Source organism: Sphingomonas oryzagri, assembly GCF_029906645.1.
GTDB classification, from domain to species: Bacteria; Pseudomonadota; Alphaproteobacteria; order Sphingomonadales; family Sphingomonadaceae; genus Solisphingomonas; species Solisphingomonas oryzagri.
This window is the reverse complement of sequence record NZ_JARYGZ010000005.1, coordinates 57,546-153,994: the sequence shown is the minus strand read 5'-3', so window position 1 is coordinate 153,994 and position 96,449 is coordinate 57,546. Positions and strand designations below refer to the sequence as shown.

Below are 96,449 nucleotides of genomic sequence, written 5' to 3'. Positions count from 1 at the left end.
CGATGCGCGTGAGGCACGCACTTCGACTTCGCTCAGGACGAACGGAGTGAGATCGCTCACAGCTCCCCCCACAGCCGCTCGACCAGCGCGATTCCGGCGTCGCCATCGGGATAGTCAATCCCCAGCGCCGGCACGCTCTGCACCAGCCGACTGAGCGCGCCGAAACCCGCCTCGCCCAGCGAGACGTAGTTGGTGGACGCCTGCGTCAGCAGCATGAACGTCTCGCTCGCTGCCAGCCGCTCGACAGCCTCGGGCCGACCGAAGCGCGGGAAGAGCAGCAGCGCGGGTGGCGCGGCCTCGTGCATCCGGGCGATCGCGCCTTCGGGCGGGCGCCAGTAGCCTATCGTCCCCTTGGGCGTCCCCTCCAGCACTGGGCCGACCGTGCCGCCCGCCGCGCGCACCGCCGCCACCGCCTCGTTCTTCAGGCTGGAGGCGCGGGGGAAGGGATGGATGCGCCCATCGTCCAGCCCGACGAAGGCGAATTCGTCGCCGAGGAAGCGCCAGCCGCGCATCGCCAGCATCGTCGCCAGCGTCGACTTGCCCGATCCGCTGGCACCCGACATCAACAGCACCCGCCCGTCGCGCTCCACCGCTGAGCAATGAAGCAGCAGATGCCGCCGCCAGCCGAGCGCGACCTGGAGGTTCATCCCCATCTCGGCGGCGAGCAACCCTTGAGCGAGCGGCAGCGGCGCCGCGTCGGGCAACCAGAAATCGCCCGAAATCTCCACCGATGGCCGGATGAACCTCCGCCACGGCCGCTGGGCGAAGAGGCGCACGGTCACGTCCGGCACCTCGGGCCGCGGATAACCGGCGTAGAGCCGCTCCAGCGCCGCGACCGGGCCCCGCCAGTCCGATCCGATGCGGAAACCCACCGGTCCCACCTGAAGCCGGACGCCGTGCCTCATGCGCGCCAGGCGAGGCCCGCCGCGACCAGTTCCTCCATCCGCGCCTCGATCGCCTCGGCGGCGGCATCGGGCAGCTCGAACTGCCGCGACAGTCGCGCGAGCAGTTCGGGCGCATCCGCCGCCCCCTCACCCAGCGCATCGAGCAGCTCGGGCGCGGGCGAAGCGAGCAGGTGCGTCGTGCCGGAAGGCCGGTGGTAGATCGCGACCAGCGCGTCCAGCGCGACCGTCAGCCGGGCCGTCGGCGGATCGGCCGCGTAGCGCATGTCAGAACAGGCTCAGCGCCCCGGCATCTGCAGCGAGGCGTAGCAGGTGAAGCCACTCGTGCCGTGCTGCAGCCGGCGGATGTAGTTGACGTACGCCTGCCGTGCGTTGGGATCGAAACCCGGCGGCGACATGCCGTTGATCATCTTCTTCGCCTCGTCTCCCGTCACCGGGCGCGGTGCAGGCGCAAAGGCGCCCTGCGTACCCGGTGCCACCAGTCGCCCCTCGGCCGAGATATACTGGCCGTTGTGGGGCGGATCGGGGATCGGGATCTTGCAGTTGAGCACCGACGCGGCGGTCGAGGCGAGCGCCGGGCGCACCGTCACTACCGAGGAGGCGGCGACCGCGCCGAGCATCAGCACGCCGCGCCGCCCGGTGCCGGCAGGCCGCACCGTATCGGCATTTTCGGCGGATTTCTCCGGCTTGTCACAATCCTCAGCCATCAAGCCCCCGAATGCGTTATTCCTCCCTACATAAGCGTAAACGGAGCGGCGCATAAAGAGGCGGTTGTCGCGGGATCGGCGCAAAGCGGGACGGAACGGCATGGAGCGTATCGGCATAGCGGGCGTGTTGGGTGGTTTGGCGCTGGTCTGCGGGCTGGCGCTGGCGCTCGCCGCCGCAGCCGAGCCGGTGACGCTGTCGGCCGGGATCCTGCTCGGCGTCGGCATCGCGCTGCTGATGTGGGTCGCCCAGCGCTGGAGCCGGGAGCCGAAACCCGAGGCGGAGCCCGCGCCGCCCCCCGCCCCCGCCGCCCCCAAGGTCGAGGATCTGCTCGGCGCGGTCGACGATCCGCTGCTGCTGGTCGAAGGACGGCAGGTGGTCCGCGCCAACGCCGCCGCGATCCGTGTGCTCGGCGAGCATGTCGTCGGCGATGACGTCCGCGTCGCGATCCGCCATCCCGCGGCCGCAGAACTGCTGACCCGAGATGCCAATGCGGAAGGCAGCGTCGATCTCATCGGGCTGGGCGCGGCGGACCGGCATTGGGTGCTTTCCACCCAGCCGCTCGGCGCCGGCGCGCGCCTCGTCCGCCTGTCGGATCGCACCGCGACCCGCGCCACCGAGCGCATCCGCGTCGATTTCGTCGCGAATGCCAGCCATGAGCTGCGCACGCCGCTCGCCAGCCTGATCGGCTTCATCGAGACGCTGGAGGATGCCAACGGGCCGGACGAGGCGCCGGTGCGCGAGCGCTTCCTCAAGATCATGGCCGGCGAGGCGCGGCGGATGCAGCGGCTGGTCGACGACCTGATCTCGCTGTCGCGCATCGAGGCGGACAAGCACCGCACCCCGTCCGATACGATCGCGCTCGGCGCGCTGGCCCGCGAGACCGCCGACACGCTGCGCGGGGACAAGACCAAGGACCGGATCGAGCTGGCGATCGAGGATGGCCTGCCGCCGGTCTCGGGCGATCGCGCGCAGCTTTCGCAGCTGCTTCACAATCTCGTCGGCAACGCGCTCAAATATGGCGATCCGGCCAAGGCGGTGCGGGTGAAGGTGATGCGCAGCGGCACGACCATGATCCGGCTCGCCGTCGCCGACGAGGGCGAGGGCATCGCGCCCCAGCACCTCCCCCGCCTCACCGAGCGCTTCTACCGCGTGGATGCCGGGCGCAGCCGGCAGGCGGGCGGCACCGGCCTCGGCCTCGCCATCGTCAAGCACATCGTCGAGCGCCATCGCGGCCGGCTCGACATCGCCAGCACGCAGGGCGTCGGCACCACGGTGACGGTGCTGCTGCCGATCGCGACGACGACGCAGAGCGTGGCGGCGGAATGAACCGGCTTCCCCTCCCTGAAAGGGAGGGGATCGAGGGGTGGGTGGAGGCACGCGTGACTTTCGGGTTGCCACACTTGGTTCCCGTATCGTGACCCGAGACCCACCCCTGCCCCTCCCTTTCAGGGAGGGGAGTCTGGCGCTACATCTGCCGCCATGCGTCGCCTCGCCTTGCTCGCCCTCCTCCCGCTAGCCGCCTGCTCGAAGGCGCCGACCGGCGCCGCGCCGCACCAGATCCACATCGCCGGATCGAGCGCCGGTTACCTGCTCTCTACCGAAGTCGCCGAGCGGCTGATGCGCGAGGATCCGGACGTGCTGGCCCCACTGGTCCGCGCGGGCGGCACCGGTGAGGGCATCGCCCGCTTCTGCGACAGGGACAATCCGACCCGCCCCGACATCCTGATCACCACGCGCAAGATGACGGCCGACGAGCAGGCCCGCTGCGCCGCGAACGGATCGACCGATATCGAGCAGAAGCCAATCGGCACTACAGCGGTCGTGCTGGTCGAGGCGAAGGGGGCCCCGACCTTCTCCGACCTCTCCCGTTTTGACATCGCCAAGGCGCTGACCTCGAACGCGAAGACATGGGCCAATGTACGCCCCGGCCTGCCCGCCATCCCGATCGTCATCCACGGTCCGACACCGACGCCCGGCATCGCCGACACGCTCTACGGCCCGATCCTGCAGGATGCTCAGAAGGTGCGCACTGACGGTGCCTATGCGGGCCACGGCGCGGATGCTGCGATGGTCGCCCGCATTGTAGCCGGGAATCCCGGCGCGATCGGCATCGTTCCGCTCGCCCAAGCCCTAGCGCTCAAGGATCAACTTACCATCCTGCATCCGCCGCGCCCCACCTTGCGATCCGACGACCCGGCGGCACAATTGCAAGCCGATGTCGGGACAAGCACGAAGAGCATGGCTAACACCTATGGTACGGCGATCCGGCTCTTTCTTGTCAGCAGACACAGCGACGAAGGGCGCGTCCCAGGATTGCGCGCCCTGCTCGAATATTACCACGATGACGTGATCGACAACCACCTCGAGTTCGAGCAGCCGACCTTCCTGCGGGGTTGACCCGATATTGTAACAATTCCCATGCAGAGGCCTCACGGGCGCCTCCACCTTTCGTTCGCGGTCGTCGCGGGCTAGGCTGTCGTCCGGCATTGGGGACTTTCAAGACATGGCGACCACCGGCCACACCGTAAAGGCGTTCGACAGCGATCTCGGCCAGATCCGGGGCCTCGTCTCCGAGATGGGCGGCCGTGCCGAGGCGGCGATCACCGCCGCGATCCAGGCGCTCTCGCGCATTGATCTCGAAGCCGCCGCGATGGTGGTGCAGGAGGATCGCAAGATCGACGAGCTGGAGGCCGAGATCGAGCGCTCCGTGCTCCGCCTGATCGCGCTGCGCGCGCCGATGGCCGACGATCTGCGCGACGCGGTCGCCGCGCTCAAGATTTCCGGCGTGATCGAACGCATCGGCGACTATGCCAAGAACATCGCCAAGCGCGTGCCGCTGCTCGCCGAGATGCGCTCGTCCGAGCCGATGGCGATCCTGCCGGCGATGGCCCGTTCGGTCAGCGACATGGTGCGCGGCGCGCTCGACGCCTATGCGGCGCGCGACGCCGCCGGCGCGGTGGCGGTGCAGGAAGCCGATCGCCACGTCGATGATTTCTACAACTCGCTGTTCCGCACCCTCCTCACCTACATGATGGAGAACCCGACCAGCATCACCGAATCGGCGCACCTGCTGTTCATCGCCAAGAATCTCGAGCGGATCGGCGATCACGCGACCAACATCGCCGAGATGGTGTTCTTCGCCGCCACCGGCGAGCAGCTGATCGAGCGTCCGCGCGGCGGCGACCCCCTCACGCCGGGCGCGGAGTAAACGAATGCCCGGACGGGTATTGCTGGTGGAGGACGACGCCGCCCTCGCCGAACTGGTTTCGTGGCATCTGGAGCGGGAAGGCTTCGACGTCGAGCGCACGCCCGACGGCGAGGAAGCGCTGCTGCTCGCCGCCGAGCAGACGCCGGATCTCGTGCTGCTCGACTGGATGGTCGAGGGCCTGTCAGGCATCGAGGTATGCCGCCGCCTGCGCCGCCGCGCCGAGACCGCCAACCTCCCCATCATCATGCTCACCGCGCGTGGCGAGGAAGAGGATCGCGTTCGCGGCCTCGAGACCGGCGCCGACGATTACGTCACCAAGCCCTTCAGCCCGCGCGAGCTGCTGGCGCGCGTGTCCGCCGTGCTGCGCCGCGTGCGCCCGGCGCTGGCCGGCGAGCGGCTGGAATATGGCGGCATCGAGATGGATCTGGTCGGCCACAAGGTCCGCCGCGACGGTTCGCCGATCGCGCTGGGGCCGACCGAATTCCGCCTGCTCCGCCACTTCCTCGAACATCCCGGCCGCGTCTTCTCGCGCGAGCGGCTGCTCGATTCGGTCTGGGGCCGGGAAGCCGACATCGAGCCGCGCACCGTGGACGTCCATATCCGCCGTTTGAGGAAGGCGATCAACGACGACGGCGCGATGCCCGACATCATCCGCACCGTCCGCTCGGCGGGCTATGCGCTGGATTCCGAAGGCACAGCCTGAAACTGACCGGGGCGCCGTGGCGCCCCGGCCGGCCGATCACCAACGGCGGCGATAGTAACCACGCGGGCCGTGATAATAGCCGCGCGGGCCACCCCAGCCGTAATGGCGGTAATACCAGACGTGGTACGGGTACGGCCGGTAGGTCCACACTCCGCCGTAGAACACCCACGGGTGATACCAGGTCGGCGCCGCATAATAATAAGCCGGCCCGCCATATGCGAAGGCCGGCGCACCGCCGCGCACGACGAAGCCCGGCGGACAGCCTGGGCTGGTGGCGTTGCTGTTCGTCCCGTTGGCGACGGCCGCCCCGCCGAGTGCGCCGACGCCGGCGCCAAGGATCGCCCCGCCCGCACGATCGTGACGGCCGGCGACGCTCGACCCGAGCAGCGCGCCGATCGCGCCGCCGATCACCGCGCCGGCGCCCGTATCGGCATGGGCCTTCACACAATAGGCCTGCGCCCACTGCTGGGCATACGCGGCATATTGCTGGTCCTGTGTCGCCTGCTGCGCGGCGTCCGGCCCAGCCTGATAGCCGGGCGGCGGTGGGGGAAGCTGCGATCCGTCATAGCCGGGAGGCGGAGGCGGAGGCGCCGCATACTGGCCGCCGGAATATCGGCCATTCGGCGGAGGCGGGTAATTGCCCTGCCCCGGCGGCGGCCCCTGGTCGTCGCCTTGATAGCCACCCTGACCGCCATCGTCGTCATAGCCGGCGGGCGGCGCCTGTCGACTGTCATAGCCGGGTGGAGGCCCCTGATCGTCGTCATAGCCTCCCTGCTGCGACGGCGGCGGATAGGACTGCGCCACGGCCGCCGTCACGCCCGTCTGCAGCAACACGGTCGCTGCGCCGACGAGCAGCAAGCGATGCGACACTTCACGCCTTACCATGATGAAACCCCGAAAAATCGACCCTGCGCAGCCATCTCTGCGCCCACGCTACTGAACGCCGGCTGACCATGAAACCAGCGTTCACGTTGTCATAATGTGACAGATTGAACCGGTCACACCTCTACCAATCGTCACTCATCGTTCTTCAAACGGCGGAGCGATGGGCGCATCTCCCTGTTCATGACGCGGCCCCTCGACGGGATCGCCCCAGCACACGGAGAGCTACGATGACCACCCAGACGATGATCCAGCCCGAACCCGCCCGCGCCCGCGCCGTCTTCTCGACCGAGGACTTCCAGCTGCTGCGCGAGGCCGTCGCCGCGCATCTGCGCACCGTCGCGGACAGCCCGGAGTCGGTCAAATTCAGCAACCTCTACCACCGCCTCGGCCGCCTCGGCTGAGACGGGCCTTTCCACCATTACCCAACGTCCCAGGAAGCATCATGACCTATCAGACCGAAATCGACACCACGAGCGCCCTCATCGAGCGCTTCAACGGCACCTGGGACGGAATCAGCCCGGAGGCGGTGGCGCGCATGAAGTTGCAGAACCGCTTCAACACCGGTCTCGACATCGCGAAATATACGGCGAAGATCATGCGCGCCGATATGGCCGCCTATGATGCCGATCCGGCCAACTACACCCAGTCGCTGGGCTGCTGGCATGGGTTCATCGGGCAGCAGAAGCTGATCTCGATCAAGAAGCATTTCGGCACCACCAAGGGCAAGTATCTGTACCTGTCCGGCTGGATGGTCGCGGCGCTGCGCTCCGATTTCGGGCCGCTGCCCGACCAGTCGATGCACGAGAAGACCAGCGTGCCCGCGCTGATCGAGGAACTCTACACCTTCCTCAAGCAGGCCGACGCCCGCGAGCTGGGCCTGATCTTCCGCGATCTCGACAAGGCGCGCGCCGCCGGCGATGCCGCGAAGGAAGCCGAGTTGCTTGCGCAGATCGACAATTTCCAGACGCACGTCGTGCCGATCATCGCCGACATCGATGCGGGCTTCGGCAATGCCGAGGCGACCTACCTGCTCGCCAAGAAGATGATCGAGGCCGGCGCCTGCGCGCTGCAGATCGAGAATCAGGTCTCCGACGAGAAGCAGTGCGGCCACCAGGACGGCAAGGTCACCGTGCCGCACGAGGACTTTCTCGCCAAGGTCCGCGCCTGCCGCTACGCCTTCCTCGAGCTCGGCGTCGACGACGGCATCATCGTCACCCGCACCGACTCGCTGGGCGCCGGCCTGACCAAGCAGATCGCCGTCTCGAACGAGCCTGGCGACATCGGCGACCAGTATAACAGCTTCCTCGATTGCGAGGAGATCGATCCGGCGACCGCGCGCAACGGTGATGTCATCATCAACCGCGACGGCAAGCTGATGCGCCCCAAGCGCCTGCCCTCGAACCTGTTCCAGTTCCGGGCAGGCACCGGTGCGGACCGCTGCGTGCTCGATTGCATCACCTCGCTGCAGCACGGGGCGGACCTGCTGTGGATCGAGACCGAGAAGCCGCATATCGAGCAGATCGCCAGCATGGTCGATCGCATCCGCGAGGTGATCCCGAACGCCAAGCTGGTCTACAACAACTCGCCCAGTTTCAACTGGACGCTGAACTTCCGCCAGCAGGTCTATGATGCGTGGGCCGAGGCGGGCAAGGACGTGTCGCAATACGAGCGCGCCGCGCTGATGAGCGTGATCTACGACGCCACCGATCTGGCCAAGGAAGCCGACGAGAAGATCCGCACCTTCCAGAAGGATGCGGCGAAGCGCGCCGGCATCTTCCACCACCTGATCACGCTGCCGACCTATCACACGGCTGCGCTCAGCACCGACAATCTCGCCAAGGAGTATTTCGGCGAGGCGGGCATGCTGGGCTATGTCGCCGGGGTGCAGCGCAAGGAGATCCGCGAAGGGATCGCCTGCGTGAAGCACCAGAACATGTCGGGCTCCGACATCGGCGACGATCACAAGGAAGCCTTCGCCGGCGAGGCCGCGCTCAAGGCCGGCGGCGCCCACAACACGATGAACCAGTTCGCGTAAGACGAACGATCATCGGGCAGCACCTCGGGAGAGGGTGCCGGCGGCCCGGGCGAACGATCGCCCGGGCCGTTTTGGCATCCAGCGACATGCCGTATTGCATCACTAATACACTAAGCGTATCCTCCACTTCAGGAGGAAACCGCTCATGTACAGCGAAGACGATCTGGAGGCCGCGATCGCGGCGGGTGTGGTGGACCGGCAGTCCATCGAGCGTATGCGTTCATTCCTGGCCCGCGCCAGCCGCACGGCGGCGGTGGACGAGGAACATTTCCGGCTCATCACCGGCTTCAACGACATCTTCGTTTCGATCGCCTGCGTGCTGCTGCTGGTGGCGCTGGGCTGGATCGGGCAGGCCATCCCGCTCGGTCTCGCCGAAGGGCCGCGGCCGCTCGGCGGGCTGTTCGTCGCGGTGGCGAGCTGGGCGCTGGCCGAGTTGTTCACCGCACGCCGCCGCATGGCGCTGCCCTCGATCCTGCTGCTCGTCGGTTTCGTCGGCGGGCTGTTCGCGATGACCGGTTCGGCTGTCGCGGCGATGCTCGACACCACCGGCCCGCACGGCCTCGACAAGCCGATCGGCGCGCTGGTGATCGCCGGCTCCGCGCTCGTCGCGGGCGGCGGCGCCTGGGCGCACTGGCGACGCTTCCACGTGCCGATCACGGTGGCGGCGGGTGCGGCGACCGGTGTCGCGGTGCTGCTCGCATTGATCGCCTCGATCGTGCCGCAGGCCTCCGATCATGTTGGGGTACAGACCCCGGCCTTCGTCGCCGGCCTTGTGATCTTCGGCCTCGCAATGCGCTGGGACATGAGCGATCCGAAGCGCGAGACGCGTCGCGCCGATGTCGCCTTCTGGCTGCACCTGCTCGCCGCGCCGCTGATCGTACACCCGGTATTCGCGATGATGGGGCTGCTGCAGGGCGGCGTCGGCCTCGGCGGCGCGAGCGTGGTGGTCGCGCTCTATATCGTGCTGGGGCTGGTGGCGCTGGCGATCGACCGGCGCGCGCTGATGGTCTCGGCGCTGGCCTATGTGCTCTACGCGCTGTCCGAGTTGTTCCGCGAGTTCGGCGCGGTCAGCCTCAACATCGCGCTGACGGCACTGATCCTCGGTTCCGCGCTGCTGATGCTCTCGGCTTACTGGACGAGCGTGCGTGCCGCCGTGCTCTCCGCTCTGCCGGATGGGCTGCGCACCCGCTTGCCGGAAGCGCATCAGCCCACCGCGCTGACACCGCGTTCGGCCTGATCTGAGGGAACCCGGCTACCCACGCAGGCTTTGAACCCGCTGTCATGCGAATTGGGTTCAGGTCATGCGTGGGTGGCTTGTCTTAGCATCTGTCCTGTGGGCCGGCGCCGCCGAGGCGATGCCGCCCGAACCTTCGCACCTACCACTCGCCAGCCGTTTCGATCTGACCCGCTTCGCCGTCCGCCCCGCGATGGAAATCGGCCATCATGCAAGCGCGACCCGCTGGCTCGCCACCGACCTCACCCCACCTCCCGCACCGCCTCATGACCCAGCCATGCTCAGGATCCGGGGCAAGAAGGTGAAGTTCAGGATGAGCTTCTAGTCTTCGACCAGCTTCATCAGCTTGCGCTCGACCGGCGCCAGCACTGGCCCCAGTTCCTGCCCGCGCTTCAGCACCGCGCCATGCTCGCCAACCAGCGCCCACATCCCCTGGCGATGACGCAGTGCAGGGCGCTTCTCGATACGGAATTCAGGACGTTCGGCGGTGCGGCGGAAGGCGGAAAAGGTCGCCGCCTCGCGCCCGAAGTCGATCGCATAATCCTTCCAGTGCCCGGCCGCGACCATGCGGCCGTAGAGATCGAGGATGCGCATCAGTTCGGGCCGCTCGAAGGCGACCTGCCCCGGCCGCCCGCTCCCCGGAAAGGGTGTGACGACCGCGCTCACGCGCTCTCCCGATCGGGGGCGGTGCGGGTGAGCTTGCTGCGGGCATCGTCGCGCTCGCGGATCAGTTCCTCGATCTTGCCGGACAGCCGCTCGATCTCGCAGCGCATGATCTCGAGGCGCTGCGAGGCCGGATCGAACTGGTCGCAGCACGGCGTGCCGTAGGGCGTGAAGCGCTGCGTTTCCGCGGCATCGACCAGCATGGGCTTGGCCGGGATACCGATCATCGTGGCGCCCGCCGGCACATCGCGCGTGACGACCGCGTTGGCGCCCACCTTGGCACCCTCGCCCACCGTCACCGGCCCCAGCACCTGCGCGCCGGAGCCGAGTACCGCACCGTCCAGCAGGGTTGGGTGGCGCTTGCCGCCGACGCCGTTGACCGGATTGGTGCCTCCCAGCGTGACGTGCTGATAGATGGTGACGTTGTCGCCGATCACCGCCGTCTCGCCGATCACGGACCAGCCATGATCGATGAACAGGTTGCGGCCGATCACCGCGCCGGGATGGATGTCGTTGCCGGTCACCATGCGCGACCAGTGGTTCACCAGCCGCGCGAGGAAAAACATCCGGCGATTGAAGAGCGCGTGCGCGATGCGGTGATAGAAGACCGCCCACACACCGGGGTAGAGCAGCACTTCCCAGCGCGATCGCGGCGCGGGATCGCGCGCCTTGATCGAATCCAGATAGGCGACCAGACGGCCGGGCATCAATGCAACTCCCCTTGTCCAGCGCCCTATTTAGGACCGGACGGTAAAGATTGCGAGGGGGTGCCTCCTTATGGAAGCCCCCCTGCCCGCTTATGGGACGATCAGAGCGTCGCGTGGACGGTCGCGACCGCCTTCACCACGGCACCGATGCGCGCCGCCGTCTGGATCACCTCGGACGGGACGCCGTGACCCTTGAGCACCTTTTCATGGGAATCGATGCACATGCCGCAGCCGTTCATCGCCGAGACGGCGAGGCTGAACAGCTCGAAATCGTCCTTTTCGATACCCGGATTGCCGATCACGTTCATGCGCAGCTTGGCCGGCAGCGTGCCATATTCGGGGTTCGAGGCGAGGTGGACGAAGCGGTAGTAGACGTTGTTCATCGCCATGATCGCGGCGGCGGCACGCGCGGCATTGGCGGCTTCGGCCGAGAGCTTGCCCTCCACCTCGGCCTCGGCAGCCTCGACGATCGGCTTGTAGCCGGTACCGTGCGCGCAGGCGAGCAGCAGGCCGTACTTGCGCTGGTCGCCCAGCGTCTGATCGCCGACCAGCGAGCCGATGTTGAGGCGCAGATCCTTGGCATAATCGGGCAGGGCTTCGGCGAAGGTCTTGAGCGACATGGAAATCTCCTGAGAAAGGCCTGGAATAGAAAGGGGCGCGCGAGACAGGGTCCCGCGCGCCCCAGAGAGCGCGGCCGGTTCGGGGAGGGGGAGAAGCCGGGCCGCGCTTAGAGCATATGAAGCGGGCAGATTACGCGGCCGGCTTCAGAACCTCTTCGCCCTGCGACCAGTTGCAGGGGCACAGCTCGTCGGTCTGCAGCGCGTCGAGCACGCGCAGCGCCTCGGCCGGGTTGCGGCCCTGGTTGAGGCCGTTCACGGTGACGTGCTGGATGACGTTGTGCGGATCGACGATGAAGGTCGCGCGGTAGGCGACGCCAGCCTCCTCGGCGACGATACCGAGCGCGGAAGCGAGCTTCTTCGAATTGTCGGCGATCCACGGGAAATCGCAGGCGGCCAGACGCTCGTCCGACTTGCGCCATGCGAAGTGGACGAAATCGGTGTCGGTCGAGGCGCCGATGAGAACGGCGTCGCGATCGGCGAAGTCACCCTTCAGGTCGCCATAGCCGATGATCTCGGTCGGGCAGATGAAGGTGAAGTCCTTCGGCCAGAAGAACACGACCTTCCACTTGCCGCCGGTGTCGCCGGTATCGATCGTCTCGCCGTTCGGGAGGGCGTCGACGCCCTGCTGGACGGGAAGGGTGAGGGCCGGGAACTTGTCGCCAACGGTCAGCATATGTCTGGTCTCCCAAATGGGCACCCGCCGTGTGCGGGTGCGAAACTTTCGATGCGGCTCTGCAGCATTGCCATGGATAGGGCAAATCGATTATTCTTGTGCCCATGATCGAAAAAGCCGTTCTATGAGCACCTATCTCCCCACGCTGAAGCAGCTCCAATATCTCGTGGCGTTGCAGGAACATGGCCATTTCGGCAATGCCGCCGAAGCCTGCTTCGTCACGCAATCCACGCTGTCGGCCGGGCTTCGCGAGCTGGAGTCGCTGCTGGGCCTGACGCTGGTCGAGCGTACCCGACGCGTCGTCCGCTTCACCCCCGTGGGCGAGCGGATCGCGATGCAGGCGCGGCGCGTGCTGGCCGAGGCGGACGTGCTGACTGATCTCGCACGCGCGGCAGGAAAGCCGCTTTCCGGCGAGCTGCGCATGGGCGTGATTCCCACCATCGCCCCCTTCCTGCTGCCCCGCCTGCTGCCCAAGTTGCGCGCCGAATGGCCGGACCTGAAGCTCTACCTGCGCGAGGAGGTGACGGCATCGGCCTGCGATTCGCTCCAGCGCGGGCGGCTCGACTGCGTGCTGCTGGCCCTCCCCTATCGCTGCGGTGACGTGGAATCGGCCGATCTGTTCGAGGACAAGCTCTTCTTCGCTTTCCCTGAGGCGCAGAAGGCGGAGTTCGCCAACCGCGTACCACCCGAGGCGATCGACGAGCGCGAGCTGCTGCTGCTCGAGGACGGGCATTGCCTGAAGGACCATGCCTTGGCCGCCTGCAACCGGCCGGAACTGGGCGCGGAGGCCGCGATGCTGGGCACCTCGCTGCATACGCTGGTGCAGATGGTCGACAATGGCCTCGGCGTCACGCTGCTGCCGGAGATGGCGATCGAGGCCGGCATCCTCAACGGCACCGGCGTGCAGGCCCGCCCGCTCGACGCCGAGAAGCCGAGCCGCCGCATCGCGCTCGCCTGGCGCAAGGGCAGCCCGCGCGCGAAGGAATTCGAACTGCTGGCGGCGGCGCTGAAGAAGGCGGCGTAACCCTGATCCTCCCTGCGCGAAGCGTGGGGAGGATGAAGTTCAGGGCTTGCCATGCTCCGCGCTGGCGTCCCATTCGGCGGCCGCGACATCGTCCTCCGCGCGCGCTTCGACCCAGCGGGCGGAGCCATCCGCGAACAGCTCCTGCTTCCAAAGCGGTGCCTTCGTCTTGGCCCAGTCGATGAGGAAGGCGCAGGCCTCCAGCGCCGAAGCCCGGTGCCCGGACGCGGTGCCGACCAGCACGATCCGCTCGCCCACCGCCAGCGTGCCATGGCGATGGATCAGCGTGCAGCCGAGCAGCGACCAGCGCGCCATCGCCTCCGCCGCGATCGACTCCAGCGCGCGGAGCGTCATGCCCGGATAGGCTTCGAGGCGCAGCGCGGTCAGCCCATCACCGCCGCGCACCACGCCGGTGAAGCTCGCCACCCCGCCGCCGCCCAGCGCCTCCAGCCGCGCCAGCTCGGCCGCGACGTCGAAATCGTCTTCCTGCGCGGCTACGCGGGTGCTCATCCGCCGGTCACCGGCGGGAACAGGGCGATCTCCCCTACTCCGGCGATCGGCGTGGAAAGCGGCGCGAAGGTCTGGTCCACCGCCGCGCGCAACCGTGCCGGATCGGCGAGCGCCTCGGCATAGCCCCCGCCCCGTGCCGCCAGCCAGGCGACCAGCGCGGCGACATCAGCGACATCTGCCGGCGGATCGACGGCCTCGCCATCCTTGCCGATCGCCTCACGCACCCAGGCAAAATAGAGCAACCGGATCATGATCAGTCCATGTGCTTCAGGCCGACGCGCAGATAGTCCCAGCCGGTGATCAGCGTCAGCGCGGCCGCCAGCCACAGGCAGGCGAGGCCCACGTCATGCACCCACGGCATCGCCGGCAACGCGCCCGCGAGGATCAGCAGGCCGAGCGCCGCCATCTGGAAGGTCGTCTTCCACTTGGCGAGGCGGCTGACCGGCACCGAGACCGACAGCTGGGCGAGGAATTCGCGCAGCCCCGACACCGCGATCTCGCGCAGCAGGATCACCAGTGCGGCGATCACGTGCCAGCCAGTCACCACCGGATGCGGGCCGATCACCCGTTCGGTCGAAATCAGCATCACGATCACGGCCGCGACCATGATCTTGTCGGCGATCGGATCGAGGAAGATGCCGAGCTTCGACACGGTGCCCTGCGCGCGCGCCAGATAGCCGTCGAAATAGTCGGTGATCCCGGCCAGCGCGTAGAGCAGGAAGGCCAGCACATAGCCGACCGGTCCGGGGTGCCACAGCAGGCCCACCAGAATCGGGACGGCGAAGATACGCGACAGGGTGAGGATATTGGGCAGGGACAGCATCGGTGCGACAGCCTAGCCGAAGGTTGCGCCGGATTGAACCACTCCGTTGAACCTCGATGCGGTTCGGCCATTGTAGAATTTGGCGTCGGCGCCCGGCTGCGCTATGTCGCGTCGCATCCTTGGGGAAAGACGGGTTTTCGCGTTCCGATATGCAGGCATCCTTGAGGCTTCTCGCGCGCAGGCGATTCCTGCCGCTGTTCACGACCCAGTTCCTGGGCGCCTTCAACGACAATCTCTTCAAGACCGCGATGGTGATGCTCGTCACCTACCGGATCTTCTCGGACGATCATCTGGAGGCGGCGTTCAACGCGGCGGCCAACGCGCTGTATATCCTGCCGTTCTTCCTTTTTTCCGCGCTCGCCGGCCAACTCGCGGACTGCCGCGACAAGGCGTGGATCATCCGCCTGGTGAAGACCGCCGAGATCGCGATCATGGCGGTCGGCGCGGTCGGGCTGATGCTGCAATCGGTGACGTTGCTGCTGCTCGCGCTGTTCGCGATGGGCGCGCATTCCACCTTCATCGGCCCGATCAAATATGCGCTGCTGCCCCAGCATCTGCATCGTGACGAGGTGCTGGGCGGCACCGGCCTGGTCGAGGCCGGCACCTATATCGGCGTGCTGCTCGGCATCCTCGCGGGCGGCGTGATTCCCGCGCCGGCAGTGGCGGCGGCGATCATGGCGATCGCATTGGTCGGCCGCATTGCCGGCGCCAAGGTGCCCCCCGCCCCGCCGGTGATCGAGGATCATACGATCGACCTGCACGTCGTGCGCGCCTCAATCCGTCTTGTTTCCGAGACGCTCCACGTGCCGCGCCTGATGCTGGCGGTGGGCGCGATCAGCTGCTTCTGGATGCAGGCCGCGATCCTCGGTACATTGTTCGTGCCACTGGTGAAGAACGTGCTGGAGGCCGACCAGCAGGTCGCGACCCTGTTCCTCGCCGTCTTCTCGGTCGGCGTCGGCGTCGGGTCGATCGCGATCAACCGGATGCTGGGCGGCACCGTTTCGGCCCGCTACGCGCCCGCCGTGGCACTGCTGATGGGCGCCTGCCTGCTCGATCTCCATCATGTCATCACGCGGTGGGAAGCTCCGGAGGCGATGATCGGCTGGAGGGCCTTCGTCGACCTCCCCCACGCCAAGCACATCCTGCTCGACCTGTTCGGCGTCGCGGTGTTCGGCGGCATGTTCGTGGTGCCGCTCTACGCTTTCCTGACCACCACGGTGGACAAGCTCCACACCGCGCGCACGGTGGCGGCGAACAACATCGTCAATTCGGGCGCGATGGTGGTGGGGGCGCTGCTCTTCGCGGGCCTGGTGCGCGTCGGCGTGCGGGTCGAGGACACGCTGATCGTCACGGCGGCGGGCAGCGTCGCGGCAGCGGCCGTCGCCTGGCGGCTCCACCGCGCCTGCGCGCCGGCGTTCAGCTCAACATGATGAAGAAGAAGACCAGCCCGGCGGCATAGCAGCCTAGGAAGAAGCGCAGATCCTGCTTCCAGCCCGGCCAGCGGGCTTCGGTCTCCTCGACCAGTTCGATCGGCATTTCCACCGCATAAGCGGGTGGTGCCAGCATCAGCGGCTTGCGGCGGCGGATCAGCGCTGCGGACAGCGACTGTGCGGAAAGCGTGCGCGTTGCCTCGAACATGGTCGCAGCTTAACGAACTGTTTACCCTTTGGCTGCGGAATTTTCGCTGTCCCGCGAGTCCCTCGGCGGGACGGATCAGGCGAACCGGCTCTTCGGGATATGCGTGATCCGGCAGGCGAGATCGGCCTCGCCGCTCGCCACGATGAAGCTCGCCCCACCGCCGACGATCCCGGTCGTGAACACCACCGGCGTCGGCAGATAGAGGCGGTGCGCGATCGGGTGGGTCAGCTCCGGGTCCGCCTCGATGAGCGGCGCCGAGTCTTCCAGCCGCAGGATGGTGGCGGGATCGTCGCGATCGAGCAGCGCCCAGAAGGTGCGATAGACGCCGACTTTCTCGCGCGGCTCGACGCCGTGATAGAGCGCCAGCCAACCGGCGTCGGTCAGGATCGGAGGCGTACCGCCGCCCACCTTCATCGCCGAGGAGGAGCCGCGCCGCGCCCGGATGCCGGGCCGGTCGCACGGCTTCCAGTGCAGAGCGTCGGGCGACGAGGCGAGGTGGATCACCGGCCCGCCCGCGAAGCCCGCATGTTCGGGATAGGCGAAATACAGCTCGCCCATCGGCCTGGTCAGCGCCCAGAACTTGCCGCCGGGCTTGCCCTCGAACAGCAGCATGTCCTTGTTCTGGTGATCGAGCACCAGCCCCTCCAGCCGCCAATCGAACCCGTCGCCGGAGGTGTAGAGCGAGGTGCCGTGCCGCTCCGCCGAGCAGGAGCAGACCGTCATGTAGTAGCGCCCGTCGATCCGGCTGATGCGTGGATCCTCGATGCCATAATCCTGGTAGGACGCACGCGGCTCGATGGCGCGATCGTAGTGGACGGCGACGATGGCCCGACCGTCCGGCGTCAGCTCGACCGGCAGCAGCCAGCTGAGCGAGGTCAGCCCCATCTGCGGATAGGCACCGCCTTTCACGAGGAAATAGCGCGGGTCCGCCATGTCGATACCCGCGACGGGGTGCGGATCGAGGACGTAGCCGTCGGCCGTCCAACGGATCGCGCGGGCATGGTCGCCCTCGACCGGCTTGGCGAGCGCCTCCGCGACGCGGACCATCAGCAGGAGGTTGCCCGACGGCAGCCGGGTCAGCGCCGGGTTGAAGGCGCCGAGCACGAAGGTCGGCTCGGCCACGCCCCGCCGCAGCGGCGAGCGCGTGAGATCGACATCGTCCGGCGTGAAGATCAGATAGTCGTCGCGCATCGGGCCTCCACTTCGCGTCCGGAACGTCGCCCCGCCCCTGCCCGTTCCGTCGCCTGAGGAGACAGGAGATGGGACACGTGAAGGAAGGCGACCGCGTGGAGTGGAATTCCCATGGCGGCACCGCCGAAGGCAAGGTGGTGAAGAAGGTCACCAAACGCACCAGCGTAAAGGGTCACACTGTCGCCGCGTCGAAGGACGATCCGCAGTTCATCGTCGAGACCGACGAAGGCAAGCGCGCGGCACACAAGCCGGAGGCTTTGCGGAAGGCGTAATGATCTCATCCTCCCCCGAAAGGGAGAGGATTTAGGACTTCGGCACCCGCTCCAGCGCCGCGAGCCACGGCGCAGCCGTGCCGTCCGACGGCGCCCGCCAGTCACCGCGCGGGCTGAGCGCGCCGCCCGTCGAGACCTTCGGGCCGTTGGGGATGGCCGAGCGCTTGAACTGGCTGATCTGGAAGAAGCGGAACAGGAAGCGCTCCAGCCAATGCCGGATCGTCGGCAGGTCATAGGCGACGCGCTGCGCCTCCGGCACGCCGAGCGGCCATTCGCCCGCCTCCGCATCGCCCCATGCCTTGAGCGCGAGGAAAGCGATCTTGGCCGGGTCCATTCCCCAGCGCACGATGTGGTGGAGGAAGAAGTCGTTGAGCGCATACGGCCCGATCTTCGCCTCGGTCGACTGGATCGCGCCGTCCGCGCCCGCCGGCACCAGCTCGGGCGAGATTTCGGTGCCGAGGATGCGGGCCAGCACCTCGTCCGTCGCGGCGTCGTACTGGCTGGTCTGGATGCACCAGCGGATCAGGAACTGGATCAGCGTCTTGGGCACGCCGGCATTGACGGCATAATGGCTCATCTGGTCGCCGACGCCGTAGGTGCACCAGCCCAGCGCCAGCTCGGACAGGTCACCGGTGCCGACCACGATCCCCTCGCGCTGGTTGGCGAGGCGGAAAAGGTAGTCGGTGCGCAGTCCCGCCTGCACATTCTCGAAGGTCACGTCGTAGACCGGCTCGCCGCCCGCAAACGGGTGGTCCATATCCTCCAGCATCCGGGTGGCGGCGGGGCGAATGTCGATCTCCGCGCCGGTGATGCCGAGCGCATCCATCAGCGCCCAGGCATTACCCTTGGTATCGGCCCCCGTCGCAAAGCCCGGCATGGTGAAGCCCAGGATGTCGGCGCGCGAACGGCCCAGCCGGTCGAACGCCTTGGCCGCGACGATCAGCGCGTGGGTCGAGTCCAGCCCGCCGGACACGCCGATCACCAGCCGCTTGGCGCGCGACGCTGAGACGCGCTTGGACAGGCCCTCCACCTGGATGTTGAACGCCTCGTAGCAATCCTCGTCGAGCCGGGCGGGATCATCGGGCACGAAGGGGAAGCGGGCGACGGCGCGCTTGAGGCCGATGTCAGCGAAGGCCGGCTTGTGATCGAAGCTCACCCGGCGAGTGCGCGTCTCGGGATGGCCAGCGGCGGCGGCGGCGTCGTTGAAGGTGCCGAAACGCATCCGCTCGGCGCGCAGGCGGCCGGTATCGACATCGGCGATAGTCAGCTCCGCCGTGGCGGAAAAGCGCGAGGAGGCGGCCAGTTCGTCGCCCAGCTCGTAGATGAAGGCCTGCCCGTCCCAGCTCAGATCGGTGGTACTCTCCCCCGGACCGGAGGCGGCGAAGGCATAGGCGGAGCAGGTCCGCGCCGAATGGGCGGCGGCCAGCAGCGCCCGCTCTCGCGCCTTGCCGATCACGATGTTGGAGGCGGACAGGTTGCAGAGGATCAGCGCGCCCGCCAGCGCGGCTTGCGTGGAAGGCGGCGTCGGCGCCCAGTAATCCTCGCAGATCTCGGCGGCGAAGACGAAGCCCGGCAGATCGGACGCGGCGAAGAGCAGGTCGGTGCCGAAGGGCACGCTCTCGTCGCCGATCTCGACGCTGAGGCCGGTCAGCCCGACGCCGGGCGCGAACCAGCGCTTCTCGTAATATTCGCGGTAGTTGGGCAGGAAGCTCTTCGGCACGATGCCGAGCAGCCGCCCGCGCGCGATCACGTAGCAGCAATTGTAGAGCCGGCCGTTGCGCAGCAGCGGTGCGCCGACCAGCAGCACCGGCTTGAGCTTCGCGCTCCCTGCCACGACGGCCGCGATCGCCGCTTCGGTCGAGGCGATGAAACCGTCCTGCAGGTGGAGATCGTCCACCGCGTAGGAAGAGATGTTGAGTTCCGGATAGACGACGAGATCGACGCCGGCGGCATCCGCTTCCTTCGCCAGTTCCAATGCGGCCTCGGCGTTGCGTGCGGGATCGCCGGCGGTCGCGATCGGGGTCGCCGCCGCGACGCGCACGAAGCCGTGGGCGTGGATCGAGTGGAAGTGCTTGTCGGGCCTGCTCAAGCTGCGCGCTCCAGGGCTTGTTTCGTGTCCGCCTCTAGCGCCTTATGATGCGGAGCGCATCAGGGGAGGATGTCGATGCCCGCCGCACCCGATACGATGACCGCGCAGCAGAAGGCGTGGATGGCCTCGATCAAGGAGAATCTGGTCAAGGAAACCGGCAAGTCGCTGGACGAATGGGCCGCCATTGCCCGCACCTGCCCGGAAACGAAGCATCGCGCGCGGCTGGGCTGGATGAAGGAGCATCACGGCCTCGGCCAAAACCGCGCATCGGTGATCCTCGGCATCGCGTTCCCGAAGGAAACGGGTTGGGGGCAGCCTGATGCACTTGCCGATACCTTGTGGAAGGACGACGCCCTGCGCGCGATCTTCGAGGCGGTGAAGGCACAGATCGTCGCGCTGCCCGACGTCGTGATCGGCCAGCGCAAGACCTATTCGGCCTTCTCGCGCGCCTACCAGTTCGCCGCCGCCCGGCCCGACAAGGGGGCGGTGCTGCTCGGCCTCGCGGTGGAGCCGGACGCCGCGCCCGGCCTCGTCGCGCCGAAGCGGCCGGTCTGGTCGGAGCGGCTGAAGGCGGAGATGCGGATCACCTCCGCAGACGAGATCGCGCCGCTCGTGCCGCTGATCCGGCAGGCTTGGGACGCCTCGTGATCGGGGTGGCGTAACCGAAAGGTCATCGCCATATCGCCCTCTCGAACGAGGGAGAGGATCACCGTGAGCGTAGCGTTCCGCCGCGAAAGCGACGACGAGCATAAGGAACCGAAATTCGAGCTGCCGCTGCCGCCCGGCCCCAATCTGGTGACGGCGCGCGGCCTCGCGCAGATCGAGGCGAAGGTGGCGGAGCTGGAGGCGATCGACGCCGCCGCTCTGCCCGAGGCCGAGCGAGAACAGCATGGCCGCGTCCTGCGCTACTGGCGTACCCGTCAGGCGACCGCCCAGCCCACGCCCCCGCCGCCCGAGGATGAGGTGGCATTCGGATCGCGCGTGTCCTTCAAGCTCAACGGCCAGACGAAGCGCATCGACATCGTCGGCGACGACGAGGCCGAGCCGAATGAGGGCCGCCTCGCTTTCTCCGCTCCGCTCGCCCGCGCGATGATCGGCGGCTATGTCGGCGAGAAGGTCGATTTCGGCGGCAAGCCCGAGGCGATCGAGATCCTGAGCACCGAAGCCATTTCCGACTGACGGAGACCCGCATGTCCGATTTCCGCATGATCATCCGCGCGCATGGCGGCCCCGAGCAGATCGAGCGCGAGGAGATCGCTCCCACCGCACCCGGTGCAGGTGAGGCACGCGTGCGGCAGAGCGCGATCGGGCTGAACTTCATCGACACCTATCACCGCACCGGTCTCTACCCGATGACGCTGCCTTCCGGCCTTGGCACCGAAGCCGCGGGCGTTGTCGAGGCGGTCGGCGAAGGTGTGGAGGGGCTGAAGGCAGGCGACCGCGTCGCTTATGCCGGCGGCTCGCCGGGCAGCTATGCGACCGTCCGCACGCTGCCCGCCGACCTGCTCGTCCCGCTGCCCGACACGATCGATGACCAGACCGCCGCCGCCGCGATGCTCAAGGGCATGACCGCCGCCTACCTGATCGGCCCGTGCGCGAAGATCGCGGCGGGGCAGACCGTGCTGGTCCACGCCGCCGCCGGCGGGGTCGGCTCGATCCTCGTGCAATGGCTGAAAGCGATCGGTGTCACCGTGATCGCCCATGCCGGCTCGGCGGAGAAAGCGGCGATCGCCACGAAGCTCGGCGCCCACCACGCCCTCTCCTGCCCGATGGACGATCTCGCCGCCAGGGTCCGCGAATTGACCGGTGGCAAGGGTGTCGAGGCGGTGCTCGACGGCGTCGGCAAGGCGAGCTGGGCGGCCTCGCTCGCCTCGGTCGCGACGCGCGGGCTTCTCGTCACCTACGGCAATGCCAGCGGCCCGGTGCCACCGATCGACGCGCTCGCGCTCTCGCAAACCGGATCGATCTTCGTCACCCGACCGACCCTCGCCCATTATGCCCGCAATGCGCAGGAACGCCGCGATCTCGCGGGCGCGCTGTTCGCGCAGATCGCCAGCGGCGCGGTCACCATCCCGGTCGGCCAGACCTTCGCTCTGGCCGATGCCGGGGACGCCCATCGCGCGCTCGAATCGCGTTCCACGACCGGTTCGACCCTCCTGCTGCCCTAAATCGCCCGAAAAACGCCTGTTCAGGCTGGACCTTGCCCGAATTCCACGGCTATGTGCTCCGGCTTCGTTAAGGAGGAGACGAGTTCCATGAATAACACCGAGCTCGCCGAGCAGATTGCTGCCGGCCACGGCCTGTCGAAGGCGGACGCCCGCAAGGTCGTCGACGCCGTTTTCACCGCCATCACCGATGCGGCCGCCAAGGGCACCGAAGTTTCGATCTCCGGCTTCGGCAAGTTCAAGGTGAAGGACAGCCCGGCGCGCGAAGGCCGCAACCCGGCCACCGGCGCCGCGATGACCATCGCCGCCTCGAAGAAGCTGGGTTTCTCGCCGGCCAAGGCCGTCAAGGACAAGCTGAACGGCTAAGCCCCGTTCGGCAAGATCCCGTGAGCCTCGATAGCGTTCGCGCCTTCCTTGCGGAAAAAGCGCCCGATATCGGGATCATAGATCAGGGTGCCAGCACCGCCACGGTGAACGAGGCGGCGCTGGCACTGGGGGTCGAGCCGGGACAGATCGCCAAGACTTTGTCCATCAGGGTCAATGACGAGGCGATCCTGATCGTTGCCAGAGGCGACGCCCGGCTCGACAACCGCAAGACCAAGGCCGCATTCGGAGGCCGCCCGCGCATGCTGTGTGCCGAGGATGTCGAGGCCCTTACCGGCCACCCGGTCGGCGGCGTCTGCCCGTTCGGGCTCGCCACCCCCCTTCCCGTCTATTGCGACGTATCGCTCAAGGATTTCGCCGAGGTCTATCCGGCGGCGGGATCACGCACCAGTTCGGTGCGGCTGACGCCCGATCGGCTCGCCACTTTGGTCGATGCGCGCTGGATCGACGTCTGCTCGCTACCGGCCCTCGCCGAATAACGGCCTCGCCAGCACCACATCCTCACATTCCTGACTGCCGACGCGGAAGCGGCGCTCGCCGATCTTCGCGAAACCGTGCCTTCGGTAGAAAGCCAGCGCGCGCATGTTTCCGGCGAACACACCCAGCAGCAGGCGCCTCGCCCCCACCGCCTCGGCATGGCCCGTCGCCCGCCCCATGAGCGCCGCACCCAGCCCGGTCCCATGGGTGCGCGAGAAGCTGTAGATCCGTTTCAGCTCCAGATCGCCCGGTTCCGCCTGCGCGAGCTTCGGCGCGGTGACCAGCGCATACCCCAAGGGCGCACCACCCGCCTTCGCCTCCGCGATCCACGCCGCGCTCCGCTCTGTCGCCAGCAGCGCGCGATAGGCATCGACGCCATGCTCGCGCGCGCAATGCGCGACGATCGCGTCGCCTTCCAATATGCCCACGAAGGTCTCCAGAAAGGTCGCCGCGCCGATCAGCGCCAGCCGATCCGCATCCTCCCTGCCCGCCGGCCGCAGCGTCCAGTCCATGCGTCTCTCCCGTCTTCGTGCAAGCCCTTAGACGAAGGTCGTATCGGTGCGGAAGATCAACTCCTGGGTAACCAATCCAGATTAGCAATGGGGCCGTAGTTTCGGAGGTCCCAGTGCGGCGACAGCCCCCATCCGCGTCCCCTTTATCGGCCACCTTCGCTCGTATGGCGGAAGCCTCGATGCGTCTGCCGCGATCACGCGCGCAGATCGTGCTCGGCATAGCCCTGCTCGTCACCGCCATCGTCGATTTCGAGACGGGGCCGGAGGTCAACTTCGGAATCTTCTACCTCGCGATCGCCTGCTTCGGCAGCTGGTGCGTGGGCGAGCGGACCGGCCTCGGCGTCGGCGTGTTCGCCGTTCTGATGCTGGCGGCGAACCACCGTTTCGGCTTCGATCTGCATACCACCCAGGTCGGGCGGGCGACGCTGTTCTGGAACATGCTCGCGCGCTGCCTGACGGCGATCTTCGTGGTGGCGATCGCCTCCGGCCTGCGCCATGCGCTCGATCAGGCGCGCTGGTCGGCGACGACCGATCCGCTGACCGGGGTGCTCAACAAGGCCGCCTTCCAGCGCCGCCTCGGCTCGTTGGTGAGCCACGCGCAGCGACGGGGCGATTCACTGGTACTCGCTTATGTCGATCTGGACGGGTTCAAGGGCGTGAACGACGGGTTCGGCCATGCCGCCGGCGACCGCCTGCTCTGCGATTTCTCCGAAAAGGCAAGCGATGCGATCCGCTCGCACGATCTGTTCGCGCGGATCGGCGGCGACGAGTTCGTGACGCTGATGACGGTGCCCAACTGCGCGCAGGGCGACATCGCTGCCGAGCGGCTGCACCATCGGCTGAGCGTCATTCTGCGCAGCACCGGCCACGCCGTCACCTGCAGCATGGGCGCGATGGTGGTGCCGGCCCAGCAGGTCGCGGACACGGCCAGGCTGGTCGAATCCGCCGATGCCCTGATGTACGAGGTGAAGCGGGGCGGCAAGAATGCGCTGCGCGTCGCCCGCCTCGATCTCCAGCCCGCCCCGACAGGCCAGGTCGTGCTGCCCCTGCGGCCCGATCGGCGGAAGGATCACACCCACATGGCGAACGCCGCATGACGATCTATTACAGCCCCGCCCGCCGCCCGGATGATGAGGATGACCGCCAGCGCGCGGTCGAGGCTTCGGGCCTGCTTGACGCCGCCGGCGATCCCGCGCTGGACGCCATCGTGCGCGAGGCCGCCGATCTGTTCGGTACGCCGATCGCCGCCATCTCGATCGTCGACAACGAGCGCCAGTATTTCCCGGCGCGCTTCGGCCTTGGGGCTTCGGAAACGCCGCGAGCCGCCTCCTTCTGCGCGCATGCGATGCTCGATTGCAGCCAGCCGCTGCTCGTCACCGACGCGAGTTCCGACGAACGCTTCGCGGGCAATCCGCTGGTGCTGTCCGGGCCGGACATCCGTTTCTATCTGGGCATGCCGCTGGTGGCCGAGAACGGCCAGCCGCTCGGCGCACTGTGCGTCATCGACAATCAGGCCCGCGATCTGCCCGAACAGGACAAGCTCGACATGCTCGCAGCGCTGGCGCGCAAGGTGATGGACCACGCGAGCGCGATCGGGCGCTAGACCGGATCTTGGGGGAGATCCCCGGCCGGCGGAGGGGGGAGAGCCGGCCGGGGATCGCAGGGACGACCTCGGAGGGGGAGGGAGTGAGCGTCGCCCCCGATGGGGATCAGTAACCGTGGCGATCGGCGGTGCGGCCCTGGGCGATGCTGGACAGCAGCAACTCCAGCTGATCGGTCGAGAAACCGACTTCCTTGAAGCCCTTCATCGCCGAGACGGGCACGGCGTAGCCCTGATGCCAGGCATGGACGGCAAGCCTGCGCAAAGCCTCCAGGCGCGGGCTGGCGAGCCGGCGATCCGGATTGCCGCCGAACAGGGCGGCGAAGGTGCGGGCCAGCCAGCCCGGCGCGCGAAGCGACGCGATGTCATCGCGCTGCGCCAGCACGATCACTTCCCATTCGCTGCGCTCGAAGGCGGCGGGGATCGAGGAGGCACCGACCGGCGCTGCGGTGGCGAAGGCCTCGCGGGTGTCGAGATAGGCCATGGGACAACCCCTTACGAATATACGGCATCCCCGCCCCGCGCGCCGTCAGCGGGCGAGCGCGGAAGTGCCCTGATGAGACGAAGCCGCGAGGCGGCAACCTTGGTTTCGTGGCGAGAGGGAGGATGGTTACTCCATCGCCGGACCGGACATCGATCGATGAGGAACCTCGCAGCTCCGCGTCGCTTGTTCCTTACTGAGCGGTATATAAAGAGCGTAGCCGCTTTGCGTCAACCGCTTTCTGTACCGCTCGATAAAGTTTTTCGACGCGACCCTTCAGCCGGACTTATCGCCCCGGCCACATCGCCAGCGCGGTATCGACCATGCGACCCAGATTGTCGCAGCACATGCCGGTGCCGGCCTGCACCGACAGCCCCTGCAGCAACGCGATGAGATAATGGGCGAGCGCCTCCGGCTCCACGCCATCTGGCAGGTCGCCGTCCGCCTTGGCCTGCTCGAATCGCTGCACCAGCGCCGCCATGGACGAGGCGCGGCGCGCCACCACCTCGGCCTTGATCGCCTCGGCTTCCGCCCCGCAGGCGACCGACGAGATCACGCCCAGGCAACCCTTGGGATCGCAGCTGCTCGCCTGGTTGGCCAGCGCGCCATGGAGTAGCCGTTCGGCCACGCCGCGCGCGGTGGGCGCGTCCAGCGCGGTCTGCATATAGGCCATTTTCTCGGTCTCGTAGAGATCGAGCGCCTTCTTGAAGAGCGCTTCCTTGTTGCCGAAGCAGGCGTAGAGGCTGGGGCGCGTGATGCCCATCGCCTCGGTCAGCTCGCTGAGCGACGCGCCTTCGTAGCCACGCGTCCAGAACACCCTCAGCGCCGCCGCCAGCGCGTCGTCCGCGTCGAATTCACGCGGGCGTCCGCGGGTCGCGACGGCTGTATCCATGTTTTTCATACCGCTCGATATAATGAAGATTCACGCAATCGTCCACCCATCGACCTTGGTCTGACCATCAGACCACGCGCATCGTCAAGGTGCCGAGATGATCGTAGCGCACGCGTATCTCGTCGCCGGGATGGACCATGACCGCCTCGGTCGCGCCACCCGTCATGATGAAGGCGCCGGCGAGCAGAGACTCGCCCCGGCGGCCGAGCATGTTGGCCAGCATAGCCACGCTTTGCGCGGGATGGCCGAGTACCGCGGCGCCGGTCGCCTCCCCCACCACTTCGCCATTCTTCTCCATCACGATCGCGAGGTTGCTGAGATCCAACCCACGCACGTCGGTCGCGATCCCGCCGGTGATCCAGCGCGCGGCGGACGTGTTGTCGGCGATCACGCTCTTCAGATCGAAGATGAAATCTTTGTAACGGCTGTCGATCACCTCGACCGCCGGCAGCACGAAGTCGGTCGCCGCAAGTACCGCTCCGATATGGCAACCCGGCCCCTTCAATTCATGCTTGAGCACGAAGGCGATCTCCGCCTCCACCTTGGGGTGGATCAAGGTCGCAGTGTCGATCTCGCCGCCATCGGGGATCATCCCGTAATCGGTGAGGAAACCGAACACCGGATCGGTGACACCCATCTGCTTCATCTTGGCATGGCTGGTGAGGCCCGCCTTGTAGCCGGCGATCGCCACGCCGCGCGCGGTCTTGCGGTCGCGGATCGCGGCCTGGATGGCGTAGGCGTCGTCCCAGTCCATGTCCGGATGCGCATCGGTGATCTTCACCACCTCGCGCCGCTCCAGCTCGGCGGTCTCGAGATGCTCGGCAAGGCTGGCGATCAGATCGGGGGTCAAGGCCATGGTGTCTTCCGGGTCAGAGCTTGATGCAGACATTCTTGAGCTCGGTGTAGAATTCGAGGCTGTGCACCCCGCCTTCCCGCCCAATGCCCGATTGCTTGGCGCCGCCGAACGCCGTGCGCAGGTCGCGCAGGAACCAGCTGTTGATCCAGCAGATACCGACCTCCAGCTCCGCCCCCATCCGGTGTGCGGTCGAGAGGTTCTGCGTCCATACCGTCGCGGCGAGGCCGTAGGCCGTGGCGTTGGAGCGCCCGATCACCTCGTCGATCGTGTCGAAGGGGGCAATATGGCAGCAGGGGCCGAACACCTCTTCGCGCAGCATCGCGGACGAGTCCGGCAGGCCCGTCCAGATCGTCGGCTCGACCCACGATCCTTCGTCGAGCGCATCGCCCATCGCGGGTACACCGCCACCGGTGACGATCGTCGCGCCCTCGGCCTTCGCCTTCTCGTAATAGCCGAGCACCTTGCGGCGATGCTCCTGCGAGATCAGCGGCCCCATGGTGACGCCGGTGCGATCGGGCGGCCCCATCACCAGCGCCTCGGCACTCGCCTTCAGCCGCGCGACGAAGGCATCGAAGATCGGCCGCTCGACATAGACGCGCTCGGTGCCGAGGCAGACCTGCCCGGTATTCTGGAAGGTCGATCGCGTGATCCCCTCGATCGCCGCATCGAGATCGGCGTCGGCGAAGACGATCCCCGGATTCTTGCCGCCCAGTTCGAACGATACCGGGCGTACTCCCTTCGCCGCGGCGCGCATGATCGCCTCGCCGGTGCCGGTCTCGCCCGTGAAGGTGATGCCATCGACGCCGGGATGCTCCGTCAGGAAAGCCCCGGCGCTGTCCGGCCCGAAGCCGTGGACGACGTTGTAGACGCCCTCGGGGACGCCGACGTCGCGCATCACCTCGCCGAGCAGGGTGGCGGTGGACGGCGTCTCCTCCGACGGCTTCACCACCACCGTGTTGCCGCAGGCAAGCGCCGGGCCGACCTTCCACGTCATCAGCAGCAGCGGGAGGTTCCACGGGCAGACCACCGCGATCACGCCGCGCGGGGAGCGCAGCGAATAGTTGATCGCCTTGCCGCCGTGATGGACGTCCTGCGCGAAGGCCTCGGTCGGCACATTGCGGAACAGGTCGGCGAACACCTTGAAGTTGGCGGCGCCGCGCGGGACATTGACGTTGCTGGCGAAGGCGAGCGGCATGCCCGTATCGGCCAGCTCCGCCGCGACGAAATCGGCATGGCGCCGCATCATCTCGTCGGCGACCTTGTGAAGCAGCGCGCAGCGCTCATCGAGCGTCAGCTTGCCCCACGGCCCGCGCAGCGCCTTGCGCGCCGCCGTCACCGCTGCATCCACCTCGGCACGGCCCGCCTCATGGACCTGGCCGACGAGGCTGTTGTCGATCGGGTTGCGATTCTCGAACAGGCGGCCGGTCTCGACCCACTGGCCGGCGATGAAGTTGCGGCAGTCGCGATCGGCGGCGATTTGGGTCGCGGCCGGTGCCTCGAGCGTGGAAGCGGATGCGGTCATTGGTCGATCCTCCGGCGGGAGTCGGGTGTCATGCGCGTTGCCCGGCCATGTCGAGCGCGACGTCGACGATCATGTCCTCCTGTCCGCCCACCATGCGGCGGCGGCCCAGCTCGACGAGGATCTCGCGGGTATCGACGCCGTAGTCGGCGCTGGCCTTCTCGGCGTGGCGCAGGAAGGAGGAGTAGACGCCCGCATAGCCGAGGCTCAGCGTCTCGCGGTCGACGCGCACCGGGCGGTCCTGCAGCGGGCGCACCAGCTCCTCGGCTGCGTCCATCAGCTTGTAGAGGTCGCAGCCGTGCAGCCAGCCCTTGCGGTCGGCCGCCGCGATGAACACCTCCAGCGGCGCGTTGCCCGCCCCCGCCCCCATCCCTGCGAGGCTGGCATCGATGCGGATCGCGCCGGCCTGCGCGCCGACCATCGAATTGGCGACGCCGAGCGAGAGATTGTGGTGGGCGTGGATGCCGCGCTGGGTCTCGGGCTTGAGCACGCGGTCATAGGCCTCGCAGCGCGCGCGATAGCCGTCCATGTCGAGCGCGCCGCCGCTATCGGTGACGTAGACGCAGGTCGCGCCATAGCTTTCCATCAGCTTGGCTTGGCTGGCGAGTGCGTCCGGCTCGATCATATGGCTCATCATCAGGAAGCCGCAGGTGTCCATGCCGAGATTGCGCGCGGCGGCGATATGCTGCTTCGAGATGTCGGCCTCGGTGCAATGCGTCGCGATGCGGACCGAGCGGACGCCGAGCCTGTAGGCGTGCTTCAGCTCCTCGATCGTGCCGATGCCGGGGATCAGGAGCGTGGTCAGCACCGAATGGTCGATCACGTCTGCGACCGCCTCGATCCATTCCCAGTCGGTATGCGCGCCGAAGCCGTAGTTGAAGCTCGATCCGTTGAGGCCGTCGCCATGCGCCACCTCGATCGCATCCACCTTCGCCTCGTCGAGCGCCTTCGCGATCCTGCGGACATGATCGATGCCGTACTGGTGGCGGATCGCGTGCATCCCGTCGCGCAGCGTCACGTCCTGAATGTAGAGCTTGGTCCGGGTGGGATCGAAGCGCATCACGCCGCCTCCCTCGTCAGCCGGCGCGCGGCGATCTTCTCGGCGGTGCGCAGGCCCGCCGAGGTCATGATGTCGAGATTGCCGGCATAGGCCGGCAGATAATGCGCGGCGCCCTCCACCTCGAGGAAGACGCTGGTCTTGACCCCCTCGAACGTGCCGATGCCGGGGATGCGGACCGGATTGTTCGATCCGAAGCGCTCGAACTGCACCTTCTGCTTCAGCCGGTAGCCGGGGACGTAGGCGTTGACCTTCGCCACCATCGCCTCGATCGCGGCGGCGATCTCCGGCTCCTCTGCGCCCGAGGACAGGGTGAACACCGTGTCGCGCATGATCATCGGCGGCTCGGCAGGGTTGAGGATGATGATCGCCTTGCCCTTCGCCGCGCCACCGACCTTCTCGATCCCGTGGCTGGTGGTCTCGGTGAACTCGTCGATATTGGCGCGTGTGCCGGGGCCGGCGCTCTTGGACGATATGGAGGCGACGATCTCGGCATAATGGACCGTCGCGACCGAGGAGACCGCGGCGACGATCGGGATGGTCGCCTGCCCCCCGCACGTCACCATGTTGACGTTGGCCGCATCGAGATGGTCGTCGCCGTTGACGACCGGGATCACATAGGGGCCAATCGCCGCCGGGGTGAGATCGATCATCACCTTGCCCGCGCCGGTGACGATTGCGCTGTGCCGCGCGTGCGCGCCGGCCGAGGTCGCATCGAACACCACGCCGATCTCGTTCCAGACGGGCAGCTTCACCAGCCCCTCTATCCCCTCCGCGGTCGTGGCGACGCCCAGCCGCTCGGCCCGCTTGAGGCCGTCCGAGGCGGGATCGATGCCGACCAGCGCGCCCATCTCCAGCACGTCCGACGTGCGCATGATCTTGATCATCAGATCGGTGCCGATATTGCCCGATCCGATGATCGCGGCCTTCACCTTGGGCATGCCCGATCCCCCTCGAAATCGAAGCTGCATTCGCCGAGGCCACCGATCACTGCGCGCACCCGGTCGCCGGGGTTGAGCGCGATCATCGGGCCGAGCGCGCCGGTCATCAGGACGTCGCCGGCGCGCAGCGGCTCGCCCCGCGCGATCAGGGTGCGCGCCAGCCAGGCGGCGGCGTTCAGCGGATGGCCGAGGCAGGCCGCCCCCGCACCCAGCGAGGCGACCGCGCCGTTCACCTCCAGCACCATGCCGCAGGAATAAAGGTCCAGCCCGTCGAGCTGCACTTCGCGGCTGCCGAGCACGAAGAAGGCCGAGGAGCCGTTGTCCGCCACCGTGTCGGCGAAGGTGATTGTCCAGTCGGCGATGCGGCTGTCGACGATCTCGATCGCGGCGACCGCGTGCGCCGTCGCGGCGCGGATGCCGTCCGCATCCACCGCCGGGTCGTCTATATCCCTCGCCAGCACGATCGCGACCTCGGCCTCCGCCTTGGGCTGGAGCACTGAGGACGCCCTGAGCGTGCCACCGTCGGCGATCCGCATGTCGGCGAACAGCGCGCCGAAATCGGGCTGGTCGACGCCGAGCTGCTTCTGCACGGCGGCGGCGGTCAGCCCGATCTTGCGGCCGACGAGCCTGCGCCCCTCGCCGATCCAGTGGCGGGTGTTGAGTTCCTGCACCGCATAGGCGCCGTCCGCATCGGTCGGCTCCAGCACGTCGCGCAGCGGAGCGATGGTGCCACCGGCATAAGCGGCGCGCAGATCGGCGGCGGCTTGCTCGATGCTTCGGCCCAAGATCCTCTCCCTCGCTCGTTTCCGCCATTATGGACCGCCTTGGGAGCGACGCAATTTACCGGCCACCGATTTTCTCATAGAGTGAGACGATGGATTTTCCGCCCGATCCGCCGGGGACCCTCGACCGCGCCATCGCGCTGCTGCTCAGCGTCGCGCGGGACGGCGCCGAGCGACCGATCGCGGACCATGCCGCCGCGCTCGATATCCCCCTGTCGAGCGCCTACCGCACCGTCGCGCTGTTCGCCCGCCACGGGCTGCTTGCACAGGGAAAGCGCGGATTTTTCGGCCCCGGCCTCGCACTCGCGTCGCTCGGCATCGCGTCGGATCCCCGTGCGATCATCGCCAGCGCCGCCCGCGCGCCGCTGCGCCGGCTCGCCCGCACGATGCGCGCCACCGCCCATCTCGGCGTGCTGGAGGGCGACATGGTGACCTATGTGGTGAAGGAGCAGGGCGGCGGCCGTGCGCTCTTCACGCGCGAGGACGGGCAGCTGGAGGCCTATTGCTCGGCAATCGGCAAGGTGCTGCTCGCCGCCGTCGAGGCGGAACGGCTGGCCGACTATCTCGCCGCCGGCCCCTTCGTGCCGCTAACCGGGCGGACGATCACCGATCCCCCCGCCATCGCCTCCGAGATCGCGAAGGTCGGCGCGCAGGGTTACGCCATCGACGATCGCGAGATCGCCGACGATCTCTTCTGCATCGCCGCCCCGGTGCGTGGGCCGGACGGCGCGGTCGTGGCCGCCATCTCGCTCTCGCGCCCGGCGCACCCGACCGATGGCCTCGCCCCGCTTGCCGACGTTCTGGCCTGCGCGGCGGCGATCGAACGGCGGCTCGGCCATTTTTCCTGACAGATTTTTCGTATACGATTATAGGGCAGCATCGGCTTGCCCGGACTCGCCGGGCCTGCTAGATACTATTTGTCTGAGTAATTAAAGGCGGAAGATGATCAAGGGTTCCATCCTGATCGGCTCGCGTGACGAAGCCGGCACCAGTTTCTTCTCGGCCATCGATCCATCGACGGGCGAGCAGATCGAGCCGCGCTTCGGCTCGGCCGACGTCTCCGATGTCGCGAAGGCCTGCGCGCTCGCCGACGCTGCGTTCGATGCCTACGCCGCCACCACGCCGGAGGAGCGCGCACGCTTCCTCGAAACCGTCGCCGAGAACATCGTCGCGATCGGCGACGATTTGATCGTTCGCGCCATGCAGGAAAGCGGCCTGCCCCGTGCCCGGCTGGAGGGCGAGCGTGGCCGCACCGTCGGCCAGCTGCGCCTGTTCGCCGCCACCGTCCGCCAGGGCGACTGGCTGGACGCGACGATCGATCCGGCATTGCCCGATCGCCAGCCGCTGCCCCGCCCGGATCTGCGCCGCGTCAACGTCGCGCTCGGCCCGGTCGCGGTGTTCGGTGCGTCCAACTTCCCGCTCGCTTTCTCGGTGGCGGGCGGCGACACCGCCTCCGCCTTCGCCGCCGGTTGCCCGGTGGTGGTGAAGGGCCATCCCGCCCACCCCGGCACCGGCGAGCTGGTCGCCCGCGCGATCCGCGATGCGGTGGCGGCCTGCGGCCTGCCCGAAGGCACCTTCTCCTACCTGCCCGGTCCCTCGATCGAGCTGGGCGGCGCGCTGGTCGCCGATCCGCGGATCAAGGCGGTGGGCTTCACCGGATCGCGCGCCGGCGGCCTCGCGTTGATGAAGATCGCGGCGGAACGCGCCGAGCCGATCCCGGTCTATGCCGAGATGTCCAGCATCAATCCGGTGGTGCTGATGCCCGCCGCGCTGAAGGCCCGTGGTGACGCGCTGGCGCCCGCCTTCGTGCAGTCGCTGACCATGGGTTCGGGCCAGTTCTGCACCAATCCCGGCCTCGTCATCGGCATTGCCGGAGACGCGCTCGACCGCTTCGTCGCGGCCGCCGGCGAGGCGTTGACCGGCGCCGCCGCGACCACGATGCTGACGCCGGGCATCCACGCCGCCTATGACAAGGGCGTGGCCGCGCTCGCCGGCCACGACAAGATTGAGACGGTCGCGCGCGGTTGCCCGGCAAGCGGCGCCAACCAGGCGCAGGGCGCGCTGTTCCGCACCGATGCGACGAGCTTCCTCGCCGACGCGGCGCTGGGGCATGAGGTGTTCGGTTCGTCCTCCGCGATCGTCGCCTGCCGCGATCTGGCCGAAGTGCGCACGGTGATCGCCGGCCTCGAAGGCCAGCTCACAGCCACCCTGATCCTCGACGAAGCCGACGAAGCCGATGCCGCGACGCTGCTGCCGGTGCTCGCCCGCAAGGTCGGCCGCATTCTCGCCAACGGCTGGCCGACGGGCGTCGAGGTGAGCCACGCCATGGTCCATGGTGGCCCCTTCCCGGCGACGTCGGACGGGCGCACCACCTCGGTCGGCACGCTGGCGATGGCGCGCTTCCTGCGGCCCGTGTCGTTCCAGAACCTGCCCGCCGGGCTGCTTCCGCCCGCGCTGGCGGAGGCGAATCCGTGGCACCTGTCGCGCCGCATCGACGGCACGGTGTCGCGCCCGGCCTGACGGCCCAAGACTTTCGGAGAGGAAAAACGTGACCCTATCGCTGATCCAGTTCCGGGCCGCCGATGGCGCCCGCCGTGTCGCCGCGCTGTCCGAGGATGGTCAGGCCCATGTCGTGCCGGGTGCGGCGAGCGTCGTGGCGCTCGCCAAGGCCGCGCTCGCCGCCGGGCAGACGCTGGCGGAAGCCGTCGCGGCGGCCGGCGCGGGCGAGGCGATCGACCCCGCCTCGGTCGATCTGCTGGCGCCGATCGACCATGAGGACAGCGCGCATCTGCTGATGACGGGCACCGGCCTCACCCATCTCGGTTCGGCCGAGGGACGCGACAAGATGCACCGCGCGGCGAAGGAGAATCCCGAGCCGACCGACAGCATGAAGATGTTCCTGATGGGCGTCGAGGGCGGCAAGCCCGCCGACGGCGCAGTCGGCGCGCAGCCCGAATGGTTCTACAAGGGCGACGGTAGCCAGCTCGTCGCACCCGGCCAGCCGATCCGCTCCCCCGCCTTCGCGCTGGATGCGGGTGAGGAGCCGGAGATCGCCGGCATCTACCTGATCGATGCCGACGGCAGCCCGGTGCGCCTGGGTTTCGCGCTCGCCAACGAGTTCTCGGATCACGTCACCGAGCGGGGCAATTACCTGTGGCTCGCCCATTCCAAGCTGCGCGAGGCGGCGCTGGGTCCGGAGCTGCTGGTCGGCGACCTGCCCGCCGACGTGCGCGGCGCCAGCCGCATCGTCCGCGATGGTGAGACGATCTGGGAAAAGCCCTTCCTGTCGGGCGAGGCGAACATGTCCCACACGATCGCCAACCTGGAGCATCATCATTTCAAATACGGCCTGTTCCGTCGGCCGGGTGACGTCCACGTCCACTTCTTCGGCACCGCCACGCTCTCGTTCAGCGACGGCGTGCGGACCCAGCCGGGCGACGTGTTCGAGATCGAGGCGGCGCCCTTCCGCCTGCCCGTGCGCAACCCGATCGCCATCGCCGAGGAAGAGAGCGTCACGGTGAAGGCGCTCTGATGGCGGTGAAGCTCGCGATCGTCGGCCTGGGCAAGATCGCGCAGGACCAGCACCTCCCCGCCATCGCCGCCTCGGACGATTTCGAGCTGGTCTGCGGCGCGACCCTCCAGGGCGAATGCCCGACCGGCAGGACCTATCGCGACGTCGCCACGATGCTGGCCGGGGAGCCGGGGATCGAGGCGGTGGCGATGTGCCAGCCGCCGCAGGCCCGCTTCGCCGCCGCCCGCGACGCGCTGCTCGCCGGCAAGCATGTGCTGCTCGAAAAGCCGCCGGGCGCGACGCTGAGCGAGGTCGCGCTGCTCTGCGATCTCGCGGCCGAGCGCAACCTGACCCTCTTCGCCGCGTGGCACAGCCGCGAGGCCCCGGCGGTCGAGCCGGCGCGCGCGTGGCTCGCCGGCAAGCGCATCCTGTCGGCGCAGATCATCTGGCGCGAGGACGTGCGCGTCTGGCATCCGGGGCAGCGCTGGATCTGGCAGGCGGGCGGGCTCGGCGTGTTCGATCCGGGGATCAACGCGCTCTCGATCGCGACGCACATCCTGCCGCCCTTCCTGCTGACCGGCGGCACGCTTTCCTATCCCTCCAACCAGCAGTCGCCGATCGCGGCCGATCTCGCCTTCGTGATGGCGGACGGCGCGCCGCTTACCGCCGATCTCGATTTCCGCCAGACCGGCCCGCAGACCTGGGACATCCGCATCGAGACCGATCAGGGCCGGCTCGTCCTGTCGAAAGGCGGCGCGGAGATGACGGTCGACGGCGTGGCCCAGCCGCTGCCGCCTGAGGCGGAATATCGCGGTCTCTACGTCCGCTTCGCGTCGCTGATCGCGGCGGGCGCACAGGACGTGGATCGCGCCCCGCTGCGCCATGTCGCCGACGCCTTCCTGCGCGCGGAGCGGATCGAGGTGGAGGCCTTCCACGACGAGCCGGCCGTGCCCGCCATGGCGTGAGGCGGCTTCGCATCCTGCTGGCGGCGCTGCTGGTCGGCGCCGCCGCGCCCCTTCCGGCCGCGCTCCCGCTCGACGAGCATCGCATCGCGGTCGATCGCTTCGGCAACGATGCGCCCTGGTATGAAGGCAATATCCCCTTCTTCGAGGCGTCCGATCCGCTGCTGACGCGGATATTCTACTATCGCTGGCAGATTTTCCGCGCCCACCAGCGCGATCTCGGCCGGCAGGGCTATATCTCCACCGAATTCCTCGACGATGTGAGCTGGCAGCGCGAGCCTTATGCCAGCCTCAACGACGCCACCGCCTTCCACATCGTGGAGGGGCGCTGGCTGCGCGACCGGCGGTACGCCGACGATTACGTGAACTTCCTCTACGAAGGCGGCGGCAACGACCGGCATTTCAGCGAGGGGATCGCGGGCGCGGTGTGGGGCCGCTATCTCGCCGACGGAGACGCCACCGCCGCGACCCGCCACCTCGACGCGATGCGCCACGTCTACAATTTGTGGGACGATCATTTCGATTTCGATCGCCGGCTCTACTGGATCGAGCCGCTGCTCGACGCGACCGAATATACCATTTCCTCGATCGACGCCTCGGGCGGCAAGGACGGTTTCCGGGGCGGCGACGCCTTCCGCCCCTCGATCAACGCCTACATGTTCGACAATGCCCGCGCGATCGGCCGGATCGCGGCGCTGGCCGGCGACGAGGCGACCGCCGCCGACTATGCCGCCCGCGCCGCCGACCTGAAGGCACATGTCGAGGCGGACCTGTGGAGCCCGGCGCTCGGCCATTTCGTCGATCGCTACCAGAAGGGCAACGAGTATGTCCGCGCCTGGGCGCCGATCCGGGGCCGCGAGCTGGTCGGCTATCTGCCGTGGACGGTGGACATGGTGACGGGCGATCCGCGCTTCGCTTCCGCCTGGTCGCACCTGCTCTCGCCCGCCGAACTGGGCGGCCCGAAGGGGATGCGCACCGTCGAGCCGTCCTACCAATATTATATGCGCCAGTATCGCTACGATGCGGCCAGCGGCGGGCGCGAGTGCCAGTGGAACGGCCCGGTCTGGCCATTCCAGACGACGCAGGCGCTGACCGGCCTTGCCAACCTGCTCGAAGGCCCGCCGCAGACGGTGGCGACGCGATCGGACTATCTGCGGCTGCTCCACCAATATGCGGCGCTGCATATGCTGGGCGATCATCCCGATCTGCAGGAGGATTACGATCCGCAGACCGGCAAGCCGATCGTCGGCCTCGCGCGCAGCCATCATTATTTCCACTCGGGCTTCGACGACCTGATCGTCACCGGCCTCGCGGGCCTGCGCCCGCGCGCCGACGACGTGCTGGAGGTCGCGCCGCTGATTCCGGCCGATCCCAAGGACCCCGAATATCTGCCATGGTTCGCGCTGCAGGACGTTCCCTATCACGGCCATCTGGTGACGATCCTGTGGGATGCGGACGGCAGCCGCTACGGCCACGGCGCGGGGCTGACCCTGCTGGTGGACGGGGCGCAGGTCGCGCACAGCGTCGTGCCGGAACGGCTGACCGTGCCCCTCCCGCGCAAGCCGCTCGCGCCCATAGAACGGCCGATCGATCTCGCGGTGAACCTCGTGCGATCGGACTATCCGAAAGGCTCGGCCTCGGTGAACGCCGATCCCGCCGCGCTGCATGGCGCGCTCGACGGGCGGGTGTGGTTCTTCCCCGAAATGGCGAACGGCTGGTCCACCATCGGTTCGGCGCACGCATGGGACTGGTTCGCGGTCGATCTCGGCAAGGCGGCGCAGGTCCACGCGGCGGAACTGGCCTTCTACGCCGACGGCAAGGATTTCGCGGTGCCCTCCGCCTATCGGCTGCAGGTCTGGGATGGCGGTTGGAAGGACGTGCCCGCCGCGTCGCTGCCCCCACCGGTCGCGAATGGCATTACGCGGATCGCGTGGCCAGCGATAAGTAGCGCCAAGCTGCGCCTGCTGGTGAAGAAGCCCGCAAGGGCCGCGGTGCGGTTGGTGGAGATCAAGCTGTTCTGACTTCATCCTCCCCAGCCTGCTGGGGAGGGGGACCATGCGGAGCATGGTGGAGGGGCCGCCGTCGCAGGCGGCGGTGTGCCACCGCCGCCCCTCCACCACCCTATGGGTGGTCCCCCTCCCCACGCTTCGCGCAGGGAGGATGAAGGGGTCAGCGCAGCCCCAGCACCACCACCGATTTCGCCGGCAGCGTCACCGTCAGCGTGTCGCCCGCGATCCGCGCGCCGTCGAACGCCGCCGGGCGCACCGTGTCCGGGCGATCGAAGCTGTTGAAGGCGTGCATGTCCGGCGCGGTGATGATCTGGCCGGTCACGCCACCCGCCGTCACGCCCGCCAGCTTCACGCTCACCGTCTCGGGCTTGTCCGGATCGGCATTGGCGAGCGCGACATGCACCTGCCCGCTCGTGTCGCGCACCGCCGACGCGCTCACCGCCGGAATCGCGAACTCGTCCTTGTCGTACCAGGGCGAGCGGATATCGACCGGGATCACCGTCGCGTCCTGCCAGGGCTTGTAGAGATCGAACACCCAGTAGGTCGGCGTCTTCACCATGCGCGGCCCGTCGGTGAGCAGCATCGCCTGCAGCACGTTCACCATCTGCGCGATCGAGGTCATCTTCACGCGATCGGCGTGCTTGGCGAAGATGTTGAGGTTGATCGCCGCCACCAGCGCATCGCGCAGCGTGTTCTGCTGGTAGAGGAAGCCGGGGTTGGTGCCCGGCTCGACATCGTACCAAGTGCCCCATTCGTCGACGACCAGCCACACCCGCTTTGCTGGATCATATTTGTCCATGATCTCGGAATGCTTGGTCAGCAGCTCGTCCATCTTCCAGGTGTGGGCGAGGGTCGAGGCCCAGGCGTGTTCGTCGAACTGCGTCGCCGATCCCTTGTCCTCCCAGCTGCCGGGGAAGGTGTAGTAATGGAGCGAGATGCCGTCGATCATCTTGCCGGTCTCGCGCATCATCACGTCGGTCCAGTGATAATCGTCGATGTTGGGGCCGCTGGCGATCTTCATGATCTTCTGGTCGGCCGGCGCCTTGACGAAGGTGGCATAGCGGCGCGTCACGTCGGCGGCATATTCGGGCCGCATGTTGCCGCCGCAGCCCCACAATTCGTTGCCGATGCCGAAATAGGGGACCTTCCACGGCGCCGGATGGCCGTTCGCGGCGCGCTCCTTCGCCAGCGTCGATCCGGTCGGCGAGGTCATGTACTCGACCCACTCGGCCATTTCGGCGGGGCTGGCATCACCGACATTGCCCGCGACATAGGCCTGCGCGCCGAGCAGATCCATGAAACCCATATATTCGTGCGTGCCGAAGCTGTTTGGCTCTGTCACGCCGCCCCAATGGGTGTTGATGCTGACCTTGCGCGCCTTGGCCGGGCCGATGCCGTCGCGCCAGTGATATTCGTCGGCGAAGCAGCCGCCGGGCCAGCGCACCACCGGCACCTTGATCTCCCGGAGCGCGTCGATCACGTCCTTGCGATAGCCGTCGATGTTGGGGATCGGCGATCCCTTCCCCACCCAGACGCCGCCATAGATGCCATGGCCGAGATGCTCGGCGAACTGGCCGAAAATCTGCCGGTCGTAACGCGGGCCGGGCTGATCGGCGTGGAGCGTCACGGTCGCGGCAGGCGCCTGCGCCATCGCGGCGAGCGGCATCGCGCACCCCAGCATGAACCCCGCGACGCGGCGCGACAGGCGATCGAGCATCGTCTTAATCCTCCCGATAATGATATTGTCTGACAAGTTGTCTAGGATGCTCTGGCGGTGCGATCAAGCCTTCGCTATGGTCGTCCGCACAACGGGGCGCGGTATAACCGCGCGGGTGCAGGATGAGGGAGAGACAGGCTTGGCGCGTACGGAAAAGCCCCCCTTCGGCCGGCTCGCCAAACCTTCGCTCGGCATGCGCATCCACGGATCGATCGCCCACGACCTCGGCGTCGCAATCGTCACGGGACATTACAAACCGGGCGACACGCTCTCCGGCGAGATCGAATTCTCCGAGCAGCTGAACGTCTCGCGCAGCGCCTATCGCGAGGCGGTGCGGATGCTCGCCGCCAAGGGGCTGGTGGAGAGCCGCCCCAAGGCGGGCACGCGTGTCTCCGATCGCAGCCGCTGGAACCTGCTCGATCCCGACGTGCTCGCCTGGGCGTTCGAGGGCGAGCCGAGCGAGGATTTCATCCGCGACCTGTTCGAGCTGCGCATGATCGTGGAGCCGGCCGCCGCCGAACTTGCCGCGCGCCGCCGCGAGGGCGCCGACCTCGCCCGCATGGGGCACGCGCTGGAGGAGATGGCGCGCCACGGCCTCGCCACGGCGGCGGGTCAGGCGGCCGACCAGCTCTTCCACCACACCATCCTGCAGGCGACGCGCAACGCGCCGCTGATCTCGCTCGCCAGTTCGATCGAGGCGGCGGTGGGCTGGACGACGATCTTCAAGCAGCGCCGCCGCAAGCTGCCGCGCGATCCGCTGCCCGATCACCGCGTGCTGTTCGAGGCGATCGCCGACGCCGATGCCGATGCCGCGCGTTCGGCGATGACGGATCTCGTCCGCCTCGCGCAGGAAGACACCGAACTCTCGCTGAGGGACTGACGGTGGCGAACGGCCCTAACCGCCGCACGATCCTTACCGGCGCGATGGCGAGCGCGGCGGCGCCGGTCGCGGCACGGGCCAGGATCGCGGGGGCGCCTCCCCTGCTCGCCCCGCGCCCGCCGATGGGCTGGAACAGCTGGAACAGCTTCGCCACCACCATCACCGAGGCGCAGGCTCGCGAGACCGCCGCGATCATGGCGGAAAAGCTGCTGCCCTTCGGCTACGACGTCTTCACCGTCGACATCCAGTGGTACGAGCCGGGCGCCTCCGGATACGATTACCACGCCGTCGCGCAACCGACGCTGGATGGCCATGGCCGCCTGCTGCCCGCGCCCAACCGCTTTCCCTCGAGCATGGGAGACAAGGGCTTCGCGCCGCTCGCCGCCTATGTCCACGGCCTCGGCATGAAGTTCGGCATCCACCTGATGCGCGGCATCCCGCGCCTCGCCATGCAGCGCAACCTGCCCATCCTCGGAACGCCCTACCGCGCGGCCGACATCGCCGACACGGCGAGCATCTGCCCGTGGAACCCCGACATGTTCGGCGTCGACATGCGCAAGCCCGGCGCGCAGGCTTATTATGACAGCGTGTTCGCGCTGTACGCCGGCTGGGGCGTCGATTTCGTCAAGATGGACGACATGAGCCGCCCCTATGACGCCCACGCGCCGGAGATCGAGGCCGCCCATACCGCCATCCGGCGCTGCGGCCGGCCGATCGTCCTCAGCCTCTCGCCGGGCGAGACGCCGGTGCCACGTGCGGAGCATGTCCGCCGCTTCGCGCAGATGTGGCGGATATCGGACGATTTCTGGGACGATTGGGCGATGCTCAAGGCCCAGTTCGTGCGGCTGGAAAACTGGAATGCGTGGCGCGTGCCGGGCGGCTGGCCCGATGCGGACATGCTGCCGCTCGGCCGCCTCGCGCTCGGCGCGCGCGACACCCGCTTCACGCCCGACGAGCAGCGTACGCTGATGACGCTGTGGGTGATCGCCCGCTCGCCGCTGATCATGGGCGGGGATCTGCGCCACCTCGACGCGGCGACGCTGGCGCTGCTCACCAATCGCGAGGTGATCGCGGTCAATCAGGCGAGCACCGCCAACCGCCCGCACTTCGTCGAGGACGGGACGCACATCTGGTCGGCCCGGCCTGAGGGCGGCGGGAACGAGCGCTATCTGGCGCTGTTCAATGCCGCCGACACGCCCAAGACCGTCGGCATCGCACTCGGCGAACTCGGCCTCGGCGGGCCGGTGCAGGCGCGCGACCTGTGGACGGGCGCGACCGGCCGGGCGAGCGGTCGGATCGAGCGCCACCTGCCGCCGCACGGCGCGACGCTCCTGCGCCTGACTTGATAATCCTCCCCCGCCCAGGGGGAGGATTTTTAGCGTCTCAGTGGTTGTCGCGGGGCACGCCCTGCGTCTGGGCGATGCGCTGATACTTTTCGGATCCTTCAAGGATCGCGCCGGTGTTCATCTGGCCGACGACAGCGCGCTGCATCTCCTGCCACGGCGTCTGCGAGGCCGGATAGGCATAGCCCCCCGCCTCGACCAGCGCGCGGCGGCGTTCGGCCAGCTCCTCGTTGGGGATCAGCACGTCGGCACTGCCCTTGCGCAGATCGATGCGCACCCTGTCCCCGGTGCGGATCAGCGCGAGGCCGCCCATCGCCGCCGCTTCCGGCGAGGCGTTGAGGATCGAGGGCGAGCCGGACGTGCCGGACTGGCGACCGTCGCCGATGCAGGGCAGCGCATGGACGCCCTCGCGGATCAGGTAGGCGGGCGGCCGCATGTTCACCACCTCCGCCGCGCCCGGATAGCCAATCGGCCCGGCGCCGCGCATGAACATCAGCGTTTCCGGCGTGATGTTGAGCGCCGGATCGTCGATGCGGTGGTGATAATCCTCCGGCCCGTCGAACACGATCGCCGGCCCCTCGAACGCATCGGGATCGTCGGGGTTGGAGAGGTAGCGGTTGCGGAACTCGTCATCGATCACGCTGGTCTTCATGATCGCGGCGTCGAAAAGATTGCCGGAGAGCACGATGAAGCCGGCCGCCTCCCTCAACGGGCGTTCGAGCGGGCGGATCACCTTCTCGTCCTCGATCGTCGCGTCGCGGCAATTCTCGCCGATCGACCTGCCGTTGGCGGTGATCGCATCCTCGTGGATCAGGCCCTGCTTCATCAGCTGCGCCACCACGGCGGGCACGCCACCCGCGCGATAATAATCCTCGCCGAGATATTCGCCGGCGGGCTGAAGATTAACGAGCAGCGGCACCTTGTGGCCGTGCGTCTCCCAATCCTTCAGTTCCAGATCGGCGCCGACATGGCGGGCGATAGCGGCGAGGTGGATCGGCGCGTTGGTCGATCCGCCGATCGCCGAATTGACCACGATCGCGTTGAGGAACGCCTCACGGGTCAGGATGTCGGAGGGCTTCAGATCCTCGCGCACCATGTCGACGATGCGCAGGCCGGTGCGGTAGGAAATCTCCTGCCGGTCACGATAGGGCGCGGGGATCGCGGCGGATCCGGGCAGCTGCATACCCAGCGCCTCGGCCAGCGAATTCATCGTCGTCGCGGTGCCCATCGTGTTGCAATAGCCGGTCGACGGCGCCGAGGAGGCGACGAGCTTGATAAAGCCCGCCTCGTCGATCTCGCCGGCCGCCAGCATCTGGCGCGCCTTCCAGACGATGGTGCCGGAGCCGGTGCGCTCGCCCTTGTGCCAGCCGTTGAGCATCGGGCCGACCGACAATGCGATCGCCGGAATGTTCACGGTCGCCGCCGCCATCAGCATGGCCGGTGTCGTCTTGTCGCAGCCGACCGTCAGCACCACGCCGTCGAGCGGATAGCCGTAGAGCAATTCGACCAGCGCCATGTAGGCGAGGTTGCGGTCGAGGCCCGCCGTCGGGCGCTTGCCGGTCTCCTGAATGGGGTGGACCGGGAATTCGATCGCGATGCCGCCCGCCTCGCGGATGCCCTCCCGCACGCGCTCGGCCAGCACGAGGTGATGGCGGTTGCACGGCGACAGATCCGATCCGGTCTGCGCGATGCCGATGATCGGCTTGCCCGACCGCAGTTCCTCCAGGCTCAGCCCGAAATTGAGATAACGCTCCAGATAGAGCGAGGTCATGTCGATATTGTCGGGATTGTCGAACCACGCGCGCGAACGGAGCGGGCGGGAGGTCACGGGATCGGGCATCGGTTTCAAACTTCCGGACAAGGATCAGCGAAACGGCGCACCGCTTGGCCATGGAGCATCGCGGGCGGGATGCCGGGACTCGCCGCCGATCGCGAAATTGCGCTTCGCTTTCATGGGCTTGCCCTCCTCCCCGCCGCCACGACGACGCCTTGGCGTTGACGCGCTTCTTGCTCCCATATACTCAGACAAAAAAGCGAAGAGCAACCCCGCCCGCACTTCGAGGGCATCAGGATGAGGAAAATATAGTGCCCGGACCGGTCACCACCAGCGCCAGTGCCGGCGCCTCCCCCATGTCGGCCACCTATCGCCCGGCGCTCACCCTGCTGGCCAGCCTGTTCTTCATCTGGGGCTTCATCACCGTCATCAACAACACGCTGCTGCCGCATCTGCGCAGCGTGTTCGACCTCGACTACACCCAGACCACGCTGATCGAATCGACCTGGTTCATCGCCTATTTCTTCGCGTCGATCCCGTCCGCGAAACTGATCGAACGCGTCGGCTACAAGCGCTCGATGGTAATTGGCCTGGGCATCATGGCACTGGGCGCGCTGGGCATGGCGCCCGCCGCCCTGCTGCCATCCTATGGCGTGACGCTTGTCGCCCTGTTCGTGATCGCCAGCGGCATCACGTTGCTGCAGGTCGCCGCGAATCCCTATGTCGCGGTGGTCGGCCCGGCCGAGACGTCGGATTCGCGGCTCAATCTCGTACAGGCGTTCAACTCGCTGGGCACGACGCTCGCCCCGCTGTTCGGCGGATACCTGATCCTCGGCCGCTCGAAATCGGGCACAGAAATGGCCGGCGCCGCCCATCTCACGCCGGCCGAGCGGCTGGCCGACGCCCATTCCGTGGTGCTGCCCTACCTGATCGTCGCAGCGGTGCTGGTCGCTCTCGCGATCGTCATCGCGCGGTTCCGCCTCCCGGAAATGGGGAGCGCCAACCGCCGTTCGTCGGCCGAGGAGCGGCGTGGCCAGTCACTCTGGAAGCATCGCAATCTCGTGTTCGGCGTCCCCGCGATCTTCATCTACCTGATCGCCGAGATCGGTGTCGCCAACCTGTTCATCAATTTCGTGTCGCAGCCCGACATCGGCAACCTGACGCACGAGCAGGCATCCCACTATCTCTTCCTGCTGTGGGGCGGGATGATGGTCGGCCGCTTCATCGGCTCCTATCTGATGCGCTCGATACCGGCCGATCGCGTGCTGGCCTGCTTCGCCGTGGCCGCCTTCGCGGTCATGCTGGTCGCCACCTTCGCGCACGGCCCGGTGGCGATGTGGGCGCTGATCCTCGTCGGGCTGTGCCACTCGATCATGTTCCCGACGATCTTCACGCTGGGGATCAAAGGCCTCGGCCCGCTGACCGAAGAAGGATCCGGCCTGCTGATCATGGCGATCGCGGGCGGTGCGCTGGTGATCGTGCAAGGCAAGATCGCCGACAATTTCGGCCTGCAGTGGAGCTTCCTGCTCACTGCCGCGTGCGAGCTCTACGTGCTGTTCTACGCGCTGTGGGGCAGCCGCCCGACCCACGCCGAACCCGCGCCGGTGCCCGTCACCGACTGATTTTTCCTTACATTTCCGCACATTTCCGCCGCTGACGGGGGGCATTGCCAAGCCCCTTGCCAGCGGCTTTTGGCTTCGCTACTAAATTGTCTGAGTAATAAACACGACACCGCGCTTTGAGCGGTGCGGACATATCAGGAAGGGGAACCCAATGGCTTTCGATCGCCGTTCGCTCATGACTGCCGCCTCGGCCCTTGCGCTGGGGATGGCGGCGATGCCCGCCATCGCCCAGGATGCCGCCGCAGACGCCAATTCCGGCACCGCAACCGCGACGCAGCCGGCGCCCGATCCCGGTGCCGCCAGCAAGGACATCGTCGTCACCGGCGTCCGCGCCAGCTTGTCCAGCGCGCAGAGCATCCGCCGCAATTCGGTGCAGATCGTCGATTCGATCGTGGCGCAGGATATCGGCAAGTTGCCGGACAATACGGTTTCGGATGCCCTCCAGCGCGTGACCGGCGTGCAGGTCAGCCGCGGCCGCGGCGAAACCAGCGGCGTCGACATCCGCGGCCTGCCCAACGTCGCCACGCTGATCAACGGCCGCGAGGTGTTCACCGGCACCGGCCGCGGCGTCGCGCTGCAGGACATTCCGGCCGAACTGCTCGCCGGCGTAGACGTCTACAAGACGAGCACCCCCGACATCATCGAGGGCGGCGTCGCCGGTGTGATCGACATCCGTCTGCACCGTCCGTTCGATTTCGACGGCTTCCGCGTCGCCGGTGGCGGCCGCGCGGTCTATTCGGACCAGGCCAACAAATGGGGCTATCTCGGCGGCGGCCTGATCAGCGATCGGTGGGAAACCGGGATCGGCGAGATCGGCCTGATGGCCGGCGCCTCCTACAACCGCCGCAAATATGAGGACCAGACGGCGTTCGACTTCGTTTATTCGGGCGCGCCGACCCCGACGCCGGACACCGTGGGTGGCATCTACACCGACGGCGATCGCCGCCGCATGGCCTACAACGTCTCGGCCCAGTGGCGCCCCAGCGACAAGATCGAATTCTACGCCGACGGCCTCTACACCCAGTATAAGGAGCGTTACGGCGTCAACTTCTTCATCGGCCTGCCCAAGGCCGGCAACATGACGTCCGTCACCCCGCGCTCGGACGGCTCGGGCCTCGCCCAGAGCAGCGTGACCGAGAACGCCTACACCCTCACCTCCAAGCAGGCCTTCGAGAACAAGACGACCACCTGGCAGGCCGATGTCGGCACCAAATGGCATGTGGACGACCGCACGCTGTTCACCACCGAGCTGGTCTACAACCGCAGCCGCGTGCCCAACCGCAACGTGATCGTCGATACCTCGTTCAACGCGCCCGAACTGGCGATCGATTTCGACAAGGGCGGCACGCCCAACGTCAACATCTCGGGCGTGGACCTGACCGATCCGAGCAACTTCTATATCCGGACCCTGTTCGACAATCACGGCGTCGATACCAGCCGCCAGTGGGCCTGGCGCGGCGACCTGCAGCACGATTTCGACGGCGGCTTCCTCACCAACTTCAAGATCGGCGCGCGTTACACCAACCGTCGAGCGACCAGCCAGGCGACGCTCTCCATCCCGATCGGCAACCCCGATCCGAACGGCACGCCGGTCACCAGCGTCCCCGGCTTCGCCTCACTCTCGCCGGGCGGCCTGGTCGACGGCAAGCTCGGCATCGATCATTTCGTGCTGGGCGACACCAACTTCCTGCTCGACAATCCCGACACGATCCGCGCGATCTTCGGCCAGCCGGATGGTGCGCGTCCGTATGATCCGGCGCTGTCCTTCTTCGACAACGAACGGACCTACGCCTTCTACGCGCAGGCCGGCTATCATTTCGATCTGGGCAACGTACCGGTCGATGGCGTCGCGGGCGTACGCGTCGTCAACACCGTCGAGAGTCTGAGCGGCAACGGCGTTTCGGGCCGCTCCAACTATGTGAACGCGCTGCCGAGCGCGACGCTGCGCGCCAAGCTCAGCGACAAGCTGCAGGCGCGCCTCGCCTTCGGCAAGACGATCACCCGGCCGGACTTCGCGGCGCTCAACCCGTTGACCGGCTACACGCCGAGCGGATCGACCGGCACGCAGACCTATGCCGGTACCGGCAGCGGCGGCAATCCGGCGCTGCAGCCGATCAAGTCGACCGCCTACGACGCCTCGCTCGAATATTATTTCAACCGCACCAGTTCGCTGACCGCCACCGGCTTCTACCACAAGCTGAACGGCTATATTCAGACCTATGCGGCGCCGGAGGTGCACGGCACCAACACCGACGGCAGCGATGCGATCTATCTGGTCAGCCGCCCGCGCAACACGGGCAGCGGCAAGCTCTACGGCGCCGAGCTTGCCTACCAGCAGTTCTTCGATTTCCTGCCCGGTCCGCTCAGCGGCCTCGGCGCGCAGATCAATGGCACCTATCTGATCGGCACCACGCAGGATCCGACCACCCTGCAGCAGGCGAAGCTGCAGCAGGTTTCCAAATATTCGTACAACGTCGTCGCGATCTACGAGAAATACGGCTTCTCGGCGCGCCTCGCCTACAATTGGCGGTCGAGCTTCGTAGACAGCTACAATTCGGGCGGATCGCAGGGCGGAACGATCAAGGTGAAGCCGATCCAGCAGCTCGATTTCTCGGGCAGCTACTCTCCGGTCGATTGGCTCACGCTGACCTTCGACGCGACCAACCTGCTCGACCGCACCTATCATGACCGCTTCACCGGCACGAGCGTGACGACCGGCGTCTCGTCCGACGTGCCGCGCGACACGCGGACCTACGACCGGACTTTCGAGTTCGGCGCGCGGTTCAAGTTCTGATCGGGCGGCCGGCCATGCTGCGCCTGACCGGTCTCGCCCTCGCCGCCGCCCTGATCGGGGCGGCGGCCCCCGCGCCTGTTCCGCCCTCGCCGATCCCCCCATCCCCGATCAACGCGGCGATGACGGGCGATCTGTCACCGGTCCACGATCCGGTGATGATCAAGCAGGGCGACACCTTCTACGTCTACGGCACCGGCAAGGACAAAGGTTCGGGCAGGTTCGTCACCGCGCGCGCGTCCAAGGATCTGATCCACTGGACGTTGCTCGGCGGGCTGTTCGACGACGTGCCCGCCTGGGGCAAGGAAGCGGTGCCGGGCACGAAGGACTTCTGGGCGCCCGACGTCCATTATTTCAACGGCCGCTATTACCTCTATTACGCGCTCTCGACCTTCGGCAGCAACCGATCGGCGATCGGCCTCGCCACCAGCCCGACGCTCGATCCCGCCTCGCCCGATTATCGCTGGACCGATCAGGGCCTCGTCGTGATGTCGACGAGCAAGGACGATTTCAACGCGATCGATCCCAATCACTTCATCGATGCGCAGGGCCGCCACTGGCTGTCGCTCGGCAGCTTCTGGTCGGGCATCAAGCTGTTCGCGCTCAACCCGAAGACCGGCAAGCTGCTCGCGCCCGACGAGAAGCCGATATCGCTGGCCAGGCGCCTCGCGCCCGCCGGTGCCGCCGCGCCGATCGAGGCGCCCTATCTCTTCAGCCATGGCGGCTGGTACTATCTGCTCGCTTCCTACGATTATTGCTGCAAGGGCGTGAACAGCACCTACTATACGGTGGTCGGCCGATCGAAGGATGTGCGCGGGCCGTATCTGGGCGAGGACGGCAGCCGGATGCTCGACGGACAGGGCACCGTGATCCTGAAGGCCGACCTGCAGGAGCAGCAGCGGTTCCGGGGGCCGGGCCACTCCGCCTATCTGTCCGACGGCGGCACCGACTACATCGTCTATCACGCCTACGACAAGGATCATGGCGGCGCACCGACGCTGCGCATCTCGCCGATCCACTGGACGGCGGACGGCTGGCCCCGCGCCGCACTCTGACCCCTTCGCATCTCATGGAGACCCGCATGAAAGCCTGGACGATCGCCGCCGCCGCCGCGTGCCTCGCCGCCACCTCCGCGAGCGCCGCCGACGTCGCGCGCCGCCCCTTCGGCACCATGCCGGACGGCACGCCGGTCGAGGCGATCACGCTCTCCAGCGCGCAGGGCAACTCGGTCACCATCATCACGCTCGGCGCCAGCGTCCAGTCGCTGTTCGTCAAGGACCGTGCCGGCAAGCTCGCCGACGTGGCGCTCGGCTATCCGGATCTCGCCGGATACATCGCCAAGCCCAATTATTTCGGCGCCACGGTGGGCCGCGTCGCCAACCGCATCGCCAAGGGGCGCTTCACGCTCGACGGCAAGCAGTATGAGACCCCGCTCAGCGACCGCCCGAACTCGCTGCACGGCGGCACCAAGGGCTTCGACAAGGTGGTGTGGCAGGTCGTCTCGACCAGCGGCGGCGCCAAGCCCAGCGTGACGCTGCGCTACGTCAGCCCGGATGGCGACCAGGGCTATCCCGGCACGCTGACCACCACCGCCGTCTATGCGATCGACGCCAGGGGCGACGTCTCGGTCAGCTACACGGCGACCACCGACAAGCCCACGGTCGTCAACCTCTCCAACCACACCTACTGGAACCTCGCCGGCGAGGGATCGGAGCGCGGTGCGCTGGGCGAGCTGCTGACCATCCCGGCGGACGAATATACCCCCACCGACGCCACCGCGATCCCGACCGGCGAGTTCCGCAAGGTGGCGGGCACCGTGTTCGATTTCCGCAAGGCGACCGTCATCAACACGCGCGTCCGCGACGGCTCCGATCCGCAGATCCGCTACGGCCGGGGTTACGATCACAATTGGGTGGTGAGTCGCACGATGGCGCCCGCGCCGCGCGTGATGGCGCGGGTGGAAGACCCCGTCTCGGGCCGCGTGATGGAGGTGCTGTCGCGCGAGCCGGGCATCCAATTCTATTCGGGCAACTTCCTCGACGGCACGATCACCGGCAAGTCCGGCCATATCTACCGCGAGGGCGACGCGATCGTGCTGGAGCCGCAGATGTTCCCCGATACGCCCAACCAGCCGGCCTTCGGATCGGTGCGGCTGGAGCCGGGCCAGACCTATCGGAACGACATCGAGTTCCGCTTCTCCGCGCGCTAAGGATACACGCATGAGCCTGATCGACCGCCGCAGCTTCGTCGTCGGCGCCGGAGCACTGTCCGCCACCGCGCTCGCCGCGAAGCCGCGCCGCGCCCGCGCCGGCATCGTCAACCCGCTCGTCCGCCAGCGCGCCGACGCGCAGGTGATGCTGCACGACGGCTGGTATTACATGACCGGCTCCGTGCCCCAATATGACCGGCTGGTTCTGCGCCGGTCGAAGACCATCGCCGGCCTCGCCACCGCGCAGGAGCGCGTGCTGTGGCGCCATCTGGCGAGCGGCCCGCTCTCCGGCTTCATCTGGGCGCCCGAGCTGCACAAGGTCGATGGCCGCTGGGTGATGTATTTCGCCGCCGGCCCGAGCGGCGGCGGCGAGGACGTGTTCCGCATCCGCACCCATGCCATCACCTGCGACGGCGACGATCCGATGACCGGCGCGTGGCACGTGCTCGGCCAGTTCCAGATGGCGTGGGACAGCTTCAACCTCGATTCCACCAGCTTCGTCCATCGCGGCACGCGCTATTTCGCCTGGGCGCAGCGCGAGGACGGGATCGACACCAATTCCAATCTCTACATCGCGCCGATGGCCTCGGCGCTGACGCTCGCCGCCAAGCCGGCCCGCCTCTCCGTGCCCACGCTCGACTGGGAGACGCGCGGCTTTAAGGTGAACGAGGCGCCCGCCGTGCTGGCCCGCCACGGTCGCCTGTTCCTCACTTACTCGGCGAGCGCCACCGATGCGCGCTACTGCATGGGGATGCTGAGCGTGCGCGACGACGTGGACATCATGGACCCGGCGCGCTGGACCAAGTCGCAGGTGCCGGTCTTCCAGTCCTCGCCGAAGAACAAGGTGTGGGGTCCGGGGCACAACAGCTTCACGATGGACGAGCGCGGCCGCGACATGCTGGTCTATCACGGGCGCGACTACGAGAAGATCGTCGGCGACCCGCTGTTCGATCCCAACCGCCACACCCGCGTGCAGCCCTTCGGCTACGATGCGGAGGGCGTGCCGGTGTTCGGCGAACCGGTGGCGAACGGGCCGCTCGCCTGACCTGATCCTTCCCTTGCACCTCGCCCATAATCGAATATAGAATATCGTATTCTATTCGGAGGGCGGGGTGTCGGATTTCAGTCGCCGGGAGATGGTCGCGCTGTCGGCGGCCCTTCCCCTCGTAGCACAATCCGGCACGGCTGGTGCAACCCAGCCGAAGACGCACCCGTCATCCGCCTCGGCACTGTCGCTCACGCTCTGCCCGCAGACCGGCGTGGCGATCGGACTGACGCCTCCCGACGCCGGCCCGTTCAGCTTCGTGCCCAAGCGCAAGGCACCGGTCGCCTCGGGCCTCTATGCACTGGGCGACATCGACATCCGCTACCGCACGGGCGGCGACTGGCAGGATCTCTCCAGCGCCTTCCACCGCGCGCAACCCAGGGCGCTCGCCCCCGCATCGGGTGAGATCGCGGCGGCCGAACTCCCGCTTCCCCCCTCCTCGCCCCTCACCGTCACCCGACACTGGCTGCACGAGGGCGGCGATCTCGTCCTCCGCTTCACGCTCCGCAACCGCAGCGCCGCGCCGGTCGAGATCGGCGGCCTCGGCCTCGCCATGCCGTTCGACAATATCCTGACCGGCCGCACGCTGGAACAGGCCCACGAACAGGCCTGCTTCGCGGATCCCTATGTCGGGCTGGACGCGGGCTATCTGCAGGTGACGCGGCTCAACGGCAAAGGCCCGGCGCTGCTGGTGCTGCCCGAAGCCGGCACGCCGTTCGAGGCCTATATGCCGATCGCCGACGGCACCGGCGACGGCGGCGCGCCCGCCTTGCTGAAGGACAGCACCAAGCGCGAGCTGACCTTCGAGGGCTTCTACCGCTGGATGATCGCCAGCAAGGGCTTCGCCGATCGCGAGTGGCGCGGCGCCGATCAGTGGAACACCCCCACCGCCTTCACGCTCCAGCCCGGCGAGGCGCGCACCGTCGGCGTCCGCTTCGTCCTCGCGCCTTCGATCCGGGGCATCGAGACGCGGCTGGAGGCGGCGGGCCGCCCGGTCGCGATCGGTATCCCCGGCTACGTGCTGCCCGCCGACCTGCCCGGCGACCTGTTCGTCAGGGCGGCCGGCGCGATCACCATCGCCGAGGTCTCGCCCGCCGGGGCGCTCGCCGTGTCGGATGCGGGCATGGCCGGCGGCTGGCGGCGCTTCCGGATCGAGGGCAAAGGCTGGGGCCGCGCCCGCCTCACGCTCCACCATGCCGATGGCGGGCGGCAGGCGATCCATTATTTCGTGACCAAGCCGGCGGAAACCGCCTCCGCCGATCTCGGCCGCTTCCTGTTCACCCGGCAATGGTATGAGGACGAAGCCGACCGCTTCGGCCGCAGCCCCTCGATCATGAGCTACGATCGCGAACGCGACGCGATCGTCACCCAGGAGAAGCGCGTCTGGATCGCGGGGCTGAGCGACGAGGGCGGCGCCGGATCGTGGCTGGCCGCGATCATGAAGCAGCTCGACAATCCGGTGGCGGAAGAGGTCGCGAAGTTCGAGCGCTTCCATGTCGGAGTGATCGAACGCCACCTCCAGACGCCCGACTATGGCGTGCGCAAGAGCCTGTTCCACTACGATCCCACCCGCCCGCAGGATTACGACCCGGCGATCGACTGGACGACGTGGGCGGCATGGAAACCCGATCAGGCCAATTCGATCGTCCGCTCCTTCAACTATGTCCACGTCGCCGCCGCGCAATGGGTGCTGTACCGGCTGGCGCGCAACCGCACCGGGCTGGTCACGGCGCACGATTGGCGCTGGTATCTGGAGCGCGCGGCCAACACTGCCATCGCCATGCCGAAGCTCGCGCCGGACTATGTGAAGTTCGGGCAAATGGAGGGCGACGTCTTCGTCGCGATCCTCGCCGATCTGCGGCGCGAGGGGATGGCAACGCTCGCCGATCCGCTGGAAGCCGCGATGCGCGAGCGGGCGAAGACGTGGAGTTCGGAAGCCTATCCGTTCGGCAGCGAGATGCCGTGGGATTCCACCGGCCAGGAGGAAGTCTACGTCTGGATGCGCCACTTCGGCGACGAGGCCAAGGCGGCGCTGGCCCGCGAGGTGATCCTCGGCTACGATCCGCTGATCCCGCACTGGGGCTATAATGGCAGCGCGCGCCGCTACTGGGATTTCCTGTTTGCCGGCAAGACCGCGCGGATCGAGCGGCAGCTCCATCATTATGGCTCGTCGCTCAACGCGATCCCGCTGTTCGACAGCTTCCGGCGCGACCCCGCCGACATCCACTTGCTGCGCGTCGCTTACGGCGGCCTGATGGGATCGCTCACCAACATCGATCGCGACGGCTTCGGCGCGTGCGCCTTCCACTCGTATCCGGACATGATGCGGTTCGACGCCTATTCGGGCGATTACGGCATGAGCTATTTCGGCCATGCCTTCGCCACCGCGTCCTATCTGGTGCGGCATCCCGATTTCGGCTGGGTCGGCTTCGGGGGTGTCGTGAGCGAGGGTGCCGGCCGCGTCTCGATCGCGCCGAAGGACAGCGCCCGCTCCCGCCTCTTCCTCGCGTCCGAAAAGCTCTGGCTGGTGCTGGAGGCGGGGCGCATCGCCGAAGCGCATCTCGATCCGGCCACCGGCGAGATCGAACTGGTGCTGGACGCCGCCGACGCCCACACCCCGGCGGCGCGGCTGGTAATCGAGGGCGGCCATCGCCTCTCGGGCAGCTATGGGATCGAGCGCGGCGCGCATGTCGTCCCGCTCGGCACCGGCCAGACCCGCATCCGGCTGGCCCGCGCGTGACGGCCCGGCGCCACCCGCGCGGCCTCGCCTTCCTCGCGCTCACCGAGGCGTGGGAGCGCTTCTCCTTCTACGGCATGCAGGCGCTGCTCGTCCTCTACATGGTGACGACGCTGCTGCCCGCGCATCCCGAGCAGAAGGTGCTCGGCTTCGCAGGCTTCCGCGCGACGGTGGAGGCGATCACCGGGCCGCTCTCCACGCAGGCGCTCGCCTCGCAGATCTTCGGCCTGTACGCGGGCCTCGTCTATCTGACGCCGCTGCTCGGCGGCCTCGTCGGCGACCGGCTGCTCGGCGGGCGCAGGACCGTTCTGCTCGGCGCCGCGCTGATGGCGGCGGGGCATTTCCTGCTCGCCTTCGATGCCAGCTTCCTGATCGCGCTGGCGCTGCTGATCCTGGGTTCCGGCTGCCTCAAGGGCAATATCGCGACGCAGGTCGGGCGACTGTACGAGGCGGGCGATGCGCGGCGGGATCGCGCCTATCTGCTGTTCAACTTCGGCATCAACATCGGCGCCTTCGCCGGCCCGCTGGTCTGCGGCACGATCGGCGAGGCGAAGGGCGCGCACTGGGGTTTCGCCAGCGCCGGCTTCGGGATGCTGATCGGTATCCTGATCTATGGCGCGGGCTGGCGCTGGTTGCCCAATGACCGGCCGCGCGGGCGTACGGTGACGCGCGAGGCCGGGCAGGCGGGCGACGGCAGGCGGATCGCCGCGTTGCTCGGCCTCGTCTTGCTCTCGGCCTTCTACAACGTGCCGTTCGGCGAGGGTTACAACGTCTTCCCGCTGTGGGTGGACGCCGCCGCCGACCGCCACCTCTTCGGCTTCGAGATGCCGGTCGCCTGGTATCTCGCCAGCGACGGGCTGGTGACGGTGCTGTCCACCCCGCTGGTGCTGATGCTGTGGAAGCGGCAGGCGGCGGCGGGCCGCGAGCCGAGCGTGACCGGCAAGTTCGCGATCGGCTGCGCGATGCTGGCGGCGGCCGACCTGCTGCTCGCCTTCTACGCGCGGGGCTGGCGGGAGCCGCATAGCCTCGGCGTGCTGTGGGGCTTCGGATATTTCCTGCTCTCGTCGTCCGCTTATCTGTTCGTGATGCCGGTGCTGCTCGCCGCCGTGTCGCGCGCGGCCCCGCCCCGGCTCACGGCGACCCTGATGGGCGTCGCCTATGCCGGGCTGTTCGTCGCCAACCTTTCCGCCGGCTGGCTCGCCCGCTTCTACGAGCCGCTGGGACCGGCCGGCTTCTGGCTGCTCAACGCCGCGATCGCCGGTGCGGGCGTGCTGGCCGCGTTGATCTTCGGTCGCCTCCTCAACGCCCCCCTCCACCCTTCCAGCGAGGCCCCATGAACCGCCGCGACTTCCTGCAATCCACGGTGGCCGGCGCCGCCATCGTCGGGACGAAGCAGGGGGTCGCCGCAGCGCCGCTCCCGCCGCTCGCCCCCGATGCGCTGGCGGGCCACACGAAGCTCACGGAGATCACGATCGACGGCACGCGCTGGGCGGTGTGGGAAGATCTGCGCGACGCCGACGGCGCGATCAGTTTCGCCTCGCCGACCGGCGGCCTATCGCTCGCCAAGCGCACCGAGCCGATGTTCGCCACCGCCGATCCGCCGCATCTCGGCCTCCAGATGCGCGACATCGCGCTGGCCGATGCGGACCTGCTCGCCGACAGGCTGCTGGCCGGCGGCGGCGATCCCGATCCGGACCGTGTGCGCGACGCCGCCCCGCCCTCCGGTTCGCAGTTCGATGCGGACAAGATCGGCGCGCGCCTGCCCTGGACGACCTTCGTCGGCACGCGACAGGCCGAGGACACGATGCCGGTGTTCCGCAACGGTCGCACCCGCACTTACCGGCCCGAGCATCGCTTCCCCGAACTCTCCGGCGACGACATCGCGCTCCACCGCCGCGAGGGCCTGCTCGGCGGCTGGCTCCCCGCCGTCCACAAGGTGATCCCGCGTGAAGGGGGCGGCCACTGGGATCTGCTGGTCTTCGCCGATACCGACGCCGACAACCGCTTCATCGTCGAGACGTGGCACCGCACGCTGCATGTCGAGGACGGCCGCATCGTCGCGGCCGATTACGGCCACAGCTACGCTCCCTATCCGCCGCGCCGCGCGCATCCGACGCCGGAGGCCTTCTACACCGCACTGTTCCGCTTCGCGCGCGCGTGGCAGGCGGAGCTGGTGCCGGGCGTCACCGTCTCGCTGCCCGATGCCGAATGGGCCGACATGGCCAACCACGCCTTCGCCAAGGAGCTGATCGTGCGGCCGGGCGGCACCTGGCCCAAATATGGCGCCGTCGATCGCGACTATTACGGTTCCGAATATGACGGCTTCCAGGACACCTTCACCAGTTCGCTCTACGCCAACCTGCTGTGGGGTCGCTTCGCGCAGGCCCGCGCGGTGCTGGACCAGTATTTCACCGACTTCGTGTTCCCCGACGGCCTCGTCGACATGCGCGGGCCGGAGACCGGGCAATATGGCCTGACGCTGGCGCTGATCGCCCGCTATCTGCGGCTGACCGGCGACGCGGCGACGATCGGTAAGCATCGCGACAAGATCCGCGCCACCGCCACCCTGCTCGCCGACCTGCACGATGCGAGCCTGAAGCTGCCCGCCACCGATCGCGGCCACGGCCTGATCCACGGCTGGAGCGAGTCCGACGCCTGCCTCCACCCGGACCCGACGCTCTGGTGGAAGCCCTATTGGGCGAACTCCGCCTTCGCGGTGCGCGGCTGGCGCGAGATCGCCGGGATCTGGGTCGGCATCGGGGGCAGCGCGGCCGACGCCGCCGACTGGACCGACCGCGCGCACCGCCTCCAGCAGCGGCTGGAACAGGGCATCCGCGCCAACATCCGCCGCGACCTGAAGCCGGCCTATATCGGTCCGCTGCCCGGCGTGGACGAAACGTTTCGGCAGGCGCTCTCCCACGGCAAGCGGTCCGAACAGGGCTGGCCGCACCGCGCTTATGCCGAGCTGCTGCAGGCGGGCGTGCTGCCGCCCGATCTCGAGGCACTGGTGATCGACTGCGTTCGCGGCCACGGCGGCACGACGCTGGGTGTGGTCGCCAATGTCGGCGCGCCCAATGCCGAGAGCCGCGACATATTGGGCTTCATCTCCTACGGCTATGCCGAGGCGCTGCTCCGGCAGGACCGGATCGAGGAGTATCTGCTCTTCCTCTACAGCCACCGCTTCCACGCCCATACGCGCGGCAGCTGGGTGGCGGGCGAGGTGTCGGGCATCACCGGCGACCTCGCGCTCTTCTGCATCCCCGCGCAGCTCACCATCCCCAAGCTGCTGCGCTGGATGCTCGCCTATGAGGATGCCGATGCGGATCGGCTCCATCTCGCGCGTGCGGTGCCGACGCGCTGGATCTTGTCCGGCAAATCGATCGCCATCGCCGACGCGCCGACCCGCTGGGGGCCGTGCGGCTTCTCCATGCGGCAGGTCGCAGCCGACCGGATCGAGGCGACCGTCCAGATGCCGCCCCGCTCGCCGCGCGAGACGCTGCTGCGCGTGCGTCTGCCTTCGGGACGCGCCATTCACCGAATCACGATCGATGGAAAGACAGCCGCCGCACCGCGCGGATCGGACATCCCGCTGCCCGCATCGGGACGGCCCGAGCGACGCATCACGATAGATCTTGTCTGATTCCGGACACAGGCCGCAGCGGAATTTCAAACTTCATACCGGATATCGTATAAAATATTTGACAGACAATTACGATCATGTTGCACTCACCCTCACAGCAACAAGAACCACCGGGGGTTTGAGACGTGACAAGGGTATCGAAGCATCGTTCCGCCGCGATCAGCGCGCTCGTGGCGGCGTTCATGGCCTCCTCGGCCCACGCGCAGGTCGCCTCCACGCCGGGCGCGGTCGATCCGTCGGCGGGCAGCGACAATGCCGGCGAGATCGTCGTCACCGGCACGCGCATCAAGCGGCCGGATCTGGAGAGCAACAGCCCGCTCACCACCATCGGCAGCGCCGAGATCAAGTATCAGGGCGCCGTCAACGTCGAGGACGTTCTCAACCGGATGCCGCAGTTCACCGCGGACGCCAACGAGAACATGTCCAACGGATCGAACGGCACCGCGCAGATCAACCTGCGCAATCTCGGCCCGACGCGCGTCCTCACGCTGATCAACGGCCAGCGCATGATGTCGTCGCAGGCGATCGACATCAACTTCGTGCCCACGTCCCTGGTCGAGCGCATCGATGTGGTCAGCGGTGGCGCATCGGCGGTCTACGGTTCGGACGCCGTGGCCGGCGTCGTCAACTTCGTGATCCGGGACCATCTCGACGGTTTCCGCATGGACGCGCAGACCGGCTTCGCCCAGCACGACAACGGCAATGATTATGTGCGCGGGCTCAACACCACCCAGGGCTACACCAATGCACCATCGACCGTGATCGACGGCGCCAAGCAGGACGTCAACGCCGCCTACGGCAAGAATTTCGCGGACGGTCGCGGCAACATCACCATCTATGGCGGCTATCGCCACACCTCTCCGGTGCTCGAATCGACCCGCGACGTTTCCAACTGCGCTCTCAACCAGCTCGACACCGATAGTGTGAACGGCGCCGGCCTCTATTGCGGCGGGTCCAGCACCTCGACCTACGGCACCTTCGCGCCCGAAGCCGGGCCAAGCGCGGGCCTTGGCTACCTGACCAATTCGAAGGACGGCTCCAAGACCTGGGTGCCCTACGACACCAGCTACGCGTACAATTATGCGCCGGCCAACTATCTGCAGCGTTCCGACCAGCGCTACACCGCCGGCGCCTTCGCCAAGTTCAAGGTCAGCCCGGCCGCCGAATTCTACGGCAGCTTCATGTTCATGCGCGACCACACCTTCTCGCAGGTCGCGGCATCGGCGCTGTTCCTCGGCAGCAACTTCTCGATCAACTGCGACAATCCGCTGATGAGCAGCCAGCAGGCGACCGCCTTGTGCGGATCGGCGGCCGGCACCAGCACCTCGATCCCGACGCTGATCGGCTATCGCCTCAACAGCGACTTCTCGCGCCGGGACGACCTGCGCCACAACGACTTCCGCTACACGGCGGGCGTGCGCGGCGATATCGGCCACGGCTTCAGCTACGACGTGAACTATCTCCACTCACTGGTGAAGTGGGACGAGACCTATCTGAACAACGTCGACACGATCAAAGCCCAGCGCGCGATCGACGTCGTCAACGTCAACGGCGTGGCGACCTGCCAGTCGGTGATCGACGGCACGGACCCGAACTGCGTGCCGATCAACATCTTCCAGGCGAACGGCATCTCGTCGGATCAGGCGCAATATCTGTTCTCGCCCAGCAACACCGGCGAACGCGACACGCTGACCGACATCACCGCCACCATCAACGGCGATCTCGGCACCTTCGGGCTGACCAGCCCGTGGGCGACCCGCGGCGTCAACATCGCGTTCGGCGCCGAACATCGCCATGAATCGCTGAACTACTTCGCCGATGCGGTGGCACAGGAAGGTGGAGCGACGCCGACCGACGGCCGCGTCACCGTCAACGAGGGCTTCGGCGAGATCGAGGTTCCGATCCTGCAGAACCTGCCCTTCTTCCACACGCTGACGCTCGATGGCGGCGTGCGCTATTCGTCCTACCACAACTCGCAGAGCTCGACCGACACCAGCTCGAACTACAATGTCTGGACCTACAAGGCCGAGCTGAACTGGGCGCCGACCACCGACGTCCGCCTGCGCGCCAGCTACAACCGCGCGATCCGCGCGCCGAACATCAGCGAGCTGTTCGGCCCCGGCGGCGTCGGCAACGTGACGCTGGACGATCCGTGCGCGGGTTCGACGCCGCTGGCTTCGGAAACCGCCTGCGCGGCCTCGGGCGTCAGCTCCGCGCAGTACGGCCACATCATCCAGTGCCCGGCCGACGTCTGCAGCGAGCTTTACGGCGGCAACCCCAATCTGAAGCCGGAAAAGGCCGACACCTATACGGTCGGCCTGGTGCTGACCCCGCGCCAGCTGCGCGGCTTCACCTTCTCCGCCGATTATTACCACATCAAGGTGAAGGACTATATCAGCTCGCTCGATCCCTCGCTGATCGTCAGCCAGTGCATCTCCGGCGACAGCTATTATTGCGCGCTGTTCCACCGCAACCCGGCGACGGGTGCGCTGTTCGGCAGCACGGTGAACGACGGCTACGTCATCGCCACCACGCTCAACACCGGCTACCTGATGACGTCGGGCATCGACTTCAACGTCGATTATGGCTTCGATATCGGCAAGTTCGGCAAGATCGACGCCAATCTGGTCGGCACCTGGCTGCTCCATTCGGAGCGTCAGCCGCAGCCGGGCTTCGCCGCCTACGAGTGCAAGGGCACCTTCGGCTATTCGTGCGGCGAGCCGAACCCGGCCTGGCGCCATGTCGCCCGCCTGACCTGGACGGCGCCGAACGATGCGACGCTGTCGCTGTCCTGGCGCTTCATCAACAAGGTGAAGCTGTCCGACACCGGCGAGAGCAGCGTCATCAACGGCAAGATCCCGACCTACAATTACTTCGATCTGTCGGGCACCATCGCGATCAACAAGCAGCTGACCCTGCGGGCCGGCGTGAACAACATCGCCGACAAGGATCCGCCGGCGATCTCGTCGAACATCCTCACCACGTTCGGCAACGGCAACACCTATGCCGGCGTCTACGACGTGATGGGCCGCGAGATCTTCTTCGGCGCCAGCGTCGCCTTCTGATCCACCCCCGCCGGCCGCCCATCCCCTTCCTGTCGGGCGGCCGGCATCCCGTGTACGTAGCGTCCGCGTCTTGAAGACTGCGCCCCTTTTTACCTCGAGGTAGCGTCATGCCCCGTCTCGCCCGCCGCGATCTCCTCAAGAGTGCCGGCGTGGCGGGCGGGCTTGCCGCCTTCGGCCTGCCCCACATGGCGGAGGCTACGACCTCTCCGCCCTCGCCCCGTCAGATCGTGCCGCTCGATCGCGGCTGGCGCTTCCATCTCGGCCACGCTTCCGACCCCAAGCAGGATTTCGGCTTCGGCGCCTCGCCCGACACCTACGGCAAGTCCGGCGACGTCGGCACGCCCGTCGCCGAGGCCAAGTTCGATGACAGCGGCTGGCAGGCGGTCGACCTGCCGCACGACTGGGCGGTCAACCTGCCCTTCACCCCCTTCGGCCCGCCCGGATCGGCGGAGGACCGCACCGGCGCCTATCAGGGCTTCAAGCCGCTCGGCCGGATGTGGCCCGCGAGCAGCGTCGGCTGGTACCGGCGCACCATCCCGATCGCGGCGGAGGATGCCGGCAGCCGCCTGTCGCTGGAATTCGACGGCGTCTCGCGCGATTGCCTCGTCATCCTCAACGGCTTCGTCGTCGGATCGAACGAGAGCGGCTACGCCCCCTTCCGCATCGACATCACCGATTTCGCCAAGCCCGGCCAACCCAACATCCTCGTCGTCCGCTGCGACGTGAGCCTGGGGGAGGCATGGTCCTACGAGGGCGCCGGAATCTACCGCCACGTCCGCCTCGTGAAGACCGCGCCCGCCCACATCCGCCAATGGGGTGCCGCGGTGCGGCCCGAGGTGCGCGGCGACGGCGCGATCCTCCGCATCGCCACCGAGATCGACAATGACGGCCCCGCCGCCACCGCGCGCCTGCGCTCGACCATCACCGCGCCGGACGGGCGGGTGGCGGCGACACTCACCTCCGAACCGCTGGCGCTGCCCGCCTGGGGCAGCCTCTCCGTGCCGCAGGAGACGGCACTCGCGCAGGCGGCGCTCTGGTCGCTGGAGACGCCGCAGCTCTACACGCTGGCGAGCGAGATCCTGATCGACGGCCATCCGGTCGATCGCGACGAAAGCCGCTTCGGCATCCGCACGATCCGCTTCGATGCCGACAAGGGCTTCTTCCTCAACGGCGTGCCCATCAAGGTCAAGGGCACCTGCAACCATCAGGACCATGCCGGCGTCGGCTTCGCGGTGCCCGACAGCCTGCACGTCTGGCGGCTGGAGCAGTTGAAGGCGCTGGGCAGCAACGCCTACCGCTCCACCCACCACCCGGCCAACACCGCGATCCTCGACGCGTGCGACCGGATGGGCATCCTCGTCATGGACGAGACCCGCCAGATGTCGAGCGACGCCGAAGGGATGAGCCAGCTCGCCCGCATGGTGCGGCAGGGGCGCAATCATCCCAGCATCATCCTGTGGAGCATCGGCAACGAGGAGATCCATCGCGGCACCGAGACCGGCGCGCGCATCGCCGAGACGATGAAGCGCCGCGTGTACGAACTGGACGGCACCCGCCCCGTCACCGAGGCCTTCAACGGCAAGTTCGGGCAGGGCGCGAGCCGCGTACTCGATGTGCAGGGCTGCAATTACTATCTCGACGAGATCGACGCCTTCCACGCCGCCCACCCCGACAAGCCGATGATCGGCACCGAGACGGCGAGCACGGTGATGACGCGCGGCGAATATGTCCGCGACGACAAGGCCGGCATCGTCCCCGCCTACGACACCGACTTCCCAAAATGGGCGAGCACCGCCGAGCGCTGGTGGACCTTCTACGACGCGCGACCCTTCCTGTCGGGCGGCTTCGTGTGGACCGGCTTCGACTATCGCGGCGAACCGACGCCGTTCGAGCGCTGGCCGGAAAACGCGTCGAACTTCGGTATCCTCGACAGCTGCGGCTTCCCCAAGGACGACGCCTATTACTATCGCGCCTGGTGGGGGACGGAGCCGGTGCTCCACCTGCTGCCGCACTGGAACTGGCTGGGGCGCGAGGGGCGGGACGTGCCCGTCTGGGTGCACAGCAATTGCGAGGCGGTGGAGCTGTTCCTCAACGGCCGCAGCCTCGGCCGCAAGGCGGTGGAGCGCAACAGGCATCTCGAATGGCCGGTCGCCTACGCACCGGGGCGGATCGAGGTGCATGGCTTCCGGGGCGGCAAGCGCATCCTCACCGCCGTGCGCGAGACGACCGGCGCACCGGCCCGCATCGGCCTCTCCAGCGATCGCCGGACGTTGAGGCCGGGCGAGGTCGCGGTGATCCGCGCCGCCATCCTCGACGCGAAGGGCCGTGAGGTGCCGACCGCATCGAACAAGCTGCACTTCACGCTGACCGGCGACGCGAAACTGCTCGGCGTCGGCAATGGCGACCCGCGCTCGCTCGAGCCGGACCATGCCAGCGAACGCTCCGCCTTCAACGGCCTGTGCGCCGCGATCGTGCAGGCGGGCGATGCGGGCGGACCGATCCGCTTCGCCGCCTCCGCCGATGGCCTCGCGCCCGCGATGCTCCCTCTGATCGGAAAGGCCGCATGAAACGCCTGCTGAGCCTCGTCGCGCTACTCGCCGTCGCGGCGGCACCCGCCTCGCCAGGCGGCGTCTGGCTGTTCCCCAAGTCGGACGAATTTCCCGGCCTGCGCATGATGCGGCTGACCAAGGGAGCGGACGGCTGGACCGGCAGCCTGACGACCGACTGGTATGGCGACGTGCCGATGCGCGCGCTGGACGTGACCGGCGGCAAGGCGAGCTTCCAGATCGACAACGGCAACCCCCGCCTGCCCGCGAAGACGTGGACCGCGACGCTATCCGGCGGCGGCCTCCACGTCACCGGCGACATCTGGGAGCGCCATGTCGACGAGACGGCGCGGCGCGGCACCCCGGCCGATGCGCAGCGCCTCGCCTTCCCGGTCGCGCCCCTGCCCGCGCCGCAGACGCTCAAGCCCGACGGCCTCACCGCGACGCCGCCGATGGGCTGGTCGAGCTGGAACCGCTTCGCTGCCGCGATCGACGACAGGACGGTCCGCCAGATCGCCGACCATCTCGTCAGCTCGGGCCTGCGCGATGCGGGCTACACTTACGTCAATATCGACGACGGCTGGCAGGGCACGCGCGGACCGGACGGCGCGATCCGCCCCAATGCCCGCTTCCCCGACATGAAGGCACTGGCCGACTACGTCCACGCCAGGCGCCTGAAGATCGGCATCTACAGCTCGCCCGGCCCCAAGACCTGCGCGGGCTTTACCGGCAGCTACGGCCATGTCGCGCAGGATGCGAAGACCTATGCGGCATGGGGCTTCGACTATCTGAAATACGATCTCTGCTCGGGCGAAGGCATCTATCGCACGGCGGCGCAAGTGAAGCTCGCCTATCAGCAGATGGGGCAGGCGCTGCGCGCGACCGGGCGGCCGATCGTCTACAGCCTCTGCCAATATGGGCGCGACCGGGTCGGCACATGGGGCCGCGACGTCGGCGGGCATCTGTGGCGCACCACCGGCGACATCGAGGACACTTATGCCTCGATGGCTGCGATCGGCTTCGACAAGGATGGCGACCCCGCCAATGCCGGCCCCGGCGGCTGGAACGATCCCGACATGCTGGAGGTCGGCAACGGGGGCATGAGCGAGGACGAATATCGCACCCACATGACGCTCTGGGCGATGCAGGCGGCGCCGCTGATGCTGGGCAACGACCTGCGCACCATGTCGCCCGCCACCATCGCGCTGCTGGAGAACCGGGGCGTGATCGCGATCGATCAGGATGTAAAGGGCGCACAGGGCCGCCGCATCCGCAAGGATGGCGATGCCGAGATCTGGGCGAAGCCGCTCGCCGACGGATCGGTGGCGGTCGCCCTGTTCAATCGCGGCACGACCCCGCGCGAGATCCGCTTCGAGGCGGAGGATGCCGGGCTGAGGCGGATCGGTACGCTCACCGACGTCTGGGCCGGCGTACCGGACAATGCCGCGCGGCGCGCCTGGACCGTCCCCGCTCATGGCGCGATGCTGGTGCGGGTGAAGGGCTGAGCGCCGGTATCGGCCACGCGCCGATTTTGCTATGAGGCGCTCATGACCCTGACCTGCCTGTGCGGCCAAGCCCGCGTCGAGACCGCGAAAAAGCCCGACTATCTCAACGAGTGCAACTGCACGCTCTGCAGCAAGTCGGGCGCAGTGTGGGCCTATTACGATCCGGCCGAGATCCGCGTATCGGGCACAACGATCGGCTACAGCCGCGCCGACAAGAAGGATCCCGGCGCCGAGATCCGCTTCTGCCCGACCTGCGGGACCACCACCCACTTCGTGCTGACCGAAAGCGCGGTGGCGAAGTTCGGCGGCAACACGGTGGCCGGGGTCAACATGCGGCTGGCCGACGAGCGCGATCTGGCCGGCGTCGAGCTGCGCTATCCGGACGGGCGCGGCTGGTCCGGCGCGGGCGCCTTCACCTACGTGCGCGAGGCGCGGATCATCGGCCAGCCCGCCTGATCCCCTCCAGCAATATTCATTTATCATATAATTCTGGACATCCTCCCCTGCCCGGCCCACAAGCGGGTCATCAGGAGAGGAGACACAAGCGACATGATCGCGAAGACGGGCATCACCATCGCCCTCACCGCCATTCTGGCGACCCCAGCCTTTGCCGGCACCATCCAGCGCAAGCCCTTCGGCCAGATGCCCGACGGCACCGCCGTCGAGGCGATCACCCTCGCCAACACCAAGGGCATGAAGGCGACCATCCTCACGCTCGGCGCCAGCGTGCAGTCGGTGGTCACGCCCGATCGCACCGGCAAGCCCGGCGACGTGGTGCTCGGCTATGACGATCTCGCCGGCTACATCGCCAAGCCCAATTATTTCGGCGCCACGGTGGGCCGCGTCGCCAACCGCATCGCCAAGGGCCGCTTCACGCTCGACGGCAAGGAGTACCAGACCCCGGTCAACGACGGCCCCAACGCGCTGCACGGCGGCACCAAGGGCTTCGACAAGGTGGTGTGGACCGTCGTCTCGGCGACAGGCGGGGCCAAGCCCAGCGTGACTTTGCGCTACGTCAGCCCCGACGGCGACCAGGGCTATCCCGGTACGCTCACCGCCACGGCCACCTACAGCCTCGACGATGCGGGCAACCTCGCGGTCGATTACGGCGCCACCACCGACAAGCCGACCGTCGTCAACCTCTCCAACCACACCTACTGGAACCTCGATGGCGAGGGTTCGGTCGCGGGTGCAATGGGGCTGAAGATGATGATCCCGGCCGCCGCCTACACCCCCACCGACGCCACCGCGATCCCGACCGGCGAGATGCGCCCCGTCGCCGGCACGCCGTTCGACTTCCGCACCCCCACCGCGATCGGCCTGCGCGTGCGGGACGGCAGGGACGAGCAGCTCCGCTTCGGGCGCGGCTACGATCACAATTGGGTGATCACCAAGGCCAAGCCCAAGGCCATGCAGCTGATGGCCCGCGTCGAGGATCCGATCACCGGCCGCGTGATGGAGGTCCTCTCCGACCAGCCGGGCCTGCAATTCTATTCGGGCAACTTCCTCGACGGCACGATCGCCGGCAAATCCGGCCACATCTATCGCGAGGGCGACGCGATCGTGCTGGAACCGCAGATGTTCCCCGATACGCCCAACCACCCGGCGTTCGGCTCCGTCCGCCTCGATCCGGGCCAGACTTACGAAAACCATATCGTCTTCCGCTTCTCGGCGCGCTGACGCACCACATCAGGGAGTGACCACCATGAAATCGGCGATCCTCGCCCTCCTCGCCGGCACCGCGCTGCTGGCGGCCCCGGCGCACGCGCGCGACCGCTGGACGCCCGCGCAGGCGAAGGCCTGGTACGGCCAGCAGAAATGGCTGGTCGGCTCGAACTACCTGCCCGCCAACGCGATCAACCAGTTCGAGATGTGGCAGGCCGACACGTTCGATCCCGCCCGCATCGATCTGGAACTGGGCTGGGCGCAGAAGATGGGCATGAACACGATGCGCGTGTTCCTCCACGATCAGCTCTGGCAACAGGATCCCAAGGGCTTCGCCAAGCGCATCGACACTTTCCTGACGATCGCGCACAAGCACGGCATCAAGCCGCTGTTCGTGCTGTTCGACAGCTGCTGGGATCCCAACCCGAAGCTCGGCCCGCAGCATCCGCCGATCCCCGGCGTCCACAATTCGGGCTGGGTCCAGTCGCCCGGCATCGCCGCGCTGGAGGACCCGAAGCAGTATCCGCGTCTCGAGGCTTACGTGAAGGGCATCGTCGGCGCCTTCGCCAAGGACGACCGCATCCTCGGCTGGGACGTCTGGAACGAGCCGGACAATGGCGCGGACCAGTATAAGGGCCAGCCCGCCAACAAGGCCGCGCTGGTCACCGCGCTGCTCCCCCACGTCTTCGAATGGGCGCGCAGTGCCAATCCGACGCAGCCGCTCACCAGCGGCGTGTGGCAGCACATGGAATGGGCGCCGGGCGACAGGCACAGCGCGATGGAAGACGTGCAGCTCGGCCAGTCCGACGTGATCACCTTCCACGATTACGGCTGGCCCGAGCAGATGGAGAAGCGCATCGCCATGCTGGAAGGCTATGGCCGCCCGATCATCTGCACCGAGTTCATGGCGCGCGGCGCGGGATCGACCTTCGACGGATCGCTGCCGATCGGCAAGGCGCACCATGTCGGCATGATCAACTGGGGCTTCGTGCAGGGCAAGGAGCAGACCAACCTGCCGTGGGACAGCTGGCAGGTGCCCTACGTCCAGCGCGAGCCGACCGTGTGGTTCCACGACGTGCTGTATACCGACGGCACGCCGTATCGGCAGGCCGAGGTCGATCTCATCAAGAAGATGACGAGCGGGGAGTAATTCCGCTTCCCCTCTTCGTCATTGCGAGGAGCACGGCGACGAAGCAATCCAGATGCGCAGCGCTCGCGGCTCTGTATTGCTTCGCTACGCTCGCAACGACGGGCAACCGAGACTACCCCTCCGTCCCGCCCTGCTGCCCGGCCTCGCCGATCAGCACCAGCACCTCCCCGATGATCTGCGTCATCGCGGCGTGCGCGGCGGCCGGGTCGCGCGCCTCGATCGCATCCTTCACCGCCTTGTGCGCCGGCAGGCTGGCGGTGCGGCCCTTGAAGCGGTTGGTGAAGCGGATCGAGGTGCGCAGCGCCGTCTCCACCACATCGCGGAACTGCGCGTAGAAAGGATTGCCAGACGCCTCCAGCACCGCGACGTGGAAGGCGATGTCGGCATCCAGCGTATCGTCCTTGCCGGCCTCCGCCGCCACCATCCGCCGATAGCCGGCGTCGATCAGCGCCAGCCGCTCGGGCGTGGCGGTGCGCGCCGCGAGTTCGGCCGCCGCCGGCTCGATCGAGACGCGCAGCTCGCTGAACTGGCGCAGCAGGCCGATCGAGAATTTCCGCTCCAGCAGCCAGCGCAGCACGTCGGAATCGAACAGGTTCCAGCTGCCCTCCGGCTGCACGATCGTGCCCTGCCGGGGCCGCGCGGAAAGCAGCCCCTTGGCGGTGAGCATCTTCACCGCCTCGCGCGTGACCGATCGGCTGACGGCATATTGCTTGGCGAGGTCCGCCTCGGTGGGGAAGACCTTGCCGCCATATCCCCCGGTCACGATCGCGCGGCCAAGCGCATCGAGCATGCCGTGGGTGAGATTGCGGCCGAGCGCGGAGCGGATGTCGGATCGTGCGTCGTCCATGGTCGCGAAACCGTCGCCTATCTTGGCGCCGGGCGCAACTCGGGAATGGTCTCGGGTACGATCAGGGCCTGTTTCGGGGTCACGGACATTCAGAGCAGGCTGCCCTGCGCGCCGGGCTGGTGCGATTTGCGCGTCTCCACCCGCGCCGCCTTCTTCACCGGACTGATCAGCGGCGGCAGCTTCGGCCGGTGGCCGTGCATCAGTTCCGCCAGCGTGACGATCTGGAGCGCCGGGAAGCGGCCGAACTCGGTCTCGATCGTGGGATGCGACGCCGCCTCCTCGCGCATCCCGCGCGTGGGGAGCGCCTTCATGATGAACAGGCCGAAGCGATGCCGGTCGCGCTGCATCACCCGGCCGAGATCGCGCACCATCGTGGGATTGACGCTGTCGCCGGCCTTCACCGAGATCACCCCGGTCTCGATCTTCGAACCTTGCGCCAGATAGTTGAACCAGCCGTCCACCCCCTTGTCGCCGCCCTTCTTGTCGCGCGGATAACCGCCGACCTGCCAGCTGACCCATTGCTGGAACTGGTGCGGATCGTCGGCGGCGAGCCGCTCGGCGGAAGCAAGATCCTTCGGCACGCCGATCGTGTCGAACACGATGCCGTCATGCCCCTCGCGCATCCGGTTCTCGATCATCCCAATCGCGATGTGGGTGACGTCGATCCCGATCCACTGCCGCCCGAGCTTCTGCGCCGCATCCACCGCCGTCCCGCACCCGCAGAAGGGATCGAGCACCACGTCGCCGGGATTGGAAGAGGCCGCGATGATCCGTTCGAGAAGGGCGCGGGGCTTCTGGGTCGGGTAGCCGAGGCGTTCCTTCGCCGTTTGATTGAGCCGGTCAATGTCAGACCAAACATCCCCGACAGTTATAAGTCGATTATTGGGATCAAAGGGTTCCTCGGCACGGCGACGAGGAAATCCATTTTTGGCCGGGAAGTGTATTAGCCCGCCAGCGGCCCATTCATCGAGTTGGGTGTGGCTGTACCCCCAATGCCGGCCCATCCGATCCGGGTCGAAATTTCGCCACGGCTTACCACTCTCGCCTTCCTTTGTCCGCCCTGCTCCTGTCAGCTCAAAAGTATTATATTTTCGCCCATCGGCGCCGGTTATCAACGTATGCGGGACTTTCGCGACTTCACCCAATGTCGTTTGCGCGTGAAATATTGCCGCTGATGTTCTGGAATAGTGGAAGATCGTGTCGTGGAGGCGCGGCCACTTACCCGAAGTGCTTCGAGAGTTTGTCCGTCGCCAGATAATTTCCGCCTGATAATTCTCCGCCCCGAACACTGCATCCAGCACCAGCTTGAGGTAGTGGCTCGCCGTCGGATCGCAGTGGAGATAAAGCGACCCCGTCCCCTTCAACACGCGGTGCAGCTCGACCAGCCGCACCGCCATCATCGCCAGATAGGCCATCAGCGGACTGTCGCCGAGCGCGTCGTGCATGGCGCGCATCATCACCTGCAGCGTCCGGTTGGAGCCGCCGTCGATGTCCAGCATCGCGTTCCGGGAGGCCTCGCTCCACGTCCAGGTGTCGTCGAACGCCTCGATGCTGGCTTCCACGCGGCTGGATGCCGCCGAAGCGAACAGCAGATTGTAGCCCGTATTCGAATTGAACGGCGGGTCCAGATAGACGAGATCGACGCTCTCATCGCGGACATGCTCGCGAAGAACGTCCAGATTGTCGCCGTAATACAGCCTGTTGCCCACCCGACACCCCCTGCCGCGAAGGACGGGAGGCTAGGGAGAACAACCCTCTGTTCTAAGCGGAGATGCCTCCATTACGGCAACGGCAGAGGCAGAAAGCTGCTCCGAAGCCGAGAAAAGGGAGCGGGCGCCCACGCATCCGGCATGAGCGCCCCTCCGACATCAACCGCCGATCAGGCCGCCTCGCCGACCGCCTCCGGCGCGATCCGCTTCGCCTGGTCCAGCGCGCCCTCGACGGCGACGCGGCGGGCCTCGTCGCCCATCGCGATGCCCTCGGCGACGATCACCTCCACCTCGCAGCCGATCAGCCCGAACACGCCGCGCAGCAGGGTCTCGGCATGTTCGAAGCCGGCGCGCGGGCTGCCGGCATTGTAGACCCCGCCCCGCGCCAGCGCGACGATCACCCGCTTCCCGGTGGCGAGGCCGACCGGGCCGTTCTCGTTGTAGCTGAATGTGTGGCCCTTCACCGTGATGCGATCGATCCACGCCTTGAGCTGGCTCGGGATGGTGAAATTGTAGAAGCCGGCGCCGATCACGACGATGTCGGCTTCGAGGAACTGCTTCAGCTCCTCCCCCTCGGCCAGCGCCATGAAGCTGCCGATGGTCAGGTGGTCCACCGGATCGGCGACGAGATCGCGATACTCGACCTCGATCGCCGGATCGGCCGTCGTCAGCCGCTCGACGATCGCGGCGGAGATGGTGCGGCTCGCCGAATTGTCGCCGAGGATGCTGGAATCGAGATGCAAGAGTTTCACGCTACGCCTCCGGTCTGGAAAATTGACCAGGACTAGTTATGTGACGGCCTACGACCCGCCAAGAACGCATATTTTTAGGACCAGGTCACATGGATATGCCTGCCCCGCCCCCGCCGCCGCACCAGATCAGCGACCAGTGCCGCAAGCTGAGCACCGTACTCTCGCTGGTCGGGGACAAGTGGACGGTGATGATCGTGATGGTGCTGCGCGATCGCCCGCGCCGTTTCAACGACATCAAGCGCACGATCGGCGGCATCAGTCAGCAGATGCTGACCCGCACGCTGCGCGCGCTGGAGCGCGATGGGATGGTCAGCCGCACCGTCTATCCGACGCTGCCGCCGCAGGTGGAATATGCGCTGACCGACCTCGGCCGATCGATGTCCGAGCCGGTGCACGCGCTCGGCCAGTGGGCGGGCGCGCACCTCGACCAGATCGAGGGCCACCGCGCCGATTTCGACGGGCGGACCGCCTGACGCGGCCGGTCCGCCCGTCCTACCGGTTCGCGCGTCAGGCCGGCGCCTTGGCCCCGGCGAGATAGTCCATCTTGCCGATCGCGACGCCCTTCATGCGCAGGATCGCGTAGGCGGTGGCGACGTGGAAATAGAAATTGGGCAGCGCGAAGTTGGTCGCGTAGGTCAGCGCGGTGAACGGCATGTCCTTGTCGCGCACCTTCAGGATGACGGTGGCCTCTTCGCGGCCCTCAAAGGCGGCGGCATCGACCGAATTCAGATAGGCCACCGTCTTGGCGATCCGCTCGCGCAGCTGGGCGATCGTCGTCTCGTCATCGGCCATCGACGGCGCGTCCACATCGGCGATGCGCTTGGTGGCGAACTTGGCGGTGTCGCAGGCGATCTGCACCTGCTTGGTGAGCGGCAGCATATCCTCGGCCAGCCGGCCCTCGATCAGCGCCTTCTCGTCGATCCCGCTCGCCGCCGCCTTGCCGAGCAGATGGTCGAGATTGCCCAGCATGTTCGCGAAGACGGGCACGGTGACGGCATAAAGACTGGCCATGTTCGGAGATTCCCTTCGTGTCGGCGTGTCGGGGAAGGCCCCCGCCGCCGCGCCGCGCAGGTGGGGATGCGCACCCGGCCGGACAAGACGCCCCTTGGACTCTCCGCGCCGCTCGCCCATATCCCCATCGGCCTTGCCCCACCCGAACAAATCTGGAACAAACAGCCTCATGCTGACTCACATTTCCGTCCGTGGCGCCCGCGAGCACAATCTCAAGGGGGTCGATGTCGATCTCCCGCGCGACAAGCTGATCGTGATCACGGGGCTGTCCGGTTCGGGGAAATCCAGCCTCGCCTTCGACACCATCTATGCCGAGGGGCAGCGGCGCTACGTGGAGTCGCTGTCGGCCTATGCGCGCCAGTTCCTCGAACTGATGCAGAAGCCCGACGTCGATCATATCGAGGGCCTCTCGCCCGCCATCTCGATCGAGCAGAAGACGACCAGCCGCAACCCGCGCTCCACCGTCGCCACCGTCACCGAGATCTACGATTACATGCGCCTGCTGTGGGCGCGCGTCGGCATCCCCTATTCGCCCACCACCGGCCTGCCGATCAGCGCGCAGACGGTCAGCCAGATGGTCGATCGCGTGATGGCGCTGCCCGAGGGCACGCGCTTCCTGCTGCTCGCCCCGGTGGTGCGCGGCCGCAAGGGGGAGTATAAGAAGGAGCTGGCGCTGTGGCAGAAGGAGGGCTTCCAGCGCGTCCGCATCGACGGCACGGTCTACGAGATCGAGGAGGCCCCTGCCCTCGACAAGAAGTACAAGCACGACATCGACATCGTGGTGGACCGCCTCGTCCGCCGCGACGACATCGAGACGCGGCTGGCGCAGAGCTTCGAGACCGCGCTCAAGCTGGCCGAGGGGCTGGCTTATGTCGACATCCTCGGAAACCCGGACACCGTTCGTCCTGAGCCTGTCGAAGGACGTGACGCAGGCGATGCGCCAGAGGCACGCACTTCGACAGGCTCAGTGCGAACGGGGGGCATAAAGGCGCTCCAGTTGCCGGAGGGCATCTCGGACCGCATCACCTTCTCGGAAAAATTCGCCTGCCCCGTATCCGGCTTCACCATCGCCGAGATCGAGCCGCGCCTCTTCTCCTTCAACGCGCCGCAGGGCGCCTGCCCGGCCTGCGACGGGCTCGGCGAGAAGCTGTATTTCAACCCGGAGCTGGTCGTCCCCAACGAGAATCTCTCGATCAAGCAGGGCGCCGTGGTGCCGTGGGCGAAGTCCAACCCGCCCAGCCCCTATTACATGCAGGTGCTCTCCAGCCTCGCGCGCGAATATGATTTCGAGCTGACGACGCCCTGGAACCAGCTCAGCGAGGAGGATCGCGACACCATCCTGCACGGCACGCGCGGCCGCGCCGTCACGCTGCGCTTCATGGACGGGCGCAAGAGCTACGAGGTCAAGAAGCCGTTCGAGGGCGTGATCGGCAATCTCGAACGCCGGATGCTGCAGACCGAGAGCGCCTGGATGCGCGAGGAGCTGGCCAAATACCAGTCCGCCCGCCCCTGCGAGGTGTGCGAGGGCGCCCGCCTGAAGCCCGAGGCGCGCGCCGTGAAGATCGCCGGTGAGGACATCTCGATGTCCACCCGCCGCGCCGTCGGCCCCGCGCTCAAATTCTTCCGCGAGATGCCGCAGCACCTCAACGATCAGCAGAACCAGATCGCCGAGCGCATCCTCAAGGAGATCGTCGAGCGGCTGGGCTTCCTCGACAATGTCGGCCTCGATTACCTCAACCTCGATCGCACGTCGGGCACGCTGTCGGGCGGCGAGAGCCAGCGCATCCGCCTCGCGTCGCAGATCGGCTCGGGCCTCTCCGGCGTGCTCTACGTGCTGGACGAACCGTCGATCGGCCTCCACCAGCGCGACAACGACCGGCTGCTCGTCACCCTTCGCCGCCTGCGCGATCTCGGCAACACCGTGATCGTCGTCGAGCATGACGAGGACGCGATCCGCACCGCCGATCATGTCGTCGACATGGGGCCGGGCGCGGGCGTGCATGGCGGGCAGGTGGTGGCGGAAGGCACGCTCGCCGACATCCTCGCCACCGAAGGCAGCGTCACCGGCGACTATCTCTCCGGCAGGCGGGCCGTCCCCCTCCCCGCGCACCGCCGCGCCGGATCGGGCCGCAAGCTCACCGTGAAGGGCGCGCGCGCCAACAACCTCAAGGACGTCACCGCCTCGATCCCGCTCGGCACCTTCACCTGCATCACCGGCGTCTCGGGATCGGGCAAGTCGACCTTCACCATCGACACGCTGTTCGCCTCGGCCGCGCGCACGCTCAACGGCGCGCGCGTGCAGGCCGGCCATCACGAGAAGATCGAGGGCCTCGCCGCGCTCGACAAGGTGATCGACATCGATCAGTCGCCGATCGGCCGCACTCCGCGCTCCAATCCGGCGACCTACACCGGCGCCTTCACCCAGATCCGCGACTGGTTCGCCGGCCTGCCGGAAAGCCAGGCGCGCGGCTACAAGCCCGGCCGCTTCAGCTTCAACGTCAAGGGCGGCCGCTGCGAGGCGTGCAGCGGCGACGGCCTGATCAAGATCGAGATGCACTTCCTGCCCGACGTCTACGTCACCTGCGACGTGTGCCACGGCAAGCGCTACAACCGCGAGACGCTGGAGGTGACCTTCAAGGGCAAGTCGATCGCCGACGTGCTGGACATGACCTGCGAGGATGCGGTCGAATTCTTCAAGGCGGTGCCCGGCATCCGCGACAAGATGGCGATGTTGGTCGAGGTCGGCCTCGGCTACGTCAAGGTCGGCCAGCAGGCGACGACGCTGTCCGGCGGCGAGGCGCAGCGCGTGAAGCTCGCCAAGGAGCTATCGCGTCGCGCCACCGGCAACACGCTCTACATCCTCGACGAGCCGACCACCGGCCTGCATTTCGAGGATGTCCGCAAGCTGCTCGAGGTGCTGCATGCGCTGGTCGAGCAGGGCAATACGGTGGTGGTGATCGAGCACAATCTGGAGGTGATCAAGACCGCCGACTGGATCATCGACCTCGGCCCCGAAGGCGGCGACAAGGGCGGCGAGATCGTCGCGGTTGGGACGCCGGAAGAGGTGGTGCAGGTGGAGCGCAGCTATACGGGGCGGTATCTCAAGCCGCTGCTGGAGGGCGCGAGCGTGGTGAGCGCGGCGCCGGTGAAGGCGGCGGGGAAGCGGAAGGTGGCAGCTAAGCGGGTGAAGGCGGCGGCGGAGTGATTACCAGACTTGACGGAATACGCCGCCTCCGTCTCGATAATACATATTGAATCCCAACTGATCGAAGATCGTCGGCATAAGCGATCGGACCTCTCCTGCAGCATGAAGGGCGATTTCGAGATCGTTCTTTTTCCCTCGGCGACGCCGGGAATTAACTTGCCTTTCTGTCAAGAGCTTTGACCAGAAAATCATATCTATACTCGATGAATCGACCCAATCGACGCTCTTTGAATAACCCGCCATCCAATTTATGTTGCAACCAGTCGCCGCATCCAAGAAGAACTCAGCGTTCACGCGATTACAAACATAACAGCTTCCAAAATAAAGTCCTGTAACCGTGAAATTACCGTTCGCGTTGCGAAAACTATTTCGAAAAGCGGCTCGAGTGATCTCTTCATTCCCAAGGCCATGCAAGGCACCCTCGCTTCCATGAGATGCTATATATATCGAATGATATTTTTCATCTTGAGCTATATCGGATAGAACACACTCTAAGGCGCTCCGATTGGAAAACATGTCATATCGAAATCCATATGGATTCTCACAGACAATCGCAGTTACCGTTTCAAATAGCCCTCTAACTGAATGATTTCCTTCATCCCACCACCTTGCCTCAACAACCGATAGCCCTGTGTGCGCCATAACGATCCTTATAAGCTTGATCGACTTTAGCTACGACCCATAAACAATTCAGGAAGGAAGACCGTCAGAGGGTTATCTGTCGTTGCGCCATCCTCTAACGCTCTCCGTGCGTGGGTCGATATTTCCGCCCTGTACGTATCTATTTTTGGAACCAAGGTATAATGGTCTGTCGTGTCTATAACAATTGTTCGGCTTTGCTGGAGGTCAAATGGTATTTTATCTGCCAACCGTATTAACTGAATGACCGGCTTGTTGGCAGCGTGCCTAAGCGCCAGCTCATAAAAAACATTTGGATTGTGAAATGACAGATCGGCGATAACAAGTCTACTATTCCAGACATATTGAGCAATTTGCTTAGTAATTATTCCTGATTCAGCAATTTGATCCGCCCTTACAACCTTCAATCCAAAATCCTGAAGCGCCGGTTCAATAAAAGAACTCAAAATCATATCAGCGTGCCGTCGAAACTCACTACCTGGATCACCGATGGGCGAAACAACGAAGCAGGTCTTTTCGAAATTTGCAGCTTCTTCGGTCAATAATGAATTATGGCGGGGAAGTGGGTTTAAACCCTCGATCCGGGTTTGTGGCATTTGCTCAAGCGCATGCTCAAGCGGAACGACCCTCTCGGCGCCAGAGAGCGTCTTTAGCACGCCAACATTCTTGAGATTGGAGATAAATGTATCAATACATTCTTGCGCGCCATCAGCCGGCGCACCAAGCTCTTTTGACGCGTCGAGCAAAACAGCAGTAGATGGAAGCCGTTGATTGATATAACGCTCGTAAAGAGATTTAAAAATAGATACCTGATCTATCGCACACTCAAATCTAGCCTTCGCTTTTACAGCCGCAGGTTGATCCGGATTCGTAGCCCTATCACCTCGATCGGTTAACTCCAGACTCTCACTCTTATAAGATCCCTTGACCAAGCCATATTTCCCAGCGCTGGTTATCAGCGTGCGGCTGGCGCTGCTTTCTGGCGATCGCTTCAGTTGGTCGAATAGCGTTATCCGCCGGATTGGCTGATTGCCCGATGCATCTTGAATAGCCTGAGCAAATTCAAATGCCTCTGAAAATGCATGAGCGGGAAAGGGACGAACGCTTTTTCTAGGAGCCTTATCAGCTTCAGAAACGACCTTTTGATCAGGAGCCTTTTTAGGCGCCTTCACTGTCTTAGGCTTGCCTTCCTCCGATTCTGACAAAGCCCCCTCCCACAGTCAGTGTTAGACATTCATAGCAAGACGAACAAAACTAACGCAACAGCAGTCATCCACCTTCTGCATACGAAGTTTCCACCGGGAGTTTGACACATCTCGCTTGAGGGCTCGTCGCATAAAACCGTTTTCCTACACACCAAAATAGTGCCATATGGGTTAGCTCCGTTGCACAAAGGAGCCATCCCATGCCCCGTCGCCGTCCTGTCCGCCTTGCGCAGCCCGAGCCTCGTCCGTTGGTCCCCGCCGAAGCCCTCGCGCGGCTCGGCGCGACCGACGGAGACGACACGGCCGAATCGGCCCCGCCTCATCCTTCCGGCGCTTCCATCACCGGCCGCGCACCCCGCCACGACGCGATCACGCCCGCGCGCAAGCGGCGCTTCATCGAGGTGCTCGCCGCGACGGGATCGGTCAGCGAGGCGGCACGGCAGGTCGGGGCGTCGCGGCAATCCTTCTACGCGCTGCGCTCCACCTATGAGGACGAAATCTTCCTCGCGGCCTGGGATCGCGCGCTGTCGGCCGCCACCGACATCCTCGCCAACGTCGCCTATGAGCGCGCGATCGAGGGGGTGGAGGAGCCGGTCTTCTGGCGGGGCGAGCTGGTCGGCACGCGGCGGCGCTATAACGACCGGCTGCTGATGCAGCTGCTGCGCGTCCGCAACCCGTCCGGCTATGCGCCGCTCTCCGATCAACGCGGCTGGTACACGGAGATCGTGGAAGGTGCCGAGCCGAGCATATCCGAACTGCTCGACGCGATCGCGCCGTCCACCGCATCGTCCCCGCCGGGCAGCGCGACGAAACGAGCGGATTGAGCGGCGAAGGCTGTCAAACTTGTCAATTTCACCTGCCCGAAAGGCCCCGGATATGCCTCCATTCATCCCCACGCCCGAACGCCCCTGCCTCCAGACTCGCACCGAGGAGGCGACCGACGGCCATCCCGAACATGCGAAGTGGCAGGCGCGGCTCGATGCGGCGAACGCGGCGCGGCAGGGTCCGCTCTCGCCGGTCGAGCGGCACAACCGCACGCAGCTCGCGGTGCTGGAACGTCATCTGTTCGGCCGGGTCCGCACGGCGGCGCTGCGCTGAGCCAATCCGCCGCCATGCCGCACCCGCGAACAAACCACGCTGCGGATGCGAAAAACCCCGCGTCGAACAGGCCGACGCGGGGCGTTACGCGGGTACAGGCTCCGCCCGTGAGGGCGAGCGGAAATCAGTTGGCGGCGAGCGTCGCCGGGGCCGCCGCGGCGTCGGCGGGGACCTCGTCGGCCAGCTGCTCGACGGTGTGCGCCGGGATCTGGAACGAGACCTGCGAAACGCCGACCACGCCGTTCACGCGATCGCCATGGACGCGCAGGTTGAAATCGTCGCCGCCGGCCTGGCCGCGCAGCGTCACGTCGCCCTTGGCATCGCGATGGGCGACATAGGTGTAGTGCTGGCCGTCGACATCGAAGCTGTGCGGGGCGGCGAGCGCCGGGGTGGCGACGACGGTGGCGGTGGCGAGCAGGGCGGCAGTGAGAGCGTTGCGCATGGAGTGTCTCCGGGGTCAATTCAGTGACCCCGAAGCTAATATTGCGCCGCAGCATTTCAAATGTGCATTGATGTTATACGATTGCGCACTGCACAATCGCCAGATCGGTTCAAGGCAATCGGATCCGGCGGAGAGGCGTCAGGATCGCCGCCCTTCCCGTCCCGCGCCGCCTGCGCTGTCGGTCGCCGGTTCCTCAGGCGCGCCGTGGCGGGTGCCGCCGGCGCTGGCGCCCGATCCGCTCGCCTCGCCGGTGCGGAACAAGGCGGGCTGGCCGCGGTGCGCCGCATCCGGCTCCTCGGGCGCGCCCTGATCGCCGCCTTTCCGGGCGGCATGGGTCGATCCGGCGGGGACGGCATCGTGGCGGTCCTCCCGGCGGGGGCCGGCGCCCGCCCCGTCCTGCCGTTGCCCAAGCGGGCGCTCGGGATGCGGGTGCGTGGGCACCGGCGCGTCGGTTTCCGGCTCGGGCTGGCCGACGGCGTTGAGCGGACGCGCCTTCTTCCGGGCGTCATCCTCGGTCTTGTGCGTCCTGGCGTGGCCTTCGTGGGCCGGGGGTTTCGCATCCGTCATCGCGGTGCCTTCTCCTGTCGCTAGTGTCGTGGCAGGATCAACGCACCGGATCGCGGGACGGGCGCATCGAACCGTCCCGCGCTTCGGGCGTTGGGGCCTGACCATCACACGGGAGACTGCCATGATCCGCACCGGTTCCGCCCATTATGAAGGCCTCGGCAAAGCCGGCAAGGGCCGCGTCTCCACGCAGTCCGGCGTGCTCGCCGACGCCCGCTACGACTTCAACACCCGCTTCGAGAACGAGCCGGGCACCAATCCGGAGGAGCTGGTGGCGGCCGCCCACGCCTCCTGCTTCACGATGGCGCTGAGCTTCGCGCTGGCCGCCGCCGGCCACAGCGACGGCACGCTCGACACCAAGGCGGCGGTGACGCTGGACAAGGATGGCGACGGCTTCAAGGTGACGAAATCGGCCCTCACGCTGACCGCGCGCATCCCCGGCATCTCGCAGAGCGAGTTCGACCAGATCGCGACGGGCGCCAAGGCCGGTTGCCCGATCTCCAAGCTGCTCAATGCCGAGATCACACTCGACGCGACGTTGGAGAGCTGAGAATACAGGGCGTACCGCCTGAACGGCGGGCGCAAGGTCCAGACGGAGAGGACGGGAGTAACCTCAAGCGAAGGATGTACCCATGCGCCTCCCCCTCATTGCGCCCGCCGACCTGACCGAGGAGCAGAAGCCGCTCTACGCCGACATGAAGAAGGGCATCTCGTCCGACTTCAACGCCTTCATCACCGTCGCCCCCGAGGGCACCACGGAAGCGGGTGCGCTGATGGGGCCGTGGAATCCCTGGCTGCACGAGCCGCGCATCGGCGGCGCGATCTGGGAGCTGACCAAGGCGATGACCATGGAGGCGACGCTCCCCGACGACGTGCGGCAGATCGCCATCCTCGTCACCGGCGCGCATTTCGATGCGGCCTACGAGATCTACGCCCATATCGCGGTGGCCGAGGTCGACAAGATCGACGACGCGACGCTGGCGACGCTCGTCTCCGGCTCGCGCCCGGACGGGCTGAGCCGGGAACAGGGCATCGGCTACGACGTCGCCTTCGCGCTGGTCAACGGCGGCGTGCTGCCGGAGCCGGTGTACCGCATCGCCGTCTCCACCTTCGGCCAGCACGGCGCCAACGAGCTGATCTATCTGGTGGGGCTTTACGCGCTCGTCTCGATGACGTTGAACGGGTTCAACGTGCCGCTCCCCGAAAAAGACTAGCCCGAGAAAGACTGACCCTGCTGCAGCCCACCGCCCCCGAGACGATCGGCCATGCCATCTCGCTGGCGGTGGCGCCGGCCTTCCTGCTCTCGGCGCTGGTGCTGCTGATCAACCTGTTCGCGACCCGGCTCGCCCGCGTGGTGGACCGGGCGCGCTGGATCGAGGAGCAGTTCGGCACCCTGCCCCGCGCGCTCTCGGTGCCGGAACTGCGCCTGCTCGACCGGCGGATGCGGATCATCAACGCCGCGATCGCGCTCGCCACCGCCAGCGCGATCGCGGTGTGCCTGCTGGTGGTGATGCTGTTTGTGGCGGGCCTGCTCGACACCCGCTTCGCGCGCACGGTGGCGAGCCTGTTCATCATCGCCATGCTGCTACTGATCGCGGCGCTGGGGCTGTTCCTGCTGGAAGTCCGCCTCGCCAGCCGCGCCATCCGCATCCGCAACGAGCTGCTGGAGCGGGAATGAGCCGGGCTTGTTTCGTATCCGAAGCGGTCTAGTCTCCCCCGCATCAACAGGGGACACGACAATGCGGATATCGAATGGGGTGGCGGGCCTTGCGCTCGCCTTCGGGCTGGCGACGGCATCTCAGGCGGCGGACGTCGCGATCCATGCGGGACATCTGATCGACGGCACCGGCGGCGCGCCGAAATCGCAGGTCACCATCCTCGTCCACGACGACCGCATCGTCTCGGTGACGCCGGGCTTCACCCAGCCGGCCGGCGCGAGCGTGATCGACCTGTCGAACGCCACCGTGCTGCCCGGCCTGATCGATTGCCACGTCCATATCACCGGCCAGTTCGACGGCGGCGACCCGATCCGCGAGATGGTCACCGAGACGGACTATGACGGCGTCTACAAGACGCCCGCTTATGCCCGCGCCACGCTGGAGGCGGGCTTTACCAGCGTGCGCGATGTCGGCGCCACCACCGGCATCGTCGTCGCCATGAAGAAGGCGATCGCGGACGGCACCATCGCCGGCCCGCGCATGTGGGTGGCGGGCGCGCCGCTCGGCCCGACGGGCGGCCACAGCGACAGCCATTCGGGCCTCGACCCCGCGCTTGAAAACCCCAACTGGAACGAGGCGATCATCGACGGCGTGGACAGCGCCATCCGCGCCGTCCGCCAGCATCGCCGCGAGGGGGTGGACCTCATCAAGATCATGCCTTCGGGCGGCGTGCTCTCGGTCAACGACGATCCTTCGCTCCAGTTGATGAGCGATGCCGAGATCAAGGCCGTGGTCGATACCGCGCACGCGCTCGGCATGAAGGTGGCGGCGCATATCCACGGGCGCGAGGCGATCGACCATGCCATTTCGCTCGGCGTCGACAGCGTCGAGCATGGCAGCTACGCCGGGCCGGAAAGCTATCCGCTGTTCAAGGCGCACGGCACCTATCTCGTTCCCACCATGCTCATCGCGCAGAAGGTGTACGAGATCGCGAAGACGCATCCCGAGCAACTGCCGCCCTCCTCGGCCGCCAAGGCGCTGGAGGTGGCGCCGCACATCCGCGAAAATCTCGGCGCCGCCTATCGGGCTGGCGTGAAGATCGCCTTCGGGACCGATCAGGGGCTGGTGCCGCACGGCCAGAATGCCGGCGAGTTCGCGCTGATGGTGGGGGCCGGCATGACGCCGATGGACGCGATCCTCGCCGCCACCCGCAACGCCGCCGACCTGATCGGCGATGCCAAGGACATCGGCTCCGCCCAGCCCGGCCGCTTCGCCGACATCGTCGCGGTGACGGGCGATCCGCTCAAGGACGTAACCGAGCTGACGCGGGTGCAATTCGTGATGAAGGGCGGCATGGTCTACAAGGAGGCCGGCAAGGCGACGGGCGCGGGCGGCATCGTGGACGAAGGCGGGCATTGACCGCAGTCAAAAGAGGGCACCTGAAATGATTTTGCTTTTTGCCGCAGCGGCAAGCGCCGCCGTCCCTCTTCAGCTTGCGGGATATCCCGGTGACTGGATCACGCCCGATGACTATCCACCGCTGGCCCTCAGCAAAGGCGAATGGGGATATTATTCGTTCGCGTTGACCGTTGCGCCGACAGGCAAGAACGAAAAATGCGAGATCATCAGTCCGGGCGGATTTGACGACCTCCGCGATCTGACTTGCGCGCTGGTGATGAAGCGGGCGAAATTCAGGCCCGCTCTGGATGTCGACGGGCACCCCGTGTTCGGCGTCTTTCGAAGTTCGGTAGCATGGACGCAGGGTTCCAACATGGCGGATATCCAACGGTTGCGGAAACGCTTTCCGCCACCTTCCGACAGTGATCTTGATGTCAGCGTAAATCAGCTTCCTGCCGGCATGGAGAAATCTGCGAAGGTCAAACTCGGCGTCCAGGTCGACGAGAAAGGCGCCATCAAGGCATGTAATCGCGATCCGTCCGAAAAGGCGTCCGCACTTGATGCGGTCGCGTGCCAGCAGATTGAGGCGCAATGGAAAGTCGCCGCAGCGACCGACAAGGGCGGCGCGCCCGTCTCTTCCGTGCAGTCGGTCACAGTGGCCTTTTCAACGGGCGCGCAGCCCCAGGCTTCGGCTGCGCAATAATGCCCGAAAAGAGAAAGACCACCGGGGCGGAGCTTGCCCCGGTGGTCTCGCATGGTCAGCGGCCGGAGGGTCCGGCCCGGGAGACCAGCCCCGCTAACAGGCCCGAAGGCTTAGCGGAGCATCTCCCGAACGGACAGAACCGACCTCTCTGCTGAACCATGAGACATCGGATCACCTCCTTTCGCCATGTTGATGGTGTGGGCAGTCTGATTCAATCGAATCCGCGATGCAACCCCCGTTTGCGCCTGTCCGACATAAGTCTTGTGGAAAACTGGCGCCTGGCGATCACATCTTTCGGAACAGCGCCTTCTTGTTGAGCTCGTGACGCTCGTCACCCTTGGGATCGGCGGGGCGGATGCGGTTGGTCGGCGCCACCTCGCGATCGCGATCGGCGATGAATCCGCCGTCTTCCAGCTTGCGAACCATGGTTGTTCTCCTTGCCGAGGGAGAACGCATGGTGGCGAATGATGTGCCATGCACCAACCCCAACCGTTCGGGCCGGGATCAGGAGCGGCAATCCTCGATCACACGCGCTACCTCCGGCCAGGACGGCAGAACGAGCTGCGGCTGACCCGCGACATCGACGAGGAACCGTCCGCGGCTGAAGGCGATCTGGTCCATGTGCGGATCGCGCGCGCTCGCCTGCGCGACGATCGCCGGGGGTTGGCCGCCGCCATTGGAGCCGGTGAAAGCGAAGCTGCCATAGGAGGTGGTGAAGTTCATCGCCGCCACCTGTGTCGCTGCGAGGCCGCCGCGCGAGAACACGATATTGCGGCTGGCGAGGTCGCAGCGCACCGCGAACACGGCGGCCTGGCCGGCCACACCATATTGCGCGATCGAGCTTTGCCCGGCGGTGCCGCGCCACGTCCAGTCGCCGGGCGTGAGCGGGATGTCGCGCCAATCCTGCTGCGGCGCTGCGGCGGGGAGCGCGGCCGGCGGCGGCGGAGCCGGGCGTGGCGCGGGCGCCGGCTTCTCCTGGGGCGCGACGCAGGAGGCGAGCGCCACCATCAGGAGGGTGATCGCGCCCTGCCGGGCCGGGTGGAGCGTCCGCAGTGTCATGATCCCATCCATGGCGGGGGATTGCAGCGGGAGCAAGCGGCCGCACCTCAACCCGTCCCCGTTCGCACTGAGCCTGTCGAAGCTCTGTCCTTCTTTCTTACGATGCCCCGCCGGAAGGACAGAGCTTCGACAAACTCAGCCCGAACGGATTGAGACGGATTGAGATCGCTAGCGCCGCCGCCCCGCCTTCTTCTGCGTCTTGCCGTATTTGCCCTGCCTTGTTCCCGGCTTGCCGAGCGTCGAATTGCCGCGAACCGGCGCACGGCTCGGCTCGGTGGCGATGCCGAGTTCGTCCTGCTCCAGCTTGCGGATCTCGTCGCGCAGGCGGCCCGCTTCCTCGAACTCCAGGTCGGCGGCGGCCTTTCGCATCTGCTTCTCGAGGTCCTCGATATAGGCGCGCAGGTTATGGCCGACCATGTGCGGCACGTCGTCGATGCCGGTATCCACCGTCACCTGATCGCGGCTGGCGAGATGGCCGACGATATCGGTCACGTCGCGCTTCACGGTCGCGGGCGTGATGCCGTGTTCGAGGTTGTAGGCCTCCTGCTTCTCGCGCCGCCGTTCGGTCTCGGCCATGGCGCGTTCCATCGATCCGGTGATCCGGTCGGCATAGAGGATCACCTTGCCCTCTGCGTTGCGCGCGGCGCGGCCGATCGTCTGGATCAGTGAGGTTTCGGACCGCAGGAAGCCTTCCTTGTCGGCATCGAGGATCGCGACCAGCCCGCATTCCGGGATGTCGAGGCCCTCGCGCAGCAGGTTGATGCCGACCAGCACGTCATAGACGCCAAGCCTGAGGTCGCGGATCAGCTCGATCCGCTCCAGCGTCTCGACGTCGGAGTGCATGTAGCGGACCTTCAGCCCCGCCTCGTGCAGATATTCGGTCAGATCCTCGGCCATCCGCTTGGTCAGCGTGGTGACGAGGATGCGATAGCCCTTCGCCGCCGTGTCCTTGCACTCCTGCACCAGATCGTCGACCTGATGCTCGACCGGGCGGACCTCCACCGGCGGATCGATCAGGCCGGTCGGGCGGATCACCTGCTCGGCGAAGACACCGCCCGCCTGCTCCATCTCCCACGTCCCCGGCGTCGCCGAGACGGCGATGGTCTGCGGGCGCATCGCATCCCATTCGTTGAAGCGCAGCGGCCGGTTGTCGATGCAGGACGGCAGACGGAAGCCGTATTCGGCGAGCGTGATCTTCCGCCGGTGGTCTCCCCGCGCCATGCCGCCGACCTGCGGCACCGTCTGGTGGCTCTCGTCGACGAAGAGGAGCGCGTTTTCGGGCAGATATTCGAACAACGTCGGCGGCGGCTCGCCCGGCAGGCGACCGGTGAGGAAGCGGCTGTAATTCTCGATGCCCGCGCAGCTTCCCGTCGCCGCGATCATTTCCAGATCGAACTGGGTGCGCTGCTCCAGCCGCTGCGCCTCCAGCAGACGGCCTTCCGAAACCAGCTCCTTCAACCGTTCCGCCAGCTCATGCTTGATCGCCTCGCTCGCCTGCTTGAGCGTCGGCCCCGGCGTCACATAGTGCGAGTTGGCATAGACCTTCACGTAATCGAGGTTCGCCACCTTCTTGCCGGTGAGCGGATCGAATTCGGTGATCTCCTCGATCTCGTCGCCGAAGAAGCTGAACCGCCAGGCGGTATCCTCATAATGCGAGGGGAACAGCTCGAGATTGTCGCCGCGCACACGGAAGGCGCCGCGCTGGAAGGCGGCGTCGTTGCGCTTGTATTGCAGCGCCACCAGCTTGCGGATCAGTTCGCGCTGATCCACCGTCTCGCCCTTCTTGAGCGCGAAGGTCATCGCCGAATAGGTCTCGACCGATCCGATACCGTAGAGGCAGGAGACCGACGCCACGATCAGCACGTCGTCGCGCTCCAGCAGCGATCGGGTGGCGCTGTGGCGCATCCGGTCGATCGCCTCGTTCACCGAGCTTTCCTTCTCGATGTAGGTGTCCGACCGGGGCACGTAAGCCTCCGGCTGATAATAATCGTAATAGCTGACGAAGAACTCGACGGCATTCTCGGGAAAGAACTGCTTGAACTCACCGTAGAGCTGGGCGGCGAGGATCTTGTTCGGCGCCAGCACCAGAGCGGGGCGCTGCAGTTCCTCCACCACCTTGGCCATGGTAAACGTCTTGCCCGAACCGGTCACGCCCAGCAGCACCTGCGTCCGCTCGCCTTCACGTGCCGCATCGGTCAGCTCGCGGATCGCGCCAGGCTGATCGCCCGAGGGGGCATATTCGGAAACCAGTCGGAACGGCTTGCCGCCCTCACTCTTCGCCGGCCGCTCGGGGCGGTGCGGCATGAACATCGGCATGGCTTCCGGCTCGGCGAGGCTAGTGCGAATCTCGATCGGCATGATGCAAATATGGGGACGAAAGGCGAACGCCGCAATCGCTCGGCTCATCGAAACGAAGGTGGCGGCATCGCCCCGGCTGTCTATGCTGGATCGTTCGGGGACCAGAGGGAGAGGGTTTCATGCGATCCATTGCACCGATCACCATCGTCGCGCTGCTGGCGCTCGCCGCCTGCAACAAGCCAGGCAGCGACAGTGTCTCGATGAAGAACGCGTCGCTGGAGGATGTCGCCAAGACCCAGAAGGCGAAGATCCAGCCCGGCGAATGGGAGGTGACGGTCGAGATGGTCGATCAGAAGATCACCGGCGGCCCCGCCAACATGCCCACCCCGCCCAGGCTCCCGCCGCAAACGATGAAGACCTGCATCACGCCGGAACAGGTCAACCGGCCCGAAGGCATGTTCTCGGGCGGCATGGACGGGCTGAAGAAGAACTGCACCTACGACAGCTTCTCGATGGCCGACGGCAAGATCGACGCGAAGATGCACTGCGCGATGCCGAGCGGCATGAAGATCGAGGCCACCAACACCGGCACCTTCTCCCCCACCGAGATCAGTTCGGACAGCAACAGCACCGTTACCGGCCTGCCCGGCGGGATGACGAGTAGTTCGCACACCAGGATGAGCGCCAAGCGCGTCGGCGAATGTGCGGCAGGCGCGGCGCCGGCAGCGGTGAGCAACGCGGCGGGCTGAGGCACACCCCCCTCCGGCAAAGGGAATGGCACGCGAAGCGTGACGAAAGGGGGGGGGGGGCGGAGACACTCCAGAAAGGACATTGCCGCCCGCCCCCTCCGACGCTCTGCGGATGCCAACTCCTCCTGCCGGGGGAGGATCGGGGGCAGGTGATTTCGACAAGCGGGCCGCAAGCCGCTATCGCTGCCCGATGCGTATCCCCCGCCTCCTCGCCGCCCTGCCGCTCCTCCTTGCCGCGGCGCCGACCACGCCGCTGATGCCGGGTGCCTGGCGCGAGACGGTGGTGTTTGCGCTCGACAGCGTGAACGGATCGGAGGAACTCGCCCAGCGCATGGCGAAGGCGCTGCCCAATCCGGAGCCGCGCGACGCCTGCCTGACAGCCAGCGATCTGCGCAACCCGCAGGGCATATTCCTCGCCGGCGCCGAACAAAGCTGCCGCTTCGCCCGCTTCACCATGGCGGACGGCCGGATCGACGCTGCGGGAGACTGTTCGGACGGCCACGGCCAGACCATGCACGTCGAGGGCAGCGGCACCTATACCGCCACCGGCTACGACTTCACCTTCCAGGGCACCGGGCAGACGGGCAAGCTCGCCCTTGCCTTCCGGGGTCGCGACAGCGGCCGACGTATCGGAATCTGCACAGCTTTCTAGGCACATAAAAACGCCCCGCCGGCTTTCACCGACGGGGCGCGTTCCGGCCAGCGACCAGTCCGGCCGGAGGTTCAGCGCGTCAGAAGTGCACGCCGAAGCCGGCCAGCACCTGGTTGCGATCGTAGCGCAGGCTGGTGTTGGTCAGACCAAGCTCGTCCGCATCGAAGCTCTTGAAGCGGGTATAGTCATACTCCGCTTTCACGTAGGCGTGGTTGGTCACCGCATATTCGACGCCGGCACCGGCGCGCCAGCCGTCACGATTGGCGTGGCCACGGAAGTAATCACCGGCGTCGTCAGCCGCGGTCTCGCGGATCTGGCCGTTCACGTAAGCGCCCTTGGCATAGACCAGCGCCTTGCCGCCCAGCTTGTAGCCGATGCGCGCACCGCCCTCGATCTGCCGACCGGACTTGAGGCAGGCGATGCTCGCCCCGTCGTCGGCGCAGGTCTTCGCGGTGGAAATGGCATAGCTACCGAACACGCCAGCGGTCAGCTTGTCGCCGATCGGCATGTCGTAACCGAGCAGGCCGCCGCCGGTCCAACCGGTCTTGTGGCTACGGTCGGTAACGCGCGTGGTGCCGTCATCGTAGCGCTGGCGGGCGCCGACCCGATCCCAGCCGCCGAAGATTTCCGCGCGGGGACCGGTGAAGGTCGCGCCGTCGGACGGGGCTGCCGTCGTCGCGGGGGTGGTGTCGGCCGGGGCGGCGTCCTGCGCGATGGCGGGCGCGGCGGCCGCGACAAGAAGGGCGCTCGTCGCGAGCAGGATCGTCTTCATAAACAGGTACTCCGCAAAGCTAAAAAGCTACTCGTACAATGCGTCGCCGGGGGCGTTGCGGGGGTTAGATGCCCCGAGGCCGGCCTTCGTTCCCATGAACAAACGGACATCACCGCCCGAAGACGCGGAGTGTGGCTGCAGGGGCACGGTTTCTGTCACCCACCTGAACGAAATGGGGCGACGATGCGGCCATGGCATGGAATCTGCTGGCCTTTGTGACGCCAACCACGGGTCAGAGCGTCGGCACGTCCCACACCCCGCCTGGCGAGATCGCGCGGAAACGGCCGGGATCAATCCCAGCGATAGCAACCTCGGCTGCCAGCATATCGACGGGCGCCGCATAGCCTTCTTCCGAAAGCTGGAAGGTGCCCCAATGGATGCCGATCGCGTGGGCGGGATCGATCGCGCGGAAGATTGCAACAGCCTCGTCCGGGCCGACATGGCTCCCCTGCATCAGCTCACGCGGCAGATAGGCGCCGATCGGGACCAAAGCGAGCCGGTGCGGCCCGTTCGCGGCGACGCCCCGCGTCCAGCTGCCGTCGCCCCAGCCCGTGTCGCCCGCGAAGAACAGGTTGCCGCCCGGCAGGGTGACGGTAAGGCCGCCCCACAGCGCCCGGTTGCGGTCCGCCCCCCAGCGCGAACCCCAGTGATGAACGCGCTCGACGATTACGTCGATGCCGGGGCGCACGGCCACGCGGTCGCCCCAGTCCCCGGTGACCGCCTCGATCCCGCGCGTGCGGAGAATGGTGTCGTTGCCAAGCGGGGTCACGATCAGCGGACGGTCGCGCATCCAAAGGCGTTCCAGGGTAGCAAGATCGAGATGATCGTAATGATTGTGGCTCAGCAGGACGAGATCGATCTTCGGCAGGTCGCCGAACGCGACGCCCGGCTCAGCCACCCGCTTCGGTCCCATGAAGCCGAAGGGCGAGGCGCGGTCCGACCAGACCGGATCGGTCAGGATGTTGAGGCCCTGCGTCTGCACCAGCACGGTGGCGTGGCCGATCCACGTCGCCCGCATGGCCTGCCCCTCAACACGCGCCGGCGGCGCCGTCCGCTCCACGGGCACGTTCTTGGGCCACGGCGCGCGGTCCAGCCCGAAGGCGAAGCGGAGGAAGCGGAAGAAGGAGAAGCCGCGCCGTTCGGCGGGTGGCGGATCGCCGGGGTTGAAGAATCGCTCGCCGTCGAAATGATCGGAAACCGGCCCGCGATAATAGATGCGGTCGAGGAAGCGCGGCGCGATCCACAGCGCCAGCAGTGCGAGCAGCACCAGTACGAGCAAGCCGACGCCGATGCGCACGATCCAGATCACCATGAAGCGGAGCTAGGTATCGCCGAGGCGACGTTCAACGGCACTCGCTCCATGTCGTGCATGCGCGACCATTTGCAAAGCAAACTTGACATTTCATCGACTCAAAAGTAAAGTTTACTTGTCACTAAGACATGGAGACTTTACCCATGGCCTTCAACCCCGCACAGAAGCGCTATAACAAGCGTGTGATCGGGCTGAGCCTGCTCTATGCAGCCTTGCTCCTGCCCGCCGTCTGGCTGTTCAAGCACCACATGGTGACCGGCCCGCTCGCTTGGGTCGTCGCGATCCTGCCGGCGCTGCCGATCGTCGCGATCTTCGCCGCGATCGGCGGCTATATCGTCGAGGAGACGGACGAGTATCAGCGCATGCTGCTGATCCGCCAGACGCTCTATGCCAGCGGCTTCATGCTCGCGATCATCACCGTCTGGGGCTTTCTCGAGAGCTTCGACATGGTTGGCCACATCCCGGCCTATTGGGCATCGGTCTTGTGGTTCGCCGGCCTCGGCCTCGGCCGCTGCGTCAACCGCGTCACCGAGGGGAACTGGTCGTGAACAATCGCCTCAAGGTGCTGCGCGCCGAACGCAACTGGAGCCAGGCCGATCTTGCCGAGCGGCTGGAGGTTTCGCGCCAGAGCGTCAACGCGATCGAGACCGGAAAATACGATCCCTCGCTCCCCCTCGCCTTCAAGATCGCGGCCCTGTTCGCGTTGCCGATCGAGGCGATCTTCTCCGCCGACTGACCCCACCGCAATTCCTTCCAAAAGGAGAACAGTGATGTCCTTCCCGTTCGTCGCCCGCCTCGCCGCGCTCGCCATGGTGCCGTATCTGCTCAGCCATCCGGCTCCGTCTCATGCCGAAGCCCCCGCCGCCGATCGCATCGCGGTCACCGTCGCGGGCGAGGGGCCGGACGTGATCCTGATCCCCGGCCTCGCCTCTTCCGCCCATGTCTGGGATGCGACCGTCGCCGCGCTCTCGCCGCATTATCGCGTGCATGTCGTGCAGGTGGCGGGTTTCGCCGGCACACCCGCCGGCGCCAATGCCAGTGGCCCGGTGATGATGCCGGTGATCGAGGCGATCCACGCCTACATCGCCGCGAGCCACCTCAAGGCGCCCGCCGTGATCGGTCATTCGATGGGCGGGCTGATGGCGATGAAGCTGGCGATCGATCACCCCGCCGATGTCGGCCGGCTGATGATCGTCGACTCGCTCCCCTTCTTCGGGGAGAAGGAAGGTCCGCAGGCGACTGTCGCGCAGGTGGAGCCGCAGGCGGCCGCGATGCGCGCCCGGCTGCTCGGCAGCACGCAGGAAGCCTATGCCGGCTTCGAGCCGATGGTGATGAAGCGTCTGGTCAAATCCGACGGCCCCGCCGCGCAGGCCGCCATCGCCGCAGCCGCGGCGTCCGACCATCGGGTCGTGGCGCAGGCGATGTACGACGACTTCACCACCGATCTGCGCCCCGATCTGGCGCAGATCACCCAACCGCTGACGATGCTCTACCCGTGGGACGCCGCGACCGGTGCACCGCAGGCGATGTTCGACCAGCTCTACACCTCCGCCTATGCGCCGCTGAAGCAGGCGAAGGTGCAGCGCATCGACGGCAGCTTCCACTTCATCATGATCGACCAGCCGGCCGCGTTCCAGGCGGCGGTGGAGGCCTTCCTCAAATAAGTCCGCTCAGCAGCCGCCGGTCGGAAGCGCGAACACCGCGATCCGGCCGTCGGTGCGATAGGGGTCGCCGCCGCCATTGCGGTGCATGCCCGGCGTGATCCGGTTGTTCTCGATGCCGGTCAGCCTCCCACCGCCCGCGACCAGCAACTGGCCCGCCGTATCCCGCTCGGCATCGACATTGGCGCCGATATGATGGGTCACCTGCAGGGTGAAGAGGCTGAGGCCGACGCCCTTGTCGAACGAGGCCGCGCCGTACCAGTCGTCATTGCCGATCTGCCAGAAGCGGACATGGTGACGCTGGTCCGCGCTCTTCCCCTCCTCCTTTTCGAAGGCCATCGCCTGCTTCTCGTCCTGCACGTAGAGCGGGCTGACCGGCGCCTGCGGATAGGGATGCCCCAGCACCACGCTCGCGCCGATCCGCAGCGCGGAAGGCAGGTTCACCGGATCGGCCAGCGACCAGCCGGCGCGCCGGAACGCGCAGGCGATTGCCTCGCGCGATCCGTGGACGTGCAAGCTGATCGGATCGCCCGGAATATCCTGCGCGGTATAGGTCTGGATCTGGTCGCGCTGGCCGATCACCTTTTTCTCGTGATGGCTCCACAGGCGCGGCAGGCTGCCATAGGCCAGCACGAACCACAGCAGCGGCACGGAGAGCAGCAGCAGCGCGGTGATCGAGTACCAATGCCAGGGCTTCAACCGGTGATGCCTGCGCTTTGACATGGAAGACCCTGCGATCGGGTCGGTCGTGCGCGCGAAATCGGTCATTTCATTCCTCCCGCGCGACTGAATTGTGACGGGGGAGGAATGTTTCGTGAATTATCGGTAAGGTGGCCCTCCCCGAGCAAATTCGGGGAGGGCGGCGATTACGCCGTCTCCAGCAGGCCTTCCTTGCGGATCTTCTCGCGCCACACCAGCGGGCCGGTGTTGTGGACGCTGGTGCCCTCGGCATCGACGGCGACCGTCACCGGCATGTCCTGCACCGTGAATTCGTAGATTGCCTCCATGCCGAGATCCTCGAAGCCGACGATCTTGCTCGCCTTGATTGCGCGCGACACGAGATAGGCCGCGCCACCAACCGCCATCAGGTAAGCGGACTTGGCGTCCTTGATCGCCTCGATCGCGATGGCGCCACGCTCGGCCTTGCCGACCATCGCCAGCAGGCCCTGATCGAGCATCATCTTGGTGAACTTGTCCATGCGGGTGGCCGTCGTCGGTCCGGCGGGGCCGACCACCTCGTCTCGCACCGGATCGACCGGGCCGACATAATAGATCACGCGGCCCTTGAACTCGACCGGCAGTTCCTCGCCCTTCGCCAGCATGTCGGCGATGCGTTTGTGCGCGGCGTCGCGGCCGGTGAGCATCTTGCCGTTGAGCAGCAGCCGGTCGCCCGGCTTCCAGCTCGCCACCACCTCGGGCGTCAGCGTGTCGAGATCGACGCGGATCGATTCCTTCGACGGCGCCCATTCCACCTTGGGCCAGTCGTTCAGGTCCGGCGTCTCCAGATAGGCCGGGCCGGACCCGTCGAGGTGGAAATGCGCGTGGCGGGTCGCCGCGCAGTTCGGGATCATCGCCACCGGCTTGGAGGCCGCGTGGGTCGGGTAATCCATGATCTTCACATCGAGGATGGTGGCGAGGCCGCCCAGCCCCTGCGCGCCGACGCCCAGCGCATTGACCTTGTCGAAGATCTCGATGCGCAGCTCCTCGATTTTATTCTGCGGGCCGCGCGCCTTCAGCTGCGCCATGTCGATATCGCCCATCAGCGATTCCTTGGCGAGCGTCATCGCCTTCTCGGCGGTGCCGCCGATGCCGATGCCGAGCATACCGGGCGGGCACCAGCCGGCACCCATCTGCGGGATCATCTCCAGCACCCAGTCGACGATCGAATCCGATGGGTTCATCATCTTGAACTTCGACTTGTTCTCGGAGCCGCCGCCCTTGGCCGCCACCGCCACCTCGACATGGTGGCCCGGCACCATCTCGACGTTGAGCACGCAGGGCGTGTTGTCTTTGGTGTTGACGCGACCGAAGGCGGGGTCGCGCAGGATCGAGGCACGCAGCCGGTTCTCCGGGTGGAGGTAGGCGCAGCGCACACCCTCGTCGATCACGTCCTGCAAGGACTTGTCGACGTCGAGCTGGCACTGCATGCCCCACTTCACGAAGACGGTGACGATGCCGGTATCCTGGCAGATCGGGCGATGCCCCTCCGCACACATGCGCGAATTGGTGAGGATCTGCGCGATCGCGTCCTTCGCCGCCGGGGACTGCTCGGCCTCATAGGCTGTGCCCAGCGCCCGGATGTAATCCATCGGGTGATAGTAGCTGATGTACTGCAGCGCGTCGGCGACGCTTTCGATCAGGTCGGCTTCGCGGATGATGGTGGTCATGGAAACGTCCCGCAAGGTGAAGAGTCGCGAGCGGCCTTACGCGCGTGACGCGCGCGCGCCAAGGAAATCGCCGATAAATTCGGTCGCGAATATCAGCAGCGCGATGCTGCCCAGCACCGCGCCCGCGCCCATGGCGCCCCACCAGCCCCACGCATCGTAGGTCAGCGTGGCGATCGCCGATCCGCCGGCGCCGAGCAGGAAGAGGATCGTCATGTAGACCGCGTTGACCCGGCCCCTGTCCTCGCCCGGCAGCGAGAAGATCACCCGCTGGCCGAGCACCTGGTTGAGCTGGGTTGCGCCGTCCAGCGTCAGGCAGAACAACACCAGCAGCACGAGCGAATGGACCGCGCCCGCGACGCCTGCAAACAGGCTGGAGGCGACCATCGTCGAGAGCGCGATGGCGGTGCCGAGGCGGATCAGCCCCTTGTCGCCCATCCGCCCCGCGACCGGCGCGGTCAGCGCGCCCGCCGCGCCCGCCAGCGCGAAGATCGCGATGCCGGTCTGCGAAAAGCCGAAGCGGTTGGCCAGCAGCAGCGGCACCGATGTCCAGAAGATGTTGAAGATCGCAAAGACGAGGCCCTGATAGACCGCGCGGCGCTGCAGCCGGCGTTCGCGCAGCAGGATCGCGCCCATCGATCGCAGGATCTCGCCATAGCCGTGGCCGCTCGTCGGTCGCCGCTCAGGCAGCACGCGGGCGAGCCACAGACCGAGAACAACCATCAGCCCGGCCGACACGCCGAACACCGCGCGCCAGCCGGCAATTTCGGCGATCATGCTCGCCGCCGGACGCGCCAGCATGATGCCGGTGAGCAGACCCGACATGACGTTACCGATCGTCGCGCCCCGCGTCTCGTGCGGGGCGAGGCTGGCAGCGAAGGGCACCACCACCTGGCAACCCGAGGCGCACAGCCCCATCACCATCGCCGCGATCAGGAAGGTGGCAGCGGACGGCGCCAGCGCCAGCACGGCCAGCGACAGCGCGGTCAGCCCGACGGTCGCGAGGATCAGTCGGCGATTCTCGATCCGGTCAGCCAGCGGCACGACGAGCAGCAGGCCAGCCGCATAACCCAGCATGGTGAGCGACACGATCGCGCCCGCAATGCCCGGCCCGATGTGCAGGTCCGGCGCGATCAGCGCGATCAGCGGCTGCGCGAAATAGAGGTTCGCCACCATCACGCCGCATGCCACGGCGCAGGCGAAGGTGACGGCTGGTGTAATCCCGGTGCGCGTCGCGGCTTGGGTCATGACGGCGGAGCCATCCATGCGCGTCCTTTCCGATTGCTGCAGCGCACATAGGACGAAAGGTTGCGAATTGCGACCCTCTCGACGCATGCAGTCGGCCGGACGGCGACGATGCCATCGCGACGGGGTTCACGCGACAGCCTTTTCGGATTCTACTGACAGTTGGATGCGTGTCGATGCCCTATCGGCTACCGCCGGCAGGGGAAAAATGGCAGGGACCGGCGCGTCGCCTGCGCCGGCCCCCGATTGTCCTTTGCGATCAGACGCCGGGCGGTGGTGGCGCATCCGGGCCATGGTGGCGATCTCCGCCGCCCATCGGGCCGTGGTCACCGTGCATGTGATCGTGACGCAGATCGTCCAGAGCTTCCAGACGATGCTGCTGGTCGGGCGTCAGGCTGGCATAGAATTGCCGCGTCGCGGCGATCTTCTGCTTGAGCTCGGCATCGCGCCTGTCCGCCCGCGCCGCCATCGCATCGAGACGCGCCGGCAATGTCGCATCACCCGGCGCTGCGCCATCCGGACCCGGCCCCCTCATGCCATCCGGACCACGGTGCGGCGGACGCATGGCGGCGAGGAAGCCGTCGAGCGCCGGGCGCTGATCGGCGCGCAAGCCGATCAGGACAGCCATGTCATCAGCCTTTCGAGCCTCCCATTTGGCCCGCATCTGCTCCATGTCCGCACGGTTCCAGCGCGGATGCTCGGCACCGGGCTGATCCGCCGCGATCGCGGCCCCGCCGAGCGTGCAGGCTGCCAGGATTGCTACCCACGTCTTGTTCATCAAGGCCTCCCCTTGGATTGTGAGACATCCTCACTGCCGCCGATCCGTGTCGCGCGAATGTCCCGCGCTGGTCGCGACCTGAAATGTTCGCGCCCATCGGCAACACCGCGGACGCGTCGTCCCGGCCGGCCGTCTTCAAATCGACCGAGGGACTTCGACAGCGCGCCTCTTGCGCGGTGCCATGCCGCCGCTAGCATGGCGCCGTTCCACCGGAGCGCATCCGCATGGCGTTGTTCCCGCGTAACCCCGTCTCGCCCCGCTCCACCGAAGAGCATGAGGCCCGCGCCCGCGAATGGGAGGCCGCGCTCGAGCACCAGACTCTCCCCCGCTTCGTTACGGACCGGTTGCAGCAGGCGGCGATCGGCAAGCAGCCGTGGGTCGCGACGATGACGCCCGCCGAGTTGCTGCTCGCCAAGTCGCACGGCGTCCGCCCGATCGCCACCGTGTCGGGCACCTGCTGGTTCCATTACGGGTGGAGCTGGACGGAGGGGCACGAAGAAGGCTGGCACCACGCGCTCAACCGCATCCGCCGCGAGGCGAAGGCGGCGGGCGCCAATGCGGTGGTGGATGTGCGGATGCGCACGCTGCG

93 protein-coding genes and 1 pseudogene (1 of these 94 only partly in view) are annotated in these 96,449 nt (G+C 67.0%); 54 read left to right on the top strand and 40 right to left on the bottom strand.

The features are described from left to right. Positions 1 to 56 precede the first annotated feature (56 nt). From QGN17_RS20030 to QGN17_RS20020, 3 genes are read right to left on the bottom strand one after another with little or no spacing between them, the layout of a single operon-like run. A complete protein-coding gene (locus QGN17_RS20030) occupies positions 57 to 905 on the bottom strand; it encodes an HprK-related kinase A (RefSeq protein ID WP_281046367.1) in 849 nt (282 codons plus the stop codon). Then, positions 902 to 1,168: an HPr-rel-A system PqqD family peptide chaperone gene (locus QGN17_RS20025; protein ID WP_281046366.1), complete on the bottom strand. Its 267-nt coding sequence runs from the start codon at positions 1,166 to 1,168 to the stop codon at positions 902 to 904. The genes QGN17_RS20030 and QGN17_RS20025 overlap by 4 nt, the downstream gene beginning before the upstream one ends. Before the next feature lie 12 nt (positions 1,169 to 1,180). Next, positions 1,181 to 1,609 carry a hypothetical protein gene (locus tag QGN17_RS20020; protein ID WP_281046365.1) on the bottom strand — a complete coding sequence of 143 codons (429 nt, stop codon included), beginning with the start codon at positions 1,607 to 1,609 and terminating at the stop codon, positions 1,181 to 1,183. 100 nt (positions 1,610 to 1,709) lie between these two features. On the opposite strand from QGN17_RS20020, the gene QGN17_RS20015 reads away from it, so the two are divergent. The 4 genes from QGN17_RS20015 (at position 1,710) to phoB (ending at position 5,521) form a co-directional block, all read left to right on the top strand. Further along, on the top strand, positions 1,710 to 2,936 hold the full coding sequence (locus QGN17_RS20015) for an ATP-binding protein (RefSeq protein WP_281046364.1): 1,227 nt from the start codon (positions 1,710 to 1,712) through the stop codon (positions 2,934 to 2,936). Positions 2,937 to 3,089: 153 nt separating this feature from the next. Further along, entirely contained in the window at positions 3,090 to 4,007 is a 918-nt protein-coding gene (locus tag QGN17_RS20010; RefSeq protein ID WP_281046363.1) for a PstS family phosphate ABC transporter substrate-binding protein, read from the top strand. A gap of 106 nt (positions 4,008 to 4,113) precedes the next feature. Next, entirely contained in the window at positions 4,114 to 4,818 is a 705-nt protein-coding gene (phoU, locus tag QGN17_RS20005) for a phosphate signaling complex protein PhoU (RefSeq protein WP_281046362.1), read from the top strand. A gap of 4 nt (positions 4,819 to 4,822) precedes the next feature. Then, positions 4,823 to 5,521, top strand: coding sequence for a phosphate regulon transcriptional regulator PhoB (gene phoB / locus QGN17_RS20000; RefSeq protein ID WP_022690298.1), 699 nt, complete (start codon positions 4,823 to 4,825; stop codon positions 5,519 to 5,521). Positions 5,522 to 5,557: 36 nt separating this feature from the next. Here the strand turns inward: phoB and QGN17_RS19995 are convergent, their stop codons facing one another. Beyond that, a complete protein-coding gene (locus tag QGN17_RS19995) occupies positions 5,558 to 6,406 on the bottom strand; it encodes a glycine zipper domain-containing protein (RefSeq protein WP_281046361.1) in 849 nt (282 codons plus the stop codon). A 227-nt stretch (positions 6,407 to 6,633) separates the two neighbouring features. Here QGN17_RS19995 and QGN17_RS19990 point away from each other — a divergent pair, with 227 nt between their 5' ends. From QGN17_RS19990 to QGN17_RS19975, 4 genes are all read left to right on the top strand, one after another. Further along, on the top strand, positions 6,634 to 6,807 hold the full coding sequence (locus QGN17_RS19990; protein ID WP_022691020.1) for a hypothetical protein: 174 nt from the start codon (positions 6,634 to 6,636) through the stop codon (positions 6,805 to 6,807). A gap of 41 nt (positions 6,808 to 6,848) precedes the next feature. Continuing rightward, positions 6,849 to 8,441 (top strand): isocitrate lyase, encoded by a 1,593-nt coding sequence (locus QGN17_RS19985; protein WP_281046360.1) that lies wholly within the window; start codon positions 6,849 to 6,851, stop codon positions 8,439 to 8,441. Between the two features lie 145 nt (positions 8,442 to 8,586). Beyond that, positions 8,587 to 9,678: a hypothetical protein gene (locus tag QGN17_RS19980; protein ID WP_281046359.1), complete on the top strand. Its 1,092-nt coding sequence runs from the start codon at positions 8,587 to 8,589 to the stop codon at positions 9,676 to 9,678. A gap of 118 nt (positions 9,679 to 9,796) precedes the next feature. After that, positions 9,797 to 10,000: a hypothetical protein gene (locus QGN17_RS19975; protein WP_281046358.1), complete on the top strand. Its 204-nt coding sequence runs from the start codon at positions 9,797 to 9,799 to the stop codon at positions 9,998 to 10,000. Here the strand turns inward: QGN17_RS19975 and QGN17_RS19970 are convergent. The 4 genes from QGN17_RS19970 to QGN17_RS19955 all read right to left on the bottom strand — a co-directional run bounded on the left by QGN17_RS19970 (position 9,997) and on the right by QGN17_RS19955 (position 12,338). After that, positions 9,997 to 10,341, bottom strand: a complete 345-nt coding sequence (locus QGN17_RS19970; protein WP_022691023.1) for a DUF2794 domain-containing protein — start codon at positions 10,339 to 10,341, stop codon at positions 9,997 to 9,999. The two genes, QGN17_RS19975 and QGN17_RS19970, sit on opposite strands and share 4 nt — an antisense overlap. Continuing rightward, positions 10,338 to 11,045, bottom strand: a complete 708-nt coding sequence (gene epsC / locus QGN17_RS19965; RefSeq protein WP_281046357.1) for a serine O-acetyltransferase EpsC — start codon at positions 11,043 to 11,045, stop codon at positions 10,338 to 10,340. The genes QGN17_RS19970 and epsC overlap by 4 nt, the downstream gene beginning before the upstream one ends. A 101-nt stretch (positions 11,046 to 11,146) precedes the next feature. Next, positions 11,147 to 11,665, bottom strand: coding sequence for a carboxymuconolactone decarboxylase family protein (locus QGN17_RS19960; RefSeq protein ID WP_281046356.1), 519 nt, complete (start codon positions 11,663 to 11,665; stop codon positions 11,147 to 11,149). Between the two features lie 130 nt (positions 11,666 to 11,795). Continuing rightward, positions 11,796 to 12,338 (bottom strand): peroxiredoxin, encoded by a 543-nt coding sequence (locus QGN17_RS19955; RefSeq protein WP_281046355.1) that lies wholly within the window; start codon positions 12,336 to 12,338, stop codon positions 11,796 to 11,798. A 124-nt stretch (positions 12,339 to 12,462) separates the two neighbouring features. Here QGN17_RS19955 and QGN17_RS19950 point away from each other — a divergent pair, with 124 nt between their 5' ends. After that, the gene (locus tag QGN17_RS19950; protein WP_281046354.1) at positions 12,463 to 13,362 is read left to right on the top strand and encodes a LysR substrate-binding domain-containing protein; all 900 of its coding nucleotides are present in this window, start codon (positions 12,463 to 12,465) and stop codon (positions 13,360 to 13,362) included. 39 nt (positions 13,363 to 13,401) lie between these two features. Here the strand turns inward: QGN17_RS19950 and QGN17_RS19945 are convergent, their stop codons facing one another. From QGN17_RS19945 to pgsA, 3 genes are read right to left on the bottom strand one after another with little or no spacing between them, the layout of a single operon-like run. After that, positions 13,402 to 13,869, bottom strand: coding sequence for a molybdenum cofactor biosynthesis protein MoaE (locus QGN17_RS19945; RefSeq protein WP_281046353.1), 468 nt, complete (start codon positions 13,867 to 13,869; stop codon positions 13,402 to 13,404). Next, a complete protein-coding gene (moaD, locus tag QGN17_RS19940; protein WP_281046352.1) occupies positions 13,866 to 14,120 on the bottom strand; it encodes a molybdopterin converting factor subunit 1 in 255 nt (84 codons plus the stop codon). The genes QGN17_RS19945 and moaD overlap by 4 nt, the downstream gene beginning before the upstream one ends. A gap of 2 nt (positions 14,121 to 14,122) precedes the next feature. After that, positions 14,123 to 14,692 (bottom strand): CDP-diacylglycerol--glycerol-3-phosphate 3-phosphatidyltransferase, encoded by a 570-nt coding sequence (gene pgsA, locus QGN17_RS19935; protein ID WP_281046351.1) that lies wholly within the window; start codon positions 14,690 to 14,692, stop codon positions 14,123 to 14,125. 149 nt (positions 14,693 to 14,841) lie between these two features. On the opposite strand from pgsA, the gene QGN17_RS19930 reads away from it, so the two are divergent. Then, complete coding sequence (locus QGN17_RS19930; RefSeq protein WP_281046350.1) at positions 14,842 to 16,122, top strand: MFS transporter; 1,281 nt, start codon at positions 14,842 to 14,844, stop codon at positions 16,120 to 16,122. Here the strand turns inward: QGN17_RS19930 and QGN17_RS19925 are convergent. Next, on the bottom strand, positions 16,109 to 16,330 hold the full coding sequence (locus QGN17_RS19925; RefSeq protein ID WP_281046349.1) for a hypothetical protein: 222 nt from the start codon (positions 16,328 to 16,330) through the stop codon (positions 16,109 to 16,111). The genes QGN17_RS19930 and QGN17_RS19925 overlap by 14 nt on opposite strands. Before the next feature lie 75 nt (positions 16,331 to 16,405). After that, a complete protein-coding gene (locus QGN17_RS19920; protein WP_281046348.1) occupies positions 16,406 to 17,521 on the bottom strand; it encodes a glycoside hydrolase family 130 protein in 1,116 nt (371 codons plus the stop codon). A gap of 68 nt (positions 17,522 to 17,589) precedes the next feature. Between QGN17_RS19920 and QGN17_RS19915 the strand changes: the two genes are divergently transcribed. Continuing rightward, on the top strand, positions 17,590 to 17,793 hold the full coding sequence (locus QGN17_RS19915) for a hypervirulence associated TUDOR domain-containing protein (RefSeq protein ID WP_281046347.1): 204 nt from the start codon (positions 17,590 to 17,592) through the stop codon (positions 17,791 to 17,793). A gap of 31 nt (positions 17,794 to 17,824) precedes the next feature. On the opposite strand, the gene QGN17_RS19910 is transcribed toward QGN17_RS19915, so the two are convergent. Continuing rightward, positions 17,825 to 19,882, bottom strand: a complete 2,058-nt coding sequence (locus QGN17_RS19910) for an NAD(+) synthase (RefSeq protein WP_281046346.1) — start codon at positions 19,880 to 19,882, stop codon at positions 17,825 to 17,827. 75 nt (positions 19,883 to 19,957) lie between these two features. Between QGN17_RS19910 and QGN17_RS19905 the strand changes: the two genes are divergently transcribed. From QGN17_RS19905 to QGN17_RS19885, 5 genes are all read left to right on the top strand, one after another. Beyond that, entirely contained in the window at positions 19,958 to 20,530 is a 573-nt protein-coding gene (locus tag QGN17_RS19905; RefSeq protein ID WP_281046345.1) for a DUF5655 domain-containing protein, read from the top strand. A 63-nt stretch (positions 20,531 to 20,593) separates the two neighbouring features. Then, the gene (locus tag QGN17_RS19900) at positions 20,594 to 21,061 is read left to right on the top strand and encodes a GreA/GreB family elongation factor (protein WP_281046344.1); all 468 of its coding nucleotides are present in this window, start codon (positions 20,594 to 20,596) and stop codon (positions 21,059 to 21,061) included. A gap of 11 nt (positions 21,062 to 21,072) precedes the next feature. Next, positions 21,073 to 22,050, top strand: coding sequence for a quinone oxidoreductase family protein (locus QGN17_RS19895; protein ID WP_281046343.1), 978 nt, complete (start codon positions 21,073 to 21,075; stop codon positions 22,048 to 22,050). Positions 22,051 to 22,137: 87 nt separating this feature from the next. Next, complete coding sequence (locus tag QGN17_RS19890; protein ID WP_022691037.1) at positions 22,138 to 22,413, top strand: HU family DNA-binding protein; 276 nt, start codon at positions 22,138 to 22,140, stop codon at positions 22,411 to 22,413. A gap of 20 nt (positions 22,414 to 22,433) precedes the next feature. Further along, positions 22,434 to 22,910 carry a YbaK/EbsC family protein gene (locus QGN17_RS19885; RefSeq protein ID WP_281046342.1) on the top strand — a complete coding sequence of 159 codons (477 nt, stop codon included), beginning with the start codon at positions 22,434 to 22,436 and terminating at the stop codon, positions 22,908 to 22,910. Here the strand turns inward: QGN17_RS19885 and QGN17_RS19880 are convergent. Further along, the gene (locus QGN17_RS19880) at positions 22,890 to 23,420 is read right to left on the bottom strand and encodes a GNAT family N-acetyltransferase (protein ID WP_281046341.1); all 531 of its coding nucleotides are present in this window, start codon (positions 23,418 to 23,420) and stop codon (positions 22,890 to 22,892) included. The two genes, QGN17_RS19885 and QGN17_RS19880, sit on opposite strands and share 21 nt — an antisense overlap. Before the next feature lie 179 nt (positions 23,421 to 23,599). Here QGN17_RS19880 and QGN17_RS19875 point away from each other — a divergent pair, with 179 nt between their 5' ends. Both QGN17_RS19875 and QGN17_RS19870 read left to right on the top strand, forming a co-directional pair. Continuing rightward, positions 23,600 to 24,517 (top strand): GGDEF domain-containing protein, encoded by a 918-nt coding sequence (locus QGN17_RS19875; protein WP_281046340.1) that lies wholly within the window; start codon positions 23,600 to 23,602, stop codon positions 24,515 to 24,517. Next, on the top strand, positions 24,514 to 25,023 hold the full coding sequence (locus QGN17_RS19870; RefSeq protein WP_281046339.1) for a GAF domain-containing protein: 510 nt from the start codon (positions 24,514 to 24,516) through the stop codon (positions 25,021 to 25,023). The genes QGN17_RS19875 and QGN17_RS19870 overlap by 4 nt, the downstream gene beginning before the upstream one ends. Positions 25,024 to 25,129: 106 nt before the next feature. Here the strand turns inward: QGN17_RS19870 and QGN17_RS19865 are convergent, their stop codons facing one another. From QGN17_RS19865 to QGN17_RS19835, 7 genes are all read right to left on the bottom strand, one after another. Continuing rightward, a complete protein-coding gene (locus tag QGN17_RS19865; RefSeq protein WP_281046338.1) occupies positions 25,130 to 25,504 on the bottom strand; it encodes a hypothetical protein in 375 nt (124 codons plus the stop codon). 283 nt (positions 25,505 to 25,787) lie between these two features. Next, the gene (locus QGN17_RS19860) at positions 25,788 to 26,402 is read right to left on the bottom strand and encodes a TetR/AcrR family transcriptional regulator (RefSeq protein WP_281046337.1); all 615 of its coding nucleotides are present in this window, start codon (positions 26,400 to 26,402) and stop codon (positions 25,788 to 25,790) included. 58 nt (positions 26,403 to 26,460) lie between these two features. Beyond that, a complete protein-coding gene (gene dmpH / locus QGN17_RS19855) occupies positions 26,461 to 27,249 on the bottom strand; it encodes a 2-oxo-3-hexenedioate decarboxylase (RefSeq protein ID WP_281046336.1) in 789 nt (262 codons plus the stop codon). A gap of 13 nt (positions 27,250 to 27,262) precedes the next feature. Continuing rightward, entirely contained in the window at positions 27,263 to 28,771 is a 1,509-nt protein-coding gene (locus QGN17_RS19850; protein WP_281046335.1) for a 2-hydroxymuconic semialdehyde dehydrogenase, read from the bottom strand. A gap of 28 nt (positions 28,772 to 28,799) precedes the next feature. Continuing rightward, a complete protein-coding gene (gene dmpG, locus QGN17_RS19845) occupies positions 28,800 to 29,828 on the bottom strand; it encodes a 4-hydroxy-2-oxovalerate aldolase (RefSeq protein WP_281046334.1) in 1,029 nt (342 codons plus the stop codon). Beyond that, complete coding sequence (locus QGN17_RS19840; protein ID WP_281046333.1) at positions 29,828 to 30,766, bottom strand: acetaldehyde dehydrogenase (acetylating); 939 nt, start codon at positions 30,764 to 30,766, stop codon at positions 29,828 to 29,830. Before QGN17_RS19840 ends, dmpG begins: the two co-directional genes overlap by 1 nt. Then, entirely contained in the window at positions 30,754 to 31,551 is a 798-nt protein-coding gene (locus tag QGN17_RS19835) for a 2-keto-4-pentenoate hydratase (protein WP_281046332.1), read from the bottom strand. The genes QGN17_RS19840 and QGN17_RS19835 overlap by 13 nt, the downstream gene beginning before the upstream one ends. An 89-nt stretch (positions 31,552 to 31,640) precedes the next feature. Between QGN17_RS19835 and QGN17_RS19830 the strand changes: the two genes are divergently transcribed. The 5 genes from QGN17_RS19830 (at position 31,641) to QGN17_RS19810 (ending at position 38,042) form a co-directional block, all read left to right on the top strand. After that, positions 31,641 to 32,396, top strand: a complete 756-nt coding sequence (locus QGN17_RS19830; protein ID WP_281046331.1) for an IclR family transcriptional regulator — start codon at positions 31,641 to 31,643, stop codon at positions 32,394 to 32,396. A 94-nt stretch (positions 32,397 to 32,490) separates the two neighbouring features. Further along, positions 32,491 to 34,068 (top strand): aldehyde dehydrogenase (NADP(+)), encoded by a 1,578-nt coding sequence (locus QGN17_RS19825; protein WP_281046330.1) that lies wholly within the window; start codon positions 32,491 to 32,493, stop codon positions 34,066 to 34,068. A 28-nt stretch (positions 34,069 to 34,096) separates the two neighbouring features. Continuing rightward, complete coding sequence (gene araD1 / locus QGN17_RS19820; RefSeq protein WP_281046329.1) at positions 34,097 to 35,080, top strand: AraD1 family protein; 984 nt, start codon at positions 34,097 to 34,099, stop codon at positions 35,078 to 35,080. Continuing rightward, complete coding sequence (locus QGN17_RS19815) at positions 35,080 to 36,024, top strand: Gfo/Idh/MocA family protein (RefSeq protein WP_281046328.1); 945 nt, start codon at positions 35,080 to 35,082, stop codon at positions 36,022 to 36,024. Before araD1 ends, QGN17_RS19815 begins: the two co-directional genes overlap by 1 nt. Further along, positions 36,021 to 38,042, top strand: coding sequence for an MGH1-like glycoside hydrolase domain-containing protein (locus QGN17_RS19810; RefSeq protein WP_281046327.1), 2,022 nt, complete (start codon positions 36,021 to 36,023; stop codon positions 38,040 to 38,042). The genes QGN17_RS19815 and QGN17_RS19810 overlap by 4 nt, the downstream gene beginning before the upstream one ends. Before the next feature lie 148 nt (positions 38,043 to 38,190). Here the strand turns inward: QGN17_RS19810 and QGN17_RS19805 are convergent, their stop codons facing one another. Continuing rightward, positions 38,191 to 39,747: an alpha-N-arabinofuranosidase gene (locus QGN17_RS19805; protein ID WP_390902721.1), complete on the bottom strand. Its 1,557-nt coding sequence runs from the start codon at positions 39,745 to 39,747 to the stop codon at positions 38,191 to 38,193. 193 nt (positions 39,748 to 39,940) lie between these two features. On the opposite strand from QGN17_RS19805, the gene QGN17_RS19800 reads away from it, so the two are divergent. Beyond that, positions 39,941 to 40,627 (top strand): FadR/GntR family transcriptional regulator, encoded by a 687-nt coding sequence (locus QGN17_RS19800; RefSeq protein WP_051035188.1) that lies wholly within the window; start codon positions 39,941 to 39,943, stop codon positions 40,625 to 40,627. Positions 40,628 to 40,671: 44 nt separating this feature from the next. Further along, complete coding sequence (locus QGN17_RS19795) at positions 40,672 to 41,973, top strand: glycoside hydrolase family 27 protein (RefSeq protein WP_281046372.1); 1,302 nt, start codon at positions 40,672 to 40,674, stop codon at positions 41,971 to 41,973. 37 nt (positions 41,974 to 42,010) lie between these two features. Here QGN17_RS19795 and QGN17_RS19790 read toward each other — a convergent pair whose 3' ends face one another. Beyond that, complete coding sequence (locus QGN17_RS19790; protein WP_390902720.1) at positions 42,011 to 43,831, bottom strand: IlvD/Edd family dehydratase; 1,821 nt, start codon at positions 43,829 to 43,831, stop codon at positions 42,011 to 42,013. Positions 43,832 to 44,100: 269 nt separating this feature from the next. Between QGN17_RS19790 and QGN17_RS19785 the strand changes: the two genes are divergently transcribed. The 14 genes and pseudogenes from QGN17_RS19785 (at position 44,101) to QGN17_RS19720 (ending at position 67,719) form a co-directional block, all read left to right on the top strand. Further along, a complete protein-coding gene (locus QGN17_RS19785) occupies positions 44,101 to 45,366 on the top strand; it encodes a sugar MFS transporter (protein WP_281046371.1) in 1,266 nt (421 codons plus the stop codon). A 151-nt stretch (positions 45,367 to 45,517) separates the two neighbouring features. Further along, entirely contained in the window at positions 45,518 to 48,160 is a 2,643-nt protein-coding gene (locus tag QGN17_RS19780) for a TonB-dependent receptor (protein ID WP_281046325.1), read from the top strand. A 14-nt stretch (positions 48,161 to 48,174) separates the two neighbouring features. Then, complete coding sequence (locus QGN17_RS19775; RefSeq protein WP_390902719.1) at positions 48,175 to 49,212, top strand: arabinan endo-1,5-alpha-L-arabinosidase; 1,038 nt, start codon at positions 48,175 to 48,177, stop codon at positions 49,210 to 49,212. A gap of 26 nt (positions 49,213 to 49,238) precedes the next feature. Further along, positions 49,239 to 50,366, top strand: coding sequence for an aldose epimerase family protein (locus tag QGN17_RS19770; RefSeq protein WP_281046324.1), 1,128 nt, complete (start codon positions 49,239 to 49,241; stop codon positions 50,364 to 50,366). A gap of 10 nt (positions 50,367 to 50,376) precedes the next feature. Further along, a pseudogene (locus QGN17_RS19765) lies at positions 50,377 to 51,405 on the top strand (glycoside hydrolase family 43 protein); the annotation flags it as partial. 73 nt (positions 51,406 to 51,478) lie between these two features. Beyond that, on the top strand, positions 51,479 to 54,151 hold the full coding sequence (locus QGN17_RS19760) for a DUF5695 domain-containing protein (protein ID WP_281046323.1): 2,673 nt from the start codon (positions 51,479 to 51,481) through the stop codon (positions 54,149 to 54,151). Next, positions 54,148 to 55,485, top strand: coding sequence for a peptide MFS transporter (locus QGN17_RS19755; protein ID WP_281046322.1), 1,338 nt, complete (start codon positions 54,148 to 54,150; stop codon positions 55,483 to 55,485). The genes QGN17_RS19760 and QGN17_RS19755 overlap by 4 nt, the downstream gene beginning before the upstream one ends. Next, on the top strand, positions 55,482 to 57,788 hold the full coding sequence (locus QGN17_RS19750; RefSeq protein ID WP_281046321.1) for a hypothetical protein: 2,307 nt from the start codon (positions 55,482 to 55,484) through the stop codon (positions 57,786 to 57,788). The genes QGN17_RS19755 and QGN17_RS19750 overlap by 4 nt, the downstream gene beginning before the upstream one ends. Before the next feature lie 125 nt (positions 57,789 to 57,913). Next, on the top strand, positions 57,914 to 60,853 hold the full coding sequence (locus tag QGN17_RS19745; RefSeq protein ID WP_281046320.1) for a TonB-dependent receptor: 2,940 nt from the start codon (positions 57,914 to 57,916) through the stop codon (positions 60,851 to 60,853). 107 nt (positions 60,854 to 60,960) lie between these two features. After that, on the top strand, positions 60,961 to 63,420 hold the full coding sequence (gene galA, locus QGN17_RS19740; RefSeq protein ID WP_281046319.1) for a beta-galactosidase GalA: 2,460 nt from the start codon (positions 60,961 to 60,963) through the stop codon (positions 63,418 to 63,420). After that, positions 63,417 to 64,904 carry a glycoside hydrolase family 27 protein gene (locus QGN17_RS19735; RefSeq protein WP_281046318.1) on the top strand — a complete coding sequence of 496 codons (1,488 nt, stop codon included), beginning with the start codon at positions 63,417 to 63,419 and terminating at the stop codon, positions 64,902 to 64,904. Before galA ends, QGN17_RS19735 begins: the two co-directional genes overlap by 4 nt. 42 nt (positions 64,905 to 64,946) lie before the next feature. Then, positions 64,947 to 65,360, top strand: a complete 414-nt coding sequence (locus QGN17_RS19730; RefSeq protein WP_281046317.1) for a GFA family protein — start codon at positions 64,947 to 64,949, stop codon at positions 65,358 to 65,360. A 93-nt stretch (positions 65,361 to 65,453) separates the two neighbouring features. After that, on the top strand, positions 65,454 to 66,584 hold the full coding sequence (locus QGN17_RS19725; RefSeq protein ID WP_281046316.1) for an aldose epimerase family protein: 1,131 nt from the start codon (positions 65,454 to 65,456) through the stop codon (positions 66,582 to 66,584). Positions 66,585 to 66,609: 25 nt separating this feature from the next. Then, positions 66,610 to 67,719 carry a cellulase family glycosylhydrolase gene (locus tag QGN17_RS19720; protein ID WP_281046315.1) on the top strand — a complete coding sequence of 370 codons (1,110 nt, stop codon included), beginning with the start codon at positions 66,610 to 66,612 and terminating at the stop codon, positions 67,717 to 67,719. 112 nt (positions 67,720 to 67,831) lie between these two features. Here QGN17_RS19720 and QGN17_RS19715 read toward each other — a convergent pair whose 3' ends face one another. The 3 genes from QGN17_RS19715 to QGN17_RS19705 form a co-directional block, all read right to left on the bottom strand. Beyond that, the gene (locus QGN17_RS19715) at positions 67,832 to 68,566 is read right to left on the bottom strand and encodes a FadR/GntR family transcriptional regulator (protein WP_281046314.1); all 735 of its coding nucleotides are present in this window, start codon (positions 68,564 to 68,566) and stop codon (positions 67,832 to 67,834) included. Positions 68,567 to 68,655: 89 nt separating this feature from the next. Then, positions 68,656 to 70,275, bottom strand: a complete 1,620-nt coding sequence (locus QGN17_RS19710; RefSeq protein WP_281046313.1) for a DNA methyltransferase — start codon at positions 70,273 to 70,275, stop codon at positions 68,656 to 68,658. 170 nt (positions 70,276 to 70,445) lie between these two features. Then, positions 70,446 to 71,027 carry an FMN-dependent NADH-azoreductase gene (locus QGN17_RS19705; RefSeq protein WP_281046312.1) on the bottom strand — a complete coding sequence of 194 codons (582 nt, stop codon included), beginning with the start codon at positions 71,025 to 71,027 and terminating at the stop codon, positions 70,446 to 70,448. 89 nt (positions 71,028 to 71,116) lie between these two features. On the opposite strand from QGN17_RS19705, the gene QGN17_RS19700 reads away from it, so the two are divergent. Continuing rightward, positions 71,117 to 71,500: a winged helix-turn-helix transcriptional regulator gene (locus QGN17_RS19700; protein WP_281046311.1), complete on the top strand. Its 384-nt coding sequence runs from the start codon at positions 71,117 to 71,119 to the stop codon at positions 71,498 to 71,500. Positions 71,501 to 71,534: 34 nt separating this feature from the next. On the opposite strand, the gene QGN17_RS19695 is transcribed toward QGN17_RS19700, so the two are convergent. Further along, positions 71,535 to 72,038, bottom strand: coding sequence for a DUF1993 domain-containing protein (locus QGN17_RS19695; protein WP_281046310.1), 504 nt, complete (start codon positions 72,036 to 72,038; stop codon positions 71,535 to 71,537). 169 nt (positions 72,039 to 72,207) lie between these two features. Here QGN17_RS19695 and uvrA point away from each other — a divergent pair, with 169 nt between their 5' ends. Continuing rightward, complete coding sequence (gene uvrA / locus QGN17_RS19690) at positions 72,208 to 75,243, top strand: excinuclease ABC subunit UvrA (protein WP_281046309.1); 3,036 nt, start codon at positions 72,208 to 72,210, stop codon at positions 75,241 to 75,243. A gap of 668 nt (positions 75,244 to 75,911) precedes the next feature. Here uvrA and QGN17_RS19685 read toward each other — a convergent pair. Then, positions 75,912 to 77,087, bottom strand: coding sequence for a hypothetical protein (locus tag QGN17_RS19685; RefSeq protein WP_281046308.1), 1,176 nt, complete (start codon positions 77,085 to 77,087; stop codon positions 75,912 to 75,914). A gap of 200 nt (positions 77,088 to 77,287) precedes the next feature. Here QGN17_RS19685 and QGN17_RS19680 point away from each other — a divergent pair, with 200 nt between their 5' ends. Further along, the gene (locus tag QGN17_RS19680) at positions 77,288 to 77,911 is read left to right on the top strand and encodes a hypothetical protein (protein ID WP_281046307.1); all 624 of its coding nucleotides are present in this window, start codon (positions 77,288 to 77,290) and stop codon (positions 77,909 to 77,911) included. Positions 77,912 to 77,963: 52 nt separating this feature from the next. Then, the gene (locus QGN17_RS19675; protein ID WP_281046306.1) at positions 77,964 to 78,185 is read left to right on the top strand and encodes a hypothetical protein; all 222 of its coding nucleotides are present in this window, start codon (positions 77,964 to 77,966) and stop codon (positions 78,183 to 78,185) included. 124 nt (positions 78,186 to 78,309) lie between these two features. Here QGN17_RS19675 and QGN17_RS19670 read toward each other — a convergent pair whose 3' ends face one another. Continuing rightward, positions 78,310 to 78,627 carry a hypothetical protein gene (locus tag QGN17_RS19670; RefSeq protein ID WP_281046305.1) on the bottom strand — a complete coding sequence of 106 codons (318 nt, stop codon included), beginning with the start codon at positions 78,625 to 78,627 and terminating at the stop codon, positions 78,310 to 78,312. Between the two features lie 138 nt (positions 78,628 to 78,765). Further along, positions 78,766 to 79,194 (bottom strand): hypothetical protein, encoded by a 429-nt coding sequence (locus QGN17_RS19665; protein WP_281046304.1) that lies wholly within the window; start codon positions 79,192 to 79,194, stop codon positions 78,766 to 78,768. Positions 79,195 to 79,315: 121 nt separating this feature from the next. Here QGN17_RS19665 and QGN17_RS19660 point away from each other — a divergent pair, with 121 nt between their 5' ends. The 5 genes from QGN17_RS19660 to QGN17_RS19640 all read left to right on the top strand — a co-directional run bounded on the left by QGN17_RS19660 (position 79,316) and on the right by QGN17_RS19640 (position 82,950). Further along, positions 79,316 to 79,741: an OsmC family protein gene (locus QGN17_RS19660; RefSeq protein WP_281046303.1), complete on the top strand. Its 426-nt coding sequence runs from the start codon at positions 79,316 to 79,318 to the stop codon at positions 79,739 to 79,741. An 82-nt stretch (positions 79,742 to 79,823) separates the two neighbouring features. Then, positions 79,824 to 80,405 carry a carboxymuconolactone decarboxylase family protein gene (locus tag QGN17_RS19655; protein ID WP_281046302.1) on the top strand — a complete coding sequence of 194 codons (582 nt, stop codon included), beginning with the start codon at positions 79,824 to 79,826 and terminating at the stop codon, positions 80,403 to 80,405. A gap of 68 nt (positions 80,406 to 80,473) precedes the next feature. Next, entirely contained in the window at positions 80,474 to 80,869 is a 396-nt protein-coding gene (locus QGN17_RS19650) for a DUF2721 domain-containing protein (RefSeq protein ID WP_281046301.1), read from the top strand. 61 nt (positions 80,870 to 80,930) lie between these two features. Further along, complete coding sequence (locus QGN17_RS19645; RefSeq protein WP_281046300.1) at positions 80,931 to 82,268, top strand: metal-dependent hydrolase family protein; 1,338 nt, start codon at positions 80,931 to 80,933, stop codon at positions 82,266 to 82,268. A gap of 25 nt (positions 82,269 to 82,293) precedes the next feature. Continuing rightward, positions 82,294 to 82,950, top strand: coding sequence for an energy transducer TonB (locus QGN17_RS19640; RefSeq protein WP_281046299.1), 657 nt, complete (start codon positions 82,294 to 82,296; stop codon positions 82,948 to 82,950). A gap of 285 nt (positions 82,951 to 83,235) precedes the next feature. On the opposite strand, the gene QGN17_RS19635 is transcribed toward QGN17_RS19640, so the two are convergent. From QGN17_RS19635 to uvrB, 3 genes are all read right to left on the bottom strand, one after another. Then, positions 83,236 to 83,376, bottom strand: a complete 141-nt coding sequence (locus QGN17_RS19635) for a hypothetical protein (protein ID WP_160365638.1) — start codon at positions 83,374 to 83,376, stop codon at positions 83,236 to 83,238. Between the two features lie 78 nt (positions 83,377 to 83,454). Further along, entirely contained in the window at positions 83,455 to 84,009 is a 555-nt protein-coding gene (locus QGN17_RS19630; RefSeq protein ID WP_281046298.1) for a hypothetical protein, read from the bottom strand. 168 nt (positions 84,010 to 84,177) lie between these two features. After that, entirely contained in the window at positions 84,178 to 86,367 is a 2,190-nt protein-coding gene (uvrB, locus tag QGN17_RS19625; RefSeq protein WP_281046297.1) for an excinuclease ABC subunit UvrB, read from the bottom strand. A gap of 119 nt (positions 86,368 to 86,486) precedes the next feature. Between uvrB and QGN17_RS19620 the strand changes: the two genes are divergently transcribed. Further along, positions 86,487 to 87,056 carry a DUF3617 domain-containing protein gene (locus QGN17_RS19620; RefSeq protein ID WP_281046296.1) on the top strand — a complete coding sequence of 190 codons (570 nt, stop codon included), beginning with the start codon at positions 86,487 to 86,489 and terminating at the stop codon, positions 87,054 to 87,056. Between the two features lie 190 nt (positions 87,057 to 87,246). Next, complete coding sequence (locus tag QGN17_RS19615; protein WP_281046295.1) at positions 87,247 to 87,708, top strand: DUF3617 domain-containing protein; 462 nt, start codon at positions 87,247 to 87,249, stop codon at positions 87,706 to 87,708. 79 nt (positions 87,709 to 87,787) lie between these two features. Here QGN17_RS19615 and QGN17_RS19610 read toward each other — a convergent pair whose 3' ends face one another. Next, on the bottom strand, positions 87,788 to 88,480 hold the full coding sequence (locus QGN17_RS19610; protein ID WP_281046294.1) for an outer membrane protein: 693 nt from the start codon (positions 88,478 to 88,480) through the stop codon (positions 87,788 to 87,790). Between the two features lie 232 nt (positions 88,481 to 88,712). Further along, positions 88,713 to 89,792: an MBL fold metallo-hydrolase gene (locus tag QGN17_RS19605; protein WP_281046293.1), complete on the bottom strand. Its 1,080-nt coding sequence runs from the start codon at positions 89,790 to 89,792 to the stop codon at positions 88,713 to 88,715. A 128-nt stretch (positions 89,793 to 89,920) separates the two neighbouring features. Here QGN17_RS19605 and QGN17_RS19600 point away from each other — a divergent pair, with 128 nt between their 5' ends. Genes QGN17_RS19600 through QGN17_RS19590 form a run of 3 tightly spaced genes read left to right on the top strand, consistent with a single transcriptional unit; the run spans position 89,921 to position 91,456 of the window. Further along, on the top strand, positions 89,921 to 90,340 hold the full coding sequence (locus tag QGN17_RS19600) for a hypothetical protein (RefSeq protein WP_281046292.1): 420 nt from the start codon (positions 89,921 to 89,923) through the stop codon (positions 90,338 to 90,340). Next, complete coding sequence (locus QGN17_RS19595; protein WP_026095323.1) at positions 90,337 to 90,528, top strand: helix-turn-helix transcriptional regulator; 192 nt, start codon at positions 90,337 to 90,339, stop codon at positions 90,526 to 90,528. Before QGN17_RS19600 ends, QGN17_RS19595 begins: the two co-directional genes overlap by 4 nt. A gap of 34 nt (positions 90,529 to 90,562) precedes the next feature. Next, positions 90,563 to 91,456, top strand: a complete 894-nt coding sequence (locus tag QGN17_RS19590) for an alpha/beta fold hydrolase (protein WP_281046291.1) — start codon at positions 90,563 to 90,565, stop codon at positions 91,454 to 91,456. 6 nt (positions 91,457 to 91,462) lie between these two features. On the opposite strand, the gene QGN17_RS19585 is transcribed toward QGN17_RS19590, so the two are convergent. The 4 genes from QGN17_RS19585 to QGN17_RS19570 form a co-directional block, all read right to left on the bottom strand. Continuing rightward, a complete protein-coding gene (locus QGN17_RS19585; RefSeq protein ID WP_281046290.1) occupies positions 91,463 to 92,221 on the bottom strand; it encodes an LssY C-terminal domain-containing protein in 759 nt (252 codons plus the stop codon). 98 nt (positions 92,222 to 92,319) lie between these two features. Then, on the bottom strand, positions 92,320 to 93,840 hold the full coding sequence (locus QGN17_RS19580) for a fumarate hydratase (protein WP_281046289.1): 1,521 nt from the start codon (positions 93,838 to 93,840) through the stop codon (positions 92,320 to 92,322). Between the two features lie 36 nt (positions 93,841 to 93,876). Then, complete coding sequence (locus QGN17_RS19575) at positions 93,877 to 95,085, bottom strand: MFS transporter (protein WP_281046288.1); 1,209 nt, start codon at positions 95,083 to 95,085, stop codon at positions 93,877 to 93,879. Between the two features lie 256 nt (positions 95,086 to 95,341). Next, positions 95,342 to 95,860, bottom strand: coding sequence for a Spy/CpxP family protein refolding chaperone (locus tag QGN17_RS19570; protein WP_281046287.1), 519 nt, complete (start codon positions 95,858 to 95,860; stop codon positions 95,342 to 95,344). 224 nt (positions 95,861 to 96,084) lie between these two features. Between QGN17_RS19570 and QGN17_RS19565 the strand changes: the two genes are divergently transcribed. Beyond that, positions 96,085 to 96,449 carry the start of a heavy metal-binding domain-containing protein gene (locus QGN17_RS19565; protein ID WP_281046286.1) on the top strand. 604 nt of this gene lie beyond the right edge of the window, so the window shows 365 of its 969 coding nt (coding positions 1-365); it begins with the start codon at positions 96,085 to 96,087; its stop codon lies off the right edge, out of view.

Coding starts and splice junctions, on each gene's coding strand:
- QGN17_RS20030 (WP_281046367.1), bottom strand. CDS start 905: ATGAGGCACGGCGTCCGGCTTCAGGTGGGACCGGTGGGTTTCCGCATC.
- QGN17_RS20025 (WP_281046366.1), bottom strand. CDS start 1,168: ATGCGCTACGCGGCCGATCCGCCGACGGCCCGGCTGACGGTCGCGCTG.
- QGN17_RS20020 (WP_281046365.1), bottom strand. CDS start 1,609: ATGGCTGAGGATTGTGACAAGCCGGAGAAATCCGCCGAAAATGCCGAT.
- QGN17_RS20015 (WP_281046364.1), top strand. CDS start 1,710: ATGGAGCGTATCGGCATAGCGGGCGTGTTGGGTGGTTTGGCGCTGGTC.
- QGN17_RS20010 (WP_281046363.1), top strand. CDS start 3,090: ATGCGTCGCCTCGCCTTGCTCGCCCTCCTCCCGCTAGCCGCCTGCTCG.
- phoU (WP_281046362.1), top strand. CDS start 4,114: ATGGCGACCACCGGCCACACCGTAAAGGCGTTCGACAGCGATCTCGGC.
- phoB (WP_022690298.1), top strand. CDS start 4,823: ATGCCCGGACGGGTATTGCTGGTGGAGGACGACGCCGCCCTCGCCGAA.
- QGN17_RS19995 (WP_281046361.1), bottom strand. CDS start 6,406: ATGGTAAGGCGTGAAGTGTCGCATCGCTTGCTGCTCGTCGGCGCAGCG.
- QGN17_RS19990 (WP_022691020.1), top strand. CDS start 6,634: ATGACCACCCAGACGATGATCCAGCCCGAACCCGCCCGCGCCCGCGCC.
- QGN17_RS19985 (WP_281046360.1), top strand. CDS start 6,849: ATGACCTATCAGACCGAAATCGACACCACGAGCGCCCTCATCGAGCGC.
- QGN17_RS19980 (WP_281046359.1), top strand. CDS start 8,587: ATGTACAGCGAAGACGATCTGGAGGCCGCGATCGCGGCGGGTGTGGTG.
- QGN17_RS19975 (WP_281046358.1), top strand. CDS start 9,797: ATGCCGCCCGAACCTTCGCACCTACCACTCGCCAGCCGTTTCGATCTG.
- epsC (WP_281046357.1), bottom strand. CDS start 11,045: ATGCCCGGCCGTCTGGTCGCCTATCTGGATTCGATCAAGGCGCGCGAT.
- QGN17_RS19960 (WP_281046356.1), bottom strand. CDS start 11,665: ATGTCGCTCAAGACCTTCGCCGAAGCCCTGCCCGATTATGCCAAGGAT.
- QGN17_RS19955 (WP_281046355.1), bottom strand. CDS start 12,338: ATGCTGACCGTTGGCGACAAGTTCCCGGCCCTCACCCTTCCCGTCCAG.
- QGN17_RS19950 (WP_281046354.1), top strand. CDS start 12,463: ATGAGCACCTATCTCCCCACGCTGAAGCAGCTCCAATATCTCGTGGCG.
- QGN17_RS19945 (WP_281046353.1), bottom strand. CDS start 13,869: ATGAGCACCCGCGTAGCCGCGCAGGAAGACGATTTCGACGTCGCGGCC.
- moaD (WP_281046352.1), bottom strand. CDS start 14,120: ATGATCCGGTTGCTCTATTTTGCCTGGGTGCGTGAGGCGATCGGCAAG.
- pgsA (WP_281046351.1), bottom strand. CDS start 14,692: ATGCTGTCCCTGCCCAATATCCTCACCCTGTCGCGTATCTTCGCCGTC.
- QGN17_RS19930 (WP_281046350.1), top strand. CDS start 14,842: ATGCAGGCATCCTTGAGGCTTCTCGCGCGCAGGCGATTCCTGCCGCTG.
- QGN17_RS19925 (WP_281046349.1), bottom strand. CDS start 16,330: ATGTTCGAGGCAACGCGCACGCTTTCCGCACAGTCGCTGTCCGCAGCG.
- QGN17_RS19920 (WP_281046348.1), bottom strand. CDS start 17,521: ATGCGCGACGACTATCTGATCTTCACGCCGGACGATGTCGATCTCACG.
- QGN17_RS19915 (WP_281046347.1), top strand. CDS start 17,590: ATGGGACACGTGAAGGAAGGCGACCGCGTGGAGTGGAATTCCCATGGC.
- QGN17_RS19905 (WP_281046345.1), top strand. CDS start 19,958: ATGCCCGCCGCACCCGATACGATGACCGCGCAGCAGAAGGCGTGGATG.
- QGN17_RS19895 (WP_281046343.1), top strand. CDS start 21,073: ATGTCCGATTTCCGCATGATCATCCGCGCGCATGGCGGCCCCGAGCAG.
- QGN17_RS19890 (WP_022691037.1), top strand. CDS start 22,138: ATGAATAACACCGAGCTCGCCGAGCAGATTGCTGCCGGCCACGGCCTG.
- QGN17_RS19880 (WP_281046341.1), bottom strand. CDS start 23,420: ATGGACTGGACGCTGCGGCCGGCGGGCAGGGAGGATGCGGATCGGCTG.
- QGN17_RS19875 (WP_281046340.1), top strand. CDS start 23,600: ATGCGTCTGCCGCGATCACGCGCGCAGATCGTGCTCGGCATAGCCCTG.
- QGN17_RS19870 (WP_281046339.1), top strand. CDS start 24,514: ATGACGATCTATTACAGCCCCGCCCGCCGCCCGGATGATGAGGATGAC.
- QGN17_RS19865 (WP_281046338.1), bottom strand. CDS start 25,504: ATGGCCTATCTCGACACCCGCGAGGCCTTCGCCACCGCAGCGCCGGTC.
- QGN17_RS19860 (WP_281046337.1), bottom strand. CDS start 26,402: ATGAAAAACATGGATACAGCCGTCGCGACCCGCGGACGCCCGCGTGAA.
- dmpH (WP_281046336.1), bottom strand. CDS start 27,249: ATGGCCTTGACCCCCGATCTGATCGCCAGCCTTGCCGAGCATCTCGAG.
- QGN17_RS19850 (WP_281046335.1), bottom strand. CDS start 28,771: ATGACCGCATCCGCTTCCACGCTCGAGGCACCGGCCGCGACCCAAATC.
- dmpG (WP_281046334.1), bottom strand. CDS start 29,828: ATGCGCTTCGATCCCACCCGGACCAAGCTCTACATTCAGGACGTGACG.
- QGN17_RS19840 (WP_281046333.1), bottom strand. CDS start 30,766: ATGCCCAAGGTGAAGGCCGCGATCATCGGATCGGGCAATATCGGCACC.
- QGN17_RS19830 (WP_281046331.1), top strand. CDS start 31,641: ATGGATTTTCCGCCCGATCCGCCGGGGACCCTCGACCGCGCCATCGCG.
- QGN17_RS19825 (WP_281046330.1), top strand. CDS start 32,491: ATGATCAAGGGTTCCATCCTGATCGGCTCGCGTGACGAAGCCGGCACC.
- QGN17_RS19815 (WP_281046328.1), top strand. CDS start 35,080: ATGGCGGTGAAGCTCGCGATCGTCGGCCTGGGCAAGATCGCGCAGGAC.
- QGN17_RS19805 (WP_390902721.1), bottom strand. CDS start 39,747: ATGCTCGATCGCCTGTCGCGCCGCGTCGCGGGGTTCATGCTGGGGTGC.
- QGN17_RS19800 (WP_051035188.1), top strand. CDS start 39,941: ATGCGCATCCACGGATCGATCGCCCACGACCTCGGCGTCGCAATCGTC.
- QGN17_RS19795 (WP_281046372.1), top strand. CDS start 40,672: ATGGCGAGCGCGGCGGCGCCGGTCGCGGCACGGGCCAGGATCGCGGGG.
- QGN17_RS19785 (WP_281046371.1), top strand. CDS start 44,101: ATGTCGGCCACCTATCGCCCGGCGCTCACCCTGCTGGCCAGCCTGTTC.
- QGN17_RS19780 (WP_281046325.1), top strand. CDS start 45,518: ATGGCTTTCGATCGCCGTTCGCTCATGACTGCCGCCTCGGCCCTTGCG.
- QGN17_RS19775 (WP_390902719.1), top strand. CDS start 48,175: ATGCTGCGCCTGACCGGTCTCGCCCTCGCCGCCGCCCTGATCGGGGCG.
- QGN17_RS19770 (WP_281046324.1), top strand. CDS start 49,239: ATGAAAGCCTGGACGATCGCCGCCGCCGCCGCGTGCCTCGCCGCCACC.
- QGN17_RS19750 (WP_281046321.1), top strand. CDS start 55,482: ATGAACCGCCGCGACTTCCTGCAATCCACGGTGGCCGGCGCCGCCATC.
- galA (WP_281046319.1), top strand. CDS start 60,961: ATGCCCCGTCTCGCCCGCCGCGATCTCCTCAAGAGTGCCGGCGTGGCG.
- QGN17_RS19735 (WP_281046318.1), top strand. CDS start 63,417: ATGAAACGCCTGCTGAGCCTCGTCGCGCTACTCGCCGTCGCGGCGGCA.
- QGN17_RS19730 (WP_281046317.1), top strand. CDS start 64,947: ATGACCCTGACCTGCCTGTGCGGCCAAGCCCGCGTCGAGACCGCGAAA.
- QGN17_RS19725 (WP_281046316.1), top strand. CDS start 65,454: ATGATCGCGAAGACGGGCATCACCATCGCCCTCACCGCCATTCTGGCG.
- QGN17_RS19720 (WP_281046315.1), top strand. CDS start 66,610: ATGAAATCGGCGATCCTCGCCCTCCTCGCCGGCACCGCGCTGCTGGCG.
- QGN17_RS19715 (WP_281046314.1), bottom strand. CDS start 68,566: ATGGACGACGCACGATCCGACATCCGCTCCGCGCTCGGCCGCAATCTC.
- QGN17_RS19700 (WP_281046311.1), top strand. CDS start 71,117: ATGGATATGCCTGCCCCGCCCCCGCCGCCGCACCAGATCAGCGACCAG.
- QGN17_RS19695 (WP_281046310.1), bottom strand. CDS start 72,038: ATGGCCAGTCTTTATGCCGTCACCGTGCCCGTCTTCGCGAACATGCTG.
- uvrA (WP_281046309.1), top strand. CDS start 72,208: ATGCTGACTCACATTTCCGTCCGTGGCGCCCGCGAGCACAATCTCAAG.
- QGN17_RS19680 (WP_281046307.1), top strand. CDS start 77,288: ATGCCCCGTCGCCGTCCTGTCCGCCTTGCGCAGCCCGAGCCTCGTCCG.
- QGN17_RS19675 (WP_281046306.1), top strand. CDS start 77,964: ATGCCTCCATTCATCCCCACGCCCGAACGCCCCTGCCTCCAGACTCGC.
- QGN17_RS19670 (WP_281046305.1), bottom strand. CDS start 78,627: ATGCGCAACGCTCTCACTGCCGCCCTGCTCGCCACCGCCACCGTCGTC.
- QGN17_RS19665 (WP_281046304.1), bottom strand. CDS start 79,194: ATGACGGATGCGAAACCCCCGGCCCACGAAGGCCACGCCAGGACGCAC.
- QGN17_RS19660 (WP_281046303.1), top strand. CDS start 79,316: ATGATCCGCACCGGTTCCGCCCATTATGAAGGCCTCGGCAAAGCCGGC.
- QGN17_RS19655 (WP_281046302.1), top strand. CDS start 79,824: ATGCGCCTCCCCCTCATTGCGCCCGCCGACCTGACCGAGGAGCAGAAG.
- QGN17_RS19645 (WP_281046300.1), top strand. CDS start 80,931: ATGCGGATATCGAATGGGGTGGCGGGCCTTGCGCTCGCCTTCGGGCTG.
- QGN17_RS19640 (WP_281046299.1), top strand. CDS start 82,294: ATGATTTTGCTTTTTGCCGCAGCGGCAAGCGCCGCCGTCCCTCTTCAG.
- QGN17_RS19635 (WP_160365638.1), bottom strand. CDS start 83,376: ATGGTTCGCAAGCTGGAAGACGGCGGATTCATCGCCGATCGCGATCGC.
- QGN17_RS19630 (WP_281046298.1), bottom strand. CDS start 84,009: ATGACACTGCGGACGCTCCACCCGGCCCGGCAGGGCGCGATCACCCTC.
- uvrB (WP_281046297.1), bottom strand. CDS start 86,367: ATGCCGATCGAGATTCGCACTAGCCTCGCCGAGCCGGAAGCCATGCCG.
- QGN17_RS19620 (WP_281046296.1), top strand. CDS start 86,487: ATGCGATCCATTGCACCGATCACCATCGTCGCGCTGCTGGCGCTCGCC.
- QGN17_RS19615 (WP_281046295.1), top strand. CDS start 87,247: ATGCGTATCCCCCGCCTCCTCGCCGCCCTGCCGCTCCTCCTTGCCGCG.
- QGN17_RS19610 (WP_281046294.1), bottom strand. CDS start 88,480: ATGAAGACGATCCTGCTCGCGACGAGCGCCCTTCTTGTCGCGGCCGCC.
- QGN17_RS19605 (WP_281046293.1), bottom strand. CDS start 89,792: ATGGTGATCTGGATCGTGCGCATCGGCGTCGGCTTGCTCGTACTGGTG.
- QGN17_RS19600 (WP_281046292.1), top strand. CDS start 89,921: ATGGAGACTTTACCCATGGCCTTCAACCCCGCACAGAAGCGCTATAAC.
- QGN17_RS19590 (WP_281046291.1), top strand. CDS start 90,563: ATGTCCTTCCCGTTCGTCGCCCGCCTCGCCGCGCTCGCCATGGTGCCG.
- QGN17_RS19585 (WP_281046290.1), bottom strand. CDS start 92,221: ATGACCGATTTCGCGCGCACGACCGACCCGATCGCAGGGTCTTCCATG.
- QGN17_RS19580 (WP_281046289.1), bottom strand. CDS start 93,840: ATGACCACCATCATCCGCGAAGCCGACCTGATCGAAAGCGTCGCCGAC.
- QGN17_RS19575 (WP_281046288.1), bottom strand. CDS start 95,085: ATGACCCAAGCCGCGACGCGCACCGGGATTACACCAGCCGTCACCTTC.
- QGN17_RS19570 (WP_281046287.1), bottom strand. CDS start 95,860: ATGAACAAGACGTGGGTAGCAATCCTGGCAGCCTGCACGCTCGGCGGG.